The organism is Marinobacter sp. G5_S1_61_S3 (assembly GCF_054968585.1).
Window position 1 is genome coordinate 57672 of the sequence record NZ_JBQKUK010000002.1, and the last position, 115343, is coordinate 173014.

Annotated in this window: 101 protein-coding genes (2 of these 101 cut by a window edge); 39 read left to right on the forward strand and 62 right to left on the reverse strand. The window is 57.9% G+C overall.

Annotated elements, in window-relative coordinates; all coding sequences use genetic code 11:
* Positions 1-843: the 3' portion of a phosphate regulon sensor histidine kinase PhoR gene (gene phoR / locus ACTRWH_RS01785; protein ID WP_041332498.1), read on the forward strand. It extends 474 nt beyond the left edge of the window; the window shows 843 of its 1317 coding nt (coding positions 475-1317); its start codon lies off the left edge, out of view; it ends in the stop codon at positions 841-843.
* 18 nt (positions 844-861) lie between these two features.
* Here the strand turns inward: phoR and ACTRWH_RS01790 are convergent, their stop codons facing one another.
* The gene (locus ACTRWH_RS01790; RefSeq protein WP_036210776.1) at positions 862-1719 is read right to left on the reverse strand and encodes a response regulator; all 858 of its coding nucleotides are present in this window, start codon (positions 1717-1719) and stop codon (positions 862-864) included.
* Between the two features lie 287 nt (positions 1720-2006).
* Between ACTRWH_RS01790 and ACTRWH_RS01795 the strand changes: the two genes are divergently transcribed.
* The 3 genes from ACTRWH_RS01795 (at position 2007) to ACTRWH_RS01805 (ending at position 5024) form a co-directional block, all read left to right on the forward strand.
* Positions 2007-3209: a lytic murein transglycosylase gene (locus tag ACTRWH_RS01795; protein WP_369810877.1), complete on the forward strand. Its 1203-nt coding sequence runs from the start codon at positions 2007-2009 to the stop codon at positions 3207-3209.
* A gap of 88 nt (positions 3210-3297) precedes the next feature.
* Positions 3298-4329, forward strand: coding sequence for a metal-dependent hydrolase (locus tag ACTRWH_RS01800; RefSeq protein ID WP_126811361.1), 1032 nt, complete (start codon positions 3298-3300; stop codon positions 4327-4329).
* A 2-nt stretch (positions 4330-4331) separates the two neighbouring features.
* On the forward strand, positions 4332-5024 hold the full coding sequence (locus ACTRWH_RS01805) for a pseudouridine synthase (protein ID WP_127401920.1): 693 nt from the start codon (positions 4332-4334) through the stop codon (positions 5022-5024).
* On the opposite strand, the gene ACTRWH_RS01810 is transcribed toward ACTRWH_RS01805, so the two are convergent.
* On the reverse strand, positions 5025-5504 hold the full coding sequence (locus ACTRWH_RS01810; RefSeq protein ID WP_036210766.1) for an asparaginase domain-containing protein: 480 nt from the start codon (positions 5502-5504) through the stop codon (positions 5025-5027).
* 26 nt (positions 5505-5530) lie between these two features.
* A complete protein-coding gene (gene pbpG / locus ACTRWH_RS01815; RefSeq protein WP_126811353.1) occupies positions 5531-6445 on the reverse strand; it encodes a D-alanyl-D-alanine endopeptidase in 915 nt (304 codons plus the stop codon).
* A gap of 255 nt (positions 6446-6700) precedes the next feature.
* Here pbpG and ACTRWH_RS01820 point away from each other — a divergent pair, with 255 nt between their 5' ends.
* On the forward strand, positions 6701-8335 hold the full coding sequence (locus ACTRWH_RS01820) for an EAL domain-containing protein (protein ID WP_075194191.1): 1635 nt from the start codon (positions 6701-6703) through the stop codon (positions 8333-8335).
* Between the two features lie 5 nt (positions 8336-8340).
* On the opposite strand, the gene ilvD is transcribed toward ACTRWH_RS01820, so the two are convergent.
* Complete coding sequence (gene ilvD, locus ACTRWH_RS01825; RefSeq protein ID WP_041332496.1) at positions 8341-10017, reverse strand: dihydroxy-acid dehydratase; 1677 nt, start codon at positions 10015-10017, stop codon at positions 8341-8343.
* A 246-nt stretch (positions 10018-10263) separates the two neighbouring features.
* On the opposite strand from ilvD, the gene ACTRWH_RS01830 reads away from it, so the two are divergent.
* Positions 10264-10890 carry an HPP family protein gene (locus tag ACTRWH_RS01830; RefSeq protein WP_007154975.1) on the forward strand — a complete coding sequence of 209 codons (627 nt, stop codon included), beginning with the start codon at positions 10264-10266 and terminating at the stop codon, positions 10888-10890.
* On the forward strand, positions 10887-11282 hold the full coding sequence (locus ACTRWH_RS01835) for a glutaredoxin family protein (RefSeq protein WP_036210756.1): 396 nt from the start codon (positions 10887-10889) through the stop codon (positions 11280-11282). The genes ACTRWH_RS01830 and ACTRWH_RS01835 overlap by 4 nt, the downstream gene beginning before the upstream one ends.
* A gap of 29 nt (positions 11283-11311) precedes the next feature.
* Here ACTRWH_RS01835 and ACTRWH_RS01840 read toward each other — a convergent pair whose 3' ends face one another.
* The 4 genes from ACTRWH_RS01840 to ald all read right to left on the reverse strand — a co-directional run bounded on the left by ACTRWH_RS01840 (position 11312) and on the right by ald (position 15644).
* Positions 11312-13051 carry an alkaline phosphatase D family protein gene (locus ACTRWH_RS01840; protein WP_462825817.1) on the reverse strand — a complete coding sequence of 580 codons (1740 nt, stop codon included), beginning with the start codon at positions 13049-13051 and terminating at the stop codon, positions 11312-11314.
* Between the two features lie 113 nt (positions 13052-13164).
* The gene (locus tag ACTRWH_RS01845; RefSeq protein ID WP_036210751.1) at positions 13165-13776 is read right to left on the reverse strand and encodes a Yip1 family protein; all 612 of its coding nucleotides are present in this window, start codon (positions 13774-13776) and stop codon (positions 13165-13167) included.
* 153 nt (positions 13777-13929) lie between these two features.
* On the reverse strand, positions 13930-14502 hold the full coding sequence (locus ACTRWH_RS01850; RefSeq protein WP_036210748.1) for a glutathione S-transferase family protein: 573 nt from the start codon (positions 14500-14502) through the stop codon (positions 13930-13932).
* A 29-nt stretch (positions 14503-14531) separates the two neighbouring features.
* The gene (gene ald, locus ACTRWH_RS01855) at positions 14532-15644 is read right to left on the reverse strand and encodes an alanine dehydrogenase (protein ID WP_091642539.1); all 1113 of its coding nucleotides are present in this window, start codon (positions 15642-15644) and stop codon (positions 14532-14534) included.
* 159 nt (positions 15645-15803) lie between these two features.
* On the opposite strand from ald, the gene ACTRWH_RS01860 reads away from it, so the two are divergent.
* The gene (locus ACTRWH_RS01860; protein ID WP_085678667.1) at positions 15804-16619 is read left to right on the forward strand and encodes a dienelactone hydrolase family protein; all 816 of its coding nucleotides are present in this window, start codon (positions 15804-15806) and stop codon (positions 16617-16619) included.
* Positions 16620-16629: 10 nt separating this feature from the next.
* Here the strand turns inward: ACTRWH_RS01860 and ACTRWH_RS01865 are convergent, their stop codons facing one another.
* From ACTRWH_RS01865 to cysZ, 6 genes are all read right to left on the reverse strand, one after another.
* Positions 16630-17325 (reverse strand): lysophospholipid acyltransferase family protein, encoded by a 696-nt coding sequence (locus ACTRWH_RS01865; protein WP_151983034.1) that lies wholly within the window; start codon positions 17323-17325, stop codon positions 16630-16632.
* 139 nt (positions 17326-17464) lie between these two features.
* On the reverse strand, positions 17465-17671 hold the full coding sequence (locus ACTRWH_RS01870) for a cold-shock protein (RefSeq protein ID WP_007154967.1): 207 nt from the start codon (positions 17669-17671) through the stop codon (positions 17465-17467).
* A gap of 239 nt (positions 17672-17910) precedes the next feature.
* Positions 17911-18291 (reverse strand): fluoride efflux transporter CrcB, encoded by a 381-nt coding sequence (crcB, locus tag ACTRWH_RS01875; protein WP_036210736.1) that lies wholly within the window; start codon positions 18289-18291, stop codon positions 17911-17913.
* Between the two features lie 77 nt (positions 18292-18368).
* Positions 18369-20822: an acyl-CoA dehydrogenase gene (locus ACTRWH_RS01880; protein WP_462825868.1), complete on the reverse strand. Its 2454-nt coding sequence runs from the start codon at positions 20820-20822 to the stop codon at positions 18369-18371.
* 103 nt (positions 20823-20925) lie between these two features.
* Positions 20926-23790: an RNA polymerase-associated protein RapA gene (rapA, locus tag ACTRWH_RS01885; RefSeq protein ID WP_449287705.1), complete on the reverse strand. Its 2865-nt coding sequence runs from the start codon at positions 23788-23790 to the stop codon at positions 20926-20928.
* 35 nt (positions 23791-23825) lie between these two features.
* Positions 23826-24581: a sulfate transporter CysZ gene (gene cysZ / locus ACTRWH_RS01890; protein ID WP_036211891.1), complete on the reverse strand. Its 756-nt coding sequence runs from the start codon at positions 24579-24581 to the stop codon at positions 23826-23828.
* An 84-nt stretch (positions 24582-24665) separates the two neighbouring features.
* On the opposite strand from cysZ, the gene ACTRWH_RS01895 reads away from it, so the two are divergent.
* Positions 24666-25079: a VanZ family protein gene (locus tag ACTRWH_RS01895; RefSeq protein ID WP_462825818.1), complete on the forward strand. Its 414-nt coding sequence runs from the start codon at positions 24666-24668 to the stop codon at positions 25077-25079.
* A gap of 464 nt (positions 25080-25543) precedes the next feature.
* On the opposite strand, the gene ACTRWH_RS01900 is transcribed toward ACTRWH_RS01895, so the two are convergent.
* A complete protein-coding gene (locus tag ACTRWH_RS01900) occupies positions 25544-26209 on the reverse strand; it encodes a class I SAM-dependent methyltransferase (RefSeq protein ID WP_091644638.1) in 666 nt (221 codons plus the stop codon).
* A gap of 134 nt (positions 26210-26343) precedes the next feature.
* Between ACTRWH_RS01900 and mnmH the strand changes: the two genes are divergently transcribed.
* The 5 genes from mnmH to ACTRWH_RS01925 all read left to right on the forward strand — a co-directional run bounded on the left by mnmH (position 26344) and on the right by ACTRWH_RS01925 (position 30933).
* Entirely contained in the window at positions 26344-27435 is a 1092-nt protein-coding gene (mnmH, locus tag ACTRWH_RS01905) for a tRNA 2-selenouridine(34) synthase MnmH (protein WP_151983160.1), read from the forward strand.
* Positions 27436-27594: 159 nt separating this feature from the next.
* A complete protein-coding gene (locus ACTRWH_RS01910; protein ID WP_036210722.1) occupies positions 27595-28428 on the forward strand; it encodes a mechanosensitive ion channel family protein in 834 nt (277 codons plus the stop codon).
* A 169-nt stretch (positions 28429-28597) separates the two neighbouring features.
* Positions 28598-29155, forward strand: a complete 558-nt coding sequence (locus ACTRWH_RS01915; protein WP_036210719.1) for an aminoacyl-tRNA deacylase — start codon at positions 28598-28600, stop codon at positions 29153-29155.
* 86 nt (positions 29156-29241) lie between these two features.
* Positions 29242-30528, forward strand: coding sequence for an FAD-dependent monooxygenase (locus ACTRWH_RS01920; protein WP_462825819.1), 1287 nt, complete (start codon positions 29242-29244; stop codon positions 30526-30528).
* Between the two features lie 39 nt (positions 30529-30567).
* Positions 30568-30933 (forward strand): histidine triad nucleotide-binding protein, encoded by a 366-nt coding sequence (locus ACTRWH_RS01925; protein ID WP_273063743.1) that lies wholly within the window; start codon positions 30568-30570, stop codon positions 30931-30933.
* Positions 30934-31107: 174 nt separating this feature from the next.
* On the opposite strand, the gene phoU is transcribed toward ACTRWH_RS01925, so the two are convergent.
* The 5 genes from phoU to ACTRWH_RS01950 all read right to left on the reverse strand — a co-directional run bounded on the left by phoU (position 31108) and on the right by ACTRWH_RS01950 (position 36613).
* Positions 31108-31830 (reverse strand): phosphate signaling complex protein PhoU, encoded by a 723-nt coding sequence (gene phoU / locus ACTRWH_RS01930; RefSeq protein ID WP_091644633.1) that lies wholly within the window; start codon positions 31828-31830, stop codon positions 31108-31110.
* Positions 31831-31863: 33 nt separating this feature from the next.
* Complete coding sequence (pstB, locus tag ACTRWH_RS01935; protein WP_036210707.1) at positions 31864-32751, reverse strand: phosphate ABC transporter ATP-binding protein PstB; 888 nt, start codon at positions 32749-32751, stop codon at positions 31864-31866.
* 11 nt (positions 32752-32762) lie between these two features.
* Positions 32763-34037, reverse strand: coding sequence for a phosphate ABC transporter permease PstA (gene pstA / locus ACTRWH_RS01940; protein WP_462825820.1), 1275 nt, complete (start codon positions 34035-34037; stop codon positions 32763-32765).
* Positions 34030-35418, reverse strand: coding sequence for a phosphate ABC transporter permease subunit PstC (gene pstC / locus ACTRWH_RS01945; RefSeq protein ID WP_036210700.1), 1389 nt, complete (start codon positions 35416-35418; stop codon positions 34030-34032). Before pstC ends, pstA begins: the two co-directional genes overlap by 8 nt.
* Positions 35419-35560: 142 nt before the next feature.
* Positions 35561-36613 (reverse strand): substrate-binding domain-containing protein, encoded by a 1053-nt coding sequence (locus ACTRWH_RS01950; RefSeq protein ID WP_036210697.1) that lies wholly within the window; start codon positions 36611-36613, stop codon positions 35561-35563.
* Between the two features lie 195 nt (positions 36614-36808).
* Here ACTRWH_RS01950 and ACTRWH_RS01955 point away from each other — a divergent pair, with 195 nt between their 5' ends.
* Positions 36809-37213, forward strand: coding sequence for an acyl-CoA thioesterase (locus ACTRWH_RS01955; RefSeq protein ID WP_036210694.1), 405 nt, complete (start codon positions 36809-36811; stop codon positions 37211-37213).
* Here the strand turns inward: ACTRWH_RS01955 and arsJ are convergent, their stop codons facing one another.
* The 3 genes from arsJ to ACTRWH_RS01970 are packed head-to-tail and all read right to left on the reverse strand — an operon-like array spanning position 37214 to position 40206.
* Positions 37214-38410 carry an organoarsenical effux MFS transporter ArsJ gene (gene arsJ, locus ACTRWH_RS01960; RefSeq protein WP_091644630.1) on the reverse strand — a complete coding sequence of 399 codons (1197 nt, stop codon included), beginning with the start codon at positions 38408-38410 and terminating at the stop codon, positions 37214-37216.
* A 1-nt stretch (position 38411) separates the two neighbouring features.
* The gene (locus ACTRWH_RS01965; RefSeq protein ID WP_462825821.1) at positions 38412-39416 is read right to left on the reverse strand and encodes an ArsJ-associated glyceraldehyde-3-phosphate dehydrogenase; all 1005 of its coding nucleotides are present in this window, start codon (positions 39414-39416) and stop codon (positions 38412-38414) included.
* A 25-nt stretch (positions 39417-39441) separates the two neighbouring features.
* Complete coding sequence (locus tag ACTRWH_RS01970; protein ID WP_075194176.1) at positions 39442-40206, reverse strand: metalloregulator ArsR/SmtB family transcription factor; 765 nt, start codon at positions 40204-40206, stop codon at positions 39442-39444.
* Positions 40207-40297: 91 nt separating this feature from the next.
* Between ACTRWH_RS01970 and arsH the strand changes: the two genes are divergently transcribed.
* Both arsH and arsB read left to right on the forward strand, forming a co-directional pair.
* The gene (gene arsH / locus ACTRWH_RS01975) at positions 40298-41014 is read left to right on the forward strand and encodes an arsenical resistance protein ArsH (RefSeq protein WP_085678641.1); all 717 of its coding nucleotides are present in this window, start codon (positions 40298-40300) and stop codon (positions 41012-41014) included.
* A 10-nt stretch (positions 41015-41024) separates the two neighbouring features.
* The gene (gene arsB, locus ACTRWH_RS01980) at positions 41025-42092 is read left to right on the forward strand and encodes an ACR3 family arsenite efflux transporter (RefSeq protein WP_085678638.1); all 1068 of its coding nucleotides are present in this window, start codon (positions 41025-41027) and stop codon (positions 42090-42092) included.
* A gap of 59 nt (positions 42093-42151) precedes the next feature.
* Here the strand turns inward: arsB and ACTRWH_RS01985 are convergent, their stop codons facing one another.
* The 4 genes from ACTRWH_RS01985 to ttdA all read right to left on the reverse strand — a co-directional run bounded on the left by ACTRWH_RS01985 (position 42152) and on the right by ttdA (position 47035).
* Positions 42152-44383: a TRAP transporter permease gene (locus ACTRWH_RS01985; RefSeq protein ID WP_085678635.1), complete on the reverse strand. Its 2232-nt coding sequence runs from the start codon at positions 44381-44383 to the stop codon at positions 42152-42154.
* A gap of 86 nt (positions 44384-44469) precedes the next feature.
* Entirely contained in the window at positions 44470-45447 is a 978-nt protein-coding gene (locus ACTRWH_RS01990) for a TAXI family TRAP transporter solute-binding subunit (protein ID WP_085678632.1), read from the reverse strand.
* A gap of 83 nt (positions 45448-45530) precedes the next feature.
* Positions 45531-46139 (reverse strand): L(+)-tartrate dehydratase subunit beta, encoded by a 609-nt coding sequence (gene ttdB / locus ACTRWH_RS01995; RefSeq protein WP_085678629.1) that lies wholly within the window; start codon positions 46137-46139, stop codon positions 45531-45533.
* On the reverse strand, positions 46136-47035 hold the full coding sequence (ttdA, locus tag ACTRWH_RS02000; RefSeq protein ID WP_085678626.1) for a L(+)-tartrate dehydratase subunit alpha: 900 nt from the start codon (positions 47033-47035) through the stop codon (positions 46136-46138). Before ttdA ends, ttdB begins: the two co-directional genes overlap by 4 nt.
* A gap of 133 nt (positions 47036-47168) precedes the next feature.
* Between ttdA and ACTRWH_RS02005 the strand changes: the two genes are divergently transcribed.
* Positions 47169-48080 (forward strand): LysR family transcriptional regulator, encoded by a 912-nt coding sequence (locus ACTRWH_RS02005; protein WP_085678623.1) that lies wholly within the window; start codon positions 47169-47171, stop codon positions 48078-48080.
* A 280-nt stretch (positions 48081-48360) separates the two neighbouring features.
* On the opposite strand, the gene uvrD is transcribed toward ACTRWH_RS02005, so the two are convergent.
* The gene (gene uvrD, locus ACTRWH_RS02010) at positions 48361-50526 is read right to left on the reverse strand and encodes a DNA helicase II (protein WP_085678620.1); all 2166 of its coding nucleotides are present in this window, start codon (positions 50524-50526) and stop codon (positions 48361-48363) included.
* 313 nt (positions 50527-50839) lie between these two features.
* Here uvrD and ACTRWH_RS02015 point away from each other — a divergent pair, with 313 nt between their 5' ends.
* Together ACTRWH_RS02015 and ACTRWH_RS02020 are read left to right on the forward strand one after the other, a co-directional pair.
* Entirely contained in the window at positions 50840-52036 is a 1197-nt protein-coding gene (locus ACTRWH_RS02015) for a hypothetical protein (protein WP_227517846.1), read from the forward strand.
* A gap of 14 nt (positions 52037-52050) precedes the next feature.
* Complete coding sequence (locus ACTRWH_RS02020; RefSeq protein WP_081899327.1) at positions 52051-52482, forward strand: phosphate ABC transporter substrate-binding protein; 432 nt, start codon at positions 52051-52053, stop codon at positions 52480-52482.
* Here ACTRWH_RS02020 and ACTRWH_RS02025 read toward each other — a convergent pair.
* Positions 52479-53933: an NAD-dependent succinate-semialdehyde dehydrogenase gene (locus ACTRWH_RS02025; protein ID WP_036211077.1), complete on the reverse strand. Its 1455-nt coding sequence runs from the start codon at positions 53931-53933 to the stop codon at positions 52479-52481. The two genes, ACTRWH_RS02020 and ACTRWH_RS02025, sit on opposite strands and share 4 nt — an antisense overlap.
* A 171-nt stretch (positions 53934-54104) precedes the next feature.
* On the opposite strand from ACTRWH_RS02025, the gene ACTRWH_RS02030 reads away from it, so the two are divergent.
* The gene (locus ACTRWH_RS02030; protein ID WP_036211081.1) at positions 54105-55118 is read left to right on the forward strand and encodes a histone deacetylase family protein; all 1014 of its coding nucleotides are present in this window, start codon (positions 54105-54107) and stop codon (positions 55116-55118) included.
* 5 nt (positions 55119-55123) lie between these two features.
* Here the strand turns inward: ACTRWH_RS02030 and thiI are convergent, their stop codons facing one another.
* On the reverse strand, positions 55124-56578 hold the full coding sequence (gene thiI, locus ACTRWH_RS02035) for a tRNA uracil 4-sulfurtransferase ThiI (protein WP_075195640.1): 1455 nt from the start codon (positions 56576-56578) through the stop codon (positions 55124-55126).
* Positions 56579-56740: 162 nt separating this feature from the next.
* On the opposite strand from thiI, the gene ppnN reads away from it, so the two are divergent.
* Positions 56741-58135, forward strand: coding sequence for a nucleotide 5'-monophosphate nucleosidase PpnN (ppnN, locus tag ACTRWH_RS02040; RefSeq protein ID WP_075195639.1), 1395 nt, complete (start codon positions 56741-56743; stop codon positions 58133-58135).
* Between the two features lie 12 nt (positions 58136-58147).
* On the opposite strand, the gene ACTRWH_RS02045 is transcribed toward ppnN, so the two are convergent.
* Complete coding sequence (locus ACTRWH_RS02045) at positions 58148-58489, reverse strand: c-type cytochrome (protein WP_075195638.1); 342 nt, start codon at positions 58487-58489, stop codon at positions 58148-58150.
* 136 nt (positions 58490-58625) lie between these two features.
* Between ACTRWH_RS02045 and ACTRWH_RS02050 the strand changes: the two genes are divergently transcribed.
* Positions 58626-59729, forward strand: a complete 1104-nt coding sequence (locus ACTRWH_RS02050) for an enoyl-CoA hydratase/isomerase family protein (RefSeq protein ID WP_075195637.1) — start codon at positions 58626-58628, stop codon at positions 59727-59729.
* Between the two features lie 18 nt (positions 59730-59747).
* Here ACTRWH_RS02050 and ACTRWH_RS02055 read toward each other — a convergent pair whose 3' ends face one another.
* The 3 genes from ACTRWH_RS02055 to ACTRWH_RS02065 all read right to left on the reverse strand — a co-directional run bounded on the left by ACTRWH_RS02055 (position 59748) and on the right by ACTRWH_RS02065 (position 63043).
* Entirely contained in the window at positions 59748-60443 is a 696-nt protein-coding gene (locus ACTRWH_RS02055; RefSeq protein ID WP_036211096.1) for an ankyrin repeat domain-containing protein, read from the reverse strand.
* Between the two features lie 73 nt (positions 60444-60516).
* Positions 60517-62658: a tRNA(Met) cytidine acetyltransferase TmcA gene (locus ACTRWH_RS02060; protein WP_085678617.1), complete on the reverse strand. Its 2142-nt coding sequence runs from the start codon at positions 62656-62658 to the stop codon at positions 60517-60519.
* A gap of 4 nt (positions 62659-62662) precedes the next feature.
* Positions 62663-63043 (reverse strand): DUF2237 family protein, encoded by a 381-nt coding sequence (locus ACTRWH_RS02065; protein ID WP_041336370.1) that lies wholly within the window; start codon positions 63041-63043, stop codon positions 62663-62665.
* Between the two features lie 74 nt (positions 63044-63117).
* On the opposite strand from ACTRWH_RS02065, the gene ACTRWH_RS02070 reads away from it, so the two are divergent.
* The 3 genes from ACTRWH_RS02070 to ACTRWH_RS02080 all read left to right on the forward strand — a co-directional run bounded on the left by ACTRWH_RS02070 (position 63118) and on the right by ACTRWH_RS02080 (position 67409).
* Positions 63118-65448: an ATP-dependent helicase gene (locus tag ACTRWH_RS02070; protein WP_085678614.1), complete on the forward strand. Its 2331-nt coding sequence runs from the start codon at positions 63118-63120 to the stop codon at positions 65446-65448.
* Positions 65449-65595: 147 nt separating this feature from the next.
* On the forward strand, positions 65596-66804 hold the full coding sequence (locus tag ACTRWH_RS02075) for an OmpA family protein (protein ID WP_041332481.1): 1209 nt from the start codon (positions 65596-65598) through the stop codon (positions 66802-66804).
* A 128-nt stretch (positions 66805-66932) separates the two neighbouring features.
* Positions 66933-67409: a DUF4124 domain-containing protein gene (locus tag ACTRWH_RS02080; protein ID WP_228210170.1), complete on the forward strand. Its 477-nt coding sequence runs from the start codon at positions 66933-66935 to the stop codon at positions 67407-67409.
* Between the two features lie 5 nt (positions 67410-67414).
* Here ACTRWH_RS02080 and ACTRWH_RS02085 read toward each other — a convergent pair whose 3' ends face one another.
* Together ACTRWH_RS02085 and ACTRWH_RS02090 are read right to left on the reverse strand one after the other, a co-directional pair.
* Positions 67415-68653, reverse strand: a complete 1239-nt coding sequence (locus ACTRWH_RS02085) for a methyltransferase (protein ID WP_228210026.1) — start codon at positions 68651-68653, stop codon at positions 67415-67417.
* Entirely contained in the window at positions 68650-69921 is a 1272-nt protein-coding gene (locus tag ACTRWH_RS02090; protein ID WP_228210025.1) for a D-amino acid dehydrogenase, read from the reverse strand. The genes ACTRWH_RS02085 and ACTRWH_RS02090 overlap by 4 nt, the downstream gene beginning before the upstream one ends.
* A 118-nt stretch (positions 69922-70039) precedes the next feature.
* Here ACTRWH_RS02090 and ACTRWH_RS02095 point away from each other — a divergent pair, with 118 nt between their 5' ends.
* Positions 70040-70849, forward strand: coding sequence for a TatD family hydrolase (locus ACTRWH_RS02095; protein WP_036211116.1), 810 nt, complete (start codon positions 70040-70042; stop codon positions 70847-70849).
* A complete protein-coding gene (locus ACTRWH_RS02100; protein WP_041332477.1) occupies positions 70846-72054 on the forward strand; it encodes an HD-GYP domain-containing protein in 1209 nt (402 codons plus the stop codon). The genes ACTRWH_RS02095 and ACTRWH_RS02100 overlap by 4 nt, the downstream gene beginning before the upstream one ends.
* Before the next feature lie 4 nt (positions 72055-72058).
* Here the strand turns inward: ACTRWH_RS02100 and ACTRWH_RS02105 are convergent, their stop codons facing one another.
* Genes ACTRWH_RS02105 through ACTRWH_RS02130 form a run of 6 tightly spaced genes read right to left on the reverse strand, consistent with a single transcriptional unit; the run spans position 72059 to position 76962 of the window.
* The gene (locus ACTRWH_RS02105) at positions 72059-72970 is read right to left on the reverse strand and encodes a LysO family transporter (RefSeq protein ID WP_041332476.1); all 912 of its coding nucleotides are present in this window, start codon (positions 72968-72970) and stop codon (positions 72059-72061) included.
* A 36-nt stretch (positions 72971-73006) separates the two neighbouring features.
* Positions 73007-73378 (reverse strand): PA4575 family protein, encoded by a 372-nt coding sequence (locus ACTRWH_RS02110; RefSeq protein ID WP_036211122.1) that lies wholly within the window; start codon positions 73376-73378, stop codon positions 73007-73009.
* Between the two features lie 18 nt (positions 73379-73396).
* Complete coding sequence (locus tag ACTRWH_RS02115) at positions 73397-73717, reverse strand: DUF2288 domain-containing protein (RefSeq protein WP_228210024.1); 321 nt, start codon at positions 73715-73717, stop codon at positions 73397-73399.
* A 2-nt stretch (positions 73718-73719) separates the two neighbouring features.
* Positions 73720-74133, reverse strand: a complete 414-nt coding sequence (locus ACTRWH_RS02120; RefSeq protein WP_228210023.1) for a response regulator — start codon at positions 74131-74133, stop codon at positions 73720-73722.
* Positions 74108-75253, reverse strand: coding sequence for a response regulator (locus ACTRWH_RS02125; RefSeq protein ID WP_228210022.1), 1146 nt, complete (start codon positions 75251-75253; stop codon positions 74108-74110). The genes ACTRWH_RS02120 and ACTRWH_RS02125 overlap by 26 nt, the downstream gene beginning before the upstream one ends.
* An 11-nt stretch (positions 75254-75264) precedes the next feature.
* Positions 75265-76962: a diguanylate cyclase gene (locus ACTRWH_RS02130; RefSeq protein ID WP_228210021.1), complete on the reverse strand. Its 1698-nt coding sequence runs from the start codon at positions 76960-76962 to the stop codon at positions 75265-75267.
* Positions 76963-77068: 106 nt separating this feature from the next.
* Here ACTRWH_RS02130 and ACTRWH_RS02135 point away from each other — a divergent pair, with 106 nt between their 5' ends.
* From ACTRWH_RS02135 to ACTRWH_RS02145, 3 genes are read left to right on the forward strand one after another with little or no spacing between them, the layout of a single operon-like run.
* Complete coding sequence (locus ACTRWH_RS02135) at positions 77069-78883, forward strand: cache domain-containing sensor histidine kinase (protein WP_228210020.1); 1815 nt, start codon at positions 77069-77071, stop codon at positions 78881-78883.
* Complete coding sequence (locus ACTRWH_RS02140; RefSeq protein ID WP_228210019.1) at positions 78880-81342, forward strand: PAS domain S-box protein; 2463 nt, start codon at positions 78880-78882, stop codon at positions 81340-81342. The genes ACTRWH_RS02135 and ACTRWH_RS02140 overlap by 4 nt, the downstream gene beginning before the upstream one ends.
* Before the next feature lie 6 nt (positions 81343-81348).
* Entirely contained in the window at positions 81349-83268 is a 1920-nt protein-coding gene (locus ACTRWH_RS02145) for an ATP-binding protein (RefSeq protein ID WP_228210018.1), read from the forward strand.
* 63 nt (positions 83269-83331) lie between these two features.
* Here the strand turns inward: ACTRWH_RS02145 and acnA are convergent, their stop codons facing one another.
* Together acnA and ACTRWH_RS02155 are read right to left on the reverse strand one after the other, a co-directional pair.
* Complete coding sequence (acnA, locus tag ACTRWH_RS02150; RefSeq protein WP_228210017.1) at positions 83332-86091, reverse strand: aconitate hydratase AcnA; 2760 nt, start codon at positions 86089-86091, stop codon at positions 83332-83334.
* A 201-nt stretch (positions 86092-86292) separates the two neighbouring features.
* Positions 86293-88122 carry an ABC transporter ATP-binding protein gene (locus tag ACTRWH_RS02155; protein ID WP_228210016.1) on the reverse strand — a complete coding sequence of 610 codons (1830 nt, stop codon included), beginning with the start codon at positions 88120-88122 and terminating at the stop codon, positions 86293-86295.
* A 118-nt stretch (positions 88123-88240) separates the two neighbouring features.
* Between ACTRWH_RS02155 and ACTRWH_RS02160 the strand changes: the two genes are divergently transcribed.
* Entirely contained in the window at positions 88241-89695 is a 1455-nt protein-coding gene (locus ACTRWH_RS02160) for a hypothetical protein (RefSeq protein WP_036211148.1), read from the forward strand.
* 134 nt (positions 89696-89829) lie between these two features.
* On the opposite strand, the gene ACTRWH_RS02165 is transcribed toward ACTRWH_RS02160, so the two are convergent.
* Positions 89830-91278, reverse strand: a complete 1449-nt coding sequence (locus ACTRWH_RS02165; protein WP_228210015.1) for a rhomboid family intramembrane serine protease — start codon at positions 91276-91278, stop codon at positions 89830-89832.
* A 334-nt stretch (positions 91279-91612) separates the two neighbouring features.
* Between ACTRWH_RS02165 and ACTRWH_RS02170 the strand changes: the two genes are divergently transcribed.
* Positions 91613-92059, forward strand: coding sequence for an OmpA family protein (locus tag ACTRWH_RS02170; RefSeq protein ID WP_036211154.1), 447 nt, complete (start codon positions 91613-91615; stop codon positions 92057-92059).
* A gap of 54 nt (positions 92060-92113) precedes the next feature.
* Here the strand turns inward: ACTRWH_RS02170 and ACTRWH_RS02175 are convergent, their stop codons facing one another.
* From ACTRWH_RS02175 to ACTRWH_RS02195, 5 genes are all read right to left on the reverse strand, one after another.
* Complete coding sequence (locus ACTRWH_RS02175) at positions 92114-92515, reverse strand: MAPEG family protein (RefSeq protein ID WP_036211157.1); 402 nt, start codon at positions 92513-92515, stop codon at positions 92114-92116.
* A 2-nt stretch (positions 92516-92517) separates the two neighbouring features.
* Positions 92518-92760 carry a GlsB/YeaQ/YmgE family stress response membrane protein gene (locus tag ACTRWH_RS02180; protein WP_007154902.1) on the reverse strand — a complete coding sequence of 81 codons (243 nt, stop codon included), beginning with the start codon at positions 92758-92760 and terminating at the stop codon, positions 92518-92520.
* 103 nt (positions 92761-92863) lie between these two features.
* Positions 92864-93574: a lysophospholipid acyltransferase family protein gene (locus ACTRWH_RS02185; protein WP_075195623.1), complete on the reverse strand. Its 711-nt coding sequence runs from the start codon at positions 93572-93574 to the stop codon at positions 92864-92866.
* A gap of 47 nt (positions 93575-93621) precedes the next feature.
* A complete protein-coding gene (locus tag ACTRWH_RS02190) occupies positions 93622-94233 on the reverse strand; it encodes a class GN sortase (RefSeq protein WP_228210014.1) in 612 nt (203 codons plus the stop codon).
* Positions 94230-96386: a marine proteobacterial sortase target protein gene (locus ACTRWH_RS02195; protein ID WP_228210013.1), complete on the reverse strand. Its 2157-nt coding sequence runs from the start codon at positions 96384-96386 to the stop codon at positions 94230-94232. The genes ACTRWH_RS02190 and ACTRWH_RS02195 overlap by 4 nt, the downstream gene beginning before the upstream one ends.
* Before the next feature lie 213 nt (positions 96387-96599).
* On the opposite strand from ACTRWH_RS02195, the gene pdsR reads away from it, so the two are divergent.
* The 3 genes from pdsR to ACTRWH_RS02210 all read left to right on the forward strand — a co-directional run bounded on the left by pdsR (position 96600) and on the right by ACTRWH_RS02210 (position 100722).
* Complete coding sequence (pdsR, locus tag ACTRWH_RS02200) at positions 96600-97301, forward strand: proteobacterial dedicated sortase system response regulator (RefSeq protein ID WP_036211169.1); 702 nt, start codon at positions 96600-96602, stop codon at positions 97299-97301.
* A 3-nt stretch (positions 97302-97304) separates the two neighbouring features.
* Positions 97305-99329 carry an ATP-binding protein gene (locus ACTRWH_RS02205; RefSeq protein ID WP_228210012.1) on the forward strand — a complete coding sequence of 675 codons (2025 nt, stop codon included), beginning with the start codon at positions 97305-97307 and terminating at the stop codon, positions 99327-99329.
* A gap of 82 nt (positions 99330-99411) precedes the next feature.
* Positions 99412-100722, forward strand: a complete 1311-nt coding sequence (locus ACTRWH_RS02210) for a DUF3422 family protein (protein WP_036211175.1) — start codon at positions 99412-99414, stop codon at positions 100720-100722.
* Positions 100723-100730: 8 nt separating this feature from the next.
* Here ACTRWH_RS02210 and ACTRWH_RS02215 read toward each other — a convergent pair whose 3' ends face one another.
* The gene (locus tag ACTRWH_RS02215; protein WP_462825822.1) at positions 100731-101519 is read right to left on the reverse strand and encodes a DUF815 domain-containing protein; all 789 of its coding nucleotides are present in this window, start codon (positions 101517-101519) and stop codon (positions 100731-100733) included.
* An 89-nt stretch (positions 101520-101608) separates the two neighbouring features.
* Between ACTRWH_RS02215 and ACTRWH_RS02220 the strand changes: the two genes are divergently transcribed.
* The gene (locus ACTRWH_RS02220; RefSeq protein WP_007154894.1) at positions 101609-102049 is read left to right on the forward strand and encodes a methylglyoxal synthase; all 441 of its coding nucleotides are present in this window, start codon (positions 101609-101611) and stop codon (positions 102047-102049) included.
* Here ACTRWH_RS02220 and ACTRWH_RS02225 read toward each other — a convergent pair.
* Positions 102042-102854: a polyamine aminopropyltransferase gene (locus ACTRWH_RS02225; RefSeq protein ID WP_227517844.1), complete on the reverse strand. Its 813-nt coding sequence runs from the start codon at positions 102852-102854 to the stop codon at positions 102042-102044. The two genes, ACTRWH_RS02220 and ACTRWH_RS02225, sit on opposite strands and share 8 nt — an antisense overlap.
* A gap of 56 nt (positions 102855-102910) precedes the next feature.
* On the opposite strand from ACTRWH_RS02225, the gene ACTRWH_RS02230 reads away from it, so the two are divergent.
* Both ACTRWH_RS02230 and cysK read left to right on the forward strand, forming a co-directional pair.
* Positions 102911-105844, forward strand: a complete 2934-nt coding sequence (locus tag ACTRWH_RS02230; protein ID WP_083637207.1) for a transporter substrate-binding domain-containing diguanylate cyclase — start codon at positions 102911-102913, stop codon at positions 105842-105844.
* Positions 105845-105891: 47 nt separating this feature from the next.
* Positions 105892-106863: a cysteine synthase A gene (cysK, locus tag ACTRWH_RS02235; RefSeq protein ID WP_075195618.1), complete on the forward strand. Its 972-nt coding sequence runs from the start codon at positions 105892-105894 to the stop codon at positions 106861-106863.
* Positions 106864-106936: 73 nt separating this feature from the next.
* Here cysK and ACTRWH_RS02240 read toward each other — a convergent pair whose 3' ends face one another.
* The 10 genes from ACTRWH_RS02240 to ACTRWH_RS02285 all read right to left on the reverse strand — a co-directional run.
* Positions 106937-107515, reverse strand: coding sequence for a porin family protein (locus ACTRWH_RS02240; protein ID WP_036211188.1), 579 nt, complete (start codon positions 107513-107515; stop codon positions 106937-106939).
* 150 nt (positions 107516-107665) lie between these two features.
* Positions 107666-107953, reverse strand: a complete 288-nt coding sequence (locus ACTRWH_RS02245) for a hypothetical protein (protein ID WP_051947076.1) — start codon at positions 107951-107953, stop codon at positions 107666-107668.
* Positions 107950-108858, reverse strand: coding sequence for an esterase/lipase family protein (locus tag ACTRWH_RS02250; RefSeq protein WP_075195616.1), 909 nt, complete (start codon positions 108856-108858; stop codon positions 107950-107952). Before ACTRWH_RS02250 ends, ACTRWH_RS02245 begins: the two co-directional genes overlap by 4 nt.
* A gap of 103 nt (positions 108859-108961) precedes the next feature.
* A complete protein-coding gene (locus ACTRWH_RS02255) occupies positions 108962-110281 on the reverse strand; it encodes a glycerophosphodiester phosphodiesterase family protein (protein WP_041335470.1) in 1320 nt (439 codons plus the stop codon).
* Between the two features lie 71 nt (positions 110282-110352).
* The gene (locus tag ACTRWH_RS02260) at positions 110353-110862 is read right to left on the reverse strand and encodes a hypothetical protein (RefSeq protein WP_041335468.1); all 510 of its coding nucleotides are present in this window, start codon (positions 110860-110862) and stop codon (positions 110353-110355) included.
* 2 nt (positions 110863-110864) lie between these two features.
* Positions 110865-111188, reverse strand: coding sequence for an ElaB/YgaM/YqjD family protein (locus ACTRWH_RS02265; protein WP_036211199.1), 324 nt, complete (start codon positions 111186-111188; stop codon positions 110865-110867).
* 204 nt (positions 111189-111392) lie between these two features.
* Positions 111393-112241 (reverse strand): DNA ligase, encoded by an 849-nt coding sequence (locus ACTRWH_RS02270; protein ID WP_462825823.1) that lies wholly within the window; start codon positions 112239-112241, stop codon positions 111393-111395.
* On the reverse strand, positions 112229-112675 hold the full coding sequence (locus tag ACTRWH_RS02275; RefSeq protein WP_075195612.1) for a DUF4124 domain-containing protein: 447 nt from the start codon (positions 112673-112675) through the stop codon (positions 112229-112231). Before ACTRWH_RS02275 ends, ACTRWH_RS02270 begins: the two co-directional genes overlap by 13 nt.
* Positions 112676-112792: 117 nt before the next feature.
* On the reverse strand, positions 112793-113668 hold the full coding sequence (locus ACTRWH_RS02280; protein WP_085678578.1) for a hypothetical protein: 876 nt from the start codon (positions 113666-113668) through the stop codon (positions 112793-112795).
* A protein-coding gene (locus ACTRWH_RS02285) for a toxin VasX (protein ID WP_462825824.1) crosses the window boundary here: on the reverse strand, positions 113643-115343 show its 3' portion. Its footprint extends 1164 nt past the window's final position; the window shows 1701 of its 2865 coding nt (coding positions 1165-2865); the start codon falls outside the window, past its right edge — the gene reads right to left on this strand; its stop codon occupies positions 113643-113645. Before ACTRWH_RS02285 ends, ACTRWH_RS02280 begins: the two co-directional genes overlap by 26 nt.

Below are 115343 nucleotides of genomic sequence, written 5' to 3' on the forward strand. Positions count from 1 at the left end.
GACTACCGGGAACCATTGGAACTGAACTCACCCGCAAAACCGCACATTCACCTGCAAATCCAGATCAGCCTGTTTGGCGACGACGACCGCCTGATTGTGGCCAAGGACGTAACCCGCCTGTACCAGCTTGAACAGATGCGACGGGATTTCGTTGGCAACGTCTCCCATGAGATGAGAACACCCCTGACGGTGATCAGCGGCTACCTGGAAACCCTGGTGGACAACGCCGACGACCTGCCGCCCAAATGGCGGCGCGCCATCAACACCATGGCGCAGCAGTCCTCGCGCATGGAAGCGTTGATTACCGACCTGATATTGCTGTCCAGAATTGAAACCGGCGAGCAAACCATCAACGATGCGGTCACGGATTTACAGGCGATGATCCAGCAGATCTGCCACGACGCCAAGGCCCTCAGCGGCGACCAGGGCCACGAATTCAACGTCAGCATTGGCGATCGCCATCTGCTGAGGGGCGACGAAAGCCAACTGCGCAGCGCCTTCTCCAACCTGATTTTCAACGCCGTGAAGTACACACCTGCCGGTGGACTCATCACCATCATCTGGAAAACGGACCGCGACGGCGGGCATCTGTCAGTGAAAGATACCGGTATCGGTATAGACCCGGTTCATATCCCACGGCTTACCGAGCGGTTCTATCGCGCCGACCCCAGCCGACACAAGGAGACCGGTGGCACCGGCCTGGGGCTGGCGATCGTCAAGCATGTATTGCTCAACCATGACGGTAACCTGGAAATTCGAAGCCGGATTGGCGACGGCAGCGAATTCATCTGCCACTTCCCCCGGGAACGATTGGCGGAAAGGCTTCCTGAGACCGCGTCCTGATTGGGATAGCTTTCGTGGCTAACCGCCGCTGCGGAAACGGGCGATAAAACGGGACAGGTCTTCCAGCTTTTTCGGGTCTTCGTCCACAAATCGGATGGTCACGCCCACAAAATCCGTGTCCTGGCGTTTGTCCACCGCCTGCAACTGGTGGACGTAACCATTAAGCCGCGCTACCTGCCCTTCGGCCACTTCGATATCCACCACAGCCTGATCAAGGATGCCCGGAAACTGCTGGTCCCGCTTGGCGATCACCCGCACTTCCGTGAGGGTGATGTCCTTGACGACTGAGCGCAGAGTGCTGTCTGAAAAACGCACCGACGCCACGCTCATTGGCGGCCTGGCTGTCGACCCGGAGGCAGAGGACGTGGACGACTTGCTGGCACGGACTGGCGCCGGAGAAGCAGCTTCCCGCTTCTGGGTCAGCAGGCTGGCGGATTCGCGAAACGCTTCCGCCGGCCCGGCCATGGACTTCCCGCCTCGATCCATGGCGTCCTTGAGGCGGCGCCCCATCACCTTGATGATCTTATTGCTCAGGCCCTCAGGGCTGAAGGGTTTCCCCAGATACTCAGAGACTCCCCCCTTGACGGCTTCAACCACATGATCCTTGTCACCACGGCTGGTGATCATGATGAAGGGCGTTTTTTCATACTGCGGCTGTTGGCGCATCCACTGCAACAGCTCCAGACCCGACATCTCCGGCATTTCCCAGTCACAGAGGATGAGATCAAACGTTGTGCGCGACATCAGTGATTGCGCCCGGCGACCGTTCTGGGCATCCGTGGTGTCAATCACTGGAAAACGCTGACGCACCGTTCGCTTGACCAGATCCCTCACAAAGCTGGCGTCATCCACCACCAGCGCCTTCAGCGTTGCCATTTTCGGACCTTTTGTCTTTCAGAAAGTTGTCGTATCGTTCTGCAAACTATAGAACAAGCCGATGGCGGGGAATAGCGGGACTACAAAAAGACGACACATCCGATGCGGTGTGGAACACCAGGTTAAAGAATTGTCACCGGAATCCGGTAACAACAGTGTTTCAGGGCCACAAAAACAGGCTACCATGAGCCAGAAACATCCACTCCAGACCGAGGTTTAGCGTGCCGAGCATATTCACAGGGACATCAAAGAGCCAACGGACGATTCGACACCTTTCACTCAGCGGATTGTTCGTCCTGAGCAGTGCGTCCGTGTCCGCGGCCGCTGACGCCGACCTGGAAAACCGTTTCCCCCAGTGCATCGAACACCTGGAAAGCCAGGCCATCGAGGCGGGTGTGTCATCACAAACGGCGGGCGAAGTGCTGGCAGGCGCAGAATACCTGGAGCGAGTGATAGAGCTCGACCGCCGCCAGCCCGAATTCACCACCACCTTCGCGGACTACCTTAACCGCAGGGTCAACTCCGACCGGGTAAGCCGCGGGCGGGAGTTGCTGGACCAACACGAAGCACTGCTTGAACGCGTCACCCGGAAAACCGGCGTGCCCGCCCCCTATCTCGTGGCGTTCTGGGGCCTGGAAACCAACTTCGGTTCCTACTTTGGCAAGATGTCGGTGCCCAGCTCCCTCGCCACCCTGGCGTGCGACGAACGGCGCAGCCAATTCTTTACCGAACAGTTGATTGCAGCCCTGAGAATCATTGACGAGGGCGCGATACCCGCCGAGCAGATGGAGGGCTCCTGGGCAGGCGCCATGGGGCATGTGCAGTTCATGCCAACCGTCTTCCTGCGCCATGCGGTGGATGGCGACGGCGATGGCAAGCGCGACCTGTGGAACAGCCTGCCGGACGCGATGATGTCAGCCGGCCACTTTCTACAGGATCTCGGCTGGGATGGCGACTACCGCTGGGGGCGGGAGGTTCTTCTGCCCCAGGGGTTCGATTACAGCATGGCGGACGGCCGCCGACTACCCCTGGAAAAATGGCGCACCCTGGGCGTAACCGACGCCTTCGGCAATAAACTGGCGAACGAACCCATCGAAGCCGCGCTGGTGGTCCCGGCCGGGCACCGGGGGCCTGCATTCCTGGCCTACAAGAATTTTAATGTGATCATGGGCTGGAACCGCTCTGAATTCTACGCCATCGCGGTTGGACATCTGGCGGATCGCATCGCCGGTGCCGGTAAACTGCAGAACCCGCCACCGAAGGATATGCCAGCGTTGTCACGGAACAACATCCTTACCCTGCAAAAAGCGTTGAACGAGCAGGGATTTGATACCGGGAAACCGGACGGCATCCTTGGCCCCAACACGCGGTCGGCTATTCGCGGCTACCAGTCAGAAAATGGCCTCGTTGCCGACGGCTATCCCGGCGACACGGTTCTCAATGCCTTGGGGGTAGACCTGACGTCTGAAACGTCCGGGAGTGATACCTGACAGCCATCTGCCGACCATCTGGGGCGTGATCCGACAACCGATTCCGCGCATAATACCTGCCGGACTTAAATGACAAGGTGTTATCCCGATGGATTCGATTACCCAGGCGGCACTGGGCGCCTCGCTGGCCGGTGCCGTTGCCGGAAAAACCCTTGGCCGTTCAGCCCTGCTGGTCGGTGCCGTTCTCGGCACCCTTCCCGATCTGGACGTCATCATTGATTACGGCACGGCGGTCGCCAACTTTACCCAGCACCGCGGATTCAGCCACTCGCTGTTTGTCCTGCTGCCGCTGTCCGTATTGCTGGCTTTTGCATTCCATCGGTGGCGCCCCCATCTCGGCTACGGGCGTTGGTTTGCGCTCACCGCGCTTGTGCTTATGACGCACCCTCTGCTCGATGCCTTTACCACCTACGGAACCCAGTTGTTCTGGCCTATAGGACCACCTGTGGCCATCAGCAGCATTTTCATCATCGACCCGCTTTATACCCTGCCGTTACTGATCGGCATCACGGCGTTCCTCATCCGCGGGCCACAAACCAGCGCCATCATGGCCGGCCTGCTCCTTTCAACGCTTTATCTGGGGTGGAGCGCAACGGCGCAACAAATCATCCAGGAACGGGTTGGCCCCACGCTGGCCAAGGAAGGCCTGGAAGAGGCCCCACGGCTGGTTCAGCCAATGCCTTTCAATACCGTACTGTGGCGAGTGACCGTTGTGGGTGAGGAAAAACGAGTGGAAATCGTGACCGGATTCTTCGATGGCGACGGCCCCGTTACGGTGGAACACTTTCCCCGCGAACCCAGCCTGGCAAAGGCCGCCACGTCATTACCAGAAGGCCAGCGACTGGACTGGTTTACGCGTGGTTTCCTGCACTACGACATGGACGGCGACCAGCTCACGGCCACCGATATCCGCCTGGGCATCCCCGGGGCGCATCCCTTCACCTTCATACTCGCCAAGTACCATGGCGACCGTCTTGAGCCAGAGCCCAGTTCACAGCTGGAGCGTCCGGCGATTGGCGGGGAGCTCCTCGGCGTGCTCTGGTCGCGAATGACGGGTTCTGCGGAGGTACTGTGCCTTGCCAGCCTAACGCTGCCGCCGCCAGGAGAAGGGTGTACCTGAGCATGCGCCTGGATTATTTCGTTGCCAACGCGACCACCCTGTCGCGCCGCGATGCGAAAAAAACCATCAGTTCAGGCCGAATCCGGGTGGACGGGCAGATCTGTCGCAAATCCTCTTCTCCGGTGGCCGCAGACACCCGGGTTTCCCTCGATGACCAGCCGCTGTCACTGCCAGGAGAGCGGTACCTGATGCTGCACAAGCCTGCCGGTGTCATCAGTGCCACCACCGACAGTCAGCAGCCCACGGCGCTGGACCTGCTGCCCGCAGATGTCCGCCACGGGCTCCACATCGCCGGGCGGCTGGACGCCGACACCACCGGGCTCCTGCTGCTGACCACCGATGGCCAATGGTCACACCGCATCACATCGCCCCGGGTGAAATGCCCCAAGACCTACCGGGTGACGCTCGCCGAACCCATTGATGACCTCGCCATCACGCAACTGCAACAGGGTGTATTACTGCACGGTGAGTCGCGGCCAACCAGACCTGCCGATGTCCATTTACTCAATGCCGGGGAAATTGACCTGACGTTGTCGGAAGGGCGTTACCACCAGGTCAAACGAATGCTGGCGGCGGTGGGTAACCATGTGACGGGATTGCACCGATGGCGTGTCGGCCCCCTCGTACTCGACAACTCACTGGCGCCGGGAGAATACCGGGAACTAACCACGGAGGAAGTGAACAGCCTGGGCTGATCAGGTGCGTTCGAAGCGCTGGGCCTTCAGGTTTTTGCGCACGGAACCTGCCTCGAACACCTCGCCGTTCATGGCGATATAAACCCCGTGAGGCAATAGCTGGACCGCCGCCCATGCATAGCCGATATTGAAAACCGCGTCACTCCGGCGCATACGTGCCGGCTGCATGGCGCCAAACAACACAATGGTTTTCCCTTTCACCGACAGCAGCTCTCTGGCGGTTTCCGGCATGGTATCGGTACCGTGGGTGATCAGTATGCGCTCGGCGTTACACTGACTGACGGCGGTTCTGATGACCTCCCGGTCGCCGTCCGTGATTTCCAGACTGTCCTTGCGCAGTAACCCGTGCAGGGTATAGCCGTCATGGATGTTGGACTCCGCCAACAGCTCCGCAATCAGACTATCGCCAATCTCAAACTCGCTGTTGGCATCGAAATACACCTTGTCGATGGTGCCACCGGTGGTGAATATCTCAATCATACGCTGCGTTCCCGATTCGCCAGAGGTCAGTTCACGCTCACGGATGCACCATCCGAAGCGGCATAAGCTGCGTTCTTTTTCCGCTCATACGCACGCGCGGCCGCAGCAACACTGCCACCGGCGCCGGTGGTCAGCCATCGTTTGATCCGGCCCGCATCCCCCATCGGTGAACGGGTGCCCAGAGAATCAAGCAGCACCGTTACCAACGGCTTGCCATCCAGTTCAAACAGCATAACGAGGCAACGGCCAGCTTCGGACAGATAGCCCGTTTTACTGATCCCCACGCCCCAACTGTCACGATGAACCAGGACATTGGTATTCCCGAACGCCAGTCGATATCTGGGTTGGCGGAACTGGGCGGTGAAATAGCGGGTGGTGGAATACTCCCGTATCTGTGGGTATTGGCTGGCCGCCCTGACCAGGCGAACCAGATCCGCCGCGGTGGAACGATTGTCAACCGACAACCCAGTGGGATCCACGAAGGTTGTTTTCAGCATTCCCAACTCAACGGCCTTGGCATTCATCGCTTCGATAAAGGCGTCATACCCACCGGGATGGTGTCTTGCCAGGGTATGGGCCGCAAAATTCTCTGACGACATCAGTGCAATACGCAGTACGTCAGAGCGTCTGAGCTCGGAGCTCACACGAATACGGGTATAGGCATTCGCCGGAGCGGGAATATGGCGCTCCCGGAAGTCCAGCCATTCGGTCAGGGGCTCGCCGGACTCCATCACCACCAGCGCAGTCATCAATTTGGTGATGGACGCGATGGGCACCCGTCGATCCGCATTCTTGCCGTAAACCAGCCCCTCATCGTCGGCATAGGCCACAGCTGCGTTAACGGATGCCAATTGCAACTCGGACCTCTCGATCGCCATCGCCCGGGAAACGTTGAGCAAACACAGGACTGTCAGCGCCAGGACAATGGCCGTTCGGATCATTGGTCAAACCTTGTTATGTGTCATTACGGTGTCAGCCTTTCACTATACCAGCCAAATTGGCGGCTGGCTCCGGGTAGGCCAGGGTAAAAGTATTAACGGGATCGGACACAGAATTCATTCAGGCGTTTAAAACATCAAATGCAAAACCGTATAAAATCGCGTAAAATTACATTGAAATCATATTGTTACACAATATTTCACAAGGTAACCATAGTGTAACAAGCCCTCCGGGAAACGAGCAGGACAACCAAGCGAATGGATTCAACCGGACCCGAAACGACGCAGAAAATCGCCAGTACGCCCCTGCCCTTTGATGCGAGCAATGGCTTCTACCGCTGGCTACCCCTGATCGTGTTGATCTTTGCCATTGCCTACGGATGGCTGCTTGCGTTGCTGACTCCCCAGGCACTGGGCAGCGTCCACTGGTTATCGAGCCTGGAAACGGGTTTGCCTCAGGACCTGATGGCGTTGGTACGGCAAGTATTTATCGGCGGGATTCTGGCGTTTGCACTGCTGTTCAACCTGGCAGTTGTGTTTATGCTACAGCGGCCCGGCCTCGCGTGGCTCAGTGTGTTCATGGCCGGTGTCCTGCACTGCCAATTGGTTCTGGAACAGTTTGGCCTTTGGTTTATCTGGCCCGACCAGCCGCAGTACAACGCATTGCTGCACATCAGTCTGCCGCTGTGCCTGATCGCACTGTGTGAATTCACGCCGCACTTCCTGCCGCTGGGCCGTCGTTCCCGGCGAATCATTCACGTCATCAGTCTGCTGGCTTTCCTGCATCTACTGGCGACGCCGGTGAACATTCCGGGTGTTGGCGAAGCGTCTTTCCTCGGCCTGGCCCTCGCTGGTGGCGCGTTTATCCTGCTGGTGGTTCTGAGCCAGATTCGTCAGCACGTCCTTGCACGCTATTATGGGCTTGCCTTCCTCGCCATACTGGTCGGGGCCGTGATCTCTTTTTTACATACAACGGGTTGGGCGCCGAGCACCAGCTTTGCGGAGTCCGCGTTCTTCCTTGGCGCTGCCGCAGGCTCGGTCATCCTGACAACCGGAGCCGCCAGCCTGCTCTCTTCCGCGGGGGCCGCATCAGCGAACGACAGCCGGGGACTCCCTGGGTACGACCCGGCCCTAACCGAGCGGCAAGACCAGCAACAACGGTTAATGCTGGAGGTGGAAAACGGACTCGCCCGCAACAGTATGTGGCTGGAATACCAGCCCAAAGTGCGCATTCGAGACGCCAAAGTTCGTTCGGTGGAAGCCCTGATACGCTGGCATCACCCGGAGTTCGGGTATGTACCACCAGACCAGTGGATTCCCCAGGCCGAACAGGTGGGGGTGATCTATCCTGTGACGCTTTGGGTCATTGAACGGGCCTGCAGCGAATACCCCCACCTGACAGCCCGCTACGGCGACGAGCTGGCCATCGCCGTCAACATTTCCGCCACGGACCTGACTCATGCTGGCTTCGAGGAGAAGGTAACCAACATCATCACCCGTCACAACATTCAGGCGAAAGACCTGATACTGGAGATTACGGAAACCGCGATGATGACCGATCCAGAGGCTTCCCGCCGTATGATTCACACCCTGAACCGAAAAGGGTTCCGAATTGCCATGGACGATTTCGGGACCGGCCATTCATCACTGGGCACACTGGCAAGCTTTGAACTGGATGAGCTCAAGATAGATCGCAGTTTCCTGAAAGACATTCTCGACCACCCTACGCGCCAGCGAATCTTCCGTGCGACCCTCGAGCTGGGTGAAGCACTGGACCTGGATGTGGTGGTTGAAGGTGTTGAAGATGAGGCCGTGGTGCGCTGGTTACAGCAATTCCCGGACCTCTACGGGCAGGGCTTTTTTTGGGGCAAGCCTGAACCGGCCTGCCCCTGACGCACTCAGGGCTTGTCCGTCACTGCGCCTTCCGAGGCGGAGCTTACGGTACGCGCGTACTTAGCCAGCACCCCGCGGGTAAACCTGGGAGCCGGTGCCGTCCATGCCTGTCGGCGGCGTTCCATTTCCTGCTCCGAAACATCCAGCTCAATACGGTTAGCCACCGCATCAATGGTGATGGTGTCACCATTTTCCACCAGCGCAATCGGGCCCCCTTCGGCGGCTTCCGGTGTAATATGACCAACCACGAAACCGTGGCTGCCACCGGAAAAACGCCCATCGGTAATCAACGCCACATCGCTGCCCAGGCCCTTGCCCATGATGGCCGAGGTAGGCGTCAGCATTTCCCGCATGCCCGGGCCGCCTTTGGGCCCCTCAAACCGGATCACCAACACATCCCCGGCCACAACAGTGCCGTCCATGATCCGCTCCTGGGCCTCTTCCTCAGACTGGAACACCCGTGCACGACCAGTGAAATGAGTGCCCTCCTTGCCGGTGATCTTGGCCACCGCACCAGTGGGCGCCAGGTTGCCGTAAAGGATACGCAGATGACTATCCGCCTTGATGGGGTCATCAAAGGCATGAATGATGTCCTGGCTTGCCGGGTACGGAGCCACGTCTTTCAGGTTGTCCGCCAGTGTCTGGCCGGTGACCGTCATGCAGTCGCCATGGAGCATGCCACGGTCGAGCAACATCTTCATCAATGGCTGGATACCGCCAATGGCCACCAGTTCTGACATCATGTAGTGACCGCTGGGGCGCAGGTCCGCCAGCACAGGAACCCGCTTGCCGATTTCCACGAAGTCATCCAGCGACAAGTCAACGCCAACGGTACTGGCCATGGCAATAAGGTGCAGCACCGCGTTGGTGGAGCCACCCAGGGCAATCACCACGGTGATGGCATTCTCGAACGCCTCACGGGTCATGATGTCCGATGGCTTCAGGTCTTTCTCCAGCAGGTTGAGCACCGCCGCGCCCGCCGCCCTGCAGTCTGCCGCCTTGGTCTCGGAAATAGCGTTCTGGGCAGAACTGCCCGGCAGGCTCATGCCCATGGCTTCGATCGCCGAGGCCATGGTGTTGGCGGTGTACATCCCGCCGCAGGAGCCTGGGCCCGGAATCGCGGTTTCCTCGATCTGTTTGACCTCAATCAGGTCCAGATCACCTCGGGCATGGGCACCCACCGCCTCGAACACAGAGATGATGTCGGTGTGATTCTCGCCGGGCATGATGGTGCCGCCATAGACAAATACCGACGGCCGGTTCAGCCGCGCCAGACCCATCATGCAGCCGGGCATGTTCTTGTCGCAGCCGCCGATGGCAACCAGGCCATCAAAACCTTCACAACCAGCCACGGTTTCAATGGAGTCGGCAATGACTTCCCGCGACACCAGAGAGTACTTCATACCCTCGGTGCCGTTGGCGATGCCGTCCGATACCGTGATGGTGTTGAACGTCAGGCTCTTGCCCCCGGCCTCGTCGGCACCAGCAGCGGATTCCTCCGCCAGTTGGTTGATGTGCATATTGCAGGGCGTCAGGTTGCTCCAGGTCGAGGCAATACCGATCTGGGGTTTGCGAAAATCTTCATCGGTAAACCCCACGGCCCGCAACATGGCGCGGCTTGCCGACTTGCCCAGGCCGTCGACCACGGGCGCGGAATAACGGCGGCGTTTGTCTTCTGTCATTACTGTGCTCTCCTGAATGTCCGGTTAGCCCGGCCTTGTTTCTGTCATTAACAAAAGACTGTCAGAAACGCCCGGCGACAGCAATACAACGCCCCAGGGAATACCTTACGCCCTTCTGCTCAGAAGCATCAGTGAACCTTTGCCAGTCGCTCACGGTTATCGGAAATAGCGATTTGCCTTGTGCAGGGTCAGGGCTTACTATCACGCACCTTTTTGGTGCAAATGATTCAGGTTAACGAGAGAGCAATGGGACGCAGAAACGAACGACTGCGCTGGCAGTTAGCCAGTGGTCTGCTAAAGGTGTTTCATCTTGAACAGCTGACGAACCGATACAGCCGCCGAACTGTAATGGCGGGGTTTAGCCTGATCAACGGCACACTGAGTATCGCGCTTGTTTCCTTTATCGCACTGGTTACTCAGGAAGCCTTCATATTCCCGTCGCTGGGCGCCACGGCGTTTATACTGTTCCACGTTCCGCTCGCGGAACCGGCCTCTCCGCGCAATACCTTTTGCGGCCACCTCATCGGTGCGTTGATGGGGCTGTTCAGTCTTCATATTTTTGGTCTACAGGACCAGGCCTCCGCATTTTTACACGGAGTCGATCTGCCAAGGGTCGGCGCTTCGGCTTTATCCCTCGGCCTGACCGGCTGCCTGATGGTACTATTCCGTGTCGTGCATCCGCCGGCCGGAGCCACTGCGCTTATCGTATCACTCGGCCTGATGCCTGATCCGGCACAACTGCCCGTCCTGATGGCTGGCGTTTGCCTGCTTCTGGCACACGCTTATTGCATGAACAGGCTGTCGGGCATTCCCTATCCGGTTTGGTCTGCAACGAAATCCACCCCATCGACTGGAGCAGTATCGAGTCCATGAGAATCATCATCCGCTATTTTTTCCGTACCCTTCGGCTGATCCTGACCCCCTTCATGCTGATCAGCGAGAAGTTGAGCACACCCAAGGGCATCACGCGCACGCCTGACGCACAGGCAAAGGTGGACAGTGCCTGCGAAGACCTCGCGCTTTACCAGTTTACGGCTTGCCCGTTCTGCATCAAGGTCCGTAAGGAAATTGCGCGCCTGGGCCTCAACATCGAAACCCGTGACGCACAGCATGACGGCGAACGCCGCTCAGAGCTGGAAGCCGGCGGCGGTCACGTCAAGGTGCCCTGCCTGCGAATTCGGCAGGATGACGGCAAGGATCAGTGGCTGTACGAATCCGACGACATCAAACTGTGGTTGCAACGGCAGTTCGAACCCGCCGCCTGAATCATTCGGCAGCGGGTTTACAGATGCCGTCAACCGGGCGTTACCAGTGAACGGTTGCCCGGCCCCGGCAAGGTCTGCCGTGCAGCATTGCGACCACTGACAATCTCGTAGTTACGGTCTTTGACGGTGCTGACGAAGCGCCAGTCCGCCCTCGCCTCGTCGGGTGTAAATGTCACCAGCATATAGCCCCGCTGGTTCACGTTCAGGTAGTCGAGATCGTCCACCAGAAGCTCAATAGCCGCCTCGGCATCGGGTATGGTCGCTTCAGGCAACTGGAGATAGTCTTCAAGACCGGGGGAAGAAACCCCCGGCGTGGCGAACTCCACACCCACCTGGTCACCATTGCCGGTTTTCAGGTTGCTGGCCCAGGCGTTGTGGGTATCCCCGGCCAGTACCACGAGGTTCTTTTGTAGTTGCCTCGCCGTTTCCAGGATCACCTCTCGTTCCACGTAGTAGCCGTCCCAGGCGTCCAGGTTGTAGGGCAGCACGGTTTCAATCCGGGCAATTTCCTCGTCGGTCAACGAGGGATCTCCAGCCAGGTAGCGACCCTTGAGGCCAGCCAGCTCCGCGAACAGGGGCAGCAACACAGATGGGTCAGGGTTGATGATGCCGGCCAGAAGCTCCGCGGGCAGCGTCATCCGTCCCATCAACACCTGCTGCCCCAGCACCTGCCAGGTGGCGGTTGAAGTTGCCAGCGCATTCTCAAGCCAAAGCCGCTGCTCGGCACCCAGCATGGTACGGTTCGGGTCGCCTACATCTGCAGCAAACCGGGCCGCGTCAATGCCATCCTGGGTCAGGTAATCAGTGTAAGCCAGTTGCTCGTCGCGGCCGATGATCCGTGTATCCAGCATGTGCAGGTTCACCAGGTCGCCAAAGCGGAAGCTGCGGGAGATGGTTTCCTGGTCTCCGTCCGTGACCGGCCGGATCGGCATCCATTCAAAGTAGGCCCGCAGGGCATCGAGTTTACGGTCACTGAAATCACCCTCATCGGCGTTGTGGTTCTCAGCCCCGTTCCTCCAGGTGTCGTTGGCTACTTCGTGGTCATCCCAGACCGTGATGAACGGCACCTTGCGGTGCAACTCCCTCAAATGATCATCGCCCCGGTAAATCGCGTAGCGATGGCGGTAATCCTCCAGAGTAATGAGCTCACGGTTATTCGACGCAGGGAACGTACGGCCCATGGCTTCTGCCTGCGCCGCGCCATAGCTATCCGGGTCGCTGTCATACTCATAGAGATAATCCCCCAGATGCAACACGGCATCCAGGTTATCCAGGCCCGCGATTTCCCGATACACGTTGAAGTAGCCGGCGGGGTAATTGGAGCAGGACACCACCGCGAACCTCACCTGGCTCACCGAGCCTTCAGGAAGGGTCTGCGTCATACCGGTCGGGGAGGTGCTTCTGGCGGTGCGGAAACGATAGTAATAGCGCTGACCTGGCATCAGGCCCCGAACATCCACCTTGAAGGTGTAGTCGTGCTGAGCCGAGGCGCGCGAGCGACCGGAATGAGTCATGCTCCGGAAGTCAGCGTCGGTAGAAACTTCCCAGGCGATGTCCACGTCCCGCCCGGAATCGTCGTCCGGTACGGCACGAGTCCAGAGGATCACGCCATCCTGCAGGGGGTCGCCACTGGCAACGCCCTGAGAGAAGCGGATATCACGTTTGTCGCTGCTGTCGAGTATGCATCCGGCCAGCCCTGTGGATATGGCAACAGCGCCCATGCCCATAGCGGATGCTTTCAGGAAGTCCCTTCGGCTCAATCGTTTCATACCTTTCCCTGCCCTAGTTTAGTGGTCAGGTAAAAGGTAGCGCCAAAGTGTAACGACAGGATGACGGATGGCGACATCCTGAATAGCAAATCACGACAGGCCGGGCAAAGCCGCTACCCTTCGACGAAGACCGGCCCCAGGCCATAGTTCCAGAGGATGACGGAACCCACACGGGTTGACACCAGAATGACCAGCGCCACGGTCAACAGGGCACCGGCATACATCACCGCCTGGTCCTTGGGAATGCCCATGACAATCGGCAGGCCATCGTACATCAGCCAGGCGCCATAACAGGCCGCCGCCAGGAAGACCAGGGCATTGAACCAGGGCACCGGATAGAGCAACGCAAAACCGGCGAGGAACAGCGGCGTACAGGAATAAGCCGCCAACGCAATGCCATTGGAAGGAACGGTTTCTTCATGGGCGCCATATGTCCGAGCCATCCAGTTGATGGCGAACCCCAGGGCAAACACCCCCACCAGCATGGCCAGATAGGTCAGAACGCTTAGCTGTATCGCACTGACTTCCGTGAGCTTTATGACGCGCTCACCGCTCACCGTCCAACCGATATGAGCCGTGGAAATGTAGGCACAGATCGGCGCTATCGCGCCAAGCAACAGCACATAGGCAACATAGAGCCGCCGGGGAGGTGCGTGTTCCTTGCGGATCTCGGCCCACTCGGCATCGGGATGGGTGAACAGACCAAATGCGTGATTCAGGAGCATGGCTTTACCCCCTTGAGGTAATTTTATTATTGGTTGAATGGATACGCCTCACGGGCCTGGAAAGATCAGGCCACGCTACCCTCAACTATAGCCTAGAAACGCAAGTGTTAAAGCCACCTTGTCTTTTATTGCCAATCACTTCCCGACAAAACCTTACGCTTTTCTCGGGTCGGTAGCGGCGACAAGCGGCTGATCACGATGCTGATCCCTGAACCCGAGCAGACTCTCAATGCCGGCAAAATCCACCAGGTCCCGGAACTCGATCCAGTCCACCAGACAATAGAGGCAGATGGCGGGGTAGTTCCATTGGGCGAATTGGCCATCGTCCACCATGGCCGCCAGGGTTCTGAACGTCATCATGATGCGTTCACGCTGGAGGTTGAAAAACATCAGGTCTTCGTTGGTATCGATGCCCGAACGGGCCGACAGCAGCAGGATCACCGCAGAATCGTTGGCAGCGTCAATCAGCGTCAGCTGGTTTTCCTGGTCCCAGGTCAACGGCACCATGCCCTGCTTTTCGCTGAGGTAGCGGGCAATTACCCGGGAATCGTACACCTCCTGATTGTCGTCGATCAGCATGGGAATCTTCAGCGCCGGGTTGTTGCGCCGGAGCTCATCCCTGCCCTGACCATAGATGTCGAGGTTCACGAATTCATAGTCACTATCATCCAGTAGCAGCCTGATACGGCGAACATAGGGGGAAGTGGTGGAACCGATCAGTTTCATGAAATCTCCTTGTTTGAATGACGTTGCTATCAGAGCAGGTTGTCAGGATCTGCAAATTCATAGCCGGTGGATTCCGCCACCTCGCGGAAAGTGACCTTGCCCAGGAACACGTTGAGGCCGTTGCGCAGATGGGGGTCGTCCTTCATCGCCCTTTCCGGTCCCTTGTTGGCCAGGGCGACGATAAACGGCAGTGTTACATTATTCAGCGCCAGAGTGGAGGTTCTTGCCACCGCGCCCGGCATATTGGCGACACAGTAGTGCACCACCCCATCCACAACGTAGGTAGGCGCATCGTGCGTGGTGGGTTTCGAAGTTTCAGTACAACCGCCCTGATCAATGGCCACATCCACGATAACACTGCCTTCGGGCATACGGCTGACCATATCACGGGTCACCAGCTTGGGTGCGGACGCTCCGGGAATCAGAACGCCGCCAATGACCAGATCCGACTCGATCACCGCTTCCTCCAGGGTCGCGGCGGTTGAGAACAACGTGCTGATGCGGTTGCCATAGAGATGGTCAAGATTTCTCAGTACGTCCATATTGCGGTCGAGGACCGTTACATGGGCCCCCAGGCCAATGGCCATAGCGACAGCGTTCTGACCCACCACACCACCGCCAATCACAGTTACCCGCGCAGGGCTCACACCCGGCACACCGCCCAGCAGCACACCTCGACCGCCGAGGGATTTTTCCAGACAGTGGGCACCAGCCTGAATCGACATCCGCCCCGCCACTTCCGACATAGGGGCCAGTAGCGGCAACCGCCCGTGGCTGTCGGTGACTGTTTCATAGGCAATACAGGTTGCCCCTGACGCTACCAGGTCATCGGTCTGGGCCTGATCCGGCGCAAGGTGCAGGTAGGTAAAGAGGGTCTGGCCGGACTTCAACAAGGCTCGCTCTTCCGCCTGGGGTTCCTTGACCTTGACGATCATGTCGGCTGCCTCGAACACCGCCGTTCCGTTTTCCAGAATCTCGGCCCCGGCCTTCACATAATCATCGTCCGTGAAGCCGATGGCCGCACCAGCATTCGTCTCAACGCAAACACTGTGGCCGTGGCCACACAGCTCATGGACCGCCGCCGGTGTCATTCCCACCCGGTACTCGTGATTCTTGATCTCCTTCGGTACGCCTATCTTCATGCCTGACCCCTTGAATCCGTCGGGTAAACGATGTCTCATCGGGTAAAGTGTAGTAAAAAGGTCTGACACCGGCAGTAGCAATTGAATGCATCGGTTTAATGGGCCTCGGCGTAAAACCCGAAGCAACCCACGCAATCGACCCAAACGGAGCAGGAACCAATGAACAGATACAGGCATGCCCTGGCGGCAGCGCCGCTCTCACTCGCAGTAGCCCTTACCCTGGCAAGTGGACAGGTGACAGCCGACATGCAGACAGAAACCGTGGAGTACACCGTAAACGGCAAAACGTTTACCGGCTACATGGCCTACGACGACGAAGCCGAAGGCAAGCGCCCAGGCGTTCTGGTGGTTCACGAATGGTGGGGGCACAATGAGTTTGCCCGTGAGCAGGCGGAAAAGTTGGCAGCCGCCGGCTACACGGCCTTTGCGCTGGATATGTATGGCTCCGGCAAACTCGCCGAACATCCCGAAGATGCGCAGGCCTTTATGAAGGAGGCGACCAAGGATATTGATCAGGTCAAGGCTCGCTTCATGGCCGCCAAGGAGTTGCTCGCGAAGCACGACAGTGTCGACGGCAGCAGGATTGCCGCCCAGGGTTATTGCTTTGGCGGTGCCGTGGTACTGAACATGGCACGCTTGGGTGTGGATCTGGATGCCGTAGTCAGCTATCACGGCGCGCTGGGCAGCCCCATCAAAGCCGAAGCCGGCAAGGTTCAGCCCAGGATTCACGTCTACACCGGTGGTGCGGACAAGATGGTGCCCTCGGATCAGGTGTCCGGTCTGGTGAAAGAAATGCAGGATGCCGGGGCCGATCTAACGCTGGTCAGTTTTCCCGGTGTCATGCACTCGTTCACCAATCCGGGAGCGGATAAGGTCGCCGAGGAATTCAATATGCCCATCGCCTACGACGAGCAGGCTGCAAAACGTTCCTGGGAGGGCACCCTGCGGCTCTACGAAGACGTTTTCGGCGACTGATCGTTGCCCTTCAGAGGGCACCTTCTATGGTGCCCTTCACTTCTTCCTGAACTTCCCTCACCTCACGTCCGGCGGTGGCTACCGGCGGATGAACAATAATCTCGATCAAACCTGGCGAGAATACCGCGGTTCCCTTGGGGAGTCGGTCATGGGAGCCTCGGATCGTCACCGGTAGAACGGGTAGTTCGCCGTCGCGGGCAATGACGAACCCGCCTTTCTTGAAGGGCAGCAGTCTGCCATCCCAGGATCGGGTGCCTTCGGGAAACATCAGGATGCTGGTGCCTTCGGGCAACTGGGCGACGCCGCGCTTGATACTTTCCAGCGCATCACTGCCTTTCGATCGGTCAATGAAAAGGTTACGCGAGGTCTCCAGCGCCAGGCCAAACAGTGGCACCTTACGCAGCTCTTTCTTGATCACCCAGCGGTATTGCAGCCCCAATGCCAGCACCAGGGCCGGGGGATCAAAATAGGACGCATGGTTGCTGAGGATAACGTAGCGCTGGGCCGGGTCGATGTGCTCGCGTCCGCTGACTTCAAGGCGGATTCCGGTGAGTCTAAGCATGCACCAGGCGTATACCTGGGTGCCGTGAAAGGCGGCGTTGCCATTGCGGCCGGCAAGTGCGGCGATAACAATAGGCAGGAACAGGACCAGCGTGAGCAGTGCAGCCCAAAACAGGATCCAGACAGCTTTGAGGGTGTTCAACATAGCAGGCCCTGAGCAAACTAAGGTTGGGCGATCGCCCGACGGCAGGGGATAAAAGATGTCACATTCGGGTGGGAATCACAAAATCCACCCACAAAAAAAGGCAGCCGAGGCTGCCTTTCTGGCGGTGCCCTACTATCCGTTAGATAGCAGTAACGTTTTCCGCCTGAGGACCTTTCTGGCCCTGGGTAACGGTGAACTCAACCTGCTGGCCTTCTGCCAGGGTCTTGAAGCCGCTGCCCTGAATTGCGCTGTAGTGAACGAATACGTCCGGGCCGCCTTCACGAGTGATAAAGCCAAAGCCTTTTGCTTCGTTGAAGAACTTAACAGTGCCGGTAGTAGTAGACATACTTAAACTTCCTGAAATCAATCATTTTATCTTGCCGCCAGGCCATCGTCGTGATGCCTGATCAGCGTTTACGGAAATACAGAATTCGCGGAATCAAAAACAGGACGGTCACTACTAACTGCGGAGGTACGTCTTATTCATGAAAGCTTTACTGAATCTTTCCTACGTAAATAACTCTACTCTTTGTTTTTGGGATTGCCAAGCGTATTTTTCATTTATTCCGTACGTAGTGTTACCCATCATCCCCGGACCAGCCCGAAGGTGTAAATTCCCAGTGCTGTCATGAGGATAGAGCCAACAACATGGGCCAGAATTCCAGCCAGAGCCATGCTCCATTTGCCTTCCTGGATAGCGGAAAGCATTTCCAGGGAGAAGGTGGAGAAGGTGGTCAGGGCGCCGCAAAGGCCGGTAATGGCAAACAGGCGCCACTCCGGTGCCAACGAGGTGCCATGAACGAAATAGCCAATAAGCAGGCCAACAAGCCAGCCGCCGGAGAGGTTGGCGGCGAGGGTGCCGTAGGGAATGGCGTGGTAGCTGCTGTTGAGCCAAAGGCCCAGTGCCCATCTCAGGTTAGCGCCGATGACGGCTCCGGCGCTTACGGCCAGGATTGATAGCCACATTCCCAAATTACCTCATGATTTGGTGTCTGCCGGATATTGCCATCCGGCATCCTCAATCCAAACCCCTATACCCTCTGTCAGGCCGGGTTGTGGTCGATCAGCGTGTCTTTGTTACGAGCAAACTCGTCGAACGGGAAGTCGTCGACGGTCAGCATTTCCAGGACCACGGCTTCGTACTCGCGCATAAACTCGGCCTCTTCCTTGGTGAAGATGTCCGCTTCCAGTGCGGCTTCGAAGCGTTCTTCCGGATGCAGCGCGTCCATCGGCAACTGGCCCTTGGCATACGCCTTGGTGACTTTGCGATACAGCTGTTCGGCCTTGTCGTAATCCTTCAGCAAATAGTTGTACTGAGCAATGGGATTCTCAACCGCACCCTTGCCTTCGCCAGCCGTCGTCCAGGCTCCGGCCAACAGCTTCTCCCGCACGGGGGTATCGGTGGAGATGGCTTTTGCCAGTTTGCGGGCCAGATCATCATGGGGCTGGTCCCAACGACGGCCGAGGGGCATGGTGATGGCACGCAAGGCCATAGCGACCGGGCGGTTAGGAAGGTTCTGGAGGAATTCTTCCATGGCGGTTTCCGCTCGGTTCAGCAACAGCGCCATGCTGTACTCCATCAGGTCGCGCTCACCGTCAACCGGCTGGGTTTCATGCCAGTTCTTGAGCACCATGGAGGCCAGGTAAAGATTGGCCAGCACATCACCAAGGCGGGCGGAAATCAGCTCACGCATTTTCAGTTCCGACCCCAGCGTGGTCATCGCGGCGTCGGCACACAGGCCGAAGGCGGCGCTAAAGCGGGCCACACCCTGGGCGTATTTGCGTGCATTGTGGTCAAACGGCACGTCGGGTTTGCCGATACCCAGAGCCTGGGTGAACGCACGAGCAGCGTTGCCGAAGATCAGGCCAGCGTGGCCGAAAAAGGCATCGTCAAACGCGTCGATGTCATCGTTGTCTTTGGCCGCCAGTTCCTTCAGTACATAGGGATGACAGCGTATTGCACCCTGACCGAAGATCATCAGGCTGCGGGTCATGATGTTGGCGCCTTCCACAGTGATGGAAACCGCCGCACCACTGAAGCCGATTCCCAGGTAGTTGCGGGGGCCAAGGGTGACCGTCTTACCACCATGCACATCCATAGCGTCGGTCAGGACACCGCGCTGGAATTCGGTCAGGTGATACTTGAGAATCGCCGACGGTACCGCCGGTTTTTCGCCTTTGTCGATCATGTTCGCGGTGTGGTTCACTGCCGACTGGGCGATGTAGGTCTTGGCAGCAATGCGGGCCAGAGGCTCCTGCACGCCTTCCATGTCTGCCACCGGGGTATTGAACTGGCGACGGATGCGGGTGAAGCCGCCAGCGGTGCCCACTGAGTAGGCAGCCGCTCCGGCCGCGCCGGATGGCAAGGTGATGCAGCGTCCGACGGACAGACACTCAACCAGCATGCGCCAGCCCTGCCCGGCCATTTCCTGGCCACCGATGATGTAATCCAGCGGAATGAACACGTCGGTGCCCTTGATGGGGCCGTTCATGAATGGTGTGCCGATGGGACAATGCCGGCGGCCGATTTCCATGCCCTTGGTATTGCGGGGAATCAGCGCACAGGTAATCCCATAGTCCTTGGTGTCACCGAGCAGCCCGTCGGGGTCGAACATGCGGAAGGCGAGACCAACCACAGTCGCAACCGGCGCCAGGGTAATCCAGCGTTTCTCGAAGTTGAGACGCAGGCCCAGCACTTCCTTGCCCTCGAACTCGCCCTTGCAGACCACACCGGTGTCCGGCAGCGAGGTGGCGTCGGAACCGGCGCGGGGGCCAGTCAGGCCGAAGCAGGGAATTTCGCGACCATCCGCCAACCGGGGCAGATAGTGATTCTTCTGTTCGTCGGTGCCGTACTTGACCAGTAGCTCACCAGGGCCGAGGGAGTTGGGCACGCCCACGGTGACCATCAGCATTTCGTTGGCCGCCAGCTTCTGCAACACCGCTGTCTGGGCCTTGGCGGAGAAGTGCAGGCCGCCGTATTCCTCGGGAATGATCATGCCGAAGAATTTTTCTTTCTTGAGGAACTCCCACAAATCCGCCGGCAGATCAGCACGTTCAACGGCCAGGTCCCAGGCGTTACACATGGAAATGGCCTGGGTGCACTGGTTGTCCACAAAAGCCTGCTCTTTCTCAGACAGGCCCGTGTTGCGGTTGATCAGCAGGCTGTGCCAGTCGGGGCGCCCGGTAAACAGCTCGCCATCCCAACTGACGGTCCCCGCTTCCAGGGCCACTTTTTCGGTATCGGACACCTTGGGAGCCACTTTCTTGAACATGGCGAATACCCGCGGGGTCAGCCAGCTCCGGCGAAATCCCGGCAGACCTGCAGCGGCGGTAACGGCGGCGCCGATAAACAGTATGAACGCGAGCAATCCCGACGCCAGGAAAAGCGAAAGCACGCCTGTTACCACCATCACCCCGATAGCGGGTTTGGCACCGGATTCCTTGCGCATCACAACAAGAAGGCCGGTAACAGCAGCAAGAAACAGTATGAAAGTCATCATGGATACTCTCTGTCGTCCGTGGTTTTGAATGTCAAAAACTACATTCTGTTACGTTCAACCTACCTGATCAGATGAATCCTGACCAGCAACTGGTTCACCATCAGGCAGTTACAATAACGCGAATGCCTTCCAGGGACAGGCTGGCCTGCCCCAGTAACGTCTCCGCGGCGTGCAACTGTTTACGGAAGAAATCGATTTCGTCGTCACGAATGGTCGGATTGACCTTCTTCATCGCCTCAAGACGCTGGATTTCCGGGCCGAACACGTCTCTGACCTGGGCCAGGGCCGACGCTCTCAGGGGCTCCAGGTGCGGCTCGGAAAGGCGTTCGGCATGATCGACCATGGTTTCCACCTGCGGGCGAATCTGCGGCACGATGGCCTGAGCGGTGCGCCTGCGGATGTTCGAGCACATGTCGTTGAGCCGGTCATGAGGCAGAGTTGCCGACAAGTCACGCCCGTTCACATCCACCAGCAGCCTCAACGGCGAGACCGGCAGGTACCGGGACAACTGCAGCGATTCAGGCGCCGGGCAATGCACGGTATACAGGGCCTCCAGCAACAGAGTGCCGGGTGGCAGCGCCTTGACCGTCATACTGGCCAAAGCCGCCTTACCCAGCCCGGAACTGGTGACCGATTCCATGATGCCGGTCACCAGCGGATGCTCCCAACTCATGAAGGCCATGTCTTCGCGCTCAAGAGCCTGCTGACGACTCCAGGTAACGGTCAGGCCGTCTTCCGGCAGCTCGGTCACGTGTCCGGCCTGGTATTGCTCGCCAGGCCTCAGCACGTCGGCATGCTCGGAATGATCCTCGACCTCAACGCCGAGGATATCGCAGGCCTCGATCATATAGTCACGAACCTGGGCGGATTCTTCCTCGGATTCGATCTGGCTGATCAACGCCTCCGCCACGTCCGGACGGCAGGAGTTAAGCTCGATGAGCGCGTCGCGGCCGTTGCGCAGCAACGTACGCAGGCGCTCGGCCTCGGCCCGCGAAGCATCCACCAGCGCCGGCAGGTCGTCCGTCGCACCATCAATGACGGCCTGCCACTGCACGGCCACATGATCGTGGACAGCGACACCCACAGAGCAACTTTCATTGAACGCGTTCACGCCGTCCTCAAACCAACGGTACTGGACCTCCTGGGCCGTTCCCTGCAGGTAGGGGATATGGATGTCGATGGTGTCGGTCTGGCCAATCCGGTCGAGCCGGCCGATGCGCTGTTCCAGCAAGTCGGGGTTGGCGGGCAGATCGAACAGGATCAGGTGATGGGCGAACTGGAAATTGCGCCCCTCACTGCCGATTTCCGAGCAGATCAGTGCCTGGGCGCCCTGTTCAGTATCAGCGAAGTAAGCTGCGGCGCGATCCCGCTCGATCAGGCTCAGATGTTCATGGAAGGCAGCGCTGCGGATACCGGCACGCAGTTGCAGGTAGTGCTCCAGAGCCATGGCGGTCGAGGCGTGGGCACAGATCACCACCACCTTGGCCGGCTTCAGGCCGGTCAGGGTCTTCTCCAGCCAGGCGACACGGGGATCTTCCGCCAGCCATTGTTCTTCGTCCACGGCCGTTTCGGGCGTTAACCCGGCTACCCCCTGACAAACATCTCCCTGCTGGTAGAGTTCCGGGCAGGGTAACGCAACCGGTAGCGGATGGCGCTCCGGGAACCCCTTGATGGCGGCGCGGGTGTTCCGGAACAGCACGCGACCGGTACCGTGACGGTCCAGCAATGCATCAACCACGGCCTGTGCCGGCTCCTGGGACGCCATCAAACCTTCCAGCTCATCACCCAGCCAGCCCTCGAGGGCTTTCCGATCCGTGTCGGAGACAGCGGTTATGCCTTGCTCTCGGATATGGGAAACCACCCCATTGATCACTTCGTACTGCTTTTCCTCTTCCCGGAAAGTCTCCAGATCGTGAAAGCGTGCCGGGTCCAGTAACCGCAAGCGAGCGAAGTGGCTGGCCACCCCCACCTGCTCCGGGGTTGCGGTCAACAGCAACAAGCCATTGCTGGCTTCTGAAAGCTGCTCAATCAGCCGATATTCAGGGCTCGCCACCTCCGGGCTCCAGGCCAGGTGATGGGCCTCATCCACCACCATCAGGTCCCAACCGGCGGCAATGGCATCCGCCTGGGCCTGTTCGCTGGTCATCAGGAAATCCAGGCTGCACAGTGCAAGCTGTTCACTCTCAAACGGGTTTTCATCGGCATCGGTCAGGTCGTCATCCTCTTCCGACAACCCCTCCAGATCCTCCATGGCCTCATACCGGCTGCGATCAATGATCGAGAATCGCAGGTTGAACCGCCGCAGCATTTCCACCAACCACTGATGCATCAATGAATCCGGCACCACGATAAGCACCCGACGGGCACGACTGGTGTGCAGCTGATAGTGAAGAATCAGGCCGGCCTCAATGGTTTTGCCCAACCCCACTTCGTCCGCCAGCAGAACCCGGGGGGCGTATCGTGTTGCCACTTCGTGGGCAATGTAAATCTGGTGTGGCAAGTGCTGCGTGCGCGCACCGATCAGGCCCTGAGCCGAGGATGCACGTAACCGGTCAAGGTGTTGCGCGGTGGCCATCCGCAGGCGAAACGCACCATTGCGATCAAACTGGCCGGCAAACAGCCGTTGGTGGGGGGCGGAAAAGTCCACGGAACTGCTGAGTTTTACCTCGGAAACATGGATCAGGTTCTCTCCGCCGTCATCGGCGTGGTACATCAGCACACCGCCGATATCCTCCACGGCCCTCACGATGTAACGTTCGCCATCGAAGGTTTCGATAGCCTCGCCAATCTGGTAGATGATCCTCGACAGCGGAGCATTGTCGATGGCGTAGGTGCGCTCCTCATCCGCCGCCGGGAAACCCAGCGTTACACGGCGGCCTGAGATGTCCGTGACAATACCAAGGCCGAGCGCGGTATCGCTGTGGCTGACCCAGCGCTGACCAATTACAAATTCCGATGTATCCAAGAAACCTCCGACAGATTTAAATCACCGTAACTGCTTTATACGTCTGTGTTCGAGGGACCGTTCTCACGCACCCAATAGGCGGTGGCACCACAAACCGCGGCAGGCACCACCACCAGGTTCAGCACCGGCACCATGGCCGCCAATGCCACCGGCAGGCCAAACCCGAGGGCCGACAGGCGAGTGTCACCCAGTAGCCGCCGCAAGGCCGGGAAACTGACCCGATGGTTGTCCGCCGGGTAGTCCACGTACTGCAGCGACATCATCCAGCAATTGAAGACGAACCACAGCACGGCCGCCACCAGATTGACCACCGGGATAACACCGATGATGAAAAGGCCAATGGCCCTGGGCAGGTAGTAGAGGATTTTCTGCACCTCCCGCCAGAGAGAGCGGGGAATATCCCGTATGATCTGGCTCCAGCCATCATCGGTGCTGACCTCCTGACCGGTCAGGTGCTTTTCCGTCAGTTCCGCGAGGTAACCGTAGAAGGGCGAGCCGATGAGGTTCGCCAGGATCACGAACCCGTAAGCCAACATCAACAGGATGACGGCGCCGTAGAGAATCCAGAACAACCAGTCGAGGCTTTGTAGCCACGCCCAATCCGGTAACCAGCTCATGGCTGTGGCAATCATCGCTGCAAAGAGTTCAGCCAGAAAGTAGAACAGCAGGCCGAATAACAGAATATTAATAACCAGAGGGATAACAACGAACAATCTTAGTCCAGGCTGCCGTATCAGCCGGAACCCTTCTCCAAGGTAACCCAGGCCGCGGAAAAAATTACCTTTCAACATACCTCGCAGCACCTCAGCTTCGATGACAGTGACGGGGCGCAAAGCATATCATGTTGCAAACTCCACCACAGCCCGACGGTGACCATGGCATTCCTGAGGCAACGCATTCTGATTCTGCTCGCGTATCAGCCTTTTTGGCGGGCAATACTGGTTCTTTCGGCCGCCGCCATCATTTACCTTGCAACCACCAGCCAACCCTACCCGATTCCCTCGGCAGCCAGCGACAAAGTCAATCACCTGCTGGCATTCTTGCAGTTGGCGGTGGTTACCCGGCTGGCCTGGCCGGGCTTGGGGAAACTGTGGATTGTCATCGGCCTGCTGGCGTTCGGGCTGGGCATTGAGCTTGTCCAGGCCCAGCTACCCTACCGCACCTTTGCCATTGCCGATATTCTCGCCGACGCTGCAGGCATTGCTATCGGGTTACTACCGTGTCCCGGATTTATAAGGCCACGCACGCAAAACGACCGTCCCATCGTTCACGCCAACAGCCGTCAATAAAGCACCACCCACCGGACTTGAGACATCAACCCGGACTTGTGTGAGATATATCCTACAAACTCGTAAGATCTTGCTGCGACATAGCGTAGGTTTCCCCGACAGGAATACCCGCCGATATCTCAATTAACTGATATTAAAGAACTTATAACAAAACCACTACCAGCACAGCTGCTCTGGCGTGCACAGTTCACATGTTTGTAAAACTGCGGTTGGTATAGTGTTTACATCAAGGATGACAGGGAAATGGACGACGCACTGGATGCACCCCGGCAATTGGATGCAGGGAGAAGCAGGGACACAGGGATGGCTCGCTTAAGGGAGACCTCTTCGGATCGCCGGCTCGGACGCCGGCACCAGGGACTGGCAAGGGAAACCGGCAACAAGGTAGTTGCCAATAGCGCAGGGACGCGACACCTGTTCCGAAAAAGGGTAACCGAAAGGTTGCCCTTTTTTTTCGCCCGCTCTCAGGTCATCGAGCTCTGGCCTGCCAGGTACACCCGCACCCGATTAAACTCCTCAAACTCATTCAGGTCTGGCCAGGTGCGGCCTTCGATTGCGTCCTGCTGCCGGTAGTGGTCGTCACCCAGGTTCCGCAAGCGAGAATCCGCCAGTATCACCAAAGGCGCGGCTCGCCTGAACTCGGACAGCAGCGGGCGATTTTCCGGGTCATACAACACGTCCGCCGCGGTCACAACGTCCACATCACTCGGCCGCGTTGCCCAATCGGCGCTCAGGGTCACCGACACGCCATTTAATCTGGCGTTCGCCGCTGCCGCATCCAGTGCAGCCTGGTCAATATCACAGGCGATGGCCTCCCTCGCCCCGGCCATTGCGGCAGCAATAGCCACCACCCCGGAACCGGATCCAAAATCCAACACCTTTTTGCCTTTCACCAGATGTGGATGTGCGAGGATATAGGCCGCCAATACCTGTCCACTGGCCCAGCAAAACGACCAGTACGCCGGCTCAGCAACCACCGCCTGCGCCTCTTCATGGCTTAGCGGGCCTTCCAGTACTCCTGGGTCGAACAGGTAGAGGACGATGTCGGGGCAACCCGCCGGGGCTGTAACGGCAACCTGCCCCCGGCTGAGGGTTTTCCCAAGATGCTGATCTAGAATGTCGGGGGTCATGATTACTCCGGAACACAGGCATGGCAAGGCACGCATTGTAGCGGCAGCGGCGCGGCGGCACACCCGCAGGCGAGCAAAAAACCAGCATGTTCGTTATACTGCTGCCTCATTTCCCGTACGAACCCAAACCTGCCATGCCGTCCAGACCTGATACCAGCGACTATCTCTCTCTGTTCCTGAACGACGTTCCGCTCATGGACGTAAGGGCCCCGATCGAGTTCAGCAAGGGCAGCTTCCCGAATGCTATCAATGCGCCCCTGATGAACGACGAGGAACGCCACAGGGTCGGTATCTGCTACAAGGAAAAAGGTCAGGACAAGGCCATTGAACTGGGCCACCAACTGGTTTCCGGGGATCTCAAGGCGCAACGCATCGAAGCCTGGAAGCGATTTACCGCCACAAACCCGAACGGCTACCTGTTCTGCTTCCGCGGCGGCCTGCGTTCGCGGCTGACCCAGCAGTGGATCAAAGACTCTGGCATCGAGTTTCCGCTCATCCAGGGTGGCTACAAGGCCATGCGCCGCTTCCTGATCGACAGCCTGGAAGCCCTCACGGCATCGTCCGAGTTCGTTATTCTCAGCGGCCGCACCGGCACCGGCAAAACCCGCGTGCTGAATCAATTGCCCAATCCTGTTGACCTTGAAAGGTTGGCAAACCATCGTGGCTCCAGCTTCGGTCGTCAGGTAACGTCCCAACCGTCACAGATTGATTTCGAAAACCGCCTGGCCGTGGCCATGCTCAAGGCCCATCATCACGTCGGCGGGACGGTGTATTTGGAAGATGAAAGCAGACTGGTGGGCCGATGCGCCCTGCCGGAAAGCCTCAGAAACCGAATGGCAGCAGCACCCCTGATGGTGCTGGATCAACCGATCGAGGAGCGAGTACGAATCATCCGCGAAGACTATGTTGACCAGATGACGGCCGACTACGTGGAACGCGACGGCACAGAAGCAGGCTGGCTCAACTTTCGCGACTACCTTCTCAGCGCCCTCGACAGAATCCGGAAACGCCTCGGCGGTGAACGCCATAGCCGACTACGGCAGATGATGGAGGATGCCCTCGACCGCCAGCACCGAACCGGTGAGACCGGTGCGCACCATGAATGGATCGAGGCACTGTTGCAGGACTACTACGACCCCATGTATGACTACCAGCTCAGCCAGAAGGAAGGCCGCATTGTCGTGAAGGGCGGACCGGAAACCATCATCGGGTGGGCCAGTCGTTGATTTACAACGTACAACGCTCCCACCCAAACTGGACGCGCATGTTGTACGTTTGCCACAAACCTCTGCTATAACAAAACACAGGCAAATATCAATTGAACAGCCGTTGTCCCTGTCATATTTAAAGTAATAAGCCACTACTACCGAACAAGGAGTCACTGAATGGAAGATCTTCTGGGAACCGACATTAATGCCTCGGAGCTATGGGACCAGGCACTCTCGTTGATCATGACCTACGCCCCAAAGGTCGTCCTGGCCATCATCACGCTGGTACTCGGCCTCTGGCTGATCAATCGTTGCATCGGGGTTCTCGATAAAAAGCTGGGCGCAAAAGACCCGACACTCAACAAATTTCTGTGTGGGCTGATAAGCGCCATCCTCAAGGTGATGCTGCTGATCTCCGTCGCGTCGATGATCGGCATCGCTACGACGTCCTTTATCGCTGTTATTGGTGCTGCTGGCCTTGCCATCGGCCTTGCGCTGCAGGGCAGCCTGGCCAACTTTGCCGGCGGCGTACTGATTCTGATCTTCAAGCCATTCAAAGTCGGTGACACCATCGAAGCTCAGGGCTACCTGGGTGCCGTCGCGGAGATTCAGATTCTTTACACGGTGGTAAATACCTTCGATAACCGCCGCATCGTCATTCCCAACGGCAGCCTGTCCAACGCCACCCTGGTGAACGTCAGCATCTACGACAAGCGCCGCTGTGACATGACTTTCGGTATTCACTACGACGACGACATCGACAAGGCCAAGGCCATTCTGAAGCGCCTGTTCGACGAGGACGAACGTTCACTGAAGGATCCGGAACCCCGTATCTGCGTGGGCAGTCTTGGCGACAACTCCGTTAACCTGATGTTCCGGGCCTGGGTCGCCACCGATGACCTCTGGCCGTACTACTGGGACATGCACGAGAAAGTGAAGAAGGCGTTCGACGCCGAGGGCATTACCATTCCGTTCCCGCAGCGGGATGTGCATGTCTACAAATCCGAGTGATTGGTATCTCATTAACACACACTGTTACTCGCATTCTGTACAGCCTCAACTAAGCTGACCAGTAATGGCGGTGCAGTCGCATTAGCGGCGTCACCGCCAGTCACCGGAACCGGGTCAGGAATATCACCGGTTCCAGTACCGCTGTCATTGCTGGTAGGAGGTTGTCACTATGCCGGTACAGCAGTTGAAGGAATACCTTGATCAGGCAGGCGTGGAATACATGTGCCTGTCTCACCCCCCTGCGTTTACCGCCCAGCAACTCGCCCACCACGTCAAAATCGCCGGCGACCGGGTGGTGAAAACCGTCATTATTGAACTGGATGGCAAAATGGCCATGCTGGTCATGCCCGCTACCTGGCGTATCCGTTGGGACCGACTGACCCACATCCTGGATACCGATTTTGTCGATCTTGCGGACGAACAGGAATTTCAGGACCGCTTCCCCGAGTGCGAAGTGGGCGCCATGCCGCCATTCGGCAACCTGTTTGATATGTCCGTGTATTGCGCAGAGGCTCTGACCCGGCAACCGGAACTCGCCTTTGCCGCTGGCAGCCACACCGAATCCATCCACATGAAAACGTCAGATTTCCTGGAACTGGTGCATCCGATGGTGCTGGAGCAGGGATTTGTAAAACCAGGCGCGCAAAAGCCAGCCTGGCTCAAGGGCCGCGCCCGCAGGGCTGAGTCCCTGACCGGCAGCCCCACCGCCAACCTGGCCGGTTACTGACACCAAAAACCGGCCCAGGCTTGATCCGGACGGCTTGTCTGGATGCGTCCATCGCGTAAACTGGGCGTACCAGACAGGAACCCGTTATGACTCAAGCCTTTGATATTGTGATTGTCGGTGCCGGCATGGTCGGTGCTGCCCTCGCGACCGGACTTGGCCGCAGTGGCTTCCGCGTGGCCCTGGTTGACCGTGGCTCCGCCCCCGAATTCGATCCCTCGCTGCCTCCAGACATCCGCGTGTCAGCCCTGAGCGCCGGCAGTGAGCGCTACCTCAACGATCTTGACGTCTGGCCCAGTATGCTCGCCATGCGTGCCACACCCTACGCCCGCCTGGCAGTCTGGGACGAAACCCGCCACCCACTCAGCAACCTGCTGCCCCGCAAGGTCGCCGATGTGGTGTTTGACGCCAGCAACCTGTCCGCCCGACACCTGGGGCATATCGTGGAGAATCGCATTACCCAGCAGGCGTTGTGGAACAGCGCCGCGGCTCTGAACTCGGTCTCCCTGTTTCCCGACAACGCCGTCAATCACCTCGAAAACGGCAACAACCACGCTGCTGTGACCCTGGAGGACGGCACCGAACTCGAGTGCCAATTGGTGGTGGGCGCCGATGGCGCGGCATCCGGCGTCCGGGAACTGGCGGGCATCGGCGTAACCCGGGACCAGTACCAGCAACAGGCAATGGTCATTTCGGTTCGCTACCAGGGCGCGGTTGAGGACATCACCTGGCAGGGCTTCTACCCGTCCGGCCCACGGGCTTTCCTACCGCTGCATTCCGCGGGCAATGGCGAAAGCTGGGCCTCTCTGGTGTGGTATGACTCGCCGGAGCAACTAGCGCGCCTGAAATCACTGGACGACCGTGCATTGATGGCAGAAATACAGAACGCCTTCCCACCGGAATTACCTCTGCTGACGCACATTGAAGCCAAAGCCAGCTTCCCGATTGCCCGCCAGCACGCCAAAACCTATGTGAACAATCGTGTCGTGCTGGCAGGTGACGCTGCCCACACAATCAACCCGCTGGCTGGCCAGGGCGTCAACCTGGGCTTCCAGGACGCCCTCTGCCTGCAGACCGTCATCCGCGAGGCCAAACGCGCAGGCTGCGACCTGGCCGATCCGGCGTGGCTGACCAAATACGAGCAACAACGCCGCCCGGCCAACCGCCGTATGATGATGGCGATGGACGTGTTCTACCACCTGTTCAGCAACCGCACGCCGCCTCTGCACTTGTTGCGCAATCTGGGCCTGGGCGCCGCGAAAGCAATGCCATTTGCCAGAAACCGGGTGGCCAAATACGCTATGGGCATCGACGACGAACTACCCCCGCTGATTCGCCAACTGGCGGATCGGCTGCCGGGGATGAAGCAACTGTAAAGCGTTTCACAAGCCTCAACTCATCAACAGGGAATCATCATGGCGGAAACCATTTTCACCAAGATCATGAACCGGGAAATCCCGGCGGACATCGTTTACGAAGACGACATCAGCCTGGCGTTCAAGGACATTAACCCACAGGCACCGGTGCACCTGCTGATTATCCCGAAAAAGGAAATCGCAACGATCAACGATATTGAGGAAGGAGACCGGGAGTTGGTGGGCCACTTATACTGGGTTGCCGCCAAGCTGGCGAAGGAGATGGGCTTCGCCGACGATGGCTATCGGGTCGTCATGAACTGCGGCGAAAATTCAGGCCAGACGGTATTCCACATCCACCTGCACCTGCTGGCCGGCAAGCCCCTCGGTTGGCCGCCGTATACCGATAAAATGAAGCAAGGCTGATCGCCTTGAGCGCCGGCGATATCTGAGATATTTACGAAGCCGGGCGGGAGGCACTGTTCAGGACCATGGAGCGCCAGGGATGGCGCGACCGAGCCCTACATGGACGTATTCACGGGCGTGTCCTGAACAGTGCCTCCTGCCCTGCGGGAATACCCGCACCAGAAGGCTACGAACTCAGCGCCCGACGACCTTCTCAGCTTCCTCCACCGGCGTATGCCGAACATCCTCACCCTTGACCATGAAGATCACATTCTCGGCAATGTTGCAGGCATGATCCCCCACCCGCTCCAGGGCACGGAGAATCCACATCACCGACATACAGCGGGAAATGTTGCGGGTGTCTTCCATCATGAACGTCAGCAACGTCCGCGTGGCCGCCTGGTACTCCTCATCTACCCGCTTGTCTTCCTTCATGATCCGCAGCGCCTGCTCAGAATCGAGACGGGCAAAGGCGTCCAGGGCATCGTGCAACATGCTAAGAACATGATTGCCAATGTGGCGCACTTCCACGTACCCACGAGGCGCCTGACCTTCCTCTGACAGCTTGATGGCAAACTTGGCGATTTTCTTGGCCTCGTCACCAACCCGCTCCAGGTCCGCCACCATCTTGATCACCGAAATCACCAACCGCAGATCACGCGCGGTGGGCTGGCGACGGGCGATAATCAGGGTTGCTTCCTCGTCGAGGTCGATTTCCATCTGATCGACTTTCTTGTCCGTGGCACGGACCTCGTCCGCCAGGTGGCCATCATTTTCCACCAGTGCGGTAATCGCACGGTCGACCTGGGACTCCACCAGGCCGCCCATCTCAAGAAACTCGCTCTTCAGGGCCATCAGTTCGTCATTGAACTTGTGCGAAATGTGATCGCCGTAAACATCGTCCTTTTTATCTGGCATGACTGTGTTCTCCAGTGTTCAACAATACCGGCGTTAACCGAAACGGCCGGTGATATAGGATTCGGTGAGTTCGTGCTCGGGCGACGTAAACACCTTGTTGGTTTCGTTTACTTCCACCAGATGCCCCAGGTGGAAATACGCCGTTCGATTCGATACACGGGCTGCCTGTTGCATCGAGTGGGTCACGATCACGATGGTGTAACTCTCCGACATTTCCGCCATCAGCTCTTCCACCCTCGCGGTTGCAATGGGGTCCAGTGCAGAGCAAGGCTCGTCCATCAGAATAACCTCCGGGCTCACCGCGATAGCGCGCGCAATGCACAGGCGCTGCTGCTGGCCGCCCGACATTCCGGTGGCTGTCGCATCCAGACGGTCCTTGACCTCGCCCCACAGCCCCGCCTTGCGCAGGCTGTTCTCGACGATGTCATCAAGATCGGATTTTCGATTGGCCAGGCCATGAATCCGGGGGCCATAGGCCACATTGTCATAAATGGACTTGGGGAACGGGTTTGGCTTCTGGAAAACCATGCCCACCCGCGCACGCAATTCGACAACGTCGCGGCGACGGTCATAGATGTCCTGATCGTCCAACTGAAGTGACCCCGTCACCTTGCAGATTTCGATGCTGTCATTCATCCGGTTGAGACACCTCAGGAACGTGGACTTGCCGCACCCTGAAGGTCCAATAAAGGCAATGACCTCGTTCTTCGCCACATCCAGGCTGATGTTCTTGATCGCCCGGGTATCACCGTAGGAAACATTGACATCGCGAAGCTTGAATTTGGCATTGTCGGCAAAAGGCTCTCCCACCGTTTTGCCTTCCTCAATGATCGTTTCCTCGGGCTGCTCCCGCACCGGAGCAACCGCCTCAACCTCTTGATGATCGGCTTCTTTGGTAATCGTTGGGTTCATCGTATTCATCGCTTATCTCCTTACCACCGACGCTCAAGGCGCTTGCGAAGCCAAATGGCCAGTGCGTTCATGCTAACCAGGAATGCCAGCAATACCATGATGGCTGCTGACGCACGTTCTATAAAGGCGAGCTCCGGGCTGCCCGCCCACAGGAAGACCTGAACCGGGAGTACCGTCGCCGAATCGAAAAAGCCGTCCGGAACATCAACGATGAACGCCACCATCCCGATCAGCAACAGGGGGGCGGTCTCGCCCAGTGCCTGCGCCATGCCGATAATGGAACCGGTCAGCATTCCCGGCATGGCCAGCGGCAATACATGGTGTAACACCACCTGCATTTTGGAGGCACCAATACCTTCGGCAGCCTCCCGGATTGACGGCGGTACGCTTTTAATGGCCGCCCGGCTGGAAATGATGATGGTTGGCAGGGTCATCAGCGTCAGTACGAGACCGCCCACCACCGGCACCGATCTAGGCATGCCGAACAGGTTGATGAACACCGCCAGGCCCAGCAAACCGAAGATAATCGACGGCACCGCAGCCAGGTTATTGATGTTCACTTCAATGAAATCCGTGAGCCTGTTCTGGGGTGCAAACTCTTCCAGGTAAATGGCAGCCGCAACCCCGATGGGGAACGAGAGCACCAGTGTCACCAGCATGGTCAGCAAGGACCCGACGATCGCCCCAAGAATACCGGCGCGGGACGGATCACGGGAATCGCCGCTGCTAAAGAACACATCGTTGAAGGACGTCTGCACAACCTCATTTTCCACCAGCTGATCCACCCAGCGCTGTTGCCGGTCACTGAGCTTGATGGAATAGGCGTCGTCACCTGCATGCTTCACGTAGACATCCACGTCGGTGTGAGCCAGAACAGTCAGTGTTTGGGTGGTTCCAAGCCACTCGGGGTTCTGCTCGAGCATGTCACGCAGCTCATTGGACGCGTAGGGGTTAAGCAGATCACGGACGGCATCCCTGTTCTCTTCCGTTGCACCCGGCACCTGTTTGATCATTGCCTGCACCAATGGCTCCACAAAATCAGCCATCTTGATCTGCTTTTTGTCCGTGGGGTCGTCCAGGTACATCATTTCACCATCGAGCTCGACTTCCATGGTGATCGTGGTTTTGGTGAAGCCGGTGTAGCCTTTACCAATAATGTCGACGAACAGCACCACCAGGGCGGAAAGCGCAATCGCAATCGCCAGTATGCCGTAGGCCCGGAACCGGCGCTCCTTGCGGTAACGCCGTTTGAGTGACTGGCGGACGAGCTCCGCCTGTGAACGTTGATCAGTCATACTGTTCCCGATATTTGCGAACGATTTTCAGGGCTACCACATTCAGCAACAGGGTAGCGAGGAAGAGCATCGCGCCGAGGGCGAAGGCCGCCAGGGTCTTGGCGCTGTCGAATTCCTGGTCGCCGGTCAGCAGGGTGACAATCTGTACGGTAACCGTAGTGACGGTTTCCAGCGGATTGGCCGTCAGATTCGCTGCGAGGCCCGCGGCCATGACCACGATCATGGTTTCACCAATGGCTCGGGAGACTGCCAACAGCACCCCGCCCATAATGCCGGGCAGTGCCGCCGGGAAAATCACCTTCTTCATGGTTTCCGACTGGGTAGCGCCCAAAGCCAGGGAGCCGTCACGCAGGGTTTGCGGTACCGCGTTGATGACGTCGTCCGACAGTGAAGACACAAACGGAATGATCATGATGCCCATGACCCCGCCAGCGGCGAGCGCACTCTGGGACGACGCATCGATACCCAGAGAGGCCGCGAAGTTACTGATGAACGGCGCGACGGTAAGCGCTGCAAAGAAGCCGTAGACCACCGTCGGGATACCCGCCAGCATCTCAAGCAATGGCTTGACCACCCCGCGCACTTTCTTATTGGCGTACTCCGAGAGGTAAATCGCCGACAGCAATCCCACCGGCACCGCAACCAGCATCGCAATCGCCGAAATCAGCAGCGTGCCGGTGAACAGCGGGATCATGCCAAAGGCGCCCTGGGCTGCCACCTGATCTGCTCGTAATGCGGTTTGCGGGCTCCACTGGGAGCCGAAGATAAACTCGGTGAACGGAATCTTCTGAAAGAACCGGAAGGTTTCAAACGCCACGGAGAAAATAATTCCGATGGTGGTCAGAATCGCCAGCGCGGCACAGGCGAAAAACAGCCACTTCAGGATCGACTCCACTTGTGTCCGGGCGTTCAGTGCCGGGCGAACCCGGAGCCAGCCCAAAAATCCCGCCAGCACAGAGACGGACACCACCAGGGTGGTCATGAACATCCGGCTCTGTTCCCTCAGCGCCTTCAGTCGCTCTGCAGCTTCAACAATGGGTGCTTCCGCAAACCCCGGAGGCAGGCTACCACTGGCCACGTTGCTGATCTTGCTCAACAGAAGACTCGCCTCGCCCTCGGACGCCGGCAACATTTCCTGTGGCAGGGAGCCAATAACCAGGGTCTGGATAACTTTTCCCTGGAACGCTGCCCAGAGCCCAAGCACCAGCAGCGCGGGAATGCCGCACCACAAAGCCGCTCGTGCCCCGTAATAAAAGGGCAGGGACTTGAGATGACGAATGCCCCCCATCGGCATCGCCAGTGACCGCGATCGGGCATAGCCCAAGCCGTAGGCAACCATCGACAGCACGATGGTCAATAAAAGCAGATTGGCCGGTTGCATGAAAATTCCCGTAACAAGCTAAAAAGGACCACAAGTGTAATCATTCGGAAAACAGGACGCACATGCCGCTTTCCAGACGTGCAAAAGGGCGCGAGCCTTTCAAAGACCCGCACCCTTATCAGTCAACACCTTGTCGACTGGCTTACATCAGTTCTTCCTTGGCCAGGTTAGGCATGTCAGATGCCTTGTCCTGCAGCTTCATCAGCGCGTCGCGCGGAGGAACGATCAGGCCAACGTCCTTCAGGTAGCCATTCTTGCCCATGGCGCTCGGGCTCGCAAAGAACTCGGCGTATTCCGCGATGCCCGGAACCACACCAACGTGGGCTTTCTTGACGTAGAAGAACAGTGAACGGGCAACCGGGTATTCGTCTGCCGCAATGGCTTCAGCCGTCGGTACCTTGCCGTTCAGCGTCGCAGCCTGCAGACGGTCAGCGTTCTCTTCCAGGAAGCTGTAACCGAACACACCGTAAAGGCCTTTGTCGTCGATCAACTTCTGAACGATCAGGTTATCGTTCTCGCCGGCTTCGATGAACGCGCCATCTTCACGAACGCTCTGACACACGCCTTCCATGTCGTCTTCGCTCATGTCGGCAACCGCTGGCAGATCTTCACAGCCGCCCTGCAGGGCCAGCTCGTTGAAAGAATCACGGGTACCGGAGGTGGGAGGCGGTCCCATCACACGAATGGCAACGTTTGGCAGGCTGGAGTCAATGTCGCTCCACTTTTCGTAGGGGTTATCAACCAGCTTGGTCTCATCGTCCGGTGAAGGAACCTGCTTGCCCAGGGCCAGGAAAAGCTGCTCAAGGGTGATGTCCAGGTTATCGGCTTTCTGCGAGCTGGCAATCACGATGCCGTCAGAACCGATGCGGAATTCGGTGATGTCTTTTACACCGTTTTTCTGGCAAAGATCGTACTCAGACGTCTTCATGCGACGTGACGCATTGGTGATGTCCGGATGCTGGGTGCCGATACCGGCGCAGAACAACTTCAGGCCGCCACCAGAACCGGTTGACTCAAGCTTCGGAGTCGGGAAGTCAGTTGAAGAACCAAAGCGCTCAGCCACAACCGTCGCGAACGGATAAACAGTAGAGGAACCGACGATGCTGATGGTGTCGCGCGCCATGGCAGGAGTCGACACGGCGGCAATGCTACCGGCCAGTGCCACAGTTGAAAGGGCTGTTCTAAGTTTGATCACGTTGAGTCTCCATTTGTCACGTTGACTTTATTTACGGGTTTGCTTCACCGATGTGTGAACAATAAAGGCACTCTATGACAACTTTGTTACAGCCATTGAAATATAGAACAGGACGTTCAATTTTTCTTGCAGACGCGGCGCAGGCCGCTAACATGCGGGGTACTAAAACAATTCCGAACTGATAAGGTTGAATCCATGACGGCGCTTGATGACGACAAACCCACGCCCCGGGGCGAACTGGTAATCCAGGTAATCCCTCTTCCCTCAGACACCAACCCCAACGGCGATGTGTTCGCCGGCTGGCTGGTTAAACAGATGGATATTGCTGCGGCAACGCTCGCGGGGCGAATTTCACAGGGCCGCAACGCCACTGTGGCCATGGACAGGATGGAGTTTCTTTCGCCGTTGCGGGTGGGATCCCAGGTTGGCTGTTACGGTGAGTTGGTGGAAGTGGGGCGCAGCTCGATGAAAATCAACATTGAAGTCTGGACCCTGGACCGCACCGCCAAGGCCCCGCGCAAGGTAACCGAAGGTCTCTTCATTTATGTTGCCATCGACGAGCATGGCCGCATCCGGGAAGTTCCCGACCAGGCCACCTGATCAGGTGGCAGGAACTGGCCGCTTCTCCGGTAAGAACATCGAGAGTATCGCCGCTGCTGCCACCAGACCCGCGGATATCCACAAACAGGCTTGCAGCCCGTAGGCCTGATAAACCCAGCCGGACAGGATCGTTCCCAGCAAGCGGCCGGCGGCATTCGACATATAATAGAACCCCACATCCAGCGAGACACCATCCCCTCGCGCATAGCTAACAATCAGGTAGCTGTGCAGCGAGGAGTTGATGGCAAACAGAACGCCAAACAGCATCAGACCGCCGATAACCACCACCTGGGGCGTCCACCCCACCGTCAGACCAATCGCGATCGCCGCGGGTATAAGCGCCAGAAGCATCGCCCAGAGCACCGCGGGTTGTTTGCCGTCCATATTCCCGGTAATACGCGGCGCAAGGGTCTGGATAAAGCCGTAGCCAATCACCCAGGTGGCCATGAAGCCACCCACTTTCCAGAAATCCCAGCCAAACACAGTGTGCAGATAAACCGGCAGAGCCACTACAAACCACACATCCCGGGCGCCAAACAGAAACATTCGGGCAGCAGATAGCACGTTGATGGCCCGACTCTTGGACAGAATTTCGCGAAACTTCGGCTTTGCCTTGCTCTTGCCCAGGTCCTGCCCCAAGAGGAAAAGGCTGGCCAGCCACACCACACTCAGGGCCACCGCCATGATAACGACCGCGCCCTGGAACCCGGCAGCCATCAGCAGCACACCACCGAGGAAAAAGCCCACGCCCTTCAGTGTGTTCTTCGATCCGGTGAGGATGGCCACCCATTTGTACAGAGTGCCCTGCTGCTCATCTGGCACCAGAAGCTTAATGCCGCTCTTGGCGGACATCTTATTCAGGTCTTTGGCGATACCGGAGATGGCCTGAGCCGCCATCACCCAAGGCACCGTCAGCATGGCCGCCGGCACCGCCAGCATGGCAAGAGCGGCAATCTGAAGGAACAGCCCGATATTCATGGTGCGATTCAGCCCCATGCGAGCGCCCAAATAGCCACCCACCAGGTTGGTCACCACCCCGAAGAACTCGTAGAAAATGAACAGCAGGGCAATTTCCAGCGGTGAATAGCCGAGCTGATGGAAATGCAACACCACCAGCATCCGCAATGCCCCGTCCGTCAGGGTGAAGGCCCAGTAATTACCGGTGATGACCAGGTACTGTCGGATGGCAGCAGTCATATCAGACGGAACCTACCCGGCGCGCCAGTTCTGCGGTGCGGTTGGCGTAGCCCCATTCGTTGTCGTACCAGGCGTAGATCTTCACCTGGGTGCCATTCACCACCATGGTGGAGAGTGCATCAATAATGGAGGAGCGAGGGTCGGTTTGGTAATCGATGGACACCAGCGGGCGCTCTTCGTAGCCCAGAATGTTTTTCAGATCGCCCTCAGCAGCCTCTTTTAACAACTGATTTACGGTATCGCGATCCGTGGGTGTTTCCACCTCGAATACGCAGTCGGTCAGCGAGGCATTCGTCAGTGGCACCCGAACCGCATGGCCATCCAGACGGCCCTTCAGCTCCGGAAAAATTTCGATAATCGCGGTGGCGGAACCGGTGCTGGTCGGAATCAGTGAACTGCCACAGGCGCGGGCCCGCCGCAGGTCCTTATGGGGCGCATCGATGATGGTTTGAGTGTTGGTCAGGCTATGGATCGTCGTGATGGAACCATGCTTGATACCCAGCTTCTCGTGGATGACCTTCACCACCGGCGCCAGGCAGTTGGTGGTGCAGGACGCAGCAGTGATAATGCGGTCATTGGCCGGATCAAAAATGCCGTCGTTCACGCCCACCACAATGTTTTTGGCCCCAGCCTCTTTCACAGGAGCGGTGACCACCACGCGCTTGACGCCCTGATCGAGATACGCCTGGAGCACGTCCACCTTTTTCATTTTGCCGCTGGCTTCAATCACCAGATCGCAGCCGGACCAGTCGGTCTCCCCAATGGTTTTATTGCGGGTGACGCGAACCGATTTACCCTCGATAACGATACTGTCGCCGTCCACACCCACTTCGTGGTCCCAGCGGCCATGAATACTGTCGAAGTTCAGCAGATGTGCCAGCGTCTCGGCATCGGCGCCCGGATCGTTGATCGCTACGAATTCCATCTCCGGCCACTGCCACGCTGCCCGCAGGGCCAGGCGACCGATTCGACCGAATCCATTTATTCCGACTTTGATCTTGCTCATGATGTGCTCCAGAAAGCGTTATCCATTAAATACACCGCACAACCGGCCTGTCTGGCATGACAGAAAGGCGCTCAAGTTCCTCAGTGATCAGGGCGGGATTGCTATCGGCAGTTTCATCCAGAACCCGCGACAGCCACTGGGGCATCCGGGGATTCAGGGAATAGTACATCCATTGCCCCTGACGCTCTGCATCCAGTAGGCCCGCCTCCCGCAGGGTGGCCAGGTGCCGGCTAGCCTTGGGCTGGGAAATATCGAGGGCGGCGGTGAGTTCACACACACACAGTTTCGTTTCCTGCCGAACCAGCATCAGCGCAGCCAGGCGAAGCTCGTCACCCAACGCTTTGAATACCTTCACCGGGTCAAAGTTCACCGGCTTCATTCCGGTTTCTTTTCTGTGTACCAAAGTAAACAGGCCAATGCGCTCGCGGATTTCCTTGAGGGTCAGTGCGAAGGTGGCATGGCGCCCGCTTGGCACCGGGTCCGGGAAGTCCCAGGCGATTTGCTGGGCGGGCTGACAGACGTTGCCACACTCGTTGGCAGCTTTTTCACAAAGGGTAATCACATAATCCCAATGCTCACTTTCAACGCCTGCCAGCGATTTACTCTGCAAACCATCGACGGAAAAGCCCGACTCTGAGAGCACCTGCAGCGCCATCGGATGGGGTTTGTCAGGCTCGGTTCCGGCACTCGCCACTTCAAACTGGTCACCGGCCAGTTCCCTTAGCAAGGCTTCCGCCATCAATGACCGGGCACTATTGGCGGTACAGACGAACAAAACGCGGCGCTTCATATGCAAATTCCCATATATTCGTTTTCATGCATATCTATTTTACTGCATAATATCCGGAAGATTTTAACGAGTAAAGGACCCTTTCATTACAATGAGCACCCGTGACCTCCCCAATATCGACCCTGACCAGTTCCGCAAACCAACTGAGGAACAGGTTTTTGCAACTCCGCCTTCTTCACATCGTCCAAGAATACTGTTGCTGTACGGCTCACTGCGGGAGCGGTCATTCAGCCGGTTAGCTGTTGAGGAAGCTGCCCGGCTGCTGGAGGCCATGGGTTCGGAAACCCGCGTATTCGACCCCCGCGGTCTACCCCTTGCCGATGCTGAAGACGCCTCCCACCCAAAAGTTCAGGAATTGCGGGAACTGGCCCAGTGGTCGGAAGGCATGGTGTGGTGCTCGCCGGAACGCCACGGCGCTATGACTGGCATTATGAAAACCCAAATCGACTGGATTCCCCTATCCATCGGCGGCGTACGCCCTACCCAGGGCAAGACCCTGGCGGTGATGCAGGTGTGTGGTGGTTCCCAGTCGTTCAATGCGGTGAATCAGTTGCGGGTGTTAGGGCGCTGGATGCGGATGGTGACAATTCCCAACCAGTCGTCGATACCCAAGGCGTTCATGGAATTTGACGACAATAACCGTATGAAGCCCTCGCCCTATTACAACCGCATCGTGGATGTCATGGAGGAGCTGGTGAAATTCACCCTGCTGATACGGGACCGCAGCGACTTTCTGACGGACCGCTATTCCGAGCGGGTGGAAAGCGCCGCTGAAGTCTCAAAACGCGTCAATCAACGGTCCATGTAAGAGAGAAGTCATGAGTAGCAACGCAGAAACCACAACCGAAGATTCCGGCGGAGGCATGGATCTGTTCGGGAAGTACCTGTCGGTCTGGGTGGCGCTGGCGATCATCGCTGGCGTGACCCTTGGGCAACTGGCACCTACGGTTCCCGAAACCCTGTCCCGATTCGAATACGCTCAGGTGTCGATCCCTATTGCCATTCTGATCTGGGCCATGATCTTCCCGATGATGGCCCAGATCGATTTCAGCGCAGTGGTGGGCGTGCGCAAGGAGCCAAAAGGCCTGGCCATCACCACCATTGTGAACTGGCTGATCAAGCCCTTCACCATGTTCGCCATTGCCTGGTTTTTCCTGATGGTGGTGTTTGAGCCACTGATTGCGCCAGACCTGGCCAGCGAATATCTCGCCGGCGCCATCCTGCTGGGGGCGGCGCCCTGCACCGCCATGGTGTTTGTATGGAGTTATCTCACCAAAGGCGATGCCGCCTATACCCTGGTGCAGGTGTCCCTGAACGACATCATCATGCTCTTCGCCTTCGCGCCCGTTGTGGTGTTCCTGCTGGGCATTTCCGACATTCAGGTACCCTGGAACACGGTTATCCTCTCCGTGGTGCTGTACATTGTCATTCCCCTGACCGCCGGCTACCTTACTCGCCGCGCCCTGATCGCAAAGCGCGGGCAAGGCTGGTACGACGAGGTGTTCATGAAACGCCTGGGGCCGGTCACCCCGGCAGCGCTGATCGTTACCCTGGTACTGCTGTTTGCGTTCCAGGGCAAAGTTATCCTGAACAACCCGCTGCATATCGTGCTGATTGCCGTGCCGCTGATTGTGCAGACTTTCCTGATTTTCTTCCTGGCTTACGGCTGGGCACGGCTCTGGAACGTCCGTCACTGCATCGCTGCGCCCGGGGCCATGATTGGTGCCAGTAATTTCTTTGAGCTGGCAGTCGCGGCGGCCATTGCGCTGTTCGGCCTGCAATCGGGGGCGGCGCTGGCGACGGTGGTTGGCGTTCTGGTTGAGGTTCCGTTGATGCTGGTTCTCGTTCGGATTGCCAATCAAACCCGGGGGCGGTTTCCGGCCTAGTTTGGGCCGGTCAATAAGTCCACTTTAAAACACATAGCGAACATTAGGAGCGCTGCCAATCAGGCTCGAGCAACAACAGACCCTGGTTTTACGACTTTCTGGAGAATGAATACTGCTCCCGCAACTCCGAGGCCCACCAAGTCCGTAATCAATCCACCTGAAATCATTAAGAAGGCTGCGACTGCCAAAGTCAGGCGAACAATGAAGCGTGCGCGATTTCCTACAAACCACCCCTGAACAGCACATGCGAGCAGGAAAATACCGAATACAGCGGTGAATCCTGAACGGAGTACGTGCAACCATTCACCTTCCATCAGTAGTGTAGAGTTGTAGAAAAACATGAACGGTACAACAAAGGCCGCGATACCAATTTTGAATGATGCCAGCGACGTTTGCAGAGGGTTGGCCCCCGAAATCCCGGCAGCCGCGAAAGATGCCAGAGCGACCGGCGGTGTTATCGCTGACACGACCGCGAAATAGAAGACGAAAAAATGTGCTGTCAGCAAAGGAATGCCCAGATCGACTAACCCCGGCGCTACAACTGATGCAGCTACGGCGTAGGCTGCTGTAGTTGGCATCCCCATGCCCAAAAGGATCGCGATGCACATGGCAAAAAACATTGCCAACAATTGTGACGTATCAGCCAAGCCCAGGAGCAAGTTGGAGAAACGAGCACCGACACCTGTAAGCGAAATCACACCAACTATAATGCCAGCACATGCACAGACTGCAATTATCTGAATAGACATGTGCCCCGCGATTTCAAACGCACCATAAACTCTTCTCAGGTTCATCTTGTAAGGCGTAAACCAACTAACGACAGCCGCCGACATTGTCGCCAGGGTGCCTGCACGGATAACCGAATATCCCATAAAAAGCGCTACAATCAGAATTAGGATGGGAACAAACAAGTACACTTGGCGCACCATATTGGAAACGCGGGGTAACTCATCTTTGCGCATTCCTTTCATGCCTAACTTGGCCGCTTCAAAATCGACCATGAAGAAGATCGACACGAAGTACAGAATGGCTGGAATGACAGCTGCAATTGCAATATCCGAATACGGAATACCCGTCACTTCAGCCATAATGAATGCGCCAGCACCCATAATGGGCGGCATAATTTGACCGCCTGTCGATGCAGCCGCTTCGATTGCCCCTGCCGTGTTTTTTTCGTAACCAACCTTTTTCATCAGCGGGATTGTTAACGAGCCAGTTGCAACAACATTGCCTGCCGACGTCCCATTGATCATGCCCATCAGACCTGATGCGAAAATTGCCACCTTCGCAGGCCCTCCTCGAGATTTACCGGCTACCGCAAATGCGAAATTCACAAAATACTCACCAACTTTGGATGCCTGCAGAAATGCTGCAAAAATTATGAATAGAATAATGTAGGTAGAGGAGACCGCAGTGGTTGGGCCCAGGACGCCAGCATCGGTGTATACCTGGCTGAAAAAGCGCTCCCAGGTGATTGCGGGTGAGTTAAGAAAACTGGGCAGATATTCACCCACAAATACGTAACCCAGGAACACGGTGGCAATTACAACCAGGGCCATACCTGCCACCCGCCGGGTGAGTTCCATGATCAAAGCTGTACCGGCAACAGCCGCCATCGAGATACCGACCGGAGCGAAGGCGGTGCCGGTTGAGTTTCTCATCTGAGTGCCATAAATCGTGATTAAATAGACAGCAACGGCCAGCGTAGAGACGACGAGAACAAAATCGTGTGGAGCGAACCTCCCACGGCTTTGTTTATCAAACCACGAGAGGACGATAGAGCCTCCTGTGGCTACCCATAATGGTGCACCATACAGCCATATCTCATTGAATCGAATGGCTTTGTCTATCCCGCTCCAGTTGGCCCCAGAAGCTATCTCCCATGCGAAATAGAAAGCCATACCGAGCGAAAACAGCCCGCTAATAAGCAATGGATAGGCCAAGACATGAGTTGCTCTCGACCTGGCCCTCTGCCCTTCGACAAAACCCGTCGCAGAAAACATCAGGAAGCCGAGTATCAATGCACCTGCCACGTGTGCAATACGGAAGTTCCAGGTTTCAACCGGAAAGTCGGGGAGAAACGAAATGTCGACCAAGCCGCCCGTCAGCGCCTTAATGCCCACGCCATTCAAGGCAAGCATATGAAATGCTGCATACCCCACTGCAATGAGCGTTACTATTTGATATGAGCGCCCTTTAAAGAGTCGCAGGTTCGACTCCACTGGTTCATCATCCACCCCTTGGGCAATAAGGTGGTCTGGCGTATTAGCCGGGTTCTTGTCGTTATGCATGACTAGACCTTCGCTTGATATAGCGCAATATTGTTGTTTAACCGGCGCGGCACCCGACAAAGTCGGGATGCCACGCAAAAACGTGATCAGTTATGAATCAGATCCGGAGCAATATTGCCTCCGTTTTCGTTAAACCAGCGCGCAGCCCCAGGGTGCCAGGGCAGAAAGGTATTCTTGTCCCAATGCTTTGGAAGTGTAGTGCTAGCTCCTTTGTGAGCTTGAACCATCCTCTCATTGTCACCCATCACTGCTTTTACAGCTTCGTATACAAACGACTCTGGGAGGTCGCAATTTGCTATTGCGAAATTCCACATAGCGACGGAACGGGCAGGATTTTCAAGACTTTTGTACACGCTAGCCGGGATTTTATAGTCACTCACAGGCATAGCTTCGAGGATTGTCGTTTGTTCCTCTTCGGTAAACTCAATAATGTTGATATCTGTTTGTACTTCGAGCTGACTGACAGCTGGAACAGGTACGCCGGCTGCAAATGCAACCACGTCAAGTAGCCCGTCCTGAAGCTGCCCTCCAAGATCTGACCACCCTCCGTTTCGACGCTCAAACTTGAGGCCTAGCGCTTCCAACATACGTGGGAAATAGGTATCAGAGGTCGATCCTGCCGGACCAAAACCGATGACGGCTCCATCTGGAATGTCTGCGACGGACGTAATCCCGGATGACGTCAGTGCGGTGATAGAGAACGGCGTTTGATACATAGGAAACATTGCACAGGAATTATCCAGTTTTATTCCTGGTGCTATGGCATTATTACCCTCAAGTGATTCCTTTGCAGGGCCCATGGTTGTCATGCCGAACTGGTTGTCGCCTGTGTGAACCAACGCCATGTTTTGCATCGGCCCACCAGTTACTTCAGCACCACCCGTTACGCCTGTTTCTTCAGAAACAATGTTTGCCCAAGCGGTACCGTACCCGAAATAGGTGCCACCTTGTGACCCCGTGCCCACGGTAAAACTTTCAGGCCAAGCTGATTTGTCTTCTGCAAAAGGTGAAGTCGAGACGGCCGCGAACACCAAAAAAGTACCAAAGGTTTTAATTTTTTTCATGATAATCTCCAATGCTGTTTTTGTTTTTTAAGATAACTGGTTAAGGAAAGTAAAAATTTAAATATTTAAACAACCGACAACGTTTATTTAATAAACTTAACCTGCTCGCTGATTCTTGCTAACACAGAGGATTTTCGTTCGTTGTAGGTTTTTTTATTTGTTTCGAACAGATTGTTTCCATGGGTGTCAATTGAAATAATCAGAGGTCCAAAGCCTTTTACTCGATTTATCCAGAGTGTCTCTGGCATACCTAAGTCCTTCCATTCAGCGCCTTCTATCGCTTCAACCTTCGTTGCGGCGACAACTGCACAGCCGCCTGGAAAGACCGCATGAACAGCCTTGCTTTCTGAGCATCCAGCTGCTGTTTCCGGACCCATTCCCCCCTTACCGATAATTAGCCTCACTCCTGTCTTTTTGATGAACTCGCGCTCAAATTTCTCCATTCGCATACTGGTAGTGGGTCCAATGGAGACCATTTCGTAACCACCATCATCTTTTTCTCGAACGATTGGTCCCGCATGGAAAATTGCACCACCGGAAAGATCAACAGGGAGTTCCCGCCCGTACTCAATCAAACGCCTGTGGGCCACATCCCGACAGGTGACAAGCGTTCCATCGAGGTAAACAATGTCGCCCACCTTCAGCTCTTCCAGGTCTTCAATGGAAATAGGGGTTTTCAATACCTTTTTCATAGCTTTACGTCCTGATGAGAGATAATTTCGTAGGAGAGGTCCGCGTTGATCTTGATTTGGCCGCGGCGGTGAGCCCAGCAACCCGTTGAAACAGCGACGCCAATCGTTGAGGGGTGACGAGCCGACCACTCAATGTTTACTCCCATCACGGTGTTGTCGCCGGTGAGGCCTTGCGGACCTATGCCCAAATCATTAATACCCTCTGCAAGAAGCTCCTCAAGGAGAGCTGCATGCTCGTTCGTATTGCGAGCTGTAACGGGTTTGAGAATCGCTTTCTTGGACAATCGGGCAGCCGTCTCAGCGGATGTGGATACACCAACCCCTACCAGCAGAGGTGGGCAAGCGTTCAAGCCTCGGGAGGTCATTACATCAAGAACGAATTCGGCCACACCTTCGTAGCCTTGACCTGGCATCAACACCGTAGAGGCTCCGGGTAACGTGCATCCGCCGCCCGCCATGTAAACATCAATAACTACATGGTCTTTTCCCGGAAGGATCTCCCAATCAAGCCACGGAATTTTGGACCCCGTGTTTGTCCCCGTGTTTTTCTCAACAAACGCCTCGACCGCGTTGTGCCGAAGGGGGCCAATTTCGGTCGCACCAATGGTCGCACCTTCCAGAATGGACTCGAGTTCGCCAAGCAAGGGGAATGAGGAACCAGCCTGAATGAAATACTGAATCACCCCTGTATCCTGGCAGCTTGGCCGATCAAGCTTGTCTGCGGCATCCTGGTTTTCGGCCATCACGTCGAAGATCTCAATGGCCATGGGGTTGGTTTCTTTGGCGCGCAACTCAGCTTGTTTGTCTTTCACATCGGTTGGCAGACGTTTTCCTATGTAGGCCGTGAATTTCGCAAGAATGTCAGTTAAAGACTGAACGTCAGCTTCTTTCTCCACGCTTCTATCCCCTTTTTACAGTGTCCCGGCCTTCCATAGAGGAGTAACCGGATTAGTTGTAGGGAGATCATAGAATGTGGAAACTGGGTAAACATTCACCAAAAGTGAAAACACTAATTCTTAAAGGTTAATAATGGCTGCCGAAGATTCGATGCGATTTTTTGTAAGCCTTGCACAAAGGCGCTCCATATCCGGGGCTGCTCAGGAGCTGGACCTATCGCCTCCAGCGGCGACAAAACGCTTGGCTCAAATAGAGGATCAGATGGGAGTGAAGCTGGTTAATCGGACAACCAGGCACATTTCATTGACACCAGAAGGTGAGATCTATCTTGAGTATGCCCAGAACATTCTTTCCAAGATGGAGGAAATGCAGGATGTCATTCGGAACCAGTCAGGGACTCCGGCTGGCCAGTTGAACATTCATGCACCGCTTGGCTTTGGCAGGAAATACATAGCTCCACTTGTATCTGAGTTTGTTACCACGTATCCGGACCTGGCGGTTCGGCTAACTTTAAGCGACAAGCACGTATCCCCACCTGACGATGCAACTGATATAGCAATTCGCTTTGGTGACGTTCCAGATTCTCGGTTAATTGCTCGGAAGATCGCCCCGAACAGGCGCTTTATCAGTGCTAGTCCGAGATATCTCGATAAAGTTGGGCGCCCAGTCGTGCCTAAGGATCTGAGTAGCCACCAAGCGATTGCGCTGCGTCAAAATGACGAAACGGCCAGCCTTTGGCGTTTAACGAAGGATGATCAAACTCAAGCGATTCGAGTGCCCGTAAAGCTAAGCACAAATGACGGACATGTCGCTCTTCAATGGGCAATTGAGGGCCATGGTTTGTTGATGCGAGCCCAGTGGGATCTCGCTAAGCATTTGAGAAGCGGTGAGCTGGAATTAGTCCTTCCAGAATACGAAACACCCCCTGCCCACATTTACGCTGTGTATTTACAGAAAGCGCGGCTCGCAACACGAATTTCATTGTTTCTTGACTACCTCGAGGAGTCATTTCTCACTAAAACATCGACAAGCGACTATTGGTGAGGGTGGACTTCCTCCACTAACCCTGAGACCACGGAGCCTCATACTGAGCCATTTTTGTTGGCCTTGATCGACCGTTCTGAATGTGCGCTTTGCGCGCCATAGCTATTCTATGGTTTGCATCACCAGCGCGGGTACGGGACAGCCTTTAAACAATTTTTTGGAGCCACGGATGCCGGAAGATAAGCGACTTAAGATGGATCGAACGCCTCTTTGGAACGGCAGCCCATGCCTGAGCCAACTTCCGAACTATCAGCTTTGGCAAAAACGCTGACTCCCGATCTCAGCAGGCCTCCAACGGCGCATAAGCCAACACCAGCCACTTGGCCCCCTCATCAAAGTTCACCTGCACCCGGGTATGATGACCGGAACCCTCGGAGTTCATCACGATACCCTCACCAAACTTGGGATGGCGTACCCGCTGGCCCAGGCTGAAACCCGTGCCAACGTCCGGTTCCTGACTGAACAGACTCTCGTTCGGGCGGGCCATCATAACTGGTCGGCTTACCGTGTTGCGCAGCCGCACTTCCTGGATGCAGTCGCCCGGGATTTCGCGAACGAATCGGGAGAGGGCATGAAATTTTTCCTGGCCGTACAACCGGCGGGACTCCGCGTAAGTAAGCACCAGCTTTTGCATGGCGCGGGTAATACCCACGTAAGCAAGTCGGCGCTCCTCTTCCATCCGCCCCGGCTCTTCCAATGACATGCTGTGGGGGAACAGGCCTTCCTCCACCCCGGCCAGGAATACCAGCGGAAATTCCAGGCCCTTGGCAGAGTGCAGGGTCATCAGCTGAACGCAGTCTTCGTTGGCCTCTGCCTGGGCCTCTCCGGCATCCAGAGCCGCCTGGGCGATGAATTCCGACAATGGATCGACACCCTCTTCCACCTCATAATCCGACAGGGCATTCACCAGTTCTTCCAGGTTCTCCACCCGCGCCTGCCCTTTCTCACCCTTTTCGCTGGCGTGGTAATCCTTGAGGCCACTCAGTTCCAGGGTTGTCTTCATCAGCCCGTGCAGGGAGGCATCGTCCACCATCTCCGTCAGGCGTTCGATGATGCCCATGAAGGATTGCAGACCGGTTTTGGCGCGGCCCTTGACCTGCCCAGCCTCCAGCAAACGCTCGGCAGACTCCCACAGTGAGATACTGCGCTCGGTGGCAAACGCCCGCATGTCCGCCAGGCTCTTGGCGCCGATTCCGCGGGCGGGAATGTTCACCACGCGTTCAAACGCTGCATCGTCCCGGCGATAGTGCACCAGACGCAGATAGGCGATGGCGTTGCGGATTTCCTGGCGGTCGTAGAATCGCAGGCCGCCGTAGACCCGGTAGGGAATGCCCTGGCGGATCAGGGATTCTTCCAGCACCCGGGACTGGGCGTTGGAGCGGTAGAGAATGGCCGACTCGCTGCGCAGGTTCCCCTCGTTGACCCAGCTACCAATGGTGTCGGCGATGTAGTTGGCTTCGTCCTGCTCGTTGAAGGCCGCATACAAACTGATGGGCTCGCCATCCGGGCCGTCGGTCCAGAGTTCCTTGCCCAACCGGCCCTGGTTGTTGGCAATCACCGCGTTGGCGGCTTTCAGGATCAGTTGAGTGGAGCGGTAATTCTGTTCCAATCGCACCATCCGGGCGTTGGGAAAGTCCCGCTGGTACTGCTGGATGTTTTCGATCTTCGCGCCCCGCCAGCCGTAGATGGACTGGTCGTCGTCCCCCACCACCGTTAGCGGCACCCGGTTCCCGGCCAGGATCTGCAGCCAGGCGTACTGGATGGTATTGGTGTCCTGAAATTCGTCCACCAGGATCTGCTGGAAACGGCTCTGATAATGGCTCAGTAGTTCCGGACGGTACAGCCAGAGTTCGTGGGAGCGTAGCAACAGCTCGCCAAAATCCACCAAGCCGCTTAGGTTGCAGAGCTTTTCGTACTGGCGGTAGACCGTCAGCATTGTGGCCGTGAAATGATCGCCCGGATTTTCCTGGATGTGTTCCGCCCGCAGCCCTTCGTCCTTCTGGCCGTTGATAAACCACTGGGCCTGCTTCGGCGGCCAGCGGCTTTCATCAATCTGCAGCTCACGCATCACGCGCTTGATCAGCCGCAGCTGGTCGTCGCTGTCCAGCACCTGGAAGTTCTCTGGCAGGCCGGCGTCCTGGTAATGGGCCCTGAGCAACCGGTGGGCAATGCCGTGAAAGGTGCCAAACCAGAGGCCCCGAGCCGGAATATTCATCATCTGCTCAATGCGGTAGCGCATTTCCTTCGCCGCTTTGTTGGTGAAGGTCACCGCCAGGATGCCCGTTGGCGGTACTTTGTCCACCTGCATGAGCCAGGCAATCCGGTGCACCAGCACCCGGGTTTTGCCACTGCCCGCACCTGCCAGCACCAGCAAATGATCATTCTGGGCCGTCACCGCCTCACGTTGGGCGTCGTTCAGGGCGTCGATAATGTGGGAGACATCCATAGAGATCCGGTCGCTACTGGTTAAATGAACAGGTGCAGAATTATAACAGGAGAAAGGAGGGTTTGCCGGATGCGGGTGAGTTGGGATTATCCGCACACATGTAAGGTACCGATACAGAAAATGTGAACACTTTTTATGAAACTGGCGTCAACTTGGGTATACTCGCCACCGCGGGTTGCCCGGAAGAACTTCCTGTTCCTCTGCTGGCCACCGTTTTCCCGCACCAGACAAATTGCAGGGGCAAGACATAAGTCCCCTGAAGCCAGGAAGGCGCCCGCATCTAGCGACCAGACATCAAAGGAGATGATGTACGATGTACTCCGTATACCGAAGCACTGCCCGTTTTACCCCCCGTTTTGCCTTTTCCGCCCTTGCACTGACCGCCACCCTGTCGTTTCCCACTATGGCCGATGACAGCCAGCGAATTGACCAGCTGGAACAACGGCTGGATTCCATGCAGAAGCAGATGACCGAATCGAGCCTGGAAAAGGTTCGCCTTAACGGTTTTTTCAGCACCGGCTATACCCGCGCCAATAATGACGCCGGCTACGACGAGGCAACGGAACAATCCGACCTTGAAACCCTCAGCCTGTTCGGCCTGCAGAGCACCTTTTCACTGAGCCGCAACACCGACGCGGTATTGCAACTGGTGTCCCGTGGTAGCGAAGACTGGGACACGGAACTGGAATGGGGCTACCTGCGACACCAATTCAGCAATGGTTCCGAACTGCGGGCCGGTAAAATGCGCCTGCCGCTGTTTATGGAATCCGAGACCCTGGAGATTGGCTATGGTCAGCCCTGGGCGCGACCACCCGAAGCAGTCTACGACCCGGTGCCGGTTCGCAGCTATCTGGGCGCCGATGCGGCCTATACCATCAACCTCTCTGGCTCATCCATTCAGACACGCGCCTTTGCAGGACACCTTGACGATGATGCCGCCTCCCTTGGCCAGACCGTCAATGTGGAACTACGCAACATAACCGGCCTGACCGCCAACTGGACCAATTACCTCTGGACCTTCCGTGGCGTGTACGCCCATGCAGAAGCCACCATCGGCGGAACACCACCGCTTGGTGACGAAGAAAAAACCGAGTTCATGGGATTGGGCCTGTCCTACGACGATGGCAGCTGGCTGCTGATGTCGGAACTGACACGGGTTGAGGTGGACGGATTTTACCAGGACACCGACTCCGCCTACATCACGCTTGGCTACCGGGTAACGGAAGTTACGCCCTATGTAACGGCTTCCTGGGTCGAAAGCCAGGACAACTACGAGCGCGACGGCACGCCACTGGAGGTGCTGGACGTACGTCGCCAGGCCTACAGTCTGGGCTTCCGCTGGGACATGACCACCTCGGTTGCCATGAAGGTGGACTGGACCCACGCCCGGGGCTTTGGCAAAACCACTGGGGGCCTGATTGGCAACCAACTGGATGCCCTGGCCGGCAATCCCGGCGGTCGATTCGACAGCACCGACGTATACACCGTCCGGCTTGATGCCGCATTTTGATCAGGAGGGACACCATGGCGATTCGACGCGTATCCGTGCCTGCATTGCTCATTGCGTTGTGCCTGTTGAGCAGTGTCTCGCGGGCGGAATTGGTGATCATCGGCCACCACGGTGGCCCGGATTCCATCACCGTGCAACAGGTGAAGGACATCTACCTGAACCGCAGCTCACGAATGCCTGACGGCCAGCGCGTGGTCGCGTTCCAGCTTCCAGCGGGCAACAGCATGCGGGATGAGTTCAATGACCTGATCACCGAGCGCAATGACGCCTGGCTGAAGTCGTTCTGGTCGCGGCAGGTTCTGACCGGAAAGGGCCATCCGCCGAGGGAGGTATCCTCGGCGAACAGCATGAAGAGTGTGGTGTCATCCACCCTGGGCAGTATCGGTTACCTCGATTCCACCCTGGTGGATGATTCCGTTAAGGTCCTGTTGACGCCGGAACCTTAAAACCCGCGCGGAACGGTCTGGGCCTCGACGAATTCGAACAGGCCTTCCAGGCCGCCTTCGCGACCAGTGCCGGACGCCTTCATGCCCCCGAACGGCGCTTCCGGCGTGGGACCGGTACCGGTGTTCCAGCCGCAATGACCAAAACGCAGCCCGGCGGCCACCCGCTGGGCGCGCTCCGCGTCGGCCGTGAACACGTATGACGCCAGGCCAAATTCGGTGTCGTTACCGGCATCGATAACCTCGTCCTCAGTGCGGAAAGTGGCCATGGGCACCAGCGGCCCGAAGGTTTCCTCGCGGGAGCAGCACATGTCCCGGGTCACCCCGGAAATGACCGTCGGCGGGAAGAACAGGTGGCCATCCCCAAGGTCTGCCGGCATTTTGCCTGCCACCAGTTCACCACCCCGCTCAAGGGCGTCTTCCACGTGGCGCTTCACCTTATCAAACCCGGCTTTGTTAATCAGCGGGCCGAGGTCAACGTCTTCCGTCAAACCATTACCCACGGTCATGCGATTGACCCGGTCGGCAAGTTTCTGACCGAATTCATCCACCACTTTCTCGTGAACGAAAATCCGGTTGGCGCAGACACAGGTCTGGCCGCCGCCCCGGAACTTGTTGGCGATCAGGTTATCAGCAGCGGCATCCAGGTCCGCATCGTCAAAGACAATAAACGGTGCATTACCACCCAACTCCAGGGCCAGCTTCTTCACCTGATCTGCCGTATCCAGTATCAGCTTGCGGCCCACTTCGGTAGAGCCGGTGAAGCTGAGCATGGGCACGTCGGGGCTTTCGCAAAGCACCTTGCCGATCACACTGGCCTTGCCCATAACCAGGTTGACCATGCCGTCTGGCAGGTCGACGTGTTTGTCCATCAGCGCGAACAGCGCAATCATCGTCAGCGGCGTCTCACTGGCCGGCTTGATCACCGACGGGCACCCGGCCGCCAGGGCGGCAGACAACTTCTTGGCGATCATGCCAATGGGAAAGTTCCAGGGCGTGATCAGGCCGGTAACACCAACCGGGCGGTAGTGCACTGTCCAGGTACAGTCTTTCGGCTTTTCGGGAATGGTATGGGCGTCCAGCGCCTGAATGTGTTTGGAGCAGTAATCGAAGAACCCGGCGGCGTAATCGACCTCACCCTGAGCTTCCTTCAACGGCTTGCCGTGCTCCATGCACAGAATGCGGCCCACTTCCTCTTTATTGGCCCTGAGTGCATCACGAATATCTTCCAGCCACTTGCGACGGGTTTCGATGGAATAGGGACTGGTTAAACGAAGCGCAGACTTGCCCGCTTCAACGGCCTTGTACACTTCACTTTCGGACATCGATGCCACACTGGCAACCACCTCACCCGTGGCCGGGTTATAGACATCGAAGGTGTTACCGTCCGGCGATTCAGACCAGCGACCGCCGATGTAGCCAGTCAGCTTGGGAAGCAGTGGTGACTCGATCATCTCGGCTCCTTTTCACAATGTTCTCGGATTGTATAAATTGGGGTTTGCGTCAGTGTGATATGTCTCTCATAGTGGATGCAGAAACCGCCACTGTAAAGTCAGACCATGGTGTTTTGACCAGCGCCGGCGGGGGCCTATACTCGAACCATGTCATTATCAGGAGGCAGGAACATGAAGGCGTTTTTTCATCCCGCGCAGGACCAACATCTTCCCAAGACCTACTTCACCCGCGGCCAGATGCGTCAGCCCCAGGAAGTTCCTGATCGCACCGCTCAAATGCTGGAAGGCCTGAAGGCCATGGGCATTCCGGTGTTGCAGCCGGCAGACCAGGGTGCCGGTGCAATTTCAAAGGTCCACGATCTGGGCTATCTGCGCTTTTTGGAGTCTGCCCACCGGCGCTGGGCAAAGATGGAAGACTGGGGTGACGAAGTGATTTCCAACATCTTCGTCCGATCACCAAACGCCCTCAAAGGCATCCTGGCGGAAGCTGCACGCTACCAGGCCGATGGCAGCTGCCCCATCGGAGCCAACACCTGGGATGCCGCCTACTGGTCGGCCCAGACAGCGCTCGGCGCCGCTGACGCCCTGGTTGCCGGCGAGCGCCATGCCTATGCGGTGTGTCGCCCACCGGGCCACCACGCCCGAAAGGACGCCGCCGGCGGCTTCTGCTACCTCAACAATGCCGCGATTGCCGCAGAACATTTGAAACCCCGTTATCCCAGGATCGCCATACTGGACACCGACATGCACCACGGCCAGGGCATCCAGGAAATCTTCTATGACCGCAGCGATGTTCTCTATGTCTCGATTCATGGCGACCCCACCAATTTCTACCCGGTGGTCAGTGGCTATGAGGACGAGCGCGGTGAAGGCGAGGGACTTGGCTACAACATCAACCTACCGATGCCCCACGGCTCCTCGGAGGAAGATTTCTTCGCCAAACTGGATGAGGCACTGGCCGCCATTCGACTGTTCCAGCCAGACGTGCTGATACTTACCCTGGGATTCGACATCTACCACAACGACCCCCAGGCCAAGGTATCAGTGTCTTCGGAAGGCTTCTGTCGCCTCGGTTCCGACATCCGTCGCACCGGTCTTCCCACACTGGTTGTGCAGGAAGGCGGCTATGACCTGGAAGCCCTGAGTGCCAACGTGCAGCAGTTCTTCAAGGGGCTGGAAGGGTAACCACCTCAGTTCGCCGGGGCATACACCTTGATATTGGTGTGGCCCTCGGCTTTCAGGTGGCAGGCATGCATGCGGCTCATGGTGCCGCGGTCACAGTACAGCAGGTACTGCTTGTCGTCCGGCATCGATTGGATTCGCTCATTCAGTTCGTAGAACGGTATCTCCACCACCTGATTGCTGGTGAGCTGCAGGGGTGACTGCTCCCCTTCTGACGGGTGGCGCACGTCAATAATCACATCGTTCACAGCCGGTGTATGTACAAGCTCAACCTCTTCTGGCGTCCGGGTGGTTTCCAGAAGGCGGTTGACCGGCGTGTCCTGACGGCTGGCGATGGCCTGCTCCAAAACCCGGGTGTCCATAGCGGCTTCATCTTCCTCCACCCGATGCAGCTTGGCGCGGGTGGCCGGCTTACGGGAAATCACACCGCAGTACTCCGGCATGGTACGAGCAAATGGCTCAGTACCGATGTCCCGGGCGATGTTGATAATGGTTTCCTTGTCCATGGAAATCAGCGGCCGCAGTACCACCTCGTTACTGGCCCGGTCCACCACGTTGAGGTTTGACAGGGTCTGGCTGGACACCTGCGCCACGGCATCACCGGTCACCAGCCCCGCGGCGTTATTGGCGGCTGCAATGTCTGAGGCAGCTTTCAGCATCTGGCGCTTGAGCACCACCCCCCAATGTCGCTGGTTGACTGAACGCATGATTTCAGCGACCACGCCTTCAAAGGGTACGGAAATGAACTTGGCACCATGGGAAGCGCCGTAACGATCCCACAGGTAATGCACCACCTGGCGCACGCCAATTTCATGGGCGGGACCGCCCAGGCTGAAAAACAGGAAGTGGGAGCGAAGCCCCCGACGCATCATCAGGTAGGCCGCCACCGAGGAGTCATAACCACCGGACACCAATGTCATCACCGTTTCCACCGCGCCCAATGGGTAGCCGCCGGCACCACGATGTTTGCGATGCGCAATGTGATAGTGATCCTCATGGACCTCAATACGCACTTCAATATCCGGGTTGCGAAGGTTTACGCCCTCGGGCTCGGAAGCCTCAAACAGGGCGGAGCCGACAAAGCGCTCCAAATCAATCGAGCGAAACCCGTGATTACCGTGGCGGCGAACCCGAACCGCAAAGGTTTTTCCGCGGATACGGTCTGCGTAGGCTGCTACTGCCTGCTCCGCCACGTCGTCCATACTTATCCAGGGAAATACACCTATCTCCTGGATGGTCGAAATGCCCGGAATACGGCCCAACTCATCAATCACCGGGCCCGCAAGGCCGCGCCCATCCGGGATGGCCACATCAACCCTGTCCCAGGAACCCTCAACGTGGATATCGTCGTCCAGGCGTGCCAGCAGTTTGCGAATATTCTGCCGCAGGTGCCGCATCTGTTGCCGGCGAACGGGTTTGCTCTTGATGGCCACTTCGGCGGCGGGGCGTATAAGGAGTTTCATAAATCGGACGTCTGTCGGGTAGCGTAATTACAGTAAAGCGCTTAGTGTAACGGTTTCGCCGTTTGCCTCAAAATCAGGCATTCCCGATACTCGCTATACTCATATAAAAAGGCATCGCCCTGACGCCAGGGGCCCGCAGAACATTCAGGAGCTTTTGCGTTCATGACCGAATCCACCATCAATGCCCTGGTATCTCCAGAAGGCAGCCTGGAAATCCTCTCCAACTTTGAAGTCAACCGGCTCAAGGACCGAAGCGAAGGAGGGCTGTATCGGCTTTTCCGGCAATGCGCCCTGGCCGTGCTCAATACCGGTGTTGAAACCGACGACTGTAAAACCCTGATGGAAGCCCATGCGGATTTTGACGTTCGCCTGGTGCCACAGCCACGGGGTCTGAAACTGGAGCTGGTCAATGCACCCGCCCACGCCTTCGTGGACGGGCAAATGCTGCGCGCCATCCGCGAACACCTGTTTTCGGTATTGCGGGATATTATCTATTCCTACTCAATCCCCCAGTCCGCGGTCGGTCTTCGCCGGGACGACCCGGAAGGCATCACCAACCTGATTTTTCACATCCTCCGTAACGCCCGTGTATTACAGGCAGGGCGTCATCCGGACCTGGTGGTGTGCTGGGGTGGCCACTCCATCAACGAGCGCGAATATCAGTACAGCAAGGAAGTGGGCCACCAGCTTGGTTTGCGAGGATTGAGCATTTGCACCGGTTGCGGCCCCGGCGCCATGAAAGGCCCGATGAAAGGCGCCACCATTGGCCATGCCAAACAGCGGGTGAAGAACGGCCGTTACATTGGCCTGACGGAACCGGGCATCATCGGTGCCGAAGCGCCAAACCCGATCGTCAACGAGCTGGTGATCATGCCGGATATCGAGAAACGCCTCGAAGCCTTCGTTCGGACGGGCCACGGCGTGATTGTGTTCCCCGGTGGTGTGGGTACCGCCGAGGAAATACTCTATCTGCTCGGCATCCTGCTGCACCCGGACAACGCCGACCTGCCCTTCCCGGTCGTCTTTACCGGCCAGCAGGAAAACGCGGAATACTTCGAGATGATCGACCAGTTCATTCGCAACGCGCTGGGCGATGAAGCCGCCAGCAAGTACGAAATCATCATCGACGACCCGGACAAAGTCGCCCGCACGATGAAACAGGGCATGAAGGACGTGGAAACCTTCCGCCGGGCCATGCAGGACGCCTACTATTTCAACTGGATGCTGAAGATCGACCCGGTGTTCCAGATGCCGTTCGAGCCCACCCATAAAAGCATGCGGGCACTGGCGCTACACCGTCACCAGCCGGTTCACCTGATTGCCGCGAATCTGCGCAAGGCGTTCAGTGGCATCGTTGCCGGCAACGTCAAGGAAAGCGGCATACGCCACGTGCAAGCCAAGGGGCCATTTGAAATTTCCGGCGATCCGGAGCTACTGGCACCCCTGGAAGCGATGCTGAAAGAGTTCGTCGCCCAGGACCGGATGAAACTGCCCGGTTCCGGTGCTTACGAACCCAGTTACCGGATTATCAGCGAAGCAACGCCCGCCACACCCTGACGATGATGGGGATTATTCCCCACCATCCGCCGGAAGGCTGGCGTAATAAGCGGCCAGGTTGGCAATGTCCTCATCGCTGAGGCCCGCCGCCTGGCCCTGCATGATGGCGGCCTGGCCACCGTTGCGCTGCTTGTTCTTGTACGCCTTGAGCGAAGACACGAGGTATTGTTCGTTCTGTCCTGCCAGGTTGGGGTAACCCGGAATGGCCGCGATGCCATTCTTGCCATGGCAGGCTGCGCACACGGCGGCCTTGGCTTTACCGGCCTCAGCATCACCAGCGGCTATGGTAACGGCGGGAGCGGCAGCCCCCAACACGAACACGGCAGCAGCCAGGGTGTGGTATTTCAGTCTCATTGGTTTTACCCTCTCATCGTTTTATAGCCCGACAGGATTCTGCCGGTGCGCAAGTTGCACGAATTTATAGCACAGCAAGAACAAAGCTCAAATGTGATGGATCAATAATCACCCCATTCGATGCGGAGAAGTCGACATGCCCATTCAGGTTCAGGAAATCGCGTGCAGGGAAGGCAACATCGGCCTGATCACCCTGGATTCACCGGCCACTCTGAACGCCCTGTCCGCGTCGATGATCCACGAAACCCAGGCCGTACTGGATCAGTGGGCCGAAGCTGACCACATCAGCCTGGTTATATTCCGCGGCGCCGGTGAACGTGCCTTCTGCGCAGGCGGTAATATCCGCGAACTTTATGGCGCCCTGTCCGGCGACGAAGATCCGGACGCACCGGCCGAGTTCTTTGCCAGCGAGTATCGCCTGGACTATACCATTCACTGCTTCCCCAAACCGGTGATCGCCATTGGCCACGGCGTGGTGATGGGCGGGGGGCTTGGCATTTTCTCCGCTTGCCGCTACCGCCTGGTAACGCCCGATGTCACATTGGCCATGCCGGAGATCACCATCGGCCTGTTTCCCGATGTTGGTGCAAGCTGGTTCCTCAATCGGCTGCCAGGCCGCATCGGTCTGTTCATGGGGCTGACCGGAGCGCGGCTGAACGTCTCTGACGCGTTGAGGGTTGGCCTGGCCGATATGGCCATCCTGCCAGATCAGGTGGAATCATTGATAGAGCGGTTGAAGGAGGAGCGCTGGACCGGTGAATCAGCGGCTGATGACAACCGCCTGTTCCGGCTCGTCAAGCAACTTGAGCATCCGGACTACAGGGCGCTGCCAACCAGTGAACTGGCGCGCCATGAACAGGACATCGCCAGGCTGAGCGCAGGCGATGAACTCCCGGCCATTGTTGAAAATCTCCTGGCGGCGGAGATCGACAGCGACTGGTGGCAAGGCTGTGTGAAAAACCTGCGCGGCGGCTGCCCGGTTACCGCCTGGCTGGTCTGGACCCAGCTAAAGAAGGCACAGCAAATGTCACTGAAGGACGTCTTCCGGATGGAATACACCATGGCCGCCCGCTGCACCCAGCGGCCAGATTTGCGGGAGGGTATCAGAGCCAGGCTGATCGACAAGGATCACAAGCCCACCTGGTCATTCCCGAGCGTCAGCGACGTGCCCGACACAGTGGTTGAAGAACACTTCGAGCCGGAACTGGACGACAGCAACGACCCCATGGCACTGAGCTGAACGGGCCGCAAGCCCGCATCATAGCTCGGCGCCGGCCTGGATCAGCAACATCTCGATATCCCGGTTGTTGCTGGCACGCGCCAGATCCAGAGCCGTTCGCCCATCGCTACCGCGATAGTTGACGTCTGCACCCGCCGCCAGCAGCATCTCGGCGGTCAGTAAATCCCCGCCTTCGACAATGTGCATCAGCAGCGAGTGGCCACCCTGATTCACATTGACGTTCGCCCCGGCGGCCAACAGTACTTTCACCACGGAAAGATGACCGTTACGGGCGGCGCGGATCACCGGCGTTGTACCCTCGCCGTCCGATGCATTTACGCTGGCGCCGGCCGACAACAACAGTTGCACGATCCGCCGATGGCCATCCCCTGAGGCGATCATCAGTGGCGTGACACCACTTGCCGTGGCCAGGTCCGGCGCTGCACCTTCGCTGAGCAGGAACCACACAATTCGGTCCTCGCCCGCCCTGACCGCCGCCGAGAGCGGTGTGCCGGCCTCGGTCAGTGTGTTTAAAGACATGCCAGAGGCTGCAAGCGACTTGGTTTGTTCAAGGTTTCCGTTGCTGACCGCCGCCATCAATGGCGTATCCGCCACCGACGCACGGCGCTGCTCAAGGTTGGATGGATCTGTGCTCGTCGCACACGCTGTCATCAGCGCGCTTGCGACCAGGACGGCCAGAAATCTCACGAGGATGGTGCCGGTTCCCTGGGCCATGGTGATTCAGTCTCTGTTGATTTATTTTTGCGGATATTCTGGTCAGTCGTCGGCGGCAATGAAAGCGAGCGGTTCACAAGTCCGGCCGGTTCTGCAAAATATCGCCCACCAGAGAGCGCAATTCCGCTTCGCCTGCCTCCCGGCCCACGCATTCACCGTGCGCCTGCAACTCGGGCCACGACCAACCCTGTAGCACCGCCCTGGCCCAGAGGGAGCGCAAACGTTCGTCAGCCATCCCGTTGACGACGCCTGCCTGCAATGACAGCCGTCTCAGTACCGGCAAGGCCAGATCGAAGCCCCGATAGCCATGGGCAAAACTGTGCAGGTCCCTGAAATCATCCTCATTGAGCGGTCTGTCAGCGGGAAGGCCGCAGGTTATCCGCAGAATCAACTCCGGCTCTGCGTCTATCCAGTTGCGCGGCACGAGGGTGAGCCAGTGCTCCGTCAACCTGCCACGCAAATGGTCTGTCAGCGCCTTACCTTGCGCAGACACCCCGGCAAGCAACTGCAGGGGATACTCGCCGCTGCTGGCTTCGCGCTTCAGCCCGAGCCGAACCGGCTCCAACCCGCACCGCTGCCAGAACGACAACAACCCGGCGTTACCGCCGAAACTGGTACCGATACCGTCCAGCCCCTGCTTGCACGCATAATCATTTGCAGCCGCCACCAGTGTCTGCCCCAGCCCCTCACCGCGCACCTCAGCACTCACGGCAATCCGCACGATGCGCAACAGACTCTGGCAGGCTGCTTCGGCAAATCCACTGTGGGTCGCCAGGGACTGGGGCAAGAGATGCCCCCGCAAGCGGCGCTTGCCCAACATGACCTGCTCTGCAAGCTCGCTGTCCAGCCCCCCTTCCACCGTCGCCCATAGCACGCCGACCAGAACACCACCCCGGGTCAGACGCCAACTCACCGCGGCCGGATCGTCCATCCACTGGCGCAAGTCACCGGGTGAGGTTCGGTAGTGGGCATCCACCAGCAAACCGAAGGCCTCCTCCAATTCACTGTCTTCTGCGGTACCCGGGTTCCAGCGTTCAACGGCGATATCCACATCGTCATCACTGACGGGTGGTGCCTGGGCATCCAGCAAAAACATCCGACGCGTCAACGGCTCCAGGGTGTCAGAGGCAGACCATCGTATGGGCGCCGTAAGCGATGTGTTGCGCCAGTGAGGCGTTTCGGCATCCAGCACCGAGCGAAAACGGATGGCAAAGCCTCTACCGGAACCTTCATAACCGTGCACCGTGGAAGCGTAAATCACCCTGGGCCAACCCAGCAGTATCCGCTTGAGCAGGTCTGCCGGTACGGCGGCGGATTCATCCACCATGATCACTTCCGCCTCCGGCTTTTCAGCAAGCAGCCGGTCCAGGGGCCAGAACTCCAGCCGCCCCTGATCGCCCAGCGCAACATCGCCCGTGCCCATGTCAGGATCAGAGGCCTGCCCGCTGGCCAGGCGGGCGTGGTGAAACAATGTTTTCACCGCATCCGGCCCGGGCGCCGTCACAACCACGCGCCGCCGCCCTTCATTCAGAAGACGAACCGCCGACAGGCCCAGTGCCGCAGACTTACCCCGCCCCCGGTCCGCCGTCACCACCAGCGGTCGCCGACGCCGCCCCAGCCCCGTTCGAACAACCTCTTCCACAAGCGCACGCTGGTCATCGGTGGCGCCTACCCGGAAGGCATCGCGGGGTGGCTCAGCCGTTGGCAGTGGCGGCTGAGGGTCAACAGACGGGGTGATACGAATACTATCGGGATTACCGGCCACAACTCCGGCCAGACGAGCCGCAAACGAATGCTGACCGGCTCCGTCCAACCCGGTACGCCGGTAATCCGGATCGTCGAAATCGCCCCATTCTTCCAGCTTCGGCATCAGCCAGAAAAACAGACCACCGGCCGCGAGGGTTCCAGACAACGCCGCAAAACCGTCCGGTGGATTCCCCCGCCAGCCATCCCAGACCACGCAAGCCAGTTCCTGTCCCAGCCAGCGACGTCCCTCGACCGGTTTGATCGAGGTCAGCGAGGATTCCGGCTGATCCTCAACCGGCCCGGTCCAGACGCCTGGCGCTATCGACAATACTGGAAGAAGTTCACGCAGCCACGTAAGAGCAGCTGCCCGCTCACCTTCCAGAACCACCAACCGCCGATGTCCGGCAGCCCGCAACCCGGCTTGCAGCTCCTGCCACCCGGCCAGATCAGGCCCGATTTGATCCGCCATCCACTCAGCTCAAATCCACGGAGTGACGTTTAAGATCTTCCAGCTTTGAATACTTCAACGCTGAACGATGCGTCGCACGCAACTTCACACGCGGCGCACTATCGGCCTCAAACGCCTCCTGCCAGCGGGATGCACACAGGCACCAGGAATCCCCTTCTTTCAAACCGGGGAAACCAAATTCAGGTCTTGGTGTACTCAGATCGTTACCCTGAGCACTTGAATATTCCAGAAAATCATCTGTGACGACTGCACAGACAACGTGGGCCCCCAGGTCATCCGGGCCAGTGTTGCAACACCCATCCCGATAAAACCCGGTTTCCGGATCTGTACCACAAATTTCCAACTTCTCACCCAGCACGTTCACCGGTTCTGCAGTTGTAGCCATAACATCATTCTCCAAATTCTCCTGCACCCAATGAGCGATTTACTCCAGATACCGTGCACGAAAGTAACAGGATTATGCGGCACCAGTATCAGCACTACCAGTCGCCGGGTACAATACACAGCATGTCGCCCCCACCCCAAATACCTGAAACCTCCAATCTGCCCGATTACCTCACTGATGAGCAAAGGGCCATCATCACCGCAGGTTTTGAACATGCGGTAATCACCGCCGTGGCGGGCAGTGGAAAAACGTCCACTCTGGCCTGGCGCATCCGCTATCTGCTAGAACAGGGACATGATCCGAACCGTATGCTGGTGTTGATGTTCAACCGCGCTGCGCGGGTGGACTTCGAGCACAAACTTCAGGACGTAACACGTAACTTGGGCCTGGCGACACCTGAAATTCGCACCTACCACGCCATGGGGCTACGGCTTTACAAACGGTTCGTGCGGGAAGGCTTCCTTCCGGGATTTTCAGACAAGATCCTCACCGACCAGGAAATCAGCTATCAGGCCTGGCAGCTTACGCGGCGATTGGCGCCCGAGGACCTGGCCGACGAGATCCGCCGCAACAAGAAAGACTTTGTCGAAACCGCCGTTAACTTCATCGACCTGGTGAAAACCACCCTGTCCCCGGTGGACATCGTCTTTGAGGAACTGGGCTATTCCGACAAGCATCGCTACCTGATCGACCTGTTCCACAGCTTTGAACAGTGGCGCAAATCCCAGAGCCGCATCAGCTACGCCGACATGCTCTACGAACCGGTGATGGCCATTCACCAGAACCCGCCCTTACAGCGCCTGGTTGGCAACAAAATGGACCTGGTACTGGTGGATGAGTATCAGGACACCAACGAAATCCAGCATCTACTGCTCAGATACGTGGCCGGCGACCGGGCACGGGTGACCGTCGTGGGCGATCCGGATCAGACGATTTACGAATTCCGGGGCGCCAGACCCGATTTTATACTCAGGCGTTTCAGCGAAGAGTTTGAAAGCCCACTGGAGCAGACCCTGAGCTATACCTTCCGGTATGGCCATCAGGTGGCTCTGCTGGCCAATCACCTGATCTGTCACAACACCGGTCGCAAGGATGTGCTCTGCCATTCCCATCCAACCACACCTGAGACCGGCATCACCCTGCACCAGCAGGAAAACGACAGTGATCTCCTCCTGAAACTACTGCAACCCATGGACGACGAAGCACTTGCCAACACGGCGATCCTGTTCAGGGTGTGGAGCCAGAGTGTTCCTATCGAATTGAAATTGCTCGCGCGACAAGTGCCCTACCGCATCGACGCCGGGAAGGGAGCCCTGTTCAGTCGCGAGGTTCAGGCCATCACCAGCCTGTTGATGGTGGTGTCGGGCCGGATTCGCAATCTGCCTGATGAAGACCGGCTTGATATTGCCCGGCAATTGCTGCGCTTCCCCCATGTGGGCCTCAAGGAGCCCGAGCTCGAACAGCTGGCACGCTTTCTGGCTGGGTTCGGCAAGGGCTGGCACGAGCGGCTGCTGGCCATGGACTTTGACGCACTGGCCCCCATGGCGGCCAAAAAGCTCCGCAAGCTGGGGGAAACACTGGCACAGCTGGAGCGCTTCAAAGGCTCAGTGGCAGATCTGATATCCCGCTATGCGGAGGAAACCGAACTCTACGAGGGCATTCGCAGCCTGGCACTGACCCATGAAACCGCGGACGAACGCATCGAGACCATCCGGGGCTTCCGGCTGTACCTCTCGGGACTCGATGTCAGCATTGACGGCGCGCTGGAACACCTCAAGGCTCTGAAGAAACAGGCGGGTGAAAATCGCCATGGCGGCGCCTTGCTCTCCACCATCCACCGAACCAAGGGCCTGGAATGGTCGACCGTTATACTGCCGGGACTGCAGGAGAAGTACCTGCCCTACAGCCCCCGAGCCCAGGACGACCCCAAGGCCTTCCTGGAAAGTGAACGCCGCCTGCTCTATGTGGCCATGACCCGAACCCGGGAGCAGCTACACCTGATCACCCGGCCATTCGGAGAAAAAAGACACCTTGACGGCGACCAGGGCCCAAGCCGGTTTGTCGATGAGTTGTGCTTTCCACTGTCCCAAGAGTTTGGCCAGTGGCTGGACGGGCGTTCCTGCGACAGCGCTGACGCACTGACAGCCACCGTACCACTGACGTCGACCGGTCTTCGCTATGCGCACCTTCAAGGCGTCACATTGCAGACAAGTACGGAAGCAACGGCCGAGGAGACGACACCGCTCTGGGCAAGAAACCGTCTCAGCCATGCCATCTTCGGGCCGGGCTCAGTGACGGGGGAGGACGAACGGTCCTTCGAAGTCGCTTTCGACAACGGTGACACCCTGAATTTCAGCAAAAAAAGTGCCCACCTGTATTTTACCGCCATGTCATCAAGGGCCTGAGTACAATTGCGGACGTAACACTGGCCCTCTTTTTTTGTTTTTTTGAATCCCCTGACTTAAATTTCACGTAAGTACGCTGCAGCAATGCTTTATGCGAAAGTACGACATGAGTACTTTTTACAACGATAATTGAACAGGAGGTTCTGCATGAATATCATGCGCCCACTGGCCATTGCGGCCCTGACGACATCCCTTGCGACCCCCGCACTCGCCGAACGCGAGCAAACCATTTACCTGAACCCGTTTGCCGGCTTCCAGCTGTTTGACGACAAGCGCGACCTCAGTGAAACCGGCACCCTGGGCATTGGCGCGGAATTTCGCTTCCACCCCAACTGGGCCGTGGAAGGCGTCTATTCCAAGGCGGATGCCGATCGTAAGTACGTCAATGGCAGTAGCGACTTTGAAGAATATCGACTGGACGGCCTCTATTACTTTGCCGGCCAGGATGAAGCCTGGAATCCGTATGTCTCGGCCGGTGCCGGCCACGCGGACTTCGGCGACGATGTGCTGAGCTACCAGACAGCCGGTTCCAATCACGACGAAACCCGCGTCAACGTCGGGGCGGGCTTCCGTTACAACGTCAGTGACAGCGTTTCCATTCGCGCGGACCTGCGCGAGTTCCATGGCATTGACGAAAGCACCTTCGATACCCAGGCAACCCTTGGCCTGAGCTTTGCCTTCTCTCGCACCGTCGCGGACTCAAAGCCCTCACCACGCAAAGCCGCAGACAGCGACAACGATGGCGTGCCGGACAACCGCGATCAGTGCGCCGGAACTCCTGCAGGTGTGAACGTTGACAGCAATGGCTGTGAACGTGACAACGACGGTGACGGCGTCGCCAACAGCATGGACCAGTGCCCCAACACACCGGCGGGCGCCAGCGTCAACAGCCGTGGTTGTGAGCTGGACAGCGACAACGATGGCGTGGTGAACAGCGCGGACCAGTGCCCCGGCACGACTGCAGGCGCAGACGTGGATGCCATGGGCTGTGAAGGCGTGACAGAAACCGTCGAAACCATCGAGCTGAACGTACAGTTCCCGACCAACAGTTCGGTGATCGGCAATGCCTTCGACAATGAAATTCGCCGCGTCGCCAATTTCATGCTCGAGTATCCGGAAACCAACGTGGAAATCGCCGGTCACAGTGACAGCATTGGCGAGGCGGAATACAACCGCTTCCTGTCCCAGCGCCGTGCCGAGGCAGTTGCCACCCGGCTGACCGATGCCCTGGGCATCAGTGAGGACCGTGTGAATGCCGTTGGTTACGGTGAGTCCGAGCCGGTTGCCAGTAACGAGACCGCTGCTGGCCGCGCGGAGAACCGTCGGGTTGAGGCTCGTATTCAGGTTCGCCGTTAAGCGTCGACGTTGATCCTGTACAGACATCCTGTGCAGATCAGCTCAACGAAAAGGCGCCTTCGGGCGCCTTTTTTATTGGCGGGCAGGCGCCCTTAATTTCATGCTCGCGAGAGAATGCCGTGAAGCGAATGTTGTTCGTCTTTATTCTCACATGGGGTATACCCGCTGCTGCGTGGCCCCAGGTTTACCGGTGCGATGCCGGTGGTGATACTCGCTTTTCGGACCAGCCCTGCGGGGAAGACTCCGAGGAAATCACCATCCGTGACAACCGGATTGGCGGCAATTTTGGCCAGAACCTCCCGCCGTCACCCAAGCGTGATGAAACAGTGGAAGAACCGGAAAAAAGCACACAGGAGGCGACCAGTGATGACACCTGCCGCTTTATTAACTCCACCGACCTGCGGCGCTATCTGGTGCGGGAACAGGTGGTGAAAGGCATGACCAAAGAGCATGTCCTAAAAGCCTTTGGCCGACCTCCGGAAACCTACCCCACACCCCTGGAAACCTGGGTATACCAGACGAAATACTATGGCGCCCTTTATGAACTGACCTACGTGTATTTTCGGGACGGCTGCGTGGAAAATGTAGTGTACCGAAAGCCCTGAGCCATTTAGCAGTCCACAGACCTTTTTTCGGCGTCGATCAGCAGATTGCGGGGCGTCAGCTGGCGCTCGCAGAAGGTCCCCAGCCGAACGTCATACCCCTGTTCCTCAAGAAACATTGAATAATCCAGCACCACCCAAAGCTCCAGTGGCCGCCGGAACAGGTGGCGCACCAGCTCGTGGCGGCGCACTTGCTGCCGTCGCCGCTCGCCATAACGTTCCCAGACACCAAAGTCTGTGTCCCCGGGTAGTTCCAGCCCCCTATTGCCCGCTGCCCAGCGACAGAAGGTGGCAAAATCGCCGTTCGTCGGGTGCGACGGCACCGGCAGGTAGGCATCCACGCCGCGAAGCTGCCGTTGAAGACCATCGAACCCGAGACGCCAACGACTGATCCTGCGGGTTTGCTCACGCACACGCTTCGGTGCGGTCACGGTTTCCCTGACGGCCAGTCGCAGCTCGTTGCGGGTCAGCTCCAAGCCATTTTTTGAAGCCCGGACGCGCCTGGAAAGAGGCTGGTAGTCCAACGCTTCCGTCAGGTGGTAGCAGCAAGGTGAAACGCTCACCCTTGGCAGGCCCTCGCCAGCCACCTTACGCATCAGCCTGCGATGAAGGTCACCACAAGCGTGAAGGGCAACACCGTGAGCGTCGGGCGGCATCGTCAGGTTCTCGGCCATGACATCCTGGCACTGCAGGGTAACCGCATCCCCGAACTTTCCGGCCAGGAGGTTGCCATCGTCCACCAGGGTCGCGTTCCATTCAAACCCGGTTACGTCACCCCCGCACAGGGGTGCCAGGGTTCTGGCCAGGTGGCCCTTGCCGCAACACCAGTCCAGTACGCTGTGCTTCAAGGGTTGGATAGCGCTTGCAAAGGCACCGGCCTGAAGCCGCTTACGCCCGGGCATATCCGTTGCCCGGACCTCAGGCAAGGTGTTCTGATCGGCGGATTCGATGGCAAGTGGCTGAATGTCGGTCAGCTCACCGAACTCCCGGAAAGAAGGCAGCTCCACGGCCACCCATTCAGCCAGCGCGACAGGATCATCGTCCCATTGCACACAGTCGCTGTCAGAGAGCCGGGCAACCCGGTCCGCCAATGCCGGCCAGTTCTTCGTCCAGGCCGGGCTCGGGTCAGCGAATGGCGCCGGTTGCCAGAACTCACGATGCTGCGCCAGCCAATCGTTCAAGCGCTGCCAGCGCCGATAAAAAGCGTCAGCGCGGTGATGTGAACTCGCCGCCGAAGGTAACGTCACTCGGAAAATCGCCCAGGCCGAAAAGCATCCAGGCACACCGACGGCGCCTCCCCATCAATCAACTGGGAAATCACCGAAGCGCTGCCCGCCGACAGGGTCCAGCCAAAGGTGCCGTGCCCGGTGTTGAGGAACAGGTTCTCCCGGGGGCCTCGACCGATGATGGCAGGACCGTCCGGAGTCATGGGGCGAAAACCGGTCCAGGTCTCGGCGGCCTCCAGATCGGCGCAACCGGGAAAACGGGATTCCACGGACTTTCGAATGGTCGCCAGCCGGGCTTCCGGAATGTCGCGGTTGAAGTCGTCCAGTTCCACAAAACCGGAGGCGCGTAGCCTCTCGCCCAGACGGGTCGAGACCACTTTGTAGTTGTCATCGTGGATGGTCGACACCGGCGCGCGGCCAGGGTCTTTCAAGGGCACCGTAAAGCTGTAGCCCTTCACCGGATAGATCGGCAACTCAAGCCCCAGGGGACGGGTAAGATGCCCCGACCAGCAACCGGCACTGACAACCACAGCGTCTGCCTCCAGGGTTTCCGATGTGCCATCACCCTTGCGAATGGTCACCCCCGTTACCCGCCGATCATCAGCCAACAAATGTTCGGTTTCCGTGTTGTAGCGGAACTGCACCCCCTTCGTTTCGCAGGCCTTGGCCAGTTCACGGGAGAACAGATGACAATCACCGGTGCCATCCGTGTCATAGCTCAGGGCGCCGTAGAGTGGGCCATCCCCGATCATGCCGGGCTCTGCTTCGCGAACCTGTTCAGGAGTGAGCAATCGGGAGGGGATACCCAGTTCGTCGAGCAACCGTTGGGTTTCGCGGTAGTTTTCCAGGGTTTCCGGGGTGCTGGCAAGGTGAAGCAGGCCCTGGTGGCCGCCGTCGAACGGCAGATCAAGCTCCTTTTCAAGGGCCAGGAAGCGTTCACGGCTATGAATACCAAGGCGTATCATGGCGCGCTTGTTCAGGCCAAACAGGCCAGGCGACCAGGCGTAACGCAGCGTTGCGAACATAAACCGCAAGGTTTCCATGGATGGCGGCACCGACATTTTCAGCGGGCCGTCCTTCTTGAATAACCAGGGGATGGCCTTCAACACCATGGATGGGTCTGCCCATGGATAGACCACCCCGTAGGAGCGCTGGGCGGCGTTGCCTTTGCTGGTTTCATTCCCAGCCGCGCTGTGACGTTCCAGCACGGTTACCTGATGGCCCCGGCTTTGCAGCTCATACGCCGTGGTTACGCCAACCACGCCGGCACCAACAACAATGATGTGCATGCACTTCTCCCTATGACAGCAATGTAGGTCAACAATCGAACAAGCTGATAAACTACTGTGACAAAGTTCTCAGGATAGCAGCCAACGCTTTGGTTGCGATGGAGTGAAGTAACCGCCAATGAGCAAGAAACGTCGCGACATTCCCGTTTTCGATCAACCGATTATCGAAACCCACTGCCATCTGGATTACCTCAAGGATCGCCCCCTGGCGGAAACCCTGGCCGAAGCGCAGCGGGTCAATATCGAACGTGTGATCACCATCGCTGTGTCACCGGACAATCTGGCTACCGTGCGTGAACTGAGCCAAACAGCCCCCTGGGTGTATGGCACGCAAGGGGTACACCCCCACGATGCCGAACAGTATTCCGATGCCGCCGAGGCGGAAATCCGCGCGCACGCTGGCGACGACAAGATCGTGGCAGTGGGCGAAATTGGCCTGGACTACTTTTACGACAACGCAGACCGGGACGTTCAGCGTGACGTGTTCCGCCGCCAGTTGCAGATCGCCTGTGACACCGACCGGCCCGTGGTCATCCACAGCCGCGAGGCCGATGACGACACCATCGACATCCTGAAGGAGTTCGAAGGTACTCTTAAGCGCCGCGGCGTCATCCACAGTTTCACGTCAGGCCCGGGGCTGGCGCAATACGCATTGGACGAAGGCTGGTGCCTGGGCTTTAACGGCATCACCACCTTCAACAAAGCCGAAAACGTGCGTGACATTGTGCGTATGGCACCCATCGAGCAGATCCTGCTGGAGACGGATTCACCGTTCCTGACCCCGGTTCCCTATCGCGGCAAGGAAAATGCACCTTTCTACATACCATTTGTTGCCGAGAAAATCGCCGAGGTGAAACAACTACCGCTGGAGAACGTACTGGCTACAACCTATGACAACAGCCTGAGAACGTTCTTCCAGCCGCGATGATCAAACGCATCCCCGTCTCCGCGCTCAAGGTCGGCATGTACATCACCGACCTGAACAACGACTGGATTCCTCACAACACCCAGCGCCGTCGCGGCGTGATCAAAAAAGAGGACACCGTTGAAAAAATCCGCCGGATGGGGGTGGACTACGTCTACATCGATGTCTCCAAGGGCTTGGATTCCCAGGATTCGGAACCAGCCCACGAGGTCGATCGCCGCAACGAGTCCGCGCTGCAGCGCGCCGGCGAACAGACTCCCGGCGTTTTCAAACGGGTAGCAGTGGCCGAGGAAATGGTGTTCGCCCAGCAGGTACACAACCAGGCTCAGGGGCTGGTCGGCAACCTGATGAACAGCGTGAAGCTTGAAGGGGCCATCGACATAGCCCCCATTCACCAACTGGCTGACGAGCTCCAGAGCTCTATCTTGCGCAACGCCAATGCCCTCAGTTGCCTGGGCCGTATCCGTGAGAAGGATAACTACCTGCTGGAGCATTCGGTCAATCTCAGCGTGCTGATGTCCCTGTTTGGCAACTACCGCAAGCTGCCTTCGGAGGCGCTACACCAAACCATTGTTGGTGCACTGCTCCATGACATCGGCAAAATCCTTACGCCGGACGACATTCTCCACAAGCCGGGACGGCTAACGCCAGAAGAGTTTGAGGTCATGAAAGCCCATGCGCGGCATTCGCGGGATATTCTCAAGGCAACAGAGGGTATTGGCGAACTGGCCATCGTCACCGCCGCAGAGCACCATGAGCGCCTGGACGGCAGTGGCTACCCCGAGGGTCTGAAAGGGGAGGAAATCTCCGTGTACGGTCGTATGGTGGCCATTACCGATGTGTACGACGCCATTACCTCAGACCGTGTCTATCACAAGGGCATGACTCCGACCCAAGGCCTAAAGAAACTGCTGGAGTGGAGCGGCAGCCATCTGGACGCCGCCCTGGTGAAAGAGTTTATTCGTTGTGTGGGGCTCTACCCCATTGGCTCACTAGTGCTTCTGGAAAGCGGCCGGCTCGGTGTCGTCATCGAGACCAACGACGAGGACCAGCGATTGCCCGTGCTGCGCGTGATGTATGACACCCGTTTTCGCATGCCCATCACCGTTGACACCCTGAACCTGGCGAAACCGGGTACCCAGGACCGGATTCTGCGTTCAGTGGACCCGGAAGACTACAAGATCGACGTCAGAAAGTTCCTGCTCTGAAACATCACCCTCCCATGGACAGGAACACGGCCATCAGGATGGGAGACAGGAACGACAGGATAAACCCCGACGCAATCGCCACGGGCACGCAGTCCAGGCCGCCACTGCTGCGGATCACCGGCAGGGTGAAGTCCATGGCAGTCGCCCCCCCATAGCCGATGGCCATGGCCGGTCGCTGGCCAATTAACAGCGGAATAATCGCAAGCGCAATAATCTCCCGGATCACATCATTGAGAAAGGCAACACCGCCCCAGGACGGCCCCAGGGCATCGCCAATCACAATACCGGACAGGGAATACCAGCCAAACCCGGACGCCAGTGCCAACGACTCATGCCAGGCGGCGTCCAGCAAGGGCACCATTGCAAAACCAGCGAGCAGAGAGCTCCCGGCCAGCGCTAACGCAATGCCCAACCCCTGTCGGTTGAGCAGCAGCCGACGAAGGGACAGGCCGGCATTGCGCAGTTGCAGGCCAATCAGAAACAGCAGCAACATTAGCGACCAGGTCGCCACGTCTTCGGCCATGGGCATATCCGGCAGCCAGTAGAAACCGGCCAAACCACCCACCACAACCGCCAACAGTGGCTTCAACCCCGCCAGGAAAAGGCGACGATAGCCACGAGGCTGGTCCACATGATCCTCCCGCGCTGCCATCGGCTGCCAACGGTGAAACAGCCACAGCCCCGCCATGTTGGCCACAAACAGTACCACCACGAGCACGGCAACCTGGGACGCCATATTGGCCAACTGGCCACCAACACCTTCCATCTGCCCGAGGCTAAGCCCCAAGAGTGCCAGGATAAAGTACACCAGCCCTTCAACGCCGTAGTGAATGGCCGTCATCAGATGGCGGTTCTCAAGTGCCAGGGCAAAACCCAGGAAAAGCGGTGCCAGGATCAGCAGTGCGCCGGTCAGCATGAAGTCCTCGAAAAAAGTGTATTGGGGAGGGGAAGATCAGCCGATAGGTTCGTACTGATCGGGATCAAAATGAAACTTGCCTGCACTGGCATCGCGATCGGTTCGAATGGTGCGCGCCAGGCGCTGGGCCATCACCGACCAGACCACATAGTCGTTGGGTTGGGGCTGGTAATCCTGCCCCATCAGCGCGCCCGCAACACTGCGCAACACCGCTTCCGCCTGGGAAATGGAACGATAGGGGCCCTGGCAGCGATGTTTCTCTGGTTGGCCGTCCACCGAACCACTGAGTGCCACCAACGCCCAGATGTCCTCACCGACGGGTTTGATGAACAATTCAACCCGGCGCTGTTCCCGGACCATAACCAGTGCCCGTAGCGGGCCACGCCCATGAAAGTAATGCAGTTTCACGGCCTTATTCCAGGAGTTTCAGTGAAGTACATGCCCGGACCTGTCCTGCACCAGCACCCAGGGCGCAATCACCACTGCCCAGAGTTCCGTGTTTTCGTCATACCAGTGGCGGGCAAGATTTGGAGCGACATCGCCCACTTTGTTATCGGCCAACCAACGCTCAAACTGGGCCTTGTTGTCCGCTGACAGTTCTGCCGCCACCTCCAGCAGGTCCAGTTCCGGGACCACCTTCACGACATGGCCACGGGCATAATACACCTGCAGGTCATGCCAATTAATCCGGGACGTTTCCAGATTCAGCTTGTGTTTCAGTTCCTCTGGCGATTCTTTCGCAACCATGTTCACACCTTGGACGTCCATATTTCACGTATCTGATCGGCAAGGGTCATGGGGTCGAACGGTTTGGGTATCACGTCAACCGCTCCCAATTCCCTGTAGAACGCCACCTCTTCAGTTTGCACCTTAGCGGTCATGAACACCACAGGTGTCGCGCTCAATGCCGGAATTTCCCGTAACGCCTGAAACGTAGTCGGGCCATCCATACCCGGCATCATAACATCCAGCAGGATCAGTTCGGGGTCAAAATCCGGCCCCTCAACAAGCGCCTCCTGACCGGAGCTGCAGCTCTTTACTGAAAACCCCCCAACGGTTTCCAGTGCCAGCTCCGCCACGGCCCTGATGTCGGCATCGTCCTCCACATAAAGAATTCGCTGAAGCTCTCCGACCGGGTTAGCCATCGTCTGTACCTCTCTCATGGTTATCCACCCCCAGTCTGCGCAGCAAGCGCAAACATTCCTCGCCCTGATTCTGCCCATCCGCTATCAAGGCGGAGGCACGCATAACCAGTTTTGAATCGCTCGTGGCATCACGCGGCAGAAAATGAACTGCGCCAATCAGCTCTCTCAACTGCAAAGGCAGATGCCACTGCACTTTGAGACGATTCCCATAACTCTGAGCCCAGGCCGTTAACCCGCTTTCAATCTGTTCATCAGAAACCTGGCCTTTGCGATCCAGGCATTGCTGCATCACCTTGAGCACCGCCAGTTCGCCGACCCGGCTGAGCAGGGCCGCCGTGTGCACCTCGGATTGATCGATTCCGATACGTAACGCAATTCGTACGGCTTCCTGGGCTACCTTCTCGGCGGTTTCGAGAAAGACAGTCGCTTTTTCCGCCAAACGGGTATCGCGCAACTGGCCGCATATATCCAGCGACATGGCCATCGCGTGCCGCAAGGCCATATCCACACCCATGGTGGCAATCCCGTCACGCAGACTGCGGACCGGCTCACCGGTTTTCTGGAACGAGGCGCTGTTGGCCACGTCAAGCAGACGGGTTGTCAACGCAACCTCGCCATGCCACCGCTCCGCGAGCTGCGATGGGGAGATATCCTGTTTTCGCGCCATCAATTCGAGAACCCGAGCCGTATCAATGGCGGAGGGCAGCTGAATAACGGACTCCACCGACGTCTGCAGCAGGTGCTCCAGATCAGGTTGAGACTCCCGATCAAAGTCTGCCGGGTCCACCAGTGCTGTCAGCCTTTCGTGCACCATCTCCACACTGAACGGTTTGCTGATATAGCCATTGATGCCGTAGCGTGCGGCTTTCAGAACCGAATCCCTGTCAGCCCGGCCGGAGATCATGACAATGGCGGTCTTGCTGCTCTTCTCACGGGCAGCGCGAATAACCTCAAGGCCCGAGCCATCCGGCAGATTCCAGTCGATGATCATCAGGTCAGAACCGTGTTGGGACCAATGTGCCAGAGCCCCCCTGACCGACGCCGTTACGAAAATATCAATACCCGGGTAAAGCCCGCCGACCACCGTTTCCAGCAGATCCGCCAGCAATGTGTCATCTTCCAGAATAAGTGCCTTCATAACGTTATGCTTCATCCCTGATGGAAAATCGTCACGCCGTTACGGCCCCCTTTCTTTCGCTCATAAAGGGCCTGATCCGCTGCATTGAGCGCATCACTACCGGACTCAAAAGCATCCAGCGCGGCAATACCCACGCTGAGGGTAACCGACAGGCTAGCACCATCATCGTTGAACGACAGGCCTGAGAATGCCTCACAGATCTGAGTCATCACCGACCGCCCTTCCTGCGTCGAGCACTCCGGTAAAACCACTGCAAACTCCTCCCCACCATACCGGCCGATCATGTCGGTGGAACGCAATCGTTGCCTGAGGAGACTGGCAAGTGCCTTAATGACGATATCGCCCATTCTGTGCCCGTATTGATCATTCACCTTCTTGAAATGATCCAGGTCCAGCATGGCGACAACGGAAGAATGCGACAATCGCTTGCAGCGGGCCTGCTCCTTATCAACTTCTTGTTTTATATATGAATGCTTCAACAGGCCCGTAAGGCTGTCCCGTATCAGCAGCTCGTTCAGTTGGCGGGCGCGATAACAGCGGATTTGAGCCGCGCGTACAAGATAGCTGTCGGACACGGGCTTGGTCAGGAACTCATCCGCCCCTTTTGCCATGGCTTCGAGCTGAACCTGCTTATCCTGCTCAGACGACAGGTAGATGATCGGCAGGCTTACCCATTCGGGATCAAAACGAACCAGCTTTGCCACCGTCGGCCCGGAGTAATCTCCCATGCGAACGTCCAGCAGCATTATGTCGGGCGAGAATTCCGAGAGTTCCGACAACACCGTCTCGGGATTACTGATGGCGCGGACATTAAAGCCGGCTCCTTCCAGCACCGCCCGGTAGTGCCCAGCAAGATCCTCATCGTCATCCAGAATCAGGATTTTCCCGGAAACCGTCCGGCTCTGCTCACTGACCAAACGCTCGATGCTTTCCGTCAGTACGGTTGCATCAACCGGTTCCGTAATAAGTGCGTCTGCCCCGGCATCCGCCAGGGCATACCGGTTTCGGAAATCATCCCTGCGTCCGATGCAAATAAGCGGTGGTTTCAGGGAATTCTCGCTCCCAGCCTTAGCATCGAGCGCCGCGGACACCTCAGAAATTGCGTCCTCTCCGGTCACCACAAGGGTCACTCCCGGCGTCCCGTTGAGCGAGAGGGTGGAGACCGCCTGGCGCGATATCGAAAAACCGTAATTTGAGAGTGCGTACTCCAGAAAAACCTGCGAACCTTCCGATAATCCACACAGGACAACCTGAATATCTGCGGCCGTCAGACTGTAATGATCATTTAAGTGCTCAGGATCGTTGGTACTGCGGGTTGTCGACACCGACGTTTCATCCAACAAAGAACGCAAGTGCCCTGCCTGCGTCAGGGTATCGATAACCTGTGGAGTTTCCTCGCCGGGAACCTCTGGGTCACCGTCAGCTTGCACCGGGTATTTTTCCACCAATGGCTTGAGGCGTTGTTCCAGCCTTCGCGCCTCCGCCCCCAATACCGCATACCCGAAGGTTCCGGCAGAACCGGCCAGACGATGAAGCAGTTGATAGGCCGACATTACATCTTCACGCCGCAGTCGCTGCCCCTGAGCCCCCCCGGTTACCCTCGCAGCGACTTCGCTCAACTGATCGAGTTCCCCCTCCGCCTTACCACGGAAGCTGAGTCGCAATTGTGCGAGTTTATCCGCGATATCCGCTTTTGGATCTTTTCCCATAAAAGGTCTGAGGCCTCGATTTTTTACTAATATAACCGGTTCAACTAGGCTAATCTTCTTTCATCACAGAACATTATCCGGAAAAACGCAACAGCGAGGCACTTCATTGCGATCAGGCAAATCGCTCTCCCTTAGTAGTCGCGTAGCCATAATCATTGGCGGCGGCAGTCTTGTAACCGTCCTGGCCATTATTGCGATCGCCTACCAGGCCCTGGTACAGGACTTTGAAGACCTGCTCACCCATCGTCAGATTCTCGAAGCTGCAAGAACCTCGGATCAGGTCGACCAGAAGCTTCAGCTTCGACTGAATTCTCTGTCAGCATTCGCCTCACAGCTCGCCGACGACAACCTTCCGGACCAGGCTGCTCTGGAGATCGCGCTGAATCGCCAAACAACAATCCAGGATCTGTTCCCGGCGGCGCTTCTCATTTTCGATGAGAACGGATGTGCCGTGGCGGAGAATGTTTACGTCCCAAATCGTATTGGTACCTGCTACCTGGATCGCCCTCACTTCCGGGAAGCCCTGGAGAAACGAACCCCCATCGTCAGCAAGCCTATTATCGGACGAACCACTGGCAGACCCCTGCTCTCGTTTCTTGCACCCATCGAAACGGATGAAGGGGATTTTCTCGGGTTCGCAGGCGGCACCCTGGATCTGGGCAAGACCAGTCTATTACCCGAAAACCGCAACATGGGTTTGTATGAATCACAGGGTATCGAGAAAATCATCGACACGGAAAACTTTCTGTACGTGGATGCCGGCAATGGCTCCCAGAACATCGAACCCCTGCCGCCTCCTGGCGCAGACGCGCTGACAGACGCAGCGCTATCCGGCATCACGTTCGGACAGGTCAACGGCCAGGATGGTCAGCCCCTGATATACGCCACCAATCACCTGCAACGGCTGGGGTGGGTCTTCGTCCGTGCTGTTCCCTATGATCAGGCAACAACACCCGCCCGACAATCCTTTCTCCAGTTCTTCAGCATCAGCCTGCTGATCACTCTGGTGATCGCCGCGTTAAGCTACCTGCTGGTCAAGAGCACCATGTCGCCACTGGACCGAATGACGACGCGTATAAAGCACATGGCTGAACAACCGGATTCTGCCATGCGGTTGGGCGAGTCCGGCATTCCGGAGGTCAGCAACCTGGCCGGGGCCTTCAATCGACTTCTGGAGGAACGTGACGGCCTGGACAGGCTCAAAGATCATTTCATGTCCTCGGTCAGTCACGAACTTCGTACGCCACTGACGTCACTGACTGGCGCTCTGAAGCTGCTCTCTTCCGGCACCACCGGACCACTCAGCGAAAAAAGCCAGAGCATGGCAAACCTCGCCCTGAGAAATGGCGAGCGTCTGCAACTGCTGGTGTCGGATTTGCTCGACTTCAACAAACTGTCCGATGGCAGTCTCAAAGTGCGAATTCAAAGCGAAGCGATCCAACCGATACTTTACGGCACCGTTGAGGACAACAACACGATGGCTGCTGAACATCATGTCCGGTTGATGTCAGACAGCGGTGAGCTACCACATATACTCTGTGACAAGCACCGGCTGAGGCAGATTCTGGACAACTACGTCAGCAACGCCATCAAGTTCTCCCCCAGGAACGGAGTGGTCAGGATAAAAGCCCGGCTCCACTCACCGGAATACGTCAGAGTCACCGTTAGTGATCAGGGCTCTGGAGTACCGGATTCTTTTGCCGACAGCGTGTTCAAACGATTTGCACAGGCCGAAACCGGCACCACCCGTTCGGTAAAGGGCACGGGGCTGGGGCTTGCCATTTGTGCCGAACTGGCAACGCTGATGCATGCAGAGGTTGGCTACTACAATGATCAGGGCGCGCATTTCTGGGTCGATATGCCCACATCCGGATCCAGTGAGGCATTGTCGACCGTCGCTGATGAGGAAACAGACTCGTGATAGCACCCGAAAGCCCATTGAATGAGGCTGTACGGCTTCTCGCGCTGAAGCGAACTCACCTGCTCGATACGTCACCAGAGGAGCGATTTGATCGCTTTACTCGCATGGCCAAACTGGCCTTCGACGTCCCCATTGCCCTGGTGTCACTGGTCGACGACAAGCGGCAATGGTTCAAATCCTGTCAGGGACTGGAGGCCAGGGAGACCCCCAGGGACATCTCTTTCTGCGGCCACGCCATCCTCAGTGATCGTCTGTTCATTGTCGAGGACACCCACGAGGATTCACGATTTGCCGATAACCCGCTCGTTACCGGCCCGCCACACATTCGCTTCTACGCCGGTGCTCAACTCCGCAGCCATGAAGGTTATCGCCTGGGCACTCTCTGCATCATAGACACCCGGCCACGATCGCTCGACGGCGATCAACGCATGCTTTTGGAAGAGCTGGCCCGATGTGTCGATGAAGAGATCAATGACTTCGAAGCGAGTAAATCCCGCCAGGAACAACTCGAGAAGACCCGGATTCTGAGTGCACTGAACAACCTGACGGTGGACGCCTCCGCGCCCCTGGAACAAAAAATAGACATGGCCCTGGATCTGGGGCGCCAACACCTTGAACTGGAAACCGGCATCGTCAGCGAAATCACCACCGATGTCTATACGGTTCGCTGGTTCAGAGCGCCGGACGACTCTCCACTGGAGGCCGGCCTGTCACTACCGGTGGAGCAAACCTATTGCGCACTGATGCTCGCAAAAGGCGACCATCTGGCGATCAGCCATATGGGCGACTCGCGCTATCGCCATCAGTCGTGCTATGCCCAGATGGGCCTCGAGAGCTATATTGCGGCGCCCATAGAGTTTGATGGCAAGCTCTTCGGCACGCTTAATTTTTCCTCGGTATCGCCAAGATCCAGACCGTTCACGGATCTGGATCGCCTGTTTATCGTATGGCTGGCACAGTGGATGGCAGCCCTTCTCCAGCAACATTCCCATGAGGATACGCTGCGAAAGCTGTCCGAAAACGTGCCTGGAATGCTTTATCAGTATCAGGTACTCCAGGATGGTGAGTCGAGGTTCCTCTACAGCAGCGACGGCATACGTGATATTTACGGCGTTTCTCCGGAGACTGTTATAGAGGATGCCAGCATTGCCTTTGATGCCATACACCCCGACGACATTGAATATGTAGCCGCTTCCATCGACCGTTCCCAGGAGGCACTGGCGGTTTGGGAGTCCGAGTTTCGGGTCAGAGCTCCGGATGGGAACTGGATTTGGGTCGAGGGCCGGGCCACGCCGGAACGGCGCCCGGACGGTAGCGTCATTTGGCATGGGTTTCTCGCCAACGTCGATGAAAAGAAGCGCTCGCAGCTTGCACTCGCGGAACGAGAGCAACTGCTGCGTACCTTATTCGAACTGTCACCGATTGGCATTCTTCTGACCAGTTTCAGAAGCGGACAGAACTTTGATGTTAACGCGGCATTGCTCGAGTACAGCGGGTACTCACACACCGAGTTCCTGGCACTGAACTACTGGGACGTCACTCCCGGGGACTACATGGAACAATCTCAGCAAGCCATCGCTGATTTGAAAGAACACGGGCGGTTCGGCCCCGTGGAGCAGGAGTTTATCCGCAAGGATGGCACCCGGTTCCCGATTCTCTTCCAGGGCGTTCTGGTGGAGCGTGCCGACAACGAACCACTGGTGTGGTCGCTGGTTGAGGACATATCAGAGCGCCGCAAGGTTGACCGGATGAAAAACGAGTTCATCTCCACCGTCAGCCATGAACTACGAACCCCCCTGACGTCAATATCTGGCTCCCTTGGATTGATCGCGGGCGGGGTTTTTGGCCATCTACCTGAAAAAGTCAAAGCCATGGTGGCTATCGCAGCCCGCAACAGCGACCAACTAAAGCATCTGATTGATGATCTGCTGGATATGGAAAAGCTGGTCTCCGGAAAAATGGAACTGCGGATGCACAGTGAGAACCTCAGCGCGATCATTCAGGACAGCCTGGATCGAACATCAACCTACGCGGTTGATCGGCAAATCTCACTTCGGTTCGAAAATCACCATCCCTGGGTCAAAGCCGTTATCGATGCCCGGCGCCTGGGCCAGGCACTCGACAACCTGCTGTCCAACGCCATCAAGTTTTCTCCGCCGGAGGCCGAGGTTGTCATACTGACACACCTTCATGACGGCCTTTTTCGCATCGAAGTCACGGACTATGGCACAGGCATACCGGAAGCCTTCCGAGCCAGGATATTCGAAAAGTTCGCCCAGGCTGACAGCTCCGATACCCGAGGCCGTGGCGGTACGGGCCTCGGGCTGGCCATTACCCGGGAGATCATGTCGCAAATGGGCGGCGGCGTGGGGTTCAAATCCACCGAGGGATACGGCTCGACGTTCTGGCTGGACATCAAACCCGATGAGAGTGACAAACCCGATGAGAGTGACGAGTAATCGATAGTGGCGGCACAAACGCGGGCTAACGTGTTTCATCGTTTGATCTGGGCTTCAAGGCTGGGCGTTCTGCTGTTGGTCATTGTAGTCGCGGTTTCCCTTGATGCATCCAGCTCTTCCAGCCACCGCAACGATGTCCGTCAGCAGTGGCAGGAAAAAACGGATGAGATAAGCCTCAAGCTGCAAAGTGCCATACTGCAGAACATCCAGACCGTGTGGGGACTGGCCGCCAACGTCGCGATACAACCCGATATCGACGGCCAACGCTTCCGGGAACTGGCCTCGGTCATCTTCAGCCTGGCACCGGAACTCCGAAACATCGGACTGGCTCCGGATTTCGTGATTCGCCATGTCTACCCACTGGCCGGCAATGAGGCTGCGATCGGTCTCGACCTGACCGCACAGAGCTTGTCGCAAGATCAGATCGAGATGCTGCTCAACACCCGTCGCGTGGTGTTCACCGGCCCCATTGATCTGGTTCAGGGCGGGCAGGGGCTGGCGGGGCGTGTTCCCATATTCGAACAGGCCTCGGGCGATTTCTGGGGGGTTATTTCAGTGATACTGGACCTTCAGAAACTGTACTCGTCGATAGGGCTGGATAGGTTGCAAGACGACTTCAATGTAGCGATCTCGTCGTCGGCCGACGTTAATGACACTCAGTCGGTTTTTTTCTCCACACGCCCCTTTCAATGGGAAGATCCAGTCACCAGCACGATTCGCATGAGAGGCGCTACCTGGGTGGTGTTTGCCGAACCAGTCGGGGGCTGGCCAAACCACCCCAGTCAGCCCTGGATATTCCGCGGCAGCCTGTTCGCGATGCTGGTCATTGTCAGCGGTGCTGTTTTCTGGCTCACCAGCCTGATGTCACGGGATCGCGAAATGCAGCGGCGGCTCTGGGGACTCTTCGAACTGGCCCCCATGGGCATCGGGCTGTTCAGTGTCACCTCCAATCGACTGCTCCGGGCAAACCCAACGTTCGAAAACCAGTTTGGCAGATCCGTCCAGTCACTGGATTTCTTCGACCAACCGCTTGATGTCCATGGAGAGCCGCTGGCCAACAAGCCCAGGGTTCAGGAAACCCTTCGGGAACATGCCAGACTCAGCGGCCTCGAAGGCTACTTCATGACGCCAGGGCAGGAACTGGCCCCCGTCATGCTCCACGGGCTGCAACTGGACGATGACGGCAACGAACCCGTTGTCTGGCTGATCACCGAGGACATTTCAGAGCGGAAGAAAGTCGACCACCTGAAGAACGAGTTCATTTCCACTGTCAGCCACGAGCTTCGCACCCCACTGACCTCGATTTCCGGCTCCCTCGGGCTACTGGCCAACAATGCCGTCGGCGAGCTGCCGGAGAAGGCCTCGAAACTGGCGCACATCGCCTATCGGAACAGCCAACAGCTTACGTTCCTGATCAACGACTTACTCGATATGGAAAAGCTTGTGGCCGGCAAAATGCCCTTCCGTAGCGAACACCATGTTCTGCAAAATCTTGTTCACGAGAGTGTTGAAAACATCGCAACCTTTGCCCAACAGCGAGACATTCATCTTCAGGTGGCTGAACTGCCAGCCGTGACAGTTCATGTGGATCGTCAGCGCCTGAACCAGGCCATCACCAACCTGTTGTCCAACGCCATCAAGTTTTCTCCGGCAGGGTCCTCCGTCGACATTTTCGCCAGCCAGCGCGGAGAGTCGGTTCGGCTGTGTATCAGAGACCATGGTGAGGGCGTCGCCCCGCATTTTCGGGAGCATATTTTTAAGAAATTCTCACAAGCTGATTCGTCGGACCGAAGAGCCAGTGGCGGAACCGGGCTCGGTCTGGCCATCACACGGGAGCTGATGGCGCGTATGAAGGGCACGGTGGACTATGAATCCGTTCCGGGCGAGGGGGCTACGTTCTGGCTGGAACTGCCAGTGGCGGGGTAATGGGTAACTGAGTATTGAGAGGCCCGGCAGGTTGCCCTGCCAGACCAACGCCAGACCAAACAGTCACGCCGACTTGAGCATCTCCCGCACGACGTAGTGCAGGATACCGCCGTGGCGGTAATAAACCGCTTCGTTGGCGGTGTCGATCCGGGACAGTAGTTCACAGGTCTCGGTCTTGCCGTCCGGATAGGTCACCGTCATTTCGAGTGTCTGACCCGGCTTGATGTCACCGGACAGGCCCTTGATGCTGATGGTTTCCTCGCCCGTCAGCTTCAGGCTCTTGCGGTCGACCCCGTCCTTGAACTGCAGCGGCATCACGCCCATACCGATCAGGTTGGAGCGGTGGATACGCTCGTAGGACTCGGCAACCACGGCCTTCACGCCCAGCAAGCGGGTACCTTTCGCAGCCCAGTCACGGCTGGAGCCAGTGCCGTATTCCTTGCCGGCAATGACCACCAGGGGGGTGTCCTCTTCCTGATACTTCATGGCCGCATCGTAGATCGGCATCTGCTCGCCAGTGGGGATGTGTTTGGTGAATCCACCCTCAACGCCGTCCAGCATCTCGTTCCGGATGCGCACGTTGGCGAAGGTGCCACGCATCATCACTTCGTGGTTGCCCCGGCGCGAACCGTAGGAGTTGAAATCTTTCGGTTCCACACCCCGCTCCTGCAGGTATTTCCCCGCCGGGCTGTCGGCTTTGAACGACCCGGCCGGTGAAATATGGTCGGTGGTGACGGAGTCCCCCAACAGCGCCAGAATGTTCGCGTCCTTGATATCATCGATGGCGTCCGGCTCTTCCTTCAGGCCCTGGAAGAACGGCGGGTGCTGGATGTAGGTGGACTTGTCGGACCACTCGTACACCTTGCTTTCCGGTACCTTGATGGCCTTCCAGGTGGCATCGCCGTCAAAGACTTCCGCATACTCCTTATGGAACATGTCGGTTTTCACCTTCTCGACCGCTTCGGCGATTTCCTGCTGGCTCGGCCACAGGTCCTTCAGGTACACAGGCTTCCCGTTTTTGTCTTCGCCCAGAGGATCCTTGGAAAGATCCAGGCGCACGTTGCCTGCCAGGGCATAGGCCACTACCAGCGGTGGTGAGGCCAACCAGTTGGTTTTCACCAGTGGGTGCACCCGACCCTCGAAGTTACGGTTACCGGAAAGCACCGAGGCCACGGTAAGATCACCATCGGCAATGGCCTTCTCAACGGCATCCGGCAACGGGCCGGAGTTACCGATACAGGTGGTGCAACCATAACCCACCAGGTTGAAACCAAGCTTGTTGAGGTCGTCCTGGAAACCACCCACCTTCAGGTAATCGGTCACCACCTTGGAGCCCGGTGCCAGGGAGGTTTTCACCCAGGGTTTGGTATCCAGCCCCCTTGCGACCGCTTTCTGGGCAATCAGGCCCGCAGCCATCATCACGCTGGGGTTGGACGTATTGGTGCAGGAGGTGATTGCTGCGATGACCACCGCGCCGGGGTCCAGCCGTGTCTTTTCACCGTTCATTTCCAGCGGCTGACTGGCGGCGTGTTCGTAGCTGTCCTGGACACCAACGGCGGTCTGCCCGCCTTCCGATTCCAGTTTGCCTTCGCGGGACTCTGACGGGCCTTCGGCGGTTTCCATCAGCAGTTCAAACGAGGCCTTCATGTTCTTCAGGGCAACCCGGTCCTGCGGGCGCTTGGGGCCGGCGAGGCTGGCCTCGACGTCACCCATATCAAGTTCCAGGGTGTCGGTGTACACCGGCTCCTGGCCGGGCTGGCGCCAGAGGCCCTGGGCTTTCGCATAGGCTTCCACCAGCTCAAGCTGGTCGTCTTCGCGGCCGGTCAGCTGCATGTATTTGATGGTTTGCTCGTCCACCGGGAAGAAACCACAGGTAGCCCCGTATTCCGGCGCCATGTTGGCAATGGTGGCACGGTCCGCGACGGGCATGTCTTTCAGGCCGTCACCGTAGAATTCCACGAATTTACCCACGACACCTTTCTTGCGCAGCATTTCGGTGACGGTCAGTACCAGATCCGTTGCGGTAATGCCTTCGCGCAGCTTGCCGGTAATCTTGAAGCCGACCACTTCCGGAATCAGCATGGACACAGGCTGGCCCAGCATGGCCGCTTCCGCTTCGATACCACCCACACCCCAGCCGAGGATGCCAAGGCCGTTGATCATGGTGGTGTGTGAGTCTGTTCCCACCAGGGTGTCCGGGTAGGCGATGGTTTTTCCGTCCTGGTCCTTGCTCCACACGGTCTTACCCAGATACTCCAGGTTCACCTGGTGACAGATACCGGTCCCAGGCGGCACCACGCGGAAATTGTCGAACGCCTGCTGGCCCCAACGCAGGAACTCATAGCGTTCCTGATTGCGTTCCATCTCGATGGTAACGTTGTCCTTGAAGGCTGATGGGTCACCGTACTTGTCCACCATCACCGAGTGGTCGATCACCAGATCCACCGGCGACAGCGGATTGATCATTGCCGGGTCCTTGCCGGCTGCCTTGACCGCTTCTCGCATGGCCGCCAGATCCACCACACCGGGGACACCGGTGAAGTCCTGCATCAGCACACGGGCAGGACGAAACTGGATTTCGGTATCGGATTTACGGTCTTTCATCCAATGAACCATCGCATCGATATGGCCCCGGTCCACGGTGGCGTCGTCTTCGTTGCGCAGCAGATTTTCCAGCAACACCTTCAGGGAAAACGGCAACTTGTCGATGTTGCCAAGGGTGTCGGCAGCCTTGGGCAGGCTGTAATAGTGATAGGTCTTGCCGCCAGCCTCCAGGCTGGAAAGGGTATTGAGACTGTCTTTACTCAGGCTTTGTTTCGACATGAGGTGCCTCCTTTTGATGATCCGAAGATTTCGGAAGGCTTAGCAGTAGCCTTTGCATCAGCGTACTGACCGCGGATGGCAATAGACTGATGCAAAGACCCTGATTTTGAAAGTCTCCTATAACTATTGCACCGATTGACCAGACTTCAACTGCGGTTCCGTGAATGTTCGATATTGCGGCGGTGAATACCCCTATCGCCCTCAGGCCTGACGATCCCCATAAAGCTGAGCATAGAGCCCCTGGCGGGCGATCAGCTCGTCATGATGCCCTTCCTCGGTGATGAAGCCGTCCTCGAAAACGTAAACACGGTCGGCCTGTTTCACGGCACTCAGACGATGGGCAATGATCAGGGTGGTGCGTTGACGCAGGAAAGCCTCCAGATCCTGATGCAGCTGAAACTCGGTTTCGGCGTCCAGGGCAGAGGTGGCCTCATCCAGGATCACCACGGAGGGATCCGACAACACCATACGGGCAATGGCCAGCCGCTGGCGCTGGCCACCGGACAAACGCACCCCCTGGCGGCCAATCATGGTATCCAGTTGCTGAGGCATGTCCGCCACGGTCCCGTCCAGTTGCGCGATGGCCAGGGCCTGCCACAGTTCGGCGTCGGTCTTGTCCCGGCCCAGGGTGAGGTTCTGTCGCACGGTGTCGTTGAACAGGGCCGGGTGCTGCAGCACGGTGGCCACGTTCTCCCGCAGACACGGGAGCCCGATGCGCTGGACCGGCACACCACCCAGCAGCACCTGCCCCTGCTGCGGTGTGTACATCCCCAGAATGACCTGTACCAGAGTGGATTTTCCGCCGCCACTGGCGCCCACAACCGCGACTTTCTCTCCCGGTTCAAGGTGAAGGTCAATGCCCTTGAGCACGGATTCCTCACCGTAGCTGAAGTGGATGTCCTTCAGAGTCAGGCCAACGGTGTGACGATCCCTGAAGGGGTTTTCCAGCGCCGGGTAACGGGGCTCCTCCTCCAGCTCCAGCAAGCGGTTGATTCGCCCCAACGCCGCATTGGCGGCGAACCAGGCGTACTGCATATTCAGCATTTCCTGTACCGGCGTGAGCATAAACCACAGGTAGCCGAAGATGGCGAACATCATGCCGATGCTCAGGTCGCTGAACAGGACCGTCACCATCGCCGCCGCGCGGAAGGTGTCGACACCAAACTGGAACAGCGCAAAGCTGGCGCGGGTGGCGGCGTCGCTGCGCCATTCAAACTGTATGGCGTGGTCGCGAACCGTGCGGGCGCGGCTGATCAGCTGGCGCAGGTAGTGCTGTTCCCGGTTAGCCGCCCTGAGCTGGTGGATCGCGTCCAGGGTTTCCGTCAGGTCGCCCTGAAAATCCTCGTAGGCGCTATTCTCCTGACGTTTGAGCTCCTTGACCCGCTTGCCAATGAGCATGGTGGCGAAGATCACCAGAGGATTGAACAGCAGGATCAGTAGCCCCAATTGCCAGTGAACCCACATCAGCACGATGGCGGTTCCGGTGACGGTCAGGCTCGCCACCAGGAAACGGCTGATGGTGGTACCCAGGAACTGATCGATGGTGTCCAGGTCGGTGATGAAATGACTGGTGATGCCGCCCGAGCCACGGGTTTCGTACTCCGACATGGCCACCCGCTGCAGCCGACCCAGCAGCCGGGAACGGATACGAAACACCACATCCTTGGAAATCTTGGAGAACTCACGGGACTGGAGCACGTTGAAGGTGAGCGACAACGACCTTAGCAGAAACGCTGCTACCACCATCAGGCCGATGTAAACCACTGGCAGGTGCCATGCTTCGGGCAGCATCGCCTGCATCACGGGCAGCACCGGGCCGGCCTCATCAAGCAGCACTTCGTCCACCAGTACCGGCAACAGCAGGGGAATAGGCACGCTGACCACCGTGGCCAGTATGGCGAGCATATTCGCTCTCACCAGCCGCGGCTTGTGTTTGAGGGCCAGGGACAGAATACCCCGCCAGGTGTACCGGTTGTCGTTGCGACCCGTGCTGTCCGGCCCGACTGCGTTCAGATCCGCCGCCTGCTCCAAGAAACCTCCGTTAATGCGATGCCACCCACACTGGTACGCTGCAAATTCGGTGACAGTCTACCCGACCTTCTGCCATCATTGCCCCTCAAACCCTCGATGTACCAGAACCGGGCCCATTGTGAAACACGACTGCCATTACCACCCCGGCGAACCCGCAAAATGGCATTGCGGTGACTGCCAGATACACTACTGCACCCGTTGCATGCCGGATGCGGACACCCGAAAACAACACGCCTTGTGCCCCCACTGCAGCCGTGCCATGCGCTATCTCGGTGCCGCCACGGAGGCCGTGCCATTCTGGAACCGGATCGGTGCTTTCTTCCGCTACCCGTTCCACACCGATCCGCTGATGGTTATTGCCATTTGTACGCTGGTGCCCTTGGTCGTCAGCGGCAATCTCATCGGCCTGATCATCACGCTGGTGCTGGCCCTGGCACTGCTGAAGTATACCTATGCCGTTATCAGCCACACCGCCGAGGGTCATATGAAACCGCCTCCGGTAGCAGTGGCATTTACCGGCAGCGGGTTTGACATTGTGATCCTGCAGCTACTGGTGTTTGCGCTTATGGGCGGCATGGTAGCGGCCGCTGCCATGGTTGGCGGGCCGCTGTTGATGTTCCTGGCCGTGGCCTTCGTGATACTGGCCCTGCCCGCCAGCATCATGGTGCTGGCCATGGAGCGCTCGGTCATGGCCGCGGTGAACCCCATGAACCTGGCGGTGCTGATCTCGCGCATCGGCACGCCCTATTTCCTGCTGTATGGCTACCTGATCCTGCTGACCCTGGCGTCCGGGGCAGCCCAGGATTTCGCCCTCACCCACTTCGCTCCGGGTGTTGCCCGTACACTGGCGGGTTTTCTCAACAGCACCTTTACGCTGATCCTGTTTCACATGCTGGGTTACCTGCTGTTCCAGTACCAGGAGGAGCTGGGCTTTGCCAGCGATCTGCAGGATGACGAAAACGCCGGCGAAATGCAGAACCGCGACCGCACCCATCGGTTTGACGCCGACATTGACATGAATCTGAAGGACGGCAACTACGACCGGGTCCAGTCGATGCTCAAGGAAGCCCTGAAACGGGATTCCCAGAACGCCTTTCGGTTAGGGCAGTTGCATCAGCTGCTGACCGCCCGTAATGATATTCCGGAGCTGTATCGGTATCACCCCCGATTGCTGAACATGCTGGCGGAACGGAACGACGGCGAGGGTATAGCGGCGTTGTTGGCGGCTATAGAAACTGTGGAGCCAGGGTTCCGGCTGGAGGACCCCGAGCTGTCAGTGCGCTGCGCCCGTTGCCTGTATCAGCGCGGGCATTTCAAACCGGCGCTGAAGTTACTGCAGGACTTCCACAAGCGTTTCCCGGACAGCGAGGAACTGGCACCGGCCTATCTGCTGGTCGCTCAGGCGCTGGCGAATGGTCTGGGGCAGTGGGAAAAAGCGTCGGCGTTCCTGAATTTCGTCAAGAAACGCTGTCTGAACCATCCTTTGCACGAGCAGGTCGATGTGTACCTGCAGCAGGTTGAGAACCGGGAGCCATTGAAAGGCCCGAAGGCTTCTTTCGCAGTTCAGGAGTAAGGGAGTCAGGCTGATTGTTGGGGAGGCTTTTCCAAAACCGTGCGTAGCCATGGATGGCGGAGCCGAGCGTACATGGATGTATTCACAGCGTGTTTTGGAAAAGTCTCCCCAACAATCGGCCGTCCAACCGTGAGCTAGCCTTCTTGTAACAACTGCCTGTAGTGGCGAGCCTTGGGCGTCATCTCGCGCTTTTCGAACTCCTCGGCCAGCAAGCGGCAGGCTTCGCTGGCCAGGAGCTGATCACCGGCACTGCGCAGGCGTTCGAAGGCTTTCTCCGCGGCTTTCAGGTCGTCATTACGAAGGCAGGTGAACAACACCCGGTTGTGGTCCTCTGCGTCGAGCGGGGCATGGCCCTCGCCTTTGCCCAGGTACTCCTGCCAGATTTCGACCATCCGCTCGGGCTGGCGCCGGCTAAGGGACTCGTTCATCAATTCCTGCGTCCGCTCGCGATATTGCGGCAGGTCCGGGCGCAGTTTCGCCAGCTGATATAAGTGCTCCAACAGGATAGTGCGGTCCGGGTAGTGCTCTCTCAGCGCCTCGAACTGGCGCCGGGCCAGGTCGAAATCCATGCGGCCGAGGCTGGCCATGGCCTGACTGTAGCCGGTGGTGAAACGCTCGTCCTGCTCATCTTCCTCTGGTTCGAAAAACTCTTCCTTCACCTGCAACCAGCTCTTGCCCAGCAGCCAGACCATACCCGCGCCGGCCACCAGGCCACCCGCGTGGGCCATGTAGGCAATGCCCGTGGCTCCGGCGAACCAGTAATCGTAGATTTCCTTGCCCAACCACACGGGCAGGATCGCCAACGCCGGGGCGCGAAAATAATTGAAGTACACACCAACGAAATAGAAGAAGCGGATTCTCTGCAACCCGTAGATGGCCACGTACATGCCCATGAGCCCGGAGATAGACCCGGATGCACCCACCAGGGGTATGTGACTGCCCATGGAAAACGCGGTGAACACCACACCCGACAGAGCGCCACACAACAGGTATGCCAGCAGGAAACGCCCTGCCCCCAGGGCCTTCTCGACGGTGAACCCCAGCAGGAACAGGAACACCAGGTTGCCAATAATATGGCCCCAGCCGCCGTGGAGGAATTGGTAGGTAATCAGCGTGTAGAGGGAAAATTCCGCTGGCACCAGCCCCAGCTGATTGGCGCTGAGCCTGTCCATCAGTTGGGTCTGAATGTCCCCCCGCTGCTTCAGCCATAGGCGGCGCTCGGCCGGCGCCCAGAGCCTGTCCCGGTTCTGCAGCATGTACTGGTAAAACTCATGGTCCGCCAGCAGGCTGTAGGCAACCCACAAGTCCCCGCCCTCTTCTTGCAGTTGCTGGAAGTTCTGCAGGTCGTAGACCCGATTCTGATTGTCTTCAAACTCAATCTGGCGCTCGAGGTAGTCCTCGTATACCGGGGCTTCCAAAGACTTCAGGTCCGATCCCAGATACTGCTCAACCGCTTCTTCAATCAGCCGGTTGTCGTCGCCCTGGTAAAAGAAGAATACCAGCAGGCAAGTCGTGATCAGCCCGAGGGTAACCCAGGGTGGGCGCTTCCAGTTCACGGTGTTTTCGGCGGGGATAATCAGCATGGGCCGTCACAATTCATCATAATTTGTCTCTTGAGAGGTGCTTTTTACCACAGCATGGCCAGTTTTTCGCGTTGTAATGAATCCTGAAGCGGTTTAGCCGGCCACGGGCAAAACAAACTGTGCGCGGCACCACAAACAGGCTACTCTGCGGTTGTCACACGATGGTCATACAAATGACATTCAATCAGGGCAGCCGCAAAGGGGCGAATCGCACGATGCTCGAAACGAGCACGGAGTATGGGTTTCGACCAATCGCCAATTGCCGTTGTCCCGGCCACAGCCAATAGTTGCCGGGACAACAAGAAAAACAGGACGTGCAACCAAGGAAACTGCCATGACTGTACTCATACTGGACAATCCGGATCTACTTGCCAGAGCGGCCATCGAATCAGGCCTGCCGATGCCCTCACTGGCATCGGACAGCACACCCCGCAAACCACACCGGCTGCGGTTCCACTACGGTTTCAACAAGCATCGACTGGATGAGCAGGACCTGACCATCCTGCGCCAGCACGCGCTCTACCTGCGACACAACCCGGGCGCTACGGTGCGAATCCATGGCCATGCCGATAATTTCGGCGTTAGTGAATACAACCATTTCCTGTCCCGCCTGCGGGCCAGCAGCGCGGCGAAAGTACTGATTCGCGAGGGCGTCAGGGAAAGCCAGATTCTGGTGAGCGGCTGGGGCAGCGATCGCCCGCTGGCGCGGCCGGAAGACCACGCCGCCAACCGCCGGCTGGAACTGGAATACGTCACCATGGAAATGGCGCGGGCGCTCTAGGAGCCCGGCCTTGCAAATAGAAGATCCGGGGGCTGCGTCGCCCCCGCAGGAGACTCAGCCGTAAACCTGGAACACGTTCCAGAGTAGCAACACGGCAATGGCGAGGATGCCAATCCAGGTCAACAGAATGCCTGCCATACGGGCAATATGGGGGCCGCCCCGGCCATTGATCATGCCGAAGGCATGCAACACACGCCCCACCACAAAGGCCATTCCGGTCCAGTACACCAGCCCGCTGGGAACACCGTTCAACTCGGCAATCGCAAGCATCACCAGCCCCAAGGGGGCGTATTCCACCAGGTTCGCCTGGGCGCGGACAGCCGCCTGGAAGTCCCGGTCGTCGGTGACACCCAGGCTCTTTTTATATTTCAGGCGGAAACGGGAAACCATTCCCGACAACACCAGCAGCAACAGCCCGAGAACGGCTGCGAAAACGGCAGAGACAGGTACGATCATGATCAGGCCTTCTTGATCGCGCTGACAACCGCCAGCAGCAACACGGCACCCACTGTGGCGGTAACCAGTTCACCAATGGCGCCCTGCGCAGCCAGGCCCAGCAGGCGGAAAACGAAACCGCCCAGAACGGACCCGACAATACCGATACCGATGTTAGCCAGTACGCCGAAGCCTCGGCCCTTCATGATCAGGCCGGCCAGCCAACCGGCCACACCACCAATAATCAGGAACAGAATCAGATTCATTGCATGCATCTCCGAGCAGCGAAACAGTCCCCGAAAGACTGCCCTGTTTTACCCGGCGCTTCAAGCACTTCCGCAGGGAGGCGGGCAGTTTCGTGGGACACGTTCAGGCGGTAGGTTCGAGGTCCGCGATGGCCGCTTCCATTTGCTGGCGGCACTGGGCCATCAACTGGGGAATATCCGCAACCGTGAGTCCTGCGGTTTCAACCGGCGGAAGCACCCGGATAGCCACCGGTTCGCGGCGGCCGGACCACCCCAGGGTACGATCATAGTACTGGCTGGCGCAGACCATGGTGATGGGCGCACCGGAGGCAATGGCGGCGTGAAAAGCCCCTTTCTTGAATGATTGCAGGCCCCGGCCGCGGCTGCGGGTACCCTCTGGAAAGACCCAGAGGCTCTTGCGGTCACGGCTGATCGCTTCGCTGGTCGCCTGCATCACCGCAACAGCCTTGTGGGAGCGTCCCCGGTTGAGGATGACATTGCCTCCGAGCCAGAACACCTGGCCAAAAAACGGGATCCATATCAGCGACGACTTGCCTACCGTGACGGTGCGGGGCGGCAGCAAATCCCCCATCACGAACAGGTCATCGTTGTGCTGGTGATTGGCAATAACGACCGTGGGCCGGTCCTGCGGCATGTTGTCGGCCCCTTCCAGAGGGCGCTCCATGCCCAGGAGCAAACGACCGACGCGGGCAATCGTTCGTGCCAGCAAGCGGTTGTTGTCCGGATTGAATGGCCGGGCGACATACAGAACCAGTGCAAACAGACAGATGACCGGCACCATCAGCCAGGCCAGCAGTTTTCTTGGCATTCCCATTAACGACAACCCTGATGCAATTTTTGGCGCACAAGTGTACGCCAAAATCAGGTTCCGGCAACAGCCTCCCGGGCCAGGGCGTTATCGGCTTTATTGGCCGTCACCAGGGGCTCGGCTGTGGCCTCCACCACATAGCGTAGCGGACCGTTGTTCTCAAGGCCATCGAAGGGATAACAGGTCACCAGCAACAGCGAATCCCTGGGCAGTTGTGCGGTATTGATTTGCTCGTGCCGGCTATCGACAACGCGAATACGGTCCACCCGGAATGAACGCCAGTCGCCATCGCGATCCTGCAACTTTACCCGGCTGCCGGTTTCCAGATGCTGTAGCCCCCGGAAATGCGTATCGCGGTGGCCCGCAATTACTACCGGGCCCGCCCGGCCTTCGTTGCCCACCACCTGCCCCGGCCCAAAGGCCAGGCTTTCACCGTGCGCGCCGTCCAGCACGATCAGTGACTGGCCGGTTTCAGGCACCATCAGGCGGGCCACTGGCCAGGTGTCTGCCCAGGGCCAGGGCCGGGTTTCCTGCTGCCGCGCCTGGCTTTCAGCCCAGGCCAGCTCCAGAAGCTCCTGCGCCACCAGGGCCTTGAACGGAATCCACAGGCCGACCGCCAGGACAGTCGCGAACGTCGTCGCCAACAGGAGAATCAATCGGTTCATGGGTATACCCTCCGCTTCAGGAGCGTGATCGCGGCCGAGAACATCAGCCCAATCAGGCCAATGGCGATCAGCAGTGGAGACATGGTTGCAGTCTGGGGGTATCGCAACATCGTGCCCTGGCTCCCGGCGGGCAGCAGTGTGGGCACGCTGTCGGTTTCCAGCGCCTCCTGAGACGGTCTGGACGGGGTTTTGTCCTGGGCCAGGAAGCTGGTGTACTTTGTCATCAACTGATGTTCCAGCCCCAAACGGATCACATGCTGGCGCGCGTCATCATCAATCTGGCCGGTCAGCCCACTGTCCATCAGGCTATCGATTTTCTGTTTTGCCCAATGACGATGCAGGCCCTTGCCGTTGGCGGCCTGTTCGAGGCTCAACGACTGTTGCCATTGATTGCCATCCGGAAGACGCCCGGAAACGTCGAGTGCGCCTTCAGCCGGCAAGCCGCGCACAACCTGCACCATGGGCTCCCCCCTGAACAGATCGCCAATTCGGTCAGGGAAGGCTTCGGTTGCAGCGGCCTGGCCCGGCCAACTCACTGCGATATCGGTCAACACCGGCGCCTCCATCTTACCGAACAGCTCGTCCAGCGGGCGGGCCACGTCCGACAGGTCACTGATGGCGGTGTAGGTACCGCGGCCATAGCGTGCAGCTTCACGCATGAAGTGCATGTTGGGGGCAGAACCGATGCCTACGGTGAACAGCCGACTGCTGCCCAGCCCATCACGAATTTTCCCGAAGAGCGCGCTTTCATTACCGACAGCTCCATCGGTAATAAACACCACCTGCCTGACCCTGGCGCGGGACTCCTCGCCACCATCACCGGTCATCTCAAGCGCGGCATCCAGAGCCGAGGCCATCTCGGTGCCACCATCGGCGTTCAGCCCTTTCACGTAACGACGTGCCCGGGCAAGGTTGTTGCCACTGGCGGGAACCGCCTCCATAAACAGTGAGTGGGTCTGACTGTTGAACTGGATAACGTTGAAACGATCATCGGCATCGAGTGTCTCCAGCCCCCGCAACAACGCCTGCCGGGCCTGACGGATGGACTCGCCAGCCATGGAACCAGAGGTGTCGATCACGAACACCAGCTCCCTTGGCAGGCGCTGTTTTCCATTGACGCCGGGCACCACTAACGCCAGCAGGTAGTCCTCACCCTGCCACTGCTCCTGGAAAACGGCGGCTGCGGGCTCCATACCCCGGGCAGGCGCCCAGCGCACGATAAGATCACGGTCCATAAGCACAGCCCGGGATTCCGGCGCCACCTCCACGGTGTTGCCGTTCCAGGTACTGGTCACTCGATGACTGGGGCTCGACACACGGCTTACCGGCAGGCCGGCGTTGATTTCCAGGGCAATGGTTGCGCGATGGCTATCCGGGCCCACATCGTCGGGCCGCACCGTGAACGGGCTGATCTGGTCGGCATCCGGCACTGCCGTGGTGGGCGACGCCCAACCACCCGACCACTGCGCCGGCTCGTTGTCCAGTGCCTGGCCAGGCATGTAGCGCGGTGTCAGCGTGGTGGGCAGGCGCAGTTCGAACTCGCCGGACTGGTAACGCACCGCCTGCTGGTAGTTGAGTTCAACCGTGATGGTTTCTCCCGGGGGGATATTCGCCATACGGGTGGTGAACAGGTTGGGCCGTTGCTGGTCTACACGGGCGACCTTACGGCCTTCCTCCTTCGCCTTGGCGTACTGGCGTTTGGCCTCCTGCTTTTCGTGAATCTCGCCGACAATCACCCGCTCGCCAGCGGTCATGGTCATGCCGTATACGTTCGCATTTTCCGGCAACGGGAACACGAACACGCCTTCCCGCCACTGCTGACTGGTATTACGGAAGCTCTGGCGCAAGCGGGTGTCGGCGATAAGACCGCTGACAGTTACGTTGTAGTCTGTGTTCAACAGGGTTGCCGAGCCCAGTCGCTGGCCGGCATCATCGACAAAATGAAACTCACCGGCGCCTTCGCGTCCAGTTTCGGAGGCCTCTGCGTACACCGGGTGTACAAACAGGAAAAGCAGCACTGCCAGCCACAGGGAAATGCCCTCCAGCCAGCGTCGCAGCCGAGGGGAGATCTTGCTCCCTGTCATACTACCGGCAATCTGCCGCCCGCCATTCGGGGCGGTTGATGAATAGGGTCCCAGGTTGGTCAACAGCATTGTTTCGCTTCCTTGTATCACTGTGGTTGAAAAAGCACGCCTGGTGGCAACTGGCGACTATTTCAGCCCATGGAAGCGGCGATCCGGTGCCACAATCTGGCGATCCGGCGATGAAAAAATGATGAATTGTGGCAAACCCTCTGCTTTACCTTGTTCTGGCCACAGGCCATGGTTAAATAGGAACCCGTACAAACAGGGGAATGGTTGCAGGCTATGAAGCGACACATCGTGCTGATTGAAGATGAACCCGCCATCCGGGAAAACTACCGTGACGCGTTCGAGCGCCGGGGATACCGGGTGTCTGCCTATGGTGACCGCAACAGTGCCTTCCAGGTATTGCGCACCGCCCTGCCGGACCTGGCCATCATCGACGTGGGACTGGGCGATGAACCCGAAGGCGGCTTTACGCTGTGTCAGGACCTGCGCAGCCTGTCCAAAACCCTGCCAATCATCTTCCTGACCGCCCGCGACAGCGACATCGATTCCGTTCACGGCCTGCGACTGGGTGCCGATGACTATGTCACCAAGGATATGAGCATGGACCACCTGCTGGCCCGGGTTACCGCTCTGCTGCGCAGGGCAGATGCCTGGGCCGAGGCCCTGAAGCAACCGGATGAAGTGGTGCACCGTGGCCGCCTGGCATTAAACGTGGACCGCATGACGGCAGAATGGAATGACCAGCCCATCGACCTGACCGTCACCGAATTCTGGATGCTGCATTCCCTGGTTCAGCACCCGGGCCACGTTCGCAGCCGCGACCAACTGATGGAAGCCGCCAGCACGGTACTGGACGACAATACGGTGACCTCACACATCAAACGTATACGCCGAAAGTTCCTGCAGATCGACGACGCCTTCGATGGCATTCACACCGCCTACGGCATGGGTTACCGCTGGAACGCCCATGAGGCCTGAGTTTTGACCCTTAAGCGCCAACTCTTCATTGCCAGCCTGCTGATGCTGCTGATTCCCTGGGCGGGCCTGCAGTTCGTGCTGGAGCTGGACCAGGCCCTGCGTGACCAGGCCGCTCGTCAATTGCAGAGCCAGGCCGGACGCACGGCCGGTTTTGCAGCGGAACAACTTGCCGAGACCCCAACGGTTGCTGCGGGTACCAACGTTATCTACGCCGACCTCCTGTCCCGCAGCCCGAATCTGGATGGCTACGGCGACGACTGGCCCGGATATGATGAGGAAGAATCCCGACAGCAGTGGCAAGGCACACAACAAGCCATCGACAAAGACGGACCCGAGTTATCCTGGCAGGCAGCCGTCGATCAAACCCATCTCTACCTCCTGATTCGTGTCAGCGGCAGAACCGCTGACTTCTTCAACCCCGGCAAACCCCGCCAACCCCATGACCAGATCCAACTCCAGGTTATCGGCGATAAGCACACGACGCGGCGCCTGATCCGAACACAGGCGCCAGGGGCCATCAATGCGATTGACCCGGAGCGCGAAGGGGCAACCGACTATCGCATCAGCGGCCACTGGCAGGCGGTCAGCAACGGCTACCAGGCTGAATTGAGAATGCCGCGTCCGGCACCCTCGTCCCGCCTTGGTTTTCAGGTGACATGGCCTACGGAAAAGCCGGTAGCCACCGGTGATGGACGTGTCTCTGCCGGTCCCACCTCGGCGCACATCGTCACCCGAATGCCACAACTCGAAAACCGACTTGCGGCCATGATTGCTCCGGGCCAGGGCACCTGGGTCCTGGAGCCGGACGGCTGGGTGATCGCTCGTCAGACACGCGACTCCGAAACCGACGAGGCTGAATTCGACAGCCTCAGCCCACTGCAGATCCTGGAACGCATCAGCCTGAACGGCCTGCGGGCACTGGTGAGCTTCTACCAGCCCGAGCCTTCACCACTGAATGCGGAAACCCATCGCATGGACGCTGGGGAACTGCCATCACAGGGGCTGGTTCGTCACCGGGAAGGCGACACCTACATGCTGGTGAAACAATCATTGGGCGATGGCCGGACGCTGGTACTGGAAGAATCACTGGACCAATTGCTGGCGCTGTCCGGCAGCACCCTTGGCTCGGTCATTTCCCGCAGCGTGTTATTGATCATCGGCCTGATGCTGGTTCTGCTGGGTTACGCCAGTTGGCTGTCCTGGCGCATTACCCGGCTGCAGCGAGCGGTCAGCGCCAGCATTGACGACGACGGCCGCGTATTGGGCACCCTGCCACCCGCAAAAGCGAAGGACGAACTGGGCGACCTGTCACGGCAATTCAGCCAAATGGTGGACCGCCTTCAGGGCTACACGGACTATCTGGAGAGCTTCTCCCGGCGCCTGTCCCACGAACTGAAAACCCCCGTGGCGGTGGTACGTTCTTCCCTGGAGAATCTGGGGCAAACCACAGACCCGGATGATCAGGCCAGTTACATCGAACGAGCCCGCTCCGCCACGGATCGTCTCAGCCAGATACTACAAGGGATGAGCGAGGCAGCCCGGCTGGAGCAAAGCTTTGACCACGCCGAAAAGGAAACCTTTGACCTGGCCGAAGTCGCCTCCCAGACCACCCTCGCCTATCAGGAACTGGACCCCGACCACCGTATTCACTACATCGGACCGGCCAACGGTTGTCTATGCCACGGTTCCCCGGAATTGCTGGTGCAGCTTCTGGACAAACTGGTGGACAATGCCCGGGATTTCACACCAGAGCAGGGAAACATTGAAATACGGCTGACGCAGAACGCCCGACAACTGGAACTGAGCGTGTTCAATGAAGGTTCCGCTCTGCCGGAGAACCTCGCCAGTGACATTTTCAGCCCCTTCGTGTCCGTGCGAACCGGCCATCAGGAAGGACACCTGGGCCAGGGCCTGTTGATCGTCAGGTTGATTGCCGAGCACCACAACGGCCAGGTGATGGCCAGCGATGATACCGGTGGCGTGCGTTTTACAGTGCTTTTGCCGTCCCGCCCGCGACCAGAGTCGTAAGCCACAAGTCGTCTTTCGGAACGACCCGCGAGCCTTTATTGTTCCGTTGTAGGCCCCTCAATCGTCGTCAAAGGACCAAGCCTTGAACCCGCCGCTCACACAGCTGGATCTGCACCCTCTTCGGGCAGAGCTCTACAACGAGCTCCATTCCCGCCCGTTCCACGTGCTGCCATGCCCGGCACAGGTTACCCACATCGCCCTGATAACCACCCCGGAGCAGCGGGCCGACCAGTTCCGCCACTGGCAGGACCTGCATATCATGCTGGGGCAACCCGAGCCGCGGGAGGACGTCAGCTGCTACGAGGCCACCTTTGGCTCCCTGCGTATCCGGCGTGAAATGCACATGGAGTTTGCCTCCTACACGTTTATTAATCTGGGTATTGGGGACGACCATCAGCCCTTCCAGGATACCGGCATCTCGTCGCTGCCCAAGGGATGGCTCGAGAAGCTCACCGGCACCGTTGTGGCCGCCTTCCATATTGACCTGCAGCAAGCCTCAAACGGCCCGGAAACCGACCTGGCGCAAATCCGCCACTGGTTCGAGGGAGAACGACTGGTGGGCAGCAGCCCCTGGGAAGGGAAGGCCCGGGTGTGGGGCACCTTCAGGCTCCATAGTGATGGGTTTGGGCGCTTCATGGTTCTCAACCGGGACATGTCCGACAGCCAGCTCGGCCGGCTGACCCAACGCCTGATGGAAATCGAAACCTATCGCCTGATGTCATTGCTGTCGCTGCCACTGGCACGGGAGATGACACCCTCGCTGAACGACATGGACCAGCAACTGGCGGTGATAACCCAGTCCCTGGCGGACAACCAGGACATCGACGAACGTGAGGTATTGGCGGATCTGACCAACATTGCGGCCCGCATCGAAGCCTTCCGCGCCCATGCCACCTTTCGCTTCTCGGCGACACGGGCCTATCACCAGCTGGTGCTGACCCGCCTGGAAGAGCTGCGGGAAGATGAGCTGTCGGGACACCTCACCATCACCGAGTTCATGACCCGGCGGCTGACACCGGCGGTGGAAACCTGCGAATCGGTGAAGGAACGCCTGGAGGACCTGTCGCGCAGAGTGGACCGGGCCTCGGACATGGTGCGTACACGGGTGGAGCTGGCCATCCAGAGCCAGAACCAACAGTTGTTGAGCTCCATGGACCGGCGCTCAAAAATCCAGTTGATGATGCAGCACACAGTGGAAGGGTTTTCCGTGGTGGTCATCAGCTACTACCTGCTGGCACTGCTGAAGCTGGCGCTGGAGTCCGCCGATGACGCCGGATTCGACGTCAACACCTCGCTGGTTCTGGGCATTGCCATACCGGTTGTGCTGGGCCTGGTGTTCATCGGCGTGCGGATGATTCACCACCGGTTCATCAGGCTGGCGCGGCGGCAGTAACCAGTTGCCTACTGGCCAAAGGCATCCGGGTCGCCGGCAAACTGGCGGTAGAACTGCTGCGCCGTGCGGCCGTTACGGGCACCCCGGCTGGTGGCAAAGCGAATGGCCTCAAAATGCAACGCCTCGCGATCACTCACCTGGGGAAACAGGGCATCAATGGCCTGCAGGTATACATCCTGGGGAAAACCATAGAACGACAACTGCAGCCCAAACCGGTCCGCCAGGGATACCTGCTCCTCGATGGCCTCCGCCGGATGGAGTTCGCCGCCGCGCATCTCGCTTTTCAGGTTATCGTCCATGAATTCCGGCATCAGGTGCCGGCGGTTGGAGGTGGCGTACACCCTGACGTTTTCGGGCGGCAGCTCGAGCGAGCCTTCCAGCACACTTTTCAACGCCTTGTAACCCGACTCACCTACTTCAAACGATAGATCATCGCAGAAGATCACGAACCGCCAAGGCAATTCAGCGATGTCGTCGACGATCTCCGGCAGGTTCACCAGATCGTCCTTGTCCACCTCGATCATCCGTAGCCCCTGCTCCCGATACCGGTTAAGCAGCGCCTTGATCAGCGATGATTTGCCGGTGCCCCGGGCTCCCCAGAGCAGCGTATTGTTTGAGGGTTCACCGGCCAGGAAGCGCTCGGTGTTACGGGCCAGGGCAGCCTGCTGTCGCTCGATGCCGGTCAGGTCGGCCCAACCCACCGGGTCGAGCCGCCGAATGGCCCTCAGACCCTGACGGTGGCGGCGCCACACGGCGGCGGGCGTCTCTGCCCAGTTGATGGCGTGATCTGTCGACATAACACCTAATTCCTGTTCCGCGTTTATCACGAATATGAAACACTGGAGCCCTATACCGGACACACCCCACAAAGGAGACTTTACCGCAAATGGCCGTTAAATCCGTCGCTCTGGTCGCCCACGACAACAAAAAGAGAGAACTGGTGGACTGGGTCGCCGACAACCAGACACGCTTTGCCTCCCTCCGACTCTACGCCTCCGGCACCACTGGCCGGTTGCTCAAGGAAAACCTGGGCCGGGACGACATCCATTGCCTGCTCAGTGGCCCGCTCGGAGGCGACCAGCAAATTGGCGCCAAGATCGCGGAAGGGGAAATTGACCTGCTGGTGTTCTTCTGGGACCCGCTGGAACCCCAGCCACACGACCCGGACATCAAGGCCCTGCTACGCATTGCTGCATTGTGGAACATTCCCGTCGCCTGCAACCGGGCCACCGCAGAGTTCATCCTGACATCCGCCTATATGACGGATGACCAGCACCAACCGCAAAGGCCGGATTTTTCGAGTTACACCGGCCGTTCCGTTAACTGAGAGGCTTTCTGGCCAGGAACACCGTGTTGGTGGACTCCCGATTCTGGAACGGGTTGTAGAACGACACCACCTTCGCATCCACATCCGTGAACAGAGTTCGCAACACGTCCATGAACGGCTCGTCCGGCGGGTCGTTGGACCACATGGCGAAAACGCCGCCAGGGCGCAGATGGGCCGCCATTCCGCCTAAGCTTTCAGCATTGTAGAAGCTGGCATTGGACTCATTCAGGAGGGCCCTGGGGGAATGGTCAATGTCCAGCAGGATGGCGTCAAACACCCTGCCCGGGGTTTCGGTATCGAAACCGGATTCCGATACCGCCAGATCGAAGAAACTGCCCAACACATAGCGACAACGTGGGTCGGCATTCAACACTTTACCCAACGGAACCTTTTCCTGCTGATGCCAGTGGATGACGGTGTCGAGGGCATCCACAACCAGCAGCTCGCTCACGCGCTCATGTTTGAGGGCCGCTTCCGCGGTGTAGCCCAGCCCCAGGCCGCCGACCACCACCTTCAGCTGTTCGCCCTCGACGGCGTTCAGGCCCAGGTCCGCCAGGGCTACTTCCGCGTCCACAAACATGCTGGACATGAGAAACTCTTCACCCAGCTTCACCTCGTAGATATCCCGGTCACCCAGCGCCGGAATGCGACGGCGGCGTAGCGTGATTTCTCCCAACGATGAGGGTTGGCTGTCGATCTGTTCAAACAAAAGGCCCATGGTCGTTCCCATAACGTACTGAGGTGGCGACATCCTACCATCACGCACCAGCAATCGCAGGCCACGAATCACCTCGTCATTGGGCAAATAACCCGCCAACGACTACACTCACAGTTAATCACCACAGAATTGTGAATCACCCGATGAGCGCTGTAATTGCCTGGCAAAGGCCATCTCTGATCACACTGCTTGCTAGCATTTTCGGTGTACTGGCGCTCACCTTCCTATCGATGCCTGCCTGGCCCTCTGTAAAAGAACCCATCTCCGTTGGCATTGTGGCCGACAACAAACCTTACACGTCCATGGCGGGCCGCACAGCCTCCGGCTTCTCTATCGATATAGTCCGGGAGGTGGCTAGCCAGTCAGGATTGGACATTGAGTTTCGGGCAGGCAGTTGGCCCGAAGTGTTCGGTGCATTCCAGCGCGGCGACATCGACGTTATCGAAGGAATTTCATACAACGACGGCCGCGCCAGAACCATACAGTTTACCGAGCCGTACCACATTCGCCAGATGCATCTGATGCATGACCCAGCCAACCCGCTCAAAGACATTGATTCCCCGGGATCCCTCAATGACTACCGTATTGGCGTTGTGCGTGACGCCTATTTCCGCGATGCACTTGAAACGGCGGGCTTGTCGCTCGTCACCTACGATTCCATTCCCGGCCTGGTCCGGGCACTGGCCTTTGGCTGGGTGGACGGCATCATCGGTCCTGAACTGACCCTGAACTACTACGCTAACGAGGCCGGCTTCCGGTTTTTGGAGATTGCTGGCCCCGCACCGTTGGGAGAATGGTCGAAAGAAGACTTTCGACTTGGCGTTCTGAAATCAAACGATGAGTTGTTTGACGTGGTCAGCAGCGGCCTGGCTGCCATTCCCGATAAGCGCATTGAGGAACTGTTCAAGCGGTGGCAGGAATACGGCGGGACCAGCATTGCTGAATCGTCGGGTTTTACCCTGAGTGATGCCCATCAGCACTACATCAGTGAGGTCGGCCCGGTACGGGTGGGCTTTATGAGTGACTATGCGCCCTTCAGCTTTCACGACGCAGACGCGTTGCAAGGACTGTCCGTTGACGTGCTGAACCGGATATCGGATCTGACCGGCCTGCAAATCGTACCGGTGCCCGGGCAATGGTCGGAACTGTACCCCCGGTTTATGGACCGTGACATTGATATCATGGCCAATATCTCGAAAACCGACGAACGCGAAGCGTTCATACGGTTCACCCGGCCCTACCATACCATTCCCAACGTCGCCTTCACTCTGGATAAGAATCTGGCATTCAGCTCACCAGCAGACTTGCAGGGACTGAAGGTCGCTATTGGTTCAGGTATTTACTACGAGGGACCCCTTCGTGAGGCATTGGGCGACAATGTGTTCGCTTTCACCTCCCAGCAGGCCATGTTCCGGGCTCTGGCTGAGGGCTCCGTCGATGTTGCCTTGGCAGCCCTGCCAAACGGAAACTACTGGGTGAGGGAGCTTCGCATTGCCGGAGTGAATATTGCCGGCGAAATGACCCTTGATGGCATGCCGGGAGAAGACCTGCGCTTTGGCGTGCGTCCCGCTCTTGAGCCGCTCGCCTCTATAATGGACGCCGCATTGGAGGCCATCAGCCCAACGGAAATGCGCACTATCGAGAATCGCTGGCTTGGCGCTTCCGCCCGTCGTAACCGGACACCGGCCACCGGCCCGTTAACGTTCTCCGATGCCGAACAGGCCTGGCTGGCCGACCGCAACCGACAACTGACCATCTGCGTAGACCCTGACTGGCTGCCACTGGAGGGCCTCAGCGAAAACGATAAACACCTCGGTATTTCCGCCGACATCTTCGCCCTGTTTGCGAATCGTTCCAACATCACATTCACCCCTCTTCCCGTAGACAGCTGGTCCGAGTCCATAGAGGCAGTCAAAAACCGACACTGCGACATGCTTTCCATGGCCATGGAAACACCGGAGCGGCTTGAATACCTGAATTTCACAAAACCCTATATCCAGATTCCCAGCGTGCTTCTGGGACGTGTGGAAGCCCCCTACATCAATACACTGGACGACATGGGGGACCGACCGGTCGGCGTGGTTAAGGACTACGCTTTTCTGGAACTGCTGAAGACAACCAATCCCGGCCTCAATCTGGTGGAAGTGCCCAGCGAAAAAACCGGACTGCGCATGGTTCAGGAACGGAAGCTGGCGGGGTACCTTGGCACTCTGTCCACCGCCAGCTACAACATGCAGGAGCTGGGTTTGGCAGACCTGAAAGTGCTCGGGCGGATTCCCGCAGACTGGACCCTGGGAGTCGCCACCCGGAATGACCAGCCCGAACTCTTCAACATCATGCAAAAATTGGTGTCCAGCCTGACGGAAGCGGAGCTTAAAACCATTGAACAACAATGGGCAGGACTCAAACTGGAACAGACCGTCGACTACACCCTGGTATTCCAGCTCATCATGGGTGCCGTGGTGCTCTTGGGGTTGCTGTTCTATTGGAACCGCAAACTCGGGCGCCTGAATCATGAACTCGCTGCGGCCAATGACCGCCTTGCGCATCTCAGCGTAACAGACGACCTGACTCAGATCGGCAATCGCAGCTATTTCGACCGTGAGTTCAGCAAGAGCTTCCATTGGTGTCAACGACACGGAGCCGGCTTTGCCGTGGCGATGGTGGACGCGGACCATTTCAAGGAAATCAACGACACCTACGGCCACGACGCGGGCGACCGTTGTCTGGTGGCGCTGGCAGATACCATGCGCTCTCACTTTCGGCGTGACACAGACCGCCTTACCCGGTTCGGCGGTGAGGAGTTTGTGATGTTCACCAGCTTCAGCGACCGTGATGAGCTGGTTTCGCGGCTGGAAGCATTCCGCGAGGGTCTGGCGGGGCTAACCACCTGCTGCGACGACGAACAGATCCGCTTTACTGTAAGCATCGGCCTGGCCACTGGCACACCCGGCAAGGACACGGTGCCGGCAGAATTCCTTCGGCTGGCAGACAAGGCGCTGTATCTCGCCAAGCAAAACGGCCGCAACCGCCTGGAAGCTCTGACCACTGAAGATCAGGCAGCCAGACGGGGCTAGCTGATGCTATCCTTTTGCGACAGGGAAAACGCAAAGGAGACGACACCATGGCTAAGATCTACGAAGACAACTCGCTGTCGATCGGCAATACCCCGCTGGTCAAGCTTAATCGGGTCAACGAAGGGGCCACCATCTGGGCCAAGATTGAAGGGCGCAACCCGGCCTATTCCGTGAAGTGCCGGATCGGTTCCGCCATGATCTGGGATGCGGAAAAGCGTGGCGCTCTCAAACCCGGCATGACGATCGTCGAGCCCACCAGCGGTAACACTGGCATCGCGCTGGCTTTCGTCGCTGCTGCGAGAGGCTACAAGCTGAAACTGACCATGCCGTCATCCATGAGCCTGGAGCGCCGCAAAGTACTGAAGGCCATGGGGGCGGAACTGGTGCTTACGGAGCCGGCGAAGGGCATGAAAGGCGCCATCGCCAAGGCCGAAGAGATCGTTGCTGAAGACCCGGACAACTGCTTCATGCCACAGCAGTTCGAGAACCCGGCCAACCCCCGCATCCACGAGGACACCACCGGGCCCGAAATCTGGAACGATACCGACGGTGCCATCGACATCTTCGTTTCCGGGGTTGGTACCGGCGGCACCCTGACCGGCGTAACCCGTTACATCCGCAATACCAAAGGCAAGGCCATCACCACCGTTGCCGTGGAGCCGGAAGACTCGCCAATCATCACTCAGGCCCGCGGCGGTCAGGACCAAACACCAGCACCCCACAAGATCCAGGGCATTGGCGCCGGCTTCATTCCGGGCAACCTGGACATGGACCTGGTGGACCGGGTGGAAAAAGTCAGCAATCAGGACGCCATGGACATGGCGCACCGGTTGATGCAGGAGGAAGGCATCCTCTGTGGTATATCCTGTGGTGCAGCGGTTGTGGCTGCGGTCAGAATCGGAAAGCTGCCGGAATTCAAGGGCAAGAATATCGTGGTGGTTCTGCCGGATTCCGCCGAGCGCTACCTGTCGTCAGCGCTGTTCGCAGAGCGGTTTGGCGAGCTGGAAAACGTTCAGTAATACGGTAGGTATTGCAGAGAAGCTGATAAAAAGCCCGGGGCCAGAACCGCCCCGGGTTTTTCAGGTACTTACGTTAGAACTGGAAACGCATACCAACACGACCGGTATCGAAGTCCGGCCCGTCATTGGTGACCTGGCCATTGAAGTCGTCTTCGTCGATATCAACGTTGTAGCGGTTGTATTCCGCAAACGCCGTCAACTGTTCGGTGACCCGGAAATCAACACCGGCACCGACAAATGGATTGACCTCATCGTAGGTCTCACTTTCGTCAAACGCGTCTACATCGAACGACGAAGCAAATGCGCCAGCCTTAGCATAAACACCAAAGGTATCTGTCAAAGGCAGCCGCCCGATCAGGCCAAGGGAAGTACCCTTCAACTTGCCATCGACGTCATCGTCGCCAAAGTTGCCGAAATCAATGTACTCGGCTTCCAGGGCGAAGAACTGGTTGAACTGGTAGCCCAGCCCCACGCCGAACAGATCGTTTTCATCATCAAACTCGCCACCATGGGCTTTGTAGCCACCATAACTGCCGCTCAGATATACACCGGAGCTGTCGCGATCGGTGTTGTCCTGGGCTGATACAACCGGGGCGGCCAGCATGGCCGAGGCCAGAACCGTTACATAGGCAAAACCGGATTTATAGCTCATATCGCATCCATCCTTCTGAGTTCGGAAATGATTGATTTCCTGTTGGATTAACCGGTAAAGCGTCATACCGATTACCTGAACTCAGGCTACCTACAAATTGGCGGGATGTGGGTTAAATGCACAATACGGTCTGTTCACCTCATTTTCATGTTAGTTAATGTCAGCTTTGCAATTTTTCGGCGCATTGATGTATTTCACGGATGCTTCAAGACTGGCAGCCGCCAGCGAAACGCTGCGATAGGAGAGACGGGAAATGCCGTGGTGGATGGAGCGAACAGCCTCACTCCAGGGCCGGGCAATCGGCACCCGTTGCAGAATATTGAAGGTTTCATCCGCAATCGACAGATGAATACGCTCCACTTTGAGAGCGCCGTGATTGAGGCCACTGGCTGTTATATCGGCAACGCCAGCCCACCAATTGCGATTATGTTCGCTCATAACAGCCACTCCTTCAGTTGGCTGGCCACATCCGGGTGATGGGCCAGACGGATATGGTCAACGCCGGGGAAGCTGGCGACACCACTGAGTGTCCAGCCCCTCCGCTCATGGCCACGAGCACTGGATTCATGCACCAGCGCATCTCCAAACAGGGCGTTGATCGGATGTTGACGGGATCGCGCCAGCAGGCCACAGACAACGTAATGCCGGGTTCCGGGTAGCAGAGGAGGTTCGCCCTCATTCCCATGAACAACCTCCCCGCGGGACAGATTGCGAATACCCTCACTGCGCAGATCGATCACCTCACCCACCACGCGCAGGTAATCCCGTGGTGCCCGGTTCATCAGGTCGGCTGTGGCCTTCGCGCCTTTTGCCAGCCAGGAACCATCGTGTGGCGAACCGATGTAGACACAGTCGGTGAGTTTCTCAACCCAGCGGTGAGCTAGATACTGACCATGATGGCAGGCACTGCGAATCAGCAACCCGCCCATACTGTGGCCCATCAGAATAATTCGCTCAACTGGCACCGGCCAACGGCGGATCAGGGTTTCCAGAAGCTCGGCAAGGTCTTCGCCATTGCGATAAATCGGTCGGCCGGTGTTGTAGCGAAGGGTAAGCGGTGTGATGGAGCGTCCTTCGTCAGCCAGTAGGGACCCGTAGTGAGACTCAGCTTGCCCCGGAAGGTCCCAAACCGTCTCCAGTTCCATCAAACCATGTATGGACAGGCACAGTGTCGAACCGGGCGACTCCACTGCGGGTGCCGACAAGTCAATGGGCGAGCGCCCGTGGAAGAACTCCATGGGCACCGCCAAAGGGTTGTTTCGCGCCTCAAGCCAGTCCCCAAGGAACCCGCTGAGGATGGCCGAGGCGTGTCTTTGCCACACCGGACTGGTGTCTGTATCCATGCACAACCGCTACCGTTTGATGAGTTATCACCAGTCTACTCCGATAACGGCATTAACGATTGGCTGAATTTTCACCAGTTTACGGCGTCGAGGCAACTGACCTTCAATGGCCCCGGCCGGCAAGCCCCATGCAGTTGGCGTAGAAAGTGGTGGTGGCCGGCCAGTCCGAGAAGATACCAATCACCCCAACCTCCCGGGCCAGCACGTCAATCACATTGAACACGTCGCCGTCGTTATTGATGGCGTCGGTGATGGTCTGGTGATACCAACCCCCGCCATTGGCCAACGGACCACTACGCTCGACCGTCCAGGCGATCATATCCAGCCCCGCTGCCTTGGCGTTTTCAGCGTAGTCCGACGGCACGATCTGCTGGTGGCCATCCAGGGTCAACATTTTCCACAATGCGGGGGCCAGGATATTCACGCCTTGCGCAGACAGGCTTTCCATCCACGCCAGGGAGGAATTCTCCGGTGTCAGCGGCTCCTGATCCAGAAACACAGCCTGTCGTCCAAACCGCGGCGTTTCATTGACCCAGAACAGTACATCATCCAGCAGGAACGACTGCGGCCAGACATCCCTCGGGTTCACGCCGGCTTCAACGTAATCCTGAATCATCTGGCGGGCGTAATCTTCCTGGCTGTAGTCGCCCTCATAGGGCATCTCAACCACCGGCGTTTTCAGTTCCGGCGTGAACTTCACACCCAGTCGTTTAAAGAGTTCGATGCTCTCTTTATGGGTCAACAGGGTGCCGCGACTGCTGTAAAGCTCCGTGCGCCAGTCTGCCGTGCCTTCCAGGTACTCCTCCGGCGTGGTTGCCATGGGGTTGAAGGCGTCCATCTTGCCTTCCAGTGACTTGAACTCCTCCAGCGTGATATCGCTGGTGCGGCATTCTGCCTGCGCCTCAGTGCCACTTGCCGGGTCCGCCGGGACAAACGGCTGCGTACACTTGGCGTTCAGTTCCGGAATCGTCACGATGTTGGTGGTGGTATGGAGATCATTCTGTGCGTGACGGCAAACCAGCTCCCGATCCTTGGTAAAGGCAACATCGCACTCCAGGATGCCAGCCCCCATCTGGGCGGCCGCAACATAGGATTCAAGCGTGTGTTCCGGGAACTGCAACGGCGCACCCCGATGGCCGATGGAGAAATCCGTAGGACGGATTTTGTCGGCGCGGCAGGACTGGAGCCGGTCTTTCAGGCGCCCCTCATCCATGTCTTCCACCAGCCAGAACGGGCGCGGCCCCAGATGGACCTCGCGTTTACCCCGGTGATGTCTGTCCTTCAGATCCGGCCACTTGTCGTGCCATTTTTCAAGGCCTGGCGGAGTCCAACGATCCTCCTTGCCATGCCAATCCGGTGCCGCATGGGCGGCAGAGAATAGAGACATCAGTAATGCCATAACCAGTAACGTGCGTAACTTCATAACAAGCTCCCTGTGCAATGAATGGTACTGCACGGCTATTGTCGGCGCGGGGGGTTACGCTCAGGTGACGATCATGTGACTGGCGCGTCCGTGCCACTTTCCCGTGAGTCCGTTTTGTCTTTGTCTCGGGCCTGCTCGGCCTCAGCTTCCTTCATCAGGACCATGCCGCCCTGCAACAGCAGTGACTTCAGGCGAGGATCACCCTGCTCCACCACACCAAGAGTAAATGCCGCAAACACCGCTTCCAGTGGATTGTTGCGGACAAGGTCTCTGATGGCATCGATTGGTGACGTGGAAGACTGGTCATCACCCTCACCGGCGGCACTGGCGGTTTTCTTGGACGTAGCCGGACGAGTCATTCGATAGAAAAACAACGCCAGCAACAACAGGCAGGACATGCCCGTCACCGCCATGGCGCCGGCCTCCCCCATCACGGGCGATAAAGCCAGCATGGCGGCATTGACGAGCATGTAAAAACCGGTAATCAACAGGGCGACCAGCAACACAAAGGCCAGCATAAAACCTATGATGGCCGCGACTGCCTTGCGCAAGACGCCCTGTAACCAGGCGGAATCGGGCATGATCAGCGGTCCAGCAACCGGCCAACCAACAAGCCTGCGAGGAACATGAGCACAACACTCAGGAACGGCCGCTCCTCGATTTTGTGCTCAACATCGTGCACCGCTTTACTGCTCGCATCCCGGGCACGGTTGAAGGCCTCATCACCGCGTTGCCGGACCTGATCAAAGGCCTCACGGCTTTCCCGGCGAATTTCATCACGAAGGCTGCTGATATTGCTCTTTTGCCCATCAGCAACGGCTTTGGTGAGCTTGGAGAGATCTTCGCGAAGTTGCTGCAAATCTTGCCTGACCTGCTCGTACTCGTTCTGACTGGATTTCGCTTCCATTTGTTGCCTCCTTATCAGTATGTCGTACTGCTATTTCGGCTTTCGGTAACGATTCACATTGTCCACTGACTACCGGCATCAGGGTTGCCCTGACAGAGCTGGCATTCAGCAACCATGGAAAGATATAGAACGACCACGGTTAAAACCACTGTAGCACAAGGTATGGGGCGGTAGATGAAGACCTCGTAATTGAGCGCCCCAGGATCACGGCGCCTCGGGTTCGTCATTGCGAATCCGCAGAAAACTGGCAAATCTGGGAAGGCCTGTCGACGTGAAGCCGTAATATTTATAGGTAATGGTAGCCCCAACCGGCGGCGGATCTTCCCGTTGCTCATCACTGAATCCGGTACCAATGTGGAACTGGCGGCCATCATTCCGCCTTACTAGAATTGATCCAAGCATGCCTTCGTATTTTCCGCTGCCGGCAAGATGCGCTACCACGACCGCCTCGGCATCATCGTAACGCTTCACCTTCAACAGATCATCTGAACGGCCAGTTGAATGAAGGCTGCCGCCGCGACGCAGCATCAAACCCTCGCCGCCCTCGGACACCACCTTGTCCAGCGCCGACATCAAACGCTCATGATCCGTGGCCTTACGTTGCACGACCATGGCCAGGAATGGCGACGGTGATGGCTGCACCAACGCTTCCATAGCCGCAACACGTTCAGCAAAGGGCTGATCGAGCGCCGGAAGGTCAAACACCATAAACCGGATCTGGCGCCAACTGGGATCGACCGGTTCCAGCCGGCGCACCGCGCCGGACAGCTCCGCAAACCGGCCTCGCCCCATCCAGAGTTCGCCGTCCATGGGCACATCGGGAAAGCCCTCAGTAAACCAGTCAGGCGCCCGATACTCGTTGCCACCCCGGGACCAGAACCGCTCACCGTCCCAATAGGCCCGTACACCGTCCAGTTTCTCGCTTACCCAATAATCATCGAGGGCAACGCCTTCGTCGTAGACACCGGCCAGCGCCAGTTCCGGTGGTTCTGCATAGGCGTTGAACGCGGTAAAGAGGGCGAAAGCAAACCAAAACGGAATCAGGCGCCGCATTCACTCTGTACCTTCGCACGAAACTCCTGGCGGATACGCTCATTCTCCTCATCGTCGACAAACACCCGCTCGCCCTCCTTGTTCAGCCGGTACATACGTGAAACGCTCTTAAGATGCTTCAACCGTGCCCGTAAGGACTCACAAAGAGCCTCATGCTTTGCCGCTTTCGCCTCCTGCTTGGCTTTCGCTTCATTGCGCTCAGCCCGCTCCTGCTCGGTTTGCTCGAGGAATTCATTCATCCGCTCCTTGCGCGCGCGGGCATCGGCATCCGAAGACGGTGCGGGGGCTTTTAGCTCTACTTCATCAGAGGCTGCATTCACCGGCGGTCGGTCCCCGAAGTGGGTCTGGCCGTTTTCATCGACCCAGCGGTAGGTACCGGCCTGGGTGATGGGGGTAATTAGGAGGCAGAGGAGGAGTAGGAGTCCTTTCTTCATTTTTTAATCTCCGTATACGGGACTATAGTTACGCTTTACAAGAAAGATGGCTGTCGAGCTGATCGTCGTAGTTGAAACCTATATAAGCCAGAATCAGCCAATGCAAATAGCGGAGAATCAGTAGTAGTTAATCTTCCCAAATATTGCTTCAATCTCTTTCGGCCATTTGTACTTGAAGGGTGAAAACGCCCACCAATACATTGTGGGCATAAAAGTTATTAGCAATAACGTGTCGACGACACGTGCTGCCATTGACTTAGAGGGTATATCCTTGCGATATGAGTCGTAATTCGCCATAACAAGATTATCAGCGTCCTCTTCAACGACCCCTTCGTTGTAGTATCTGACAATAAAGTTCCATTTCCGATACATATCCTCTTCCTTAAACCCGGAAGATATCTTTTTGCGCTGCAGAGGCATCTTGGGGGGCTTTCCGCAAAAGTAATGCTTTTCACGCATGAACAGGTGGGCGTAGTACTGCCGCTCCCACACAACACCGGAGCCCAGATACTGCCAGTTGTAGGAAAAGGCTACTTCAAGCTCGTCCCAAGGGATCCGGTAGAAGGTGCCCCGGTGCCCTACGTACACAAAGCCCTCCTTCCGGTCGATCCGGATCGGTAATGTAAGCGGAAAGAAGATCTCAAATAGGTAGATGGCTACCCAAACGGGCCCGAAAGCGACCAATACCGCCAGCAGTGCCTTCGAATAGAACAGGCTAACAATCCAGCCCAACACCAGCACGACTGCCATGAACAGATTTATGACAGACAATTGGAACCGCCTAAAGATCAAGAAGGCCGACCGGATGTCCATGAACCTTTCGCTGAAGTAGGCGACACCATACTCCATGTCCTCCGAGGAATCGGACACCCCCACCACTTTCCGGGCCGGTGGGCTGGCAAGCCGACCACCATGAGTGCGGTATAGCTTTTTTTCCAGCTCTTGTTCCAGGTCCGTTTCCGGAAAATCACACTTCAAAGGCGAGTCTTTCATCGACACCCAGTTCCTCTACATCGTTTCCATTCAGGATAATACGGAGCCCGTTTTCACCCGTGACTTTGCGGCCGTCCTTCTCATACTCAATCAGCATTTCAAGCTGGTCACATTTGTTGTGGTTGTAGTGGTCAAACCGATACAGCAAACCCTCCGGAGGGCCGCCTAGCCGCTTCATGCTGTCAAACAGGCGGGTAATTTCCCTCGGTTCACTGTCTCCGAACCAGTTCGTGTTCACCTCGAACAGCTTGATGGAATACGTGCAGGTCCCCGCACTATAACCAGGAAAATACACCACAAAGGAGGTCATTTCCGACATGACCTGATGCTCACCCCGGTTTATATCCCAATGTCGACCGATATGCTCGGTCACCCTAACAATGGGAGAAAACAGCATGTAATAAAACGCATCCAGTTCCGCTTCAAAATAACGCCTGACATCGACGCCTTCATCCTGAGAAATAACCGCTCGGCTTTCCTCTAGCAGTTCCGCGCTCGACGGCCTGGACTGTTCATCCCAGTAACGCAACGTAGGAGCATTGCCCCAGAAGGACAGTGACAGAAAATCCTCGATCCGGGACCGGGCGATGTATAGCTGTACCACGCTGATAACAAAAGACACCGCAATCAGAACCCCTCCCACTACGAGCACAACGGCCACACCTGCCCCGGTAACCGCACCCGCCACTGCCAGAGAAGCCAAATAAGTTATACCGATGCTCAGTCCGATCTGAACCCCGGACAGGGCCGCCATCGTGGAATGGCCCGTGTTCAAAGCCCTGTAGCCCCTCTGCCCTTCCAAACCTATTGTGAGTAAAACACCCACATAGGGAAGGTACTTAACAGTCGCTCTCGCGATGACCTTTGTACCTTTAGACAATATTCGAACAGCTTTTGCACCGCTAAGAGCCACCGATACCCTGGCCCCAGCTACTGACAGGTTCGCCCTCTGAGCCCTGACGAACTCTTCTCTGACCAACAACCCGCTGAGGTTGACCACGCCTTCGCCGATGCTCCAAAGGCCAGATAAAAAATACCCCCACCGATCAATGACGGATCGGTCGCCCAAAATCACGTCCTGCTGGGTTTTGTCCAGTCCGGAAAACAGGCTTACTACGTTAATCGCGTGAAAGAAGGTTACGGCGCCGATAAACTTACCCCGGTTCTGTTTAATGCTTTCAACCACCGGGTCCAGCCGGGTATGAAGCCAGCCAAAGGGATTGTCCTTGAAATCCGGGGTCAGGTGGAACACGTCGATCATGGTGCCACGCAGGTAATTCCTGATCCTGGCATCCGCCATGCCGGCGGCCAGTGGCGTCATTGTCAGTTCAGACAGGTTATGGCCAGCAGCTTCCAGTGATTTGCGGTGGACCGCCGTGAGCAGGTCCGTCGCGGTATTCAGGGTGATTCCCTGTCGATGAACATCTATGCCATAGCGTTTCTGGACGGCCTTGGTCCATTTTTTCCACTGCGGCCAAGTCTGAGGGTCTTTCGCCCAGGTTCCCATCTTTGCGGCGGGGGCGGCAAATTCCAGCATCAGAACATCAGTGGCAGTGCTCACTCGCACATGCGCCGGCATGTCGAAGATACTGTCGACGATCTTCAGGCGACCATAATCAAAACCGGGAAGGTCTTTCAGTTTCTGGGCAATACCGTTGGTGGCAGATGCCAGGAA

Bases quoted from the DNA above. Each gene is read 5' to 3' on its own strand.
- ACTRWH_RS01790 (WP_036210776.1), bottom strand. From the start codon at position 1,719: ATGGCAACGCTGAAGGCGCTGGTGGTGGATGACGCCAGCTTTGTGAGG.
- ACTRWH_RS01800 (WP_126811361.1), top strand. From the start codon at position 3,298: ATGGATTCGATTACCCAGGCGGCACTGGGCGCCTCGCTGGCCGGTGCC.
- ACTRWH_RS01805 (WP_127401920.1), top strand. From the start codon at position 4,332: ATGCGCCTGGATTATTTCGTTGCCAACGCGACCACCCTGTCGCGCCGC.
- ACTRWH_RS01810 (WP_036210766.1), bottom strand. From the start codon at position 5,504: ATGATTGAGATATTCACCACCGGTGGCACCATCGACAAGGTGTATTTC.
- pbpG (WP_126811353.1), bottom strand. From the start codon at position 6,445: ATGATCCGAACGGCCATTGTCCTGGCGCTGACAGTCCTGTGTTTGCTC.
- ACTRWH_RS01820 (WP_075194191.1), top strand. From the start codon at position 6,701: ATGGATTCAACCGGACCCGAAACGACGCAGAAAATCGCCAGTACGCCC.
- ilvD (WP_041332496.1), bottom strand. From the start codon at position 10,017: ATGACAGAAGACAAACGCCGCCGTTATTCCGCGCCCGTGGTCGACGGC.
- ACTRWH_RS01830 (WP_007154975.1), top strand. From the start codon at position 10,264: ATGGGACGCAGAAACGAACGACTGCGCTGGCAGTTAGCCAGTGGTCTG.
- ACTRWH_RS01835 (WP_036210756.1), top strand. From the start codon at position 10,887: ATGAGAATCATCATCCGCTATTTTTTCCGTACCCTTCGGCTGATCCTG.
- ACTRWH_RS01840 (WP_462825817.1), bottom strand. From the start codon at position 13,051: ATGAAACGATTGAGCCGAAGGGACTTCCTGAAAGCATCCGCTATGGGC.
- ACTRWH_RS01845 (WP_036210751.1), bottom strand. From the start codon at position 13,776: ATGCTCCTGAATCACGCATTTGGTCTGTTCACCCATCCCGATGCCGAG.
- ACTRWH_RS01850 (WP_036210748.1), bottom strand. From the start codon at position 14,502: ATGAAACTGATCGGTTCCACCACTTCCCCCTATGTTCGCCGTATCAGG.
- ald (WP_091642539.1), bottom strand. From the start codon at position 15,644: ATGAAGATAGGCGTACCGAAGGAGATCAAGAATCACGAGTACCGGGTG.
- ACTRWH_RS01860 (WP_085678667.1), top strand. From the start codon at position 15,804: ATGAACAGATACAGGCATGCCCTGGCGGCAGCGCCGCTCTCACTCGCA.
- ACTRWH_RS01865 (WP_151983034.1), bottom strand. From the start codon at position 17,325: ATGTTGAACACCCTCAAAGCTGTCTGGATCCTGTTTTGGGCTGCACTG.
- ACTRWH_RS01870 (WP_007154967.1), bottom strand. From the start codon at position 17,671: ATGTCTACTACTACCGGCACTGTTAAGTTCTTCAACGAAGCAAAAGGC.
- crcB (WP_036210736.1), bottom strand. From the start codon at position 18,291: ATGTGGCTATCAATCCTGGCCGTAAGCGCCGGAGCCGTCATCGGCGCT.
- ACTRWH_RS01880 (WP_462825868.1), bottom strand. From the start codon at position 20,822: ATGACTTTCATACTGTTTCTTGCTGCTGTTACCGGCCTTCTTGTTGTG.
- cysZ (WP_036211891.1), bottom strand. From the start codon at position 24,581: ATGTTGAAAGGTAATTTTTTCCGCGGCCTGGGTTACCTTGGAGAAGGG.
- ACTRWH_RS01895 (WP_462825818.1), top strand. From the start codon at position 24,666: ATGGCATTCCTGAGGCAACGCATTCTGATTCTGCTCGCGTATCAGCCT.
- ACTRWH_RS01900 (WP_091644638.1), bottom strand. From the start codon at position 26,209: ATGACCCCCGACATTCTAGATCAGCATCTTGGGAAAACCCTCAGCCGG.
- mnmH (WP_151983160.1), top strand. From the start codon at position 26,344: ATGCCGTCCAGACCTGATACCAGCGACTATCTCTCTCTGTTCCTGAAC.
- ACTRWH_RS01910 (WP_036210722.1), top strand. From the start codon at position 27,595: ATGGAAGATCTTCTGGGAACCGACATTAATGCCTCGGAGCTATGGGAC.
- ACTRWH_RS01915 (WP_036210719.1), top strand. From the start codon at position 28,598: ATGCCGGTACAGCAGTTGAAGGAATACCTTGATCAGGCAGGCGTGGAA.
- ACTRWH_RS01920 (WP_462825819.1), top strand. From the start codon at position 29,242: ATGACTCAAGCCTTTGATATTGTGATTGTCGGTGCCGGCATGGTCGGT.
- ACTRWH_RS01925 (WP_273063743.1), top strand. From the start codon at position 30,568: ATGGCGGAAACCATTTTCACCAAGATCATGAACCGGGAAATCCCGGCG.
- phoU (WP_091644633.1), bottom strand. From the start codon at position 31,830: ATGCCAGATAAAAAGGACGATGTTTACGGCGATCACATTTCGCACAAG.
- pstB (WP_036210707.1), bottom strand. From the start codon at position 32,751: ATGAATACGATGAACCCAACGATTACCAAAGAAGCCGATCATCAAGAG.
- pstA (WP_462825820.1), bottom strand. From the start codon at position 34,037: ATGACTGATCAACGTTCACAGGCGGAGCTCGTCCGCCAGTCACTCAAA.
- pstC (WP_036210700.1), bottom strand. From the start codon at position 35,418: ATGCAACCGGCCAATCTGCTTTTATTGACCATCGTGCTGTCGATGGTT.
- ACTRWH_RS01955 (WP_036210694.1), top strand. From the start codon at position 36,809: ATGACGGCGCTTGATGACGACAAACCCACGCCCCGGGGCGAACTGGTA.
- arsJ (WP_091644630.1), bottom strand. From the start codon at position 38,410: ATGACTGCTGCCATCCGACAGTACCTGGTCATCACCGGTAATTACTGG.
- ACTRWH_RS01965 (WP_462825821.1), bottom strand. From the start codon at position 39,416: ATGAGCAAGATCAAAGTCGGAATAAATGGATTCGGTCGAATCGGTCGC.
- ACTRWH_RS01970 (WP_075194176.1), bottom strand. From the start codon at position 40,206: ATGAAGCGCCGCGTTTTGTTCGTCTGTACCGCCAATAGTGCCCGGTCA.
- arsH (WP_085678641.1), top strand. From the start codon at position 40,298: ATGAGCACCCGTGACCTCCCCAATATCGACCCTGACCAGTTCCGCAAA.
- arsB (WP_085678638.1), top strand. From the start codon at position 41,025: ATGAGTAGCAACGCAGAAACCACAACCGAAGATTCCGGCGGAGGCATG.
- ACTRWH_RS01985 (WP_085678635.1), bottom strand. From the start codon at position 44,383: ATGCATAACGACAAGAACCCGGCTAATACGCCAGACCACCTTATTGCC.
- ACTRWH_RS01990 (WP_085678632.1), bottom strand. From the start codon at position 45,447: ATGAAAAAAATTAAAACCTTTGGTACTTTTTTGGTGTTCGCGGCCGTC.
- ttdB (WP_085678629.1), bottom strand. From the start codon at position 46,139: ATGAAAAAGGTATTGAAAACCCCTATTTCCATTGAAGACCTGGAAGAG.
- ACTRWH_RS02005 (WP_085678623.1), top strand. From the start codon at position 47,169: ATGGCTGCCGAAGATTCGATGCGATTTTTTGTAAGCCTTGCACAAAGG.
- uvrD (WP_085678620.1), bottom strand. From the start codon at position 50,526: ATGGATGTCTCCCACATTATCGACGCCCTGAACGACGCCCAACGTGAG.
- ACTRWH_RS02015 (WP_227517846.1), top strand. From the start codon at position 50,840: ATGTACTCCGTATACCGAAGCACTGCCCGTTTTACCCCCCGTTTTGCC.
- ACTRWH_RS02020 (WP_081899327.1), top strand. From the start codon at position 52,051: ATGGCGATTCGACGCGTATCCGTGCCTGCATTGCTCATTGCGTTGTGC.
- ACTRWH_RS02025 (WP_036211077.1), bottom strand. From the start codon at position 53,933: ATGATCGAGTCACCACTGCTTCCCAAGCTGACTGGCTACATCGGCGGT.
- ACTRWH_RS02030 (WP_036211081.1), top strand. From the start codon at position 54,105: ATGAAGGCGTTTTTTCATCCCGCGCAGGACCAACATCTTCCCAAGACC.
- thiI (WP_075195640.1), bottom strand. From the start codon at position 56,578: ATGAAACTCCTTATACGCCCCGCCGCCGAAGTGGCCATCAAGAGCAAA.
- ppnN (WP_075195639.1), top strand. From the start codon at position 56,741: ATGACCGAATCCACCATCAATGCCCTGGTATCTCCAGAAGGCAGCCTG.
- ACTRWH_RS02045 (WP_075195638.1), bottom strand. From the start codon at position 58,489: ATGAGACTGAAATACCACACCCTGGCTGCTGCCGTGTTCGTGTTGGGG.
- ACTRWH_RS02050 (WP_075195637.1), top strand. From the start codon at position 58,626: ATGCCCATTCAGGTTCAGGAAATCGCGTGCAGGGAAGGCAACATCGGC.
- ACTRWH_RS02055 (WP_036211096.1), bottom strand. From the start codon at position 60,443: ATGGCCCAGGGAACCGGCACCATCCTCGTGAGATTTCTGGCCGTCCTG.
- ACTRWH_RS02060 (WP_085678617.1), bottom strand. From the start codon at position 62,658: ATGGCGGATCAAATCGGGCCTGATCTGGCCGGGTGGCAGGAGCTGCAA.
- ACTRWH_RS02065 (WP_041336370.1), bottom strand. From the start codon at position 63,043: ATGGCTACAACTGCAGAACCGGTGAACGTGCTGGGTGAGAAGTTGGAA.
- ACTRWH_RS02070 (WP_085678614.1), top strand. From the start codon at position 63,118: ATGCGGCACCAGTATCAGCACTACCAGTCGCCGGGTACAATACACAGC.
- ACTRWH_RS02075 (WP_041332481.1), top strand. From the start codon at position 65,596: ATGAATATCATGCGCCCACTGGCCATTGCGGCCCTGACGACATCCCTT.
- ACTRWH_RS02080 (WP_228210170.1), top strand. From the start codon at position 66,933: ATGTTGTTCGTCTTTATTCTCACATGGGGTATACCCGCTGCTGCGTGG.
- ACTRWH_RS02090 (WP_228210025.1), bottom strand. From the start codon at position 69,921: ATGCACATCATTGTTGTTGGTGCCGGCGTGGTTGGCGTAACCACGGCG.
- ACTRWH_RS02095 (WP_036211116.1), top strand. From the start codon at position 70,040: ATGAGCAAGAAACGTCGCGACATTCCCGTTTTCGATCAACCGATTATC.
- ACTRWH_RS02100 (WP_041332477.1), top strand. From the start codon at position 70,846: ATGATCAAACGCATCCCCGTCTCCGCGCTCAAGGTCGGCATGTACATC.
- ACTRWH_RS02105 (WP_041332476.1), bottom strand. From the start codon at position 72,970: ATGCTGACCGGCGCACTGCTGATCCTGGCACCGCTTTTCCTGGGTTTT.
- ACTRWH_RS02115 (WP_228210024.1), bottom strand. From the start codon at position 73,717: ATGGTTGCGAAAGAATCGCCAGAGGAACTGAAACACAAGCTGAATCTG.
- ACTRWH_RS02120 (WP_228210023.1), bottom strand. From the start codon at position 74,133: ATGAGAGAGGTACAGACGATGGCTAACCCGGTCGGAGAGCTTCAGCGA.
- ACTRWH_RS02125 (WP_228210022.1), bottom strand. From the start codon at position 75,253: ATGAAGGCACTTATTCTGGAAGATGACACATTGCTGGCGGATCTGCTG.
- ACTRWH_RS02130 (WP_228210021.1), bottom strand. From the start codon at position 76,962: ATGGGAAAAGATCCAAAAGCGGATATCGCGGATAAACTCGCACAATTG.
- acnA (WP_228210017.1), bottom strand. From the start codon at position 86,091: ATGTCGAAACAAAGCCTGAGTAAAGACAGTCTCAATACCCTTTCCAGC.
- ACTRWH_RS02165 (WP_228210015.1), bottom strand. From the start codon at position 91,278: ATGCTGATTATCCCCGCCGAAAACACCGTGAACTGGAAGCGCCCACCC.
- ACTRWH_RS02170 (WP_036211154.1), top strand. From the start codon at position 91,613: ATGACTGTACTCATACTGGACAATCCGGATCTACTTGCCAGAGCGGCC.
- ACTRWH_RS02175 (WP_036211157.1), bottom strand. From the start codon at position 92,515: ATGATCGTACCTGTCTCTGCCGTTTTCGCAGCCGTTCTCGGGCTGTTG.
- ACTRWH_RS02180 (WP_007154902.1), bottom strand. From the start codon at position 92,760: ATGAATCTGATTCTGTTCCTGATTATTGGTGGTGTGGCCGGTTGGCTG.
- ACTRWH_RS02185 (WP_075195623.1), bottom strand. From the start codon at position 93,574: ATGGGAATGCCAAGAAAACTGCTGGCCTGGCTGATGGTGCCGGTCATC.
- ACTRWH_RS02190 (WP_228210014.1), bottom strand. From the start codon at position 94,233: ATGAACCGATTGATTCTCCTGTTGGCGACGACGTTCGCGACTGTCCTG.
- ACTRWH_RS02195 (WP_228210013.1), bottom strand. From the start codon at position 96,386: ATGCTGTTGACCAACCTGGGACCCTATTCATCAACCGCCCCGAATGGC.
- pdsR (WP_036211169.1), top strand. From the start codon at position 96,600: ATGAAGCGACACATCGTGCTGATTGAAGATGAACCCGCCATCCGGGAA.
- ACTRWH_RS02215 (WP_462825822.1), bottom strand. From the start codon at position 101,519: ATGTCGACAGATCACGCCATCAACTGGGCAGAGACGCCCGCCGCCGTG.
- ACTRWH_RS02220 (WP_007154894.1), top strand. From the start codon at position 101,609: ATGGCCGTTAAATCCGTCGCTCTGGTCGCCCACGACAACAAAAAGAGA.
- ACTRWH_RS02230 (WP_083637207.1), top strand. From the start codon at position 102,911: ATGAGCGCTGTAATTGCCTGGCAAAGGCCATCTCTGATCACACTGCTT.
- cysK (WP_075195618.1), top strand. From the start codon at position 105,892: ATGGCTAAGATCTACGAAGACAACTCGCTGTCGATCGGCAATACCCCG.
- ACTRWH_RS02240 (WP_036211188.1), bottom strand. From the start codon at position 107,515: ATGAGCTATAAATCCGGTTTTGCCTATGTAACGGTTCTGGCCTCGGCC.
- ACTRWH_RS02245 (WP_051947076.1), bottom strand. From the start codon at position 107,953: ATGAGCGAACATAATCGCAATTGGTGGGCTGGCGTTGCCGATATAACA.
- ACTRWH_RS02250 (WP_075195616.1), bottom strand. From the start codon at position 108,858: ATGGATACAGACACCAGTCCGGTGTGGCAAAGACACGCCTCGGCCATC.
- ACTRWH_RS02255 (WP_041335470.1), bottom strand. From the start codon at position 110,281: ATGAAGTTACGCACGTTACTGGTTATGGCATTACTGATGTCTCTATTC.
- ACTRWH_RS02260 (WP_041335468.1), bottom strand. From the start codon at position 110,862: ATGCCCGATTCCGCCTGGTTACAGGGCGTCTTGCGCAAGGCAGTCGCG.
- ACTRWH_RS02265 (WP_036211199.1), bottom strand. From the start codon at position 111,188: ATGGAAGCGAAATCCAGTCAGAACGAGTACGAGCAGGTCAGGCAAGAT.
- ACTRWH_RS02270 (WP_462825823.1), bottom strand. From the start codon at position 112,241: ATGCGGCGCCTGATTCCGTTTTGGTTTGCTTTCGCCCTCTTTACCGCG.
- ACTRWH_RS02275 (WP_075195612.1), bottom strand. From the start codon at position 112,675: ATGAAGAAAGGACTCCTACTCCTCCTCTGCCTCCTAATTACCCCCATC.
- ACTRWH_RS02280 (WP_085678578.1), bottom strand. From the start codon at position 113,668: ATGAAAGACTCGCCTTTGAAGTGTGATTTTCCGGAAACGGACCTGGAA.